Genomic DNA, 115,343 nt, shown 5'->3' with positions numbered 1-115,343 from the left:
ACATGGTTGGGAGAGCAACACCTTTCGATGGCGTAATCTCATTGATAAGCTTAAAGAAGCCAATTTTAACATCATAGCTTTTGATGCACCCTCACATGGGTATTCTACTGGCAAAATTTTATACGTGCCCTTGTATGAGGAAGCCCTACAACATATGATAAACAAATACGATCCAAAATACCTTGTGGGACATTCCGTTGGAGGCATGACCTTGATGTACAATGAGTACAAGAATCCAAATCCTAAGGTTGAAAAAATGGTGACCATTGGTGCTCCATCCGAATTTCATGAAATTATGGAACATTATCAGTACCTACTAAAATTCAACAATAGGGTAATGACAGCATTAGACAACTATATTCTTAAAAGATTTGGGTTTAGAATCCATGATTTTTCGGCATCAAAATTTGCACGGTCAAACACCAAAAAGGGATTGTTATTTCATGATAGATTAGATGCTGTAGCACCTTATCATGCTTCCCAAAAAGTAAACGAAAATTGGAAGGGCAGCACGCTGATAAGTACTGAGGGGTTAGGACATTCCATGCACCAAGAAGATGTTAACAACCAAATTATTTCATTTTTGGAAGCCTAAAGGAACTTTGGCAAAGTTGTGCTAAGTAATCATGAGGCTTTAAAAATCCCTATATGGTGATTCTAAATACTTATTGGCTTCTTCTTCTGAAAACCTAGCTGTTTTATTATCCCAATGCAACGTTTTACTAGGAAAACGACCCGCTATAACACCTAACAAGATGGTTTCCGTTAATCGTGCCGAATAAGAGAAGGGTGCAGTACAATCATCACTCCCCAAACACGCATCCACAAACTGATGATAATGTTTTGGACCTTCAGAATCGTAATTACGTATAGGTTTGCCCATGTTGTTCGCTTTCTCAACCTCAGCAATTTCATTGGATATATCCACATATTTCCCATCTACTATTTTCCTTGGCAATTGCATAAAATGAGGAAGCAGCAAACGTCCATTGTCGCCAATGAACATAGCCCCTTGGTCAGGTAAGGCTCCATCCATGGCTTCTTTGGTGTCTAGTGACATTTTATCTTCCATAGACTGATCATCTCCATTTGCGGTTTCTTTACTTTTCTTTGCATGAACCGCTGAATTGGGCAATTTAAGGTCCTCATGCATTTCTGGGGCACCTGGACCATCATACCATACCCATTTTAGTTTATCGGCGGTATATTTTGTGCCTGGAAATTCATATGTAACTATATTCTTCTCTGGATAGCCAAATCCTGTTGGTTGTCTGCATTCATTTTTAACGGTAAGTGGAACATCCAATTGAAGTGCGTTATAAGGAGTATCAAAAATATGCACTCCCATATCCCCTAGAGTACCACACCCATAATCCATTAATTTTCTCCAATTTCCAGGGTGATAATAGTCTTTTTTATAGGGTCTTTCAGCCGCTGTTCCCAACCAAAGGTTCCAATCCAAGGATTCTGGAATTGGGTCAATCCCTGTTGGTGCCGGACCATTGTACCCCCAATCCTTGGGAGACCATGCCCTTACCGTATGTACTTTGCCAATAATGCCGGATTGGATGAGCAACGTGGCCAATTTATAATCATAAAATGAATGTACTTGAATACCCATTTGGGTAATCAAGTTTTTATCGGCAGCCAGTTTGCGCATTGCTCTTGCTTCTGACACATGATGGGTTAGTGGCTTTTGACAATAAACCGGTTTACCCATGTTCATTGCCATCATTGAAGCTGGAGCATGCGTATGGTCCGGGGTTGATACGATAACAGCATCAATTTCATCACCCATGACCCGTAACATTTCTCTATAATCTGGAAAAGTTTTAGCATTAGAATGAATTTTATGAGCCGCTTCTAGATTATTGGCATCCACATCGCATAGTGCCACCACATCGACCAATTTATGAGATGAAATTGCCTTTAAATCTTCAAAACCCATATTGCCTACACCAATATGTGCTGTTCTCAAACGTTTATTTCCTGAAAAAGCCCAAGTTCCCGATGGCATTATTGCCAATGATGATGCTATAGCGGCGGTCTTTAAAAACTCTCTTTTTTTCATATCTAAAACCTGTTATAATTTTTTAATTTTTATGTTTCTAAACCAGATAGGACTGGAATGATCTTGTAATCCAATGAATCCGGTTTTGAATTTTCCGTAATCTGCGCTGTTCTTCCATTTATCGGAATTTTTCTTTTCGTACCAAGCTTCATCCCATGGGACAAAGGAAAGCACCATTTCCCCATTAAGCCAATGTTCCACTTTTTTAGGGGTAAAAACAATTTTAGAAGAATTCCATTCGCCAATAGGGTTCAATTTCTTTTTTATTGTATCTGCAGGGTGCATGGCATAATCCGAGGCTGTTCTTTGCAATGGTTTCAGTTCTTCAGGTTTTTCTGTGTATCCAAGACTGGTGTTGTAAGCTGTTAAATCATGGATTCTAGCATAATTTTCGTCATCAATTAATTGGTATTCAGGGGAAACTTCCGGAGGGCCGTCATAGCCTTCCTTAAGGTGATAGAAAATACCGCTGTTACCTCCTTCAGGCAATTTCCATTCAAGGTATAGTTCAAAATTATCAAACTCCTCGGCACCATATATGATATCCTTGCCTCCTTTGTAATCTTGCTCAAGACCTAGTTCGGTATCAAATGTCAGTGTACTGTCCTTTATAATCCAACCTGGCGGCAATACATCTCCGTTATATGCTCTCCATCCATCGGTGTTGGTACCATCAAAAAGATACACCCACTCATTAGGTATGGTTTCTTGTTCATTTAAATTACTTTCTGCTGTTTGGGTTTTGTTCTCTTTTTTGCAAGAGCTTATTAGAATCAAAACTAATAGGAACGCTATTTTTTTCATAGTACTGTTAATCAAATTGATATACGGTGGTTTCTAAAGATAAATACATTTATTTTTTTATAAATATTATATAGACTATCAACATCCCATAAACCATGAATACCATTTTATCTGGAACCATTGAAAATTTCAATAAAAATAGCCTCATATCTATTTGGAAGATTGATCCCCACAATTTACTTTTATCACACTATGCAAAATATCACTCCTTTTCATATAGCCATTCCCGTCCATAACCTTGATGAATGTAGAAACTTTTATAGAAACGTTTTAGAATGCAAGGAAGGGAGAAGCAGCGATCATTGGGTAGATTTTAACTTGTTTGGTCACCAACTGGTGATTCATTACAAACCAAAATCCAATATTGAACTTCATACCAATCCCGTAGATGGCAAAAACGTTCCTGTACCTCATTATGGAGTTGTTCTGCCGTGGGAAACCTTCCAGTCTTTTTCAACGAACCTGAAGACCAAAGGTGTTGAGTTCATTATTGAACCCTATGTTAGGTTTGAAGGTGAAATAGGCGAGCAGGCCACTATGTTTTTTTTAGATCCAGCCGGTAATGCTTTGGAATTTAAGGCTTTTAAGGATATGGGTCAGCTGTTTGCCAAATAACACTAAACCAAGGTCAAACCTTTTCGCTTAACCCAGAAAAAGGCAAATATCATATTTGGAACCCAACAAAGCCAAGCCACTATTTTGTAGGCAATCAAAAATTCCCCAAAAGCCATAGTTAACAATGGCAACCAAAGTCGAAGTGTTACTGCTGCAAAACAAGCGGCATAGCTGTAAATCATCATTCCTTGGTGAAGTGCTAAATCTTTTGCTCTTATGGCAAAATATGCTTTTAAAGTAGTAAACAACCAGATAATCCCCAAACCAAGAAAACCCAGCGAAGTAATAAGCCCACCTGTGGCAAAAAAAGCAATGTATACGCCACATATTCCACTGATCAACACCGAAAAAACATATACTTTTCCCAGATTTCGATGTAGTTTTAGGTTTCTGGACCTGATTTTTTTACTGAATTGAGACCACCCGCTCATAAGCGCAAAAGCGCCAAAAGTAATATGTCCGTAAAACCCAACAGTCCAGATTTCATTTGCTAATAACTCCGTCGTTTTACTAGAAAGTAACCCAAATTTTTCTGAAGTCATCCAATATGCAAAGGGATAGAGCCCCACACCCATAGCTAAAAAGGCAAATACTACCCAAGCTATTTTGTTTCTTATGATACCGGCCATGATTGATGATTTATATGCAAATTATTAAATAAACTGGTTAAGGTGCAATAGTCAGAAATCTGAATCGTAATAAAACCTATTAAACTGACATTTTTGCCATTAAACTGATTATTGCCAAAAGTTCAATCATTTATAACGCCAGCTACTAAGATCAGCACCTTTTGGTGCGCTTTCAGCAATTCGTTGCATTATTTTTGGCACATACATAGTATTGTAGCGCATTCTAGTAATATGATTGGGTAATTCTGGGTCACCGTTCCAACAATGTTCCGCTCTATCCCCATACAATACCTCACCTTCATAATATGGATCTGTGGTACTTTCCAGAAAATCCTCCATTAAATAAACGGCATTGTTTAAATAGTAATTGTCCATATCACCGCAATAAATATGAATTTTCCCCTTAAGATTTTCGCCTAGTTTATCCCAATCCCGTTCTAGAATATGTTTAAGGTCAAAGTTTTCTTTCCAATATTCCGCTACCTCTGGGTTGATTACTCCTGTAGTTTTATCCCACAGTCGTTGCGGATACCCATCTTTCCCTTGGGGGGAATATGTGGCCTCCCAAATATCCCATTGCTGACCTGATCGTGATTTTGTTCCCAATACCAATTCTAAATGATTGTTTTCACGAACAGTACTTTGAACATGGCCAAGGTAATCACGATGGGCGGGAACTTCTGCTACTTTATGGTCGCTTTCATAATAATATGCATTCTTGTCCTCATAAATATTGGTCAAACAATAGGCTCTAAAATCAATAGGGTCTGGGCAAGCGGCAAAACAACCATTGTATTCCTCAGGATACTTCACTTGAACGGCAAGGGCTTCCCAACCTCCTGTTGAGCCTCCATACAAAAACCGTGACCAGCCTTCTCCAATGCCCCTAAATTCTTTTTCTATGTATGGAATCAACTCATGAGTGATGGCATCACCATAAGGGCCTTGACTAGCTGAATTTACAGCATACGAATCATCGTAATATGGGGTGGGGTGTTGAATTTCAATAATCAAAAACCTTGGAAAATCGGGTTCGTTCCATCTTTTGTAAAAATCGTATGCTTCTTGTTTTTGGATGATATTGTAGCCTTCAACATCAAAACGTGCGGAGTACTCGGGTTTTGTGTTGGGGTCTGGGGGCGTAGTCCTAAAACCGCCAAAATCGTTCGGAAAATGCCCATGAAAAATCATTAACGGGTATTTTGCCTCTGGATGTTCTTCAAAACCTTTTGGCAGCAGAATATGAGCTCCCAAATACATATCCCTTCCCCAAAATTCAGATAGTTTTTCAGATTTAATTTTCAGGTGCTTTATCCATTTGGTGTCTTCTGCTTCTTCAATTGGTGGAATTACCTTATCCATTGTAACACTTACGTTTTGGACACCATTTTCATTAATTGTAATCTTAAAGGGAGTACTGTACAAATTTCCCGGAGACCTGTTCCATTGTTGTCCTTCCCCATTATCCATGGGCAATTTAACTGTATGCCCTGTGGATAGGTTGAATGTTTCGTACGTGTGCAAAAGTGCCTGCACATTGTACTCGCCAGGAGATACTTCTGCTAAACTTGCATACGGAAATCCAAATACCAAATCATCAAAGACAATTTCATCTCCTGGTTTAAAATCTTCCACATCCATTCCAAATATCAATTGAGCATTCAGTCCGCTGCTGATTTGAAATCGTGGTTCTTTTTCATCATTGGTGGAAAGCATTAAAAGCAAACGCCCATCAACAGCACCCTCTTTTGCCTCTTTGGAAAAAGAGACCACAATTTGATTTGTGATTTTATTTTTGGTACAAGAATTCAAGAAAAGTATAAGGCAAACTAATGCGAAAAGATGATTTTTCATGATGGATGGGAATTTGATCAAAAAGGTACTGAATTTAAATCGCTGTTCAAATCATTTCACATCCTAACTAAATAATGGATACTAATTATTACTTGTAAAACGTTATATATGAAGAAATCATAAGGTACTATACCTACTAAATTACCAAATGATGAAAGTTGTTCTACTATTGATTACAGTGTTATTCTCGTCTATGGCCTTATCTAGCTGCACCAATGATGAAGGTGAAGGCGACCTTGATATTCTAACCCCAAATGATGAACAGGAAGTAACGTCATCCCATCCAGAAAAAGAAGTCAAAAACTAGTTGCTCTTTAATTTATGTCTTTCTCTTGCCAACAATGTATTTTTTAAAAGCATTGCAATGGTCATAGGGCCCACCCCTCCAGGAACAGGAGTAATATAGGATGCTTTTTTGCTTACATTTTCAAAATCTACATCGCCAGTAATGTAGTAGCCTTTTTCTCTGGTCTTGTCTGGTACACGGGTGATGCCTACATCAATTATGACAGCATCATTTTTAACCATTTCAGCTTTTAAGAAGTTGGGGACTCCCAAAGCGGAAACAATGATATCCGCTTTTTGGGTGAAGGACTCAATGTTCTTAGTTCTGCTATGGGTTAAGGTAACTGTAGAATTGGCAGCTTTCCCTTTTTGACTCATTAGAATACTGATAGGTCGACCTACAATGTGGCTACGGCCAATAACAACTGTGTGCTTGCCTTCTGTATCCACATTATAACGTCTTAATAATTCCATTATCCCAAATGGTGTGGCGGATATAAAAGATTCCATATCCAAGGCCATTTTACCAAAATTGGTAGGGTGAAAACCATCCACATCTTTGTCTGGATCAACGGCCATAAGCACTTTTTCCTCATCTATGTGCTTGGGTAAGGGCAATTGCACGATATAACCATCAATATCTGGATTGGCATTTAAATCTTCAACTTGTTTTAACAATGCTTCCTCGGTGGTTTCTTCTGGAAGGTGTACTAGGGTTGACTCAAAGCCTATTTTTTTACAGGAGCGCACTTTGCTGCCCACATAGGTCAAGCTTGCTCCATCCGTCCCAACCAAAACAGCGGCCAAATGGGGCACTTTTTCTCCTCTCTCCTTCATTTCTGCTACCTCAATAGCTATCTCATCTTTTATTTGGTTTGATATTCTCTTTCCGTCGAGGATTTCCATTGGGTCGGCTTATTTAGGCAATAATTTATTGTATAGAACTATCTCATGTTTTGCATCATCTGCATCATCTTCTTTCCGCCGCCGCCTTGCATCATTTTCATCATCTTGCTCATTTGCTCAAATTGTTTCAACAACTGATTTACTTCTTGCACGGTACGTCCGCTTCCCATTGCGATGCGTTTTTTACGGCTTGCATTCAACTTTGACGGTGTGGAACGTTCTTCTGGTGTCATAGAATGGATAATGGCTTCAATATGTTTAAAGGCATCATCATCTATGTCCAATCCTTTTAGTGCTTTTCCAGCCCCCGGAATCATCCCCATAAGGTCCTTCATGTTCCCCATTTTCTTAATCTGCTGTATCTGACTAAGAAAGTCATCAAAACCAAAGCGGTTCTTGGCAATTTTTTTCTGAATTTTTCGAGCTTGCTCTTCATCAAACTGTTCCTGGGCGCGTTCTACTAAGGAAACCACATCTCCCATTCCTAAAATTCTGTCTGCCATCCTTGATGGATAGAAAACATCAATGGCTTCCATTTTTTCGCCCGTACCGATAAACTTAATAGGCTTGTCAACAACGGATTTGATGGAAATGGCGGCACCACCTCTGGTATCGCCATCTAATTTGGTCAATATGACCCCATCAAAATTCAAGACATCATTAAAGGCTTTTGCTGTGTTTACAGCATCTTGACCTGTCATGGAATCAACCACAAAAAGAGTTTCCTGAGGAGTAATTGCCTTGTGGATATTGGCAATTTCTGTCATCATCTGCTCATCTACAGCTAAACGACCTGCGGTATCTATGATTACTACATTACAGCCAGTGCTCTTTGCTTGTTTTACACCTGCTTTTGCAATAGCTACGGGATCATTGTTTCCCCTATCTGAATAGACCTCTACCCCTATCTGCTCCCCAACCACATGTAATTGGTCTATTGCCGCCGGTCGATAAACATCACATGCGACCAAAAGTGGTTTCTTACTTTTTTTGCTTTTTAAATAACTGGCCAATTTACCAGAGAAAGTGGTCTTACCAGAACCCTGTAGACCGGACATAAGAATTACAGAAGGATTACCTGAAAGGTCCACCTCTTCTGCATCTCCTCCCATCAATTCCGTAAGCTCATCTTTTACAATCTTGACCATGAGTTGGCCCGGTTGTAAATTGGTCAGAACGTTCTGCCCTAAGGCTTTTTCCTTTACTCTATTTGTAAATTCCTTAGCTATCTTAAAGTTAACATCGGCATCTAAAAGAGCCCTTCTTACTTCCTTAAGGGTTTCGGCTACATTGATTTCGGTTATCTGTCCATGACCCTTTAGGACATGGAACGCTTTATCCAGCTTTTCACTTAAATTATCAAACATGTGCTCTCGTCATTTTTGAAGAAGGAACAAATTTAAGAATAAAAAGAAAAGGACGGCTTTGGGGGAAGCCGTCCTTTTCAAAAAAAATGGGGAAATAGTTTTATGGTCTTTCAAAAACCAATGTTTCAGTAGAATTTTCATCTTCATGTATTAATTCAATACGATTTGAGTCTACTGTATTTATGTACCAATCATCCGTAAGTTCACCTAGAACAGCCTCGTCGCCAAAGTTCAAGAAGAATTTCAACTCATTATCATGATTTCTTATTACTCTCCAGATACCGGCAGAGATAGGGTCGTCATTGACTGAAACTTCAACTTGGTGCATAGTAGAGAAATTGAAGTCCATTCCTGCAAATTCTGAGGTCATGTCCATATCATTTTCTTTATACATGGCTACATTCCATGCTCCACCCATCATAATGTTTCTGATTTCAGGTACATCTCCATCGCTGGCATTATCATCACATACACGCAATAGAACCAATTCATAGTCAACTTCTTCTACTTCAAACCTTAATCTGGTATTGTTAAGGTCTCTTAATGGCCATTCAAAGCTTACTCCAGGCTCATCTCCCATAGTAATCAACAAGGACAACACCTGATCATTGTTATACCCAATTTCCCAGGTACCTTCTGAAGTTGTAATTCCATTGCTTAGGGTTACTACACCCTCAGGCAAGAACTTGAATTCAAATCCTAATAGTCTGTCAATTTCTTCACCCTGGTTTTTAACCTTTTTGATAATCCACTCACATTCTTTCAGGATTTCTCTTAGTGTATCTGGACCTGGTACTTCTCCCGGATCATCTTCACAAAGCTGCTTAAGGATTATCTTATTCCCATTCTCAGCATATAATTTAATTGTATGATCACCAATTTCATATACCAACCATTCAAGGTTAAAGTCTACCAAGACATCAAATTCAAGAGTTAAAAGTGGACCACGATCGGTAAAACTTGAGGTCCAAGTACCGTTAAGAATATTACCTTCTCTATCTTTTACTACTACTGTTCCATCCTCTGCAAAAGTCATTATGTACTCTAGGTACTGTTCTGTTTGACTTTGATTGTCTCTTACTACCTCACGAACTTCCCATGGGCACTGCGTCAAACAGAAGTCAAATCGTTCTTCATCAAAATCATCATCATTAAAATCATCGTCGTCATCCTCGTCACACTCATCTTTGGCCATTTCCAAAGCGTTGGCCAGCTCACCATTGCTATCTACAACAATCTCAGTTCCATCAAATTTCTTTAAGGTCAAAGGAAATTGAATGCTCACTAGATCGTCATCTTCCAACCCGTTAAAGAACTTTCTTAAATCTTCATCGCTTTCCACAACAACCTCTCCAGTTTGTTGGTTGTTGATATCAAACGTAAATAGTGTGATTGGGTAAACAAAGTCAATACATTCAATATCATCATCGTCCCCACCTTCTAAACATTGTGCGGCCAATTCTCTTAATTGTTCCTTATTCTCAATAACAATCTCAGTAAAATCTGCTAGTGTAATGGTAATAGGAAAAATGATATCTAAAATATCTTCGTCCACATCAACTTCATCAAAAATATCTTCAATAGTGTGAAGATCTTCTCTAGAGTCGATTGTAATTTGGATTCCATTTACTTCAACAGTATATGGAAATTTTAGAGCAATACAGCTAGCGCCGTCCACAATATTGTCAAAAGAACCATCATTGGAAGACGTTTTCTCTATTAATTGAGCAGTAGAAGAGTTTGCTGTAATGGTTTCTTGGTCATTACCTCCTGCTACTTCTTCAAATTCCTCTTGACAAGAGGTAAAACTAAAGGCCATAACTACAAGGCCTGCATACAATAAGTTATTTATCAACTTTTTCATAACGATTTGGATTTTCAGTTAGAATACAACCTTAAAACAACTCTCAAATAAAAAACCCTACTTTATCTTAATTTTTTTTAAAATATCTTTGGGCAATCGACAAACCTTCCTCAATGAACAACGTTTGCGAAGAGCAAGTCTTTAGCACAATATTCAAGGCTAATTCCAAAACGGTATTCAATTATATATATTATAAATTTGGCAATGAAGAGAAATCTCATGATGCTGTCCAAGAGGCATTTGTAAAACTTTGGGAAAATTGCGCCAAGGTAACTCCTGAAAAAGCCAAATCATATTTGTATACGGTAGCCAACAATTTATACCTGAATGTAATCAAGGCTGAAAAAGTTAGGCTTAAGTATGCGGAACCAACTTATAAACACTCAAATGAATCTCCCGAGTTTTTGTTAGAGGAGAAAGAATACAAGGAAAAATTGGACAAAGCATTAAATGATTTGCCCGAAAACCAAAGAATTACTTTTTTACTTAATAGGATTGATGGAAAAAAATATGCTGAAATTGCAGAAATGGAGGGGGTAAGCATTAAAGCCATTGAAAAACGTATGCATTTGGCATTAAAAACATTACGGGAACAGATTGATGGTATTTAAAGGTCGGTTAAAAAGTAGGGTTTTTAAAAAGATAGTTGTTATAAAGATGTAAAGCATAGAAATCATGCAAGAAAATTACTTGGCAAAATGGCTAAACGGTGAACTCTCTGGGGAGGAGCTTACGGAATTTAAAAAGTCCGATGCTTATGCTTCTTACCAGAAATTAAAGGATGTTTCAGCAAAATTGAAAGCTCCTGAATTTGATGTTGACCAAGCTTTTGAACAATTGAAAGAAGAACGAATTGGTAATGCCCCTAAGGTTATTGCATTAAATCCGTTTAAAAAATTCTTGCGTATTGCTGCCGTTATTGCAGTTTTGCTTACAGGTTCCTATTTTTATGTAAGCACATTGGACAAATCCGTTACTGCACAGTTGGCAGAACATTCTGAGGTTATTTTACCGGACAATTCTGAAATTATATTGAATGCAGGTTCTAAAATCTCCTTCAGTGAGAAAAATTGGAATGAAAAGCGAAATGTTACCTTAAATGGTGAAGCGTTCTTCAAAGTTGCCAAAGGAAAACGATTTACTGTTTCTACAGATCAAGGAACGGTAGCCGTACTCGGCACCCAATTTAACGTAGAAAACAGAGACGGTTTTTTTGAAGTTACCTGCTACGAAGGTTTGGTAAGTGTAACCTATAACAATGCTGAAACCAAGTTGCCTGCTGGCACATCCTTTTTGGTCATTAATGGCAAAATTATGAATACCGCAAGGCCTGATGCATTGCAACCATCTTGGGTAAATAACGAAAGTAGTTTTGACCGAATTCCACTAGAATATGTTTTTGCTGAGCTTGAAAGACAATACAATATTGAAGTAAATTCACAAAATGTGGATAAAAGTCTGTTATTTACTGGAACTTTTAGCAACACAGACTTAAATATGGCGTTAAAAAGTATTAGTACCCCATCTCATATTAATTACAAACTTGAGGGTGATAATGTACTTTTCTATGCTGAAAAAGCTCCGCAGTAGCCATTTTGGCCTCCTCTTTGGGTTTTTCTTTTTCCTGTGTTTGAATATAAATGCACAGGGTGGACAAGACACACCCCTAACACTCGTTCAGTACATAAAGAATTTAGAAGATAAATTCAACGTAAAGTTTTCTTACATCAATGAAGATTTAGAAGATATAACTATCATTGTACCAGAAAATCTAGTTTCACTCAATGATATCTTTAAATACATTGAAGACCAATTTCAGATAAAAACTGAAAAGCTCAATGATAGGTATTACACCATTACAAAAAGTACCCTTGTCACAGTCCAAGGAAAGATACTGGACAACTTTGCTGAAAACACCATTCCAGGTGCTTCTGTAGAGGTTTTTGACACAGAGATAGCCATTATCACAGATACAGATGGCACCTTTATACTCAAAGATATTCCCAGAAACGCAACATTAAAAGTTAGATATCTGGGGTACATCACCAAATACATTACTGTAGAAGAATTGTTAAAAGAAGGTGGTCCCGTAAAAATACTATTGGCCCAGTATTACGAACAACTAAAGGAGGTCATCGTTTATCAGTTTCTAACAACCGGACTTGTTAGGGATAAAGATGCCAGTATCACCCTAAACACTGCAGATTTTGGAATTTTACCTGGATTAATCGAGCCTGACATCTTACAGACCTTACAGGCACTCCCAGGAATTAAAAGTATTGATGAAACCGTCTCCGACATTAATGTGCGTGGTGGAACCAATGATCAAAATCTAATTTTATGGAATGGTATTAAAATGTATCAATCTGGACATTTCTTTGGGTTGATTTCTGCTTTTAACCCCTATTTAACGGACAAAATAACCGTAATAAAGAATGGCACACCGTCGGCATATGGAGATGGTGTAAGCAGCGTGATACAAATGGAAACCAGTAACGAACTATCAGATAATCTAACTGGCGGGGCAGGTTTTAACTTTATTAGTGGAGATGTTTATGGGCAAATTCCTATCACGGAAAAAATTGGATTGCAGTTCTCTGCTAGACGATCAACCACTGATTTTTTGAACACCCCCACCTACAATAAGTTTTTTGATCGTGCTTTTCAGGATAGTGAAGTAACCAATGAAAATAATATAGCAGTAGATGAGGATATTATAAGGGATGAAAATTTCTTTTTTTACGATTTTACCGGAAAGCTTTTATATGATGTAAATGACCAGCATCAACTAAGGTTGAATTTTATCAGCATCAATAACAATCTTGATTATGTAGAAACCAATCTAGTAGATTTGGAAACTACCAATAGTGTTCTAGAGCAGACCAATCTATCTTTTGGTGGTCAACTACAGAGTAAATGGACCGATAGGCTTTCTTCCAATTTAAATATTTACTATTCTCGCTATAATTTGGATGCCCAAAACCTTTTTGGGAATCAAATACAGCTTCTTCTGCAAAACAATCAAGTTTTGGAAAATGCCATAAAACTAAATACTGACTACTCCTTGTTAAAGAACCTCAACTGGAGCAATGGTTATCAATACATTGAAACAGGCATTACAAATACCACATTTCTAACCCAACCTAGTTTTGATAGTGAAATAAAGGGAGTTATTAGAATTCATGCCCCGCACAGTGAAATTGGTTATAGCTCTCCTGAAAATAAATTTATTGGTAAAGCAGGTGTTCGTTTCAACTATATAGAAAACCTTGGTACATTTTCAAGGTTCCTGATTGAGCCTCGTCTTAATCTCAATTTTAGATTGGCAAATCATCTAAGGGGAGAAGTTTTGGGAGAGTTTAAAAGTCAGACCACCAATCAGATCATAGATTTAGAACAAAATTTCCTCGGTATTGAAAAACGTAGGTGGATTTTATCTGATGATAATACTTTGCCCATTACAAAGAGTAAACAGGGGTCTTTAGGAATAAACTATGATAGGAACGACATCTATCTTGGTGTAGAAGGGTTTTATAAAAAAGTTGATGGTATAAGCACCAGTACTCAAGGATTTCAGAATCAAAATCAATTTAATGGTGAAATTGGCAGCTATGATGTTAAGGGAGTTGAATTTTTAATCAACAAAAAGGGTAATAACTACAGCACATGGTTAACCTACACCTATAACAAAAATGATTATGACTTTAGTGCTATAGTTCCCAACAGTTTCCCCAACAACTTGGATATTAGACATACAATTACTTTTGCAGGCACTTATTCCTACGAAAACCTAAAATTAAGTTTAGGGGTTAACTACCGCTCTGGAAAGCCCTTTACTGAACCCCAAGAAGGTGATTTAGCTCTGGACACATCTGTTTTTCCGGCAAGAATAAATTATGAATCACCTAACAGCAGTAGACTTCCTGAATATCTTAGGGTAGATGCTTCTGCCATTTACACTTTTAATATTAACCAAAGAATAAAGGCCACTACTGGTGTTTCTCTTCTTAACATGACCAACCGGAAAAACAGTTTAAACAAGTATTATAGGGTTACAGAGGACAACCAAATTGAAACTGTGGAAAGTATTTCTTTGGGTATTACACCAAATGTTAGTTTTAGGGTCAATTTTTGACTACATCCTCTCTGGAACGTCAATCCCTAAAAGTTTAAAGGCAGATTCGATTACTTCTCCAACTTTTTTAGATAACCGTACCCTAAACATTTTTTTATGTTCATCTGCCTCTCCCAAAATTGATACTTGTTGATAAAAAGAATTGAATTCCTTCACCAAATCATAGGTGTAATTTGCAATCAAAGCAGGACTATAGTTTTCCGCAGCCAGTTGAATGGTTTCGGGAAAAAGCTGAAGCTGCTTTAATAATTCCTTCTCTTTTTCGTGCAATTTTAATGAAGTATCCACAGGGTCAGACCCATTACCTTCTGCTTTGCGAAGAATAGACTGGATTCTTGCATACGTATATTGAATAAAAGGTCCTGTATTTCCTTGAAAATCCACTGATTCTTCAGGATTGAAAAGAATACGTTTTTTAGGATCTACCTTGAGAATATAGTACTTCAAAGCTCCCAAGCCAATGATTCTATATAATTGGCACTTCTCCTCTTCAGAATAACCATCCAATTTCCCCAATTCCTGTGAGATATTAGCGGCCGTGGTTTCCATATTTTCAATTAAATCATCTGCATCTACAACCGTACCCTCCCTACTCTTCATTTTTCCACTGGGAAGATCCACCATTCCATAACTTAGATGATGTAATTGCTTTGCCCAATCATATCCCAGTTTCTTAAGAATTAAAAACAGCACTTTAAAATGATAATCTTGCTCGTTGCCAACAGTGTAAACCATGCCATTAATGTCAGGAAAATCAGTTACTCGCTGAATTGCGGTTCCTATATCTTGGGTCATGTATACCGCTGTTCCGTCAGATCGCAGGACAATCTTTTCATCTAAACCCTCATCTGTTAAGTCAATCCAAACACTGCCATCTTCTTTTTTAAAGAAAACTCCTCTTTCCAAACCATCTTTGACCACATCTCTACCCAAAAGGTAGGTGTTGCTCTCATAATACAGAGTATCAAAATCAACTCCTAAATTCTTATAGGTAACATCAAAACCAGCGTATACCCAGCCGTTCATTTTTTTCCAAAGTGCTACGACCTCATCATCGCCGGCTTCCCATTTCCTTAGCATTTCTTGAGCTTCAAGTAGGATAGGCGCTTCTTTCTCAGCTCTTCCTTTTTCAACCCCATTTGCTATTAGTTCCGAAATTTGTTTTTTATACGCTTTATCAAAAGCCACATAGTATTTCCCCACTAAATGATCGCCCTTTACACCAGAAGTTTCAGGTGTTTCACCATCTCCAAATTGCTGCCAAGCCAACATGCTCTTACAAATATGGATTCCGCGATCATTTATGATTTGGGTTTTATAGACCTTTTTACCGGAAGCTTTTAGAATTTCAGCTACGGAATACCCTAACAGGTTGTTTCTAATATGCCCTAAATGCAGCGGTTTATTGGTATTTGGAGAGGAATACTCGACCATTGTGGCTCCAACGGAAGAAGCTTTTACATATCCATAATTATCTTCACCTTGAATAGTATTAAAAAAGTTAAGGTAAAAATCATTATCAATAACAACGTTCAAAAAACCCTTTACCACATTGAACTTGGCAACTTCATCCACATTTTCCTCTAAGTACTCGCCAATCTTTGTGCCTATTTCAACAGGGTTTCCTTTTACAAAGCGGAGCATCGGGAAAATGACCACGGTAATATCACCTTCAAAATCTTTGCGTGTGGGTTGAAACTCCACTGAAGGTAAATCCACATTAAAAATGGAAAAAACCGCTTTTTTAACTGTAGTAGTAAGGACGTTTTGAATGTTCATCTATACGCTGCGTTTAAGGGTGCAAAACTAATCAATTCTTTGTCTTTAATTCATAAGACCATCAGTAATCCACCTAGTTTTGGTTAACTTTATGTATTCAGTTTTTGATAGAAATATGAACATAGAAGTATATAGACAATATTGCCTGTCAAAAAATGGAGTCACCGAGTCCATTCCTTTTTCAAAGCTGCCAGATGTTTTGGTGTTTAAAGTAAAGGGCAAAATGTTCACGGCAACAGACATAAATACGTTCGCCAGCTTTAGTATTAAATGCAATCCAGACACCATTGAAGAGTTAAGGGCGGAATATCCTGCTATGGAAGAACCTTCTTACTTTAGTAAAAAACATTGGAGCCGAGTTGTTATGGATGGCAGTATTCCTGATGAATTGCTTTTTAGTTGGTTGGACACGTCTTATAATTTGGTTGTTGCCAATCTTCCCAAATCAATGCGCCTGCAACTTGAAAATGAAAACACTTCCATATAAAACTATGTCCCATGCTTCTTAATGTCTCATACACCGATAAAAAAATCACTAAAAAAGTAGATGAAGCCGTGGGCAAGCCTTTTACGCTAAAAGAACGTTTTGCATTGGGGGGCATAGGCTCTCCTAAACTTTTTATGACAGACGCCAGTATCGAAATCCAAAATTTACTGATACTTGACAACAATTTAAACACCTGCAACATAGAAATGCGCCCTAAAGGGATTATAGTACGTTTTAGGTCACTTTTGGAAACCTATGGCTTGATCATTCCCTATTACAAACTCACAATATACAAAGGTGATTTCGCTGTGTATTCCATTTATAAGGACAATTATTTTATAAAAGTAAAATCTGATACCAAAGCCATCCAAAAATACTTTAGAAAACTTTTGGATTACAAAGCAGATAATGCCCCAACCTCAATTGAAGACCTATGAATATTTTAAGAAAAAAACCGAAAATTGAAGTAAAACCAACCACAACGGACAAAAAATTGGTTTTGATAGGATGGGTTATTGTAATCCTCAACTTTGTTGTGGTACTGCTATTCTATTTTGATTTGCCCGAGACCATACCTGTTCACTTTAATTTAAAAGGAGAAATCAATGGGTTTGGAAGTAAATCTATCCTTTGGATAATTCCCTCCATTAGCGCATCCATATATATGGCCATGAGTATTTTGGTTTTAAAAATGAAGCCTTATTACATGAACTACCCTGTAAAAGTAACTGAAAAAAATGCCAAAGAACTATATGCTTTGGGCATACGCATGCTTACTGTAATGAACCTTACCACTGTCATTATTTTTTTAATAACTACCCTAATTTTCGTTTTTAAAATAAAAGGGATTTTTGATACTATTGATACAGAGACCCTTATTGGATTATGGATTGCCATAGCCTTACTTCCCTTTATCTATGTCTTTAAAATGTTCAATGTCTCCAAACAATGAAAATTCTTATCACCGGCGCCAACGGTTATATTGGAATGCGGTTGTTGCCACAACTATTAGAATTAGGGCATGAAGTAATCTGTGCCGTAAGAGATGAAAAAAGACTTTCTGTAGACAAAAGGACCAAAGAACAAATCCAGATTGTGGAAATAGATTTTCTAGAAAATATTGACACAAGTAAACTACCAAAAGATATTGATGCCGCTTACTATCTTATTCATTCAATGACCTCGTCCATTGACGATTTTGATGAAAAAGAGGCCGCGACTGCCAAAAGCTTCAATGAATATGTTTCCCACACAAACGTAAAGCAGGTTATTTATTTAAGCGGTATTGTAAATGATAAAAAGCTATCTAAACATCTAAGCTCAAGAAAGAATGTAGAGGATATTCTATATCAAGGAGATTTTCATCTTACCGTTTTACGAGCAGGTATCATTGTCGGCTCAGGAAGCTCTTCTTTTGAAATAATTAGAGACTTATGTGAAAAATTGCCCTTTATGATCACGCCTAAGTGGGTCTTGACCAAATCACAACCTATTGCTATTAGAGATGTCATCAAATTTCTTACAGGAGTGCTCCAAAATCAAAAAACCTATGATCAGTCATTTGATATAGGAGGGCCAGATGTACTTACATATAAGGAAATGCTCCATAAATATGCAGAGGTAAGGGGATTTAAAAATTGGATACTTACTGTACCTATAATGACTCCCAAATTATCATCCTATTGGCTCTATTTTGTAACCTCAACGTCTTATAAGTTGGCTATCAATCTGGTAGATAGCATGAAAATGGAGGTAGTGGCCAAAGATGATCAATTACAACAATTATTGGGAATAAAAACTCATTCTTATGAGCAAGCAATTGAAATGGCCTTTAAAAAAATCGAACAAAACTTGGTGTTAAGCAGTTGGAAAGACAGTATTGTTAGCGGACAAGTAAGTGATCATTTAGAAAAATACATTCAAGTACCCAAATATGGGGTACTAATAGATGAGAAAAGGCTTTCTATAAAAAATGGAGATGCCGTTTTGGAAAACATCTGGCGTATTGGTGGTGAGAATGGCTGGTACTACGGGAATAGGTTATGGAAAATTCGTGGGTTTTTAGATAAATTGAACGGTGGTCCCGGATTACGGCGAGGACGCACCCATCCTGACAAAATATTTCCTGGGGATGCACTTGATTTCTGGCGAGTATTACTTGCTGATAAAAAAGCAAAGCGACTCCTTCTTTTTGCAGAAATGCGCATGCCAGGAGAAGCATGGCTTGAGTTCAAAATAGATGACGACAATGTCCTGCACCAAACTGCGACCTTTAGACCAAAAGGTCTTAGAGGTAGATTGTACTGGTACAGCATTTTACCCTTTCACTACTTTATTTTTGGTGGAATGATCAAAAATCTTTCAAAAACATAACATTCTGGCCCGAACTTTGAAACAAGTTTTACCTTAAATCGTCAAATCTTATAACCTAAGGCAACCCTTTGACGTAAAAACTTGTCTTTCTTTAAAACACCATGAAAACTGACTCTATGCAATCTATTAAGCTTATTGTTTTATTTCTATTATTCAACTTCTTACAGTTTCAATTATCTGCACAGACCATATCGTCAAAAATCATAGATAGTAAGACCAAGGAACCCATCCCCTATGCCACCGTACAATATGGCGAAAACCAAGGGGTAATTACAAATGAAGAAGGACGCTTTAGCTTTGAACTAAGTAGGTCTGAACATCAATTGGATTCAATCTACGTATCCAGCATGGGGTATTCCAAAACCGGAATCCCATTTCAACAAGTTATGGATAGTGTGATAGCAATAACACCTAGGGCCATTGAACTCAGTGGAGTGTATCTCTTTGACAAAGAATTAAGTGTCGACGACATTATGGACAAAGTGGAAGAACGTCTTCCCATTAATTATAACAACGCTCCAATAAAGCAACGGTTTTTTTTAAGACAGTCCAGCTATAATACAATGCAAAAACTGGATATCGAGTTTAAAAAATCCACTATTGCAGAATTGAACAAAAAGCTCATAGATAGCATAATTAGCATTCTTCCAAGAAGTGCTGCCTACTACACAGAAACTCTTGGAGATTTTTATCGTGCCGATGAAGAAAACAAATTGGAAGTAATCAAGGCTGCTGAATTGTATGACAAAAGCAATGAAGGTTCCATGGAAGCACTTTCAGAAAAGATGGAAGCAATTTTCAAGGCAAATGTAAAGCCAGACTCTTATTTAAAAATAAAATCAGGCATTTTTGGCCAAAAAGTGCAAGTAGACTCTATTTTGGAGGCCGAAAATGATACTGAAGAAATAGAAGAAGAGTTAAAAAAACCTGAGAAAAATGATTTTTTGGGCAACAGAAAATATGTGCTTAATGAAATTCACTCTCAGTTTTTTGGAAAAAAATCCAAATTAGATGTAGCCAAGAAACTTAACCGCTATGATTTTGAACTTTTAGGTTACTCAGAACTAGAAAACCAAGGCGTGTATGTAATTGGTTATGAACCTTCTGGCAGGGCCGATTTTAAAGGCAAGCTCTTTGTGAACATAGAAGATTTTGCCATAATGCGCATAGATTACGAAAACATAAAACCTCTAAAAAGTATTAAGCTATTGGGTTTTAGTTATAAAGAACAAACCTATTCTGGCAGTACGGTGTTCTCCAAGTACGGAACCGATAAGTATAACCTCAAGTTTATGGCTTTAACCTTTGGACGTAAAATGGGTGTGGACCGTCCTTTAAAAGTGATTGAAAAGAACAAGCATGTAAAAGGGAGAAGAAAACAAAACGAACTGTCACTTGCCTTGGATATTGTCAATTACAATACAGAAAAGTTTGAAATGGTGGTTTTTGATTCCAGCACAATCCCCAAATCAAGTTTTGAAGGATTGAGCGAAGATGAAACAGTAAAGGCCACTTACTTATCTTCCTATAAACCAGAGTTTTGGAAAGGACATAACATTATGGAACCTAATCGCGCAATAAGAGAGTTCACCGCTGGAGAAGAGTGACACTTTTTGGTTTAAATACGTTTCTATCGTACCTTTTATCCTTAATCTATCTTAAATGAAAAACAAGCGATTCATAATCTTATTTATGGTCGCCCTAATTTCATGTTCAAAGGACGATCAAAAACCAACTGCACCAGCAAGTGACCCCAATGATGATGAAATTGTTGTAGAAACCCAAAGCATATTGTTTGACCCTGAGTTCACAGATCTAATGGACCTACCAAAAGACACAGGTGGACAGCACACGGCAAATCCCATTTCAAGTCTATTGTCGCCCCTTGGACATTATATTTATACACCTAGTGGTTACGACAATAATGATCATAGCTATCCCTTGCTCGTTTTCTTACATGGTGGGGGGCAAAGAGGAAACAGTTTTGAAAATGCAAACGACTTAGAAAAAGTGTTGGCACATGGTCCTCCTTTCATGATTAATTCCAGTCAATGGGACCCCAAATTTCCCTGTATCGTTGCATCTCCTCAAATAGGCTCTGGTAATTGGTCCCCATCCTTGGTAGATGGATTTATACGTCATCTTTTGGGCAACTATAGAATAAACAAAACGAGAATATACCTAACCGGTTTAAGCTTGGGCGGAAGAGGCACTTGGTCATATATTGGGCAAAAAGGCAATGAAGGATTTGTCTCGGCAATAGTTCCAATTTGTGGGTCTGGAGACCCATCACAAATAGACAAGCTCTCTACTGTGCCTATTTGGGCCTTTCATGGCGCTGAAGATAATATCATAAGTGCTTTTAATCAAAACGGCTCGGTCCCTATGGTAGAAGAAATTAATCAAAACAATCCCGTTTTTACTGCAAAGGTCACTATATACCCAAATGTAGGTCATGACTCATGGACACAGACATATAGCGGCTCTGGCATGGGAGCAGAAAGTACAGATTATAGTGTTTTTAATATGTCAATTTATAACTGGATGTTTCAATATAGAAAGGAAAAATAGTTTTGCCCAATCACGTTTTAGTCTACATTCAAAATCATGAAATATCCAAAAACATCAATATAATTGACATTGCTCCAGAACATTGCATAAGATGACATTATGGTTTTATTTAATTTTTAAAACAGTCCAAAAAAAGTGCTCATTTTACCTCAATAATCTACTTATCTAATTGGTTTTATCGACGTTATCATGCAGAACTACCTCCTTACATTGTCGTTAGTATAAATAATTGCTACAGGGTTCAAAAGATAATTATCTTTAATTATAAGGTAAGCTTTTTACAAATGATCCCTCTCATAAAAGAATAAACTACATGAATATGTATTCATGAAATAACCTTTAACACGGTAGCCATGTTTTTTTTAAACGCTTACAAACTTTTGCAAAAAAAAAGACGGCCAACGTTTATCCCGTTGTTTTACATTTCATGCTTTTCTTTTGTTTTTGGCCAAACTAAATCTAACGACCAGTACCACGAATGGTTTGATGGATTGGTAGGTATTGAAAACACCGCGTTATATAATGGCATAGGCTATATTGAAAAATATAAGGTAATCAACGATTACCATAAGTTTTATAAAACTACCGACTTTCTTCCCGGCTCCATAGTTTATGATAAAAACTACTATTCTGGATTGGAAATGAAGTATGATTTGGATGAAGATCTTATTGTATTAAACCTTAAACATGGTTTAAGAATTGTCCTTTTGCAGCCAATAAAGAAAAAAGTCATGAGATTCACCATTGACAACCATTCATTCATCAATATAAATGACAGTTTAGCCAGTGCCTTCAATATCTTAGGTTTTCATGAAGTGCTTTTGGAAAACTCAAGTTTTCAATTGTTGGAAAAACACCAGAAGAAAAGGTTTCAACGTAAGGGAAAGAATACTGTTTATCATGAGTTTAAAAGTAGGAATTTTAATATTCTTCACTACAATAACGAATATTTCACGGTAAAGAACAGAAAAGACTTTACCAAGATATTTCCTGAATTTAAAAAGCAAATTGAGACATATTCTAAAAAAAAGTCATTCCCAAAATCAACCTACCGCCAACATTTGGTTTCTCTAGCCAGAAGAATCCATGAATTGTTATTGGAACAAAAAATCAACAGTAAATGAAGGGGATTCTAACAATACTGATCCTGTTAGGTTTTAAATTGGCCATTGCCCAAAATGACTCAATTAAGATTACAGTGGATTTTGAAGATGCCCCAATCATTGATGCTTTAAAAGAAATAGAAGAACTAACAGAATATCGCTTTTATTATGTACCGGACTGGCTTGGAAATGAAACCATCTCGGGTGACTATGAAAATGCGACGATACAGTTCATACTTGAAGATATTTTTAATGGTAGCGTTATTAATTTCTATATCCTTAAGGATAAGAAAATAGCGCTGAGTAGAAATAACATTGTATATGATGAATTACCATCAGGCTTTTTTGGAAACCTGGAAAGATCCTCTAAAATCGAGGAACAGGAAAGCACCGTGGTCAATAATGCAGTATTCATCACCAAAGATGATGCAATAGAAAGATTAGAAGTTGAAACTGTGCGAATTGGCAAGGCACACGTTACAGAAAGAAAAAGATTTGTTCTTACCGGGTATGTTCAAAACAAAAAATCCAAAGAACCTATCCCCAATCTTTCTATTGTAGTAATAAACCAAAAGATAGGAACTGTCACGGATGCTTCGGGATTCTATAGAATTGAATTGCCGGCAGGATTAAATATTGTTGAAACCAGTTCACTTGGAATTCAACCCATTCGGAAGAATGTTATCATTTACAATGACGGCCAGCTTGATTTTCAGCTCAATGAAAGTGTGGAGCGATTGGAAGAAGTTGTGGTTAGAGCAGATTTGGCCAAAAACGTGGAAGAAGCGGTCATGGGAACCACAGAAATATCTGCTGAAGAGACCAAAAATGTCCCAGTTGTGCTTGGAGAACGAAATATTCTAAAAGTCGCCACCACTTTACCAGGAATAAGTTCAGTTGGAGAAGGAGCCACCGGATTTAATGTAAGAGGAGGAAACACAGATCAGAACTTGGTCCTCATGGACAATGCGGTAATCTACAATCCCACCCATTTTTTTGGAATTTTTCAGGCAGTAAATCCTTTTACCGCGGAGGACCTTAAAATATATAAAGGAAGTATCCCTTCGGAATATGGCGGACGTTTGTCTTCGGTCTTTGAAATTACCAATAAGGATGCCAATACAGAAGAGTTTGCAGGTGAAGCCTCTGTTGGACCCGTAACGAATAACATAGCACTCCAAATACCGATTGCCAAAGAAAAATCTGGACTTTTGGTAGGTGGTAGAAGTTCGTATTCAGATTGGATTCTTAGATCTCTGGATGAGGAGTCCTTGAAAAACAGCCAAGCTTCGTTTTATGATGTTATTCTAAAATACAACCATAAAATCAACGACAGAAATGATATAAAAGCAACAGCTTATTACAGCAGAGACGCTTTTAGTATAACATCGGATTCCTTGTACAACTACAGTAATAGGCTGTTTTCCGTAAAATGGAATCACAGGTTTAATGAAAAGAATTCTGGAGACTTGATTTTGGCCAATAGTGAGTACCGATTCAATATAGATTTTGACGGTGAAGCGGATGCTGATTTTCGCCTAGGATATAGAATCAATGAAACGGAGGTGAAATTCAAAATGAGGTATTTGCACAGCAATACCCATAGGTTTAACTACGGGATTTCATCAAAACTCTACTTGGTAAACCCTGGCGATATTAATCCCGAAGGCAGTGAATCCATTGTGGAGCCATTAAGCATTCCCAAGGAAAAAGCTTTAGAATCGGCACTGTTCTTATCGGACACTTATGAAGTAAGTGACAAATTGTTGCTCGACTTAGGGTTCAGGTACTCTATTTATTTTGCGTTGGGAAAATCTACTCAAAGGATTTACCAGGAAGGATTGCCCCGAAGTGAAGGAACTGTTGAGCAAAGTGTTGAATTTGGAAATAATGAAGTGATAGAAACCTATTCCGGACCAGAATTCCGTCTGTCTGGAAGATATTTTTTGGCAAAAGACTTTTCGGTTAAGGCAGCCTACAATAGTACATATCAATACATTCATACTTTATCAAACAATACCACCGTATCTCCTATAGATACTTGGAAACTTTCCGATTTAAATATTGAACCTCAAAGGGCAAACCAGTATTCTTTGGGATTCTTTAAAAATTTTGACAACAGCAATTATGAATTAAGCTTGGAGGGGTATTATAAAAAATCTAAAAACAATCTTGATTTTAAAGTAGGTGCTGATCTTTTATTGAACGAAACTTTAGAGACAGAAGTTTTACAGGGTGAAGGAAAAGCCTATGGTCTTGAGTTTTTGGTTAGAAAAAACAGAGGAAAACTTAATGGTTGGCTTGGATATACATATGCAAGGTCTTTTATAAAACTGGATAGTGAATTTGCAGAAGAAGTGGTGAATAACGGAGAATATTTCCCCACTAATTTTGACCGACCACATGATATAAGCCTTGTTGCCAACTATAAGTTCACAAAACGCTTTAGCCTCTCCTCTAATTTTGTTTACCAAACGGGAAGACCTGTAACTTATCCTATTGGCAGCTATACTTTTAGAGGCGCAAATTATGCTTTCTATAGCGACAGAAATAAGTTCAGAATTCCAGACTATTACAGGTTAGATCTAAGTTTTAATGTTGAGGGAAATCACAAGTTAAAAAAACTGGCACATAGCTTTTGGAACATTTCAATATATAATGTACTGGGAAGAAATAATCCCTACTCTGTTTTTTTTGTAACAGAAAGTGGTGAAATTAAAGCTTTTAAGAGTTCAATTTTTTCAATTCCAATACCAACAATAACCTATAATTTCAAATTTTAAGTACAATCAGGATTCAAACAAATGTTTAAACATAAATACCATTTTATCTTTTTAGTGCTACTCAATGGCTTGTTTTTTGGTTGCGTGGAACCCTTTGATGCCGCAACCGAGGATTTTGAGAGTGCTTTGGTAATTGATGCTTTGATTACCAATGAGTTTAAACATCAGGTAGTCTATCTAAGTAGAACCTTTCGTTTGGAAGACGGAATTTCAAGTGGAGAAAGCAATGCCGCAATAAAAATAGAAGATAGTCAAGGGAACGAATATGTTTTCCAAGAAAGTGTTCCTGGCACATATGTCTCTACCAATATGTTTAGCGCCCAACCCAATGTTGAATATCAATTGTCCATTACCACAAGCGGAGGGAGTTCCTATATTTCCAATTCTGTGGTTCTACCAACAAATACCTCAATAGACAATCTATATGCCGCAGTTGAAACTAATGACCAAAATGTAGAGGGCGTTGCTATCTTAGTGGATACATTTGATCCAGAAGGGGAATCCCAATACTACAGATATGACTATGAAGAAACATATAAGATTGTAGCACCACGATGGAATCCACAAGATTTGATAGTAGTTTCTGAGTCTCCTGTTATTTATGGATTTGCCCCAAGGCCCAGAGAAGAGCAAGTATGCTACAATACCGTAAACTCACTGAATATTATATTGGGAAATACCACTGGGTTTTCGGAAGATCGATTAACGCGTTTTCCCATTCGTTTTCTTGATAGGTTTGACTATATAATTGGCCATAGGTACAGTATTTTGGTAAGGCAGTATGTAATATCCAGAGAAGCCCACTCTTTTTATACTACCCTCAATGAATTTTCGGGATTGGAAAGCATTTTCTCTGAAAATCAACCTGGTTTTTTTAGTGGGAACATAATTCCGCAGAACGACCCCAAGGAAAAAGTAGTTGGTTTTTTTGATGTATCGTCTGTAGATTCAGAAAGAATTTTTTTCAACCATGAAGATTTTTTTCCAGAAGACCTTGTCCCCACTTATCCTGATGATTGCAGAATTACCACTCCAATTCTAGGTGAACTGTTTGGTGCCATAAATTTTAATACATCAAAATATGCAGGGCCACATGAACCTGAAGACGCATCAGAAGGCATTTATAAATTGGTGCCCAGAGTTTGTGGTGATTGCACCGTACTTGGAAGTAGCACAATTCCCGACTTTTGGATAGAATAATTATGGAACAACTAAAAAAACATATCCTCGCGTTCTTCTTGATTCTTTTTATGGGAATCTTCAACTTATTTGGGCAATCCTTAGAGCTGGATTATTCAAACATTCCACAAGAAAAGATTTTTATACACTATAACAATACCTTATTGTATACAGGGGAATATCTGTACTATAAAGTTTATAACCTTAATTCAGAAACGAATGGTTTAAGTAACCTAAGCAAGATAGCATATGTTGAACTGGTGAGCGAGGATAAAAAATCTGTGTTCAAGCAAAAGGTTCGTTTAGAAAACAGTTCTGGTCAAGGGGATTTTTTTATTCCAACAACGGTAAGGTCCGGAAACTATAAACTCATCGGTTATACCCAATGGATGAAAAATGGAGGCAAGAATAATTTTTTTCAAGGCGATATAGCCATAATCAATCCCTATCAAGGCAATCAAGAGCAAATACTAAAGGATACAAGCATTGTCCATAACAATTCAATAAACTTGTCAAGCACTATAAAGGAACTGGGAAGGAAAAAAATAAATATCAGTATCGGTCAGGATACATTTAAGAGAAGATCAAAGGTTTCACTAAAAATTAAAGAAGTAGCCAAACCATATGCCAAGGGCACATATTCCCTTTCTGTACGAAGCAAAGACACCATAGAAAAACCTTTAATGCATACTTCCAAGAGTTTCTATTCCCCACAGAACAAACAAGTGAAAATGCTAAATGATTATGCTGAAAATTACCATTTTCTTCCAGAGTTTAGAGGAGAGCTAATTTTTGGAAGGGTTTTTCCAAAAGATTCCACGAGCCAGGTTGAGAACGTGAACATTGCTTTATCCATTCCTGAAAAAAATGGGTATGACCTAAAAGTAGTTACCACAGATAAGAACGGTAACTTTTTAGTTAGTTTGGAAAACCCTTATAATGGCACCAAGGCATTTGTGCAGGTTTTAGGTAAGGACAGACAAAACTACACATTGAAACTAGGCTCCAACCCTCCTATGGATTATTCAGATTTGACTTTCAATAGATTCGAGATAACTCCACAAATGAAGAATATGATTGTTGAAAGAAGTGTTCATAATCAGATTGAAAACACGTATTTTTCCATAAAACCAGATTCCTTAAAGCCCACACCAACAGTTGTACCTGTCTACAAAGATATTTTGAACACCTATGTTCTGGATGACTATACCCGCTTTTCAACCATTAAGGAAACCCTTATAGAAGTAATTGAGCTTGTTTGGTCCAAAAAAATAGGGAGAGATGAATATACTTTTCAAATTAAGGAGAATGATTATGATTTTTACATGAAACCTGATTTTTCGCCTTTGGTAGTAGTAGACGGTGTTCCTGTTCAAAACCATAACCACCTTTTGGAATACAATGCAAGAAATGTTAAACGCATTGGTTTTCTAAGAAGCAAGTATATTCTTGGTTCCAAGATTTTCCAGGGTATTTTAGATATTGAAACTTTTGATGGCAATTATGTTTCTCCGTATAATGGAGATCATAGGATAGAAGTTGATTTATTTAAGCCGCTGCCCATTAAAAATTATTTCCGTCAAAAATATACTATAGAGAACAAGCCTTATACAGACAGGATATTGGACTTTAGACATCAACTAGTATGGGAACCGAATTTTAAACTGAACAGCAACACAACAACAATAGACTTTTTCACCTCCGACATCACGGGCGAATATGAAATATGCCTTGAAGGGTTCACAGCTTCTGGTGAATCAATCTCAATAAGAGAAGTAATTTGGGTAAATTAAATTCTTCTATGCACATCACAGGGCGCTCAAAAATAATGATGTGTGATCACCAAAAACAATCTTACTCCTTTGGCAAAAAGACTTCTGCCATCATGCAACGGGCGCTTCCTCCTCCGCAGGTCTCAATAGTATCTAACGAGCTATGGATAATCTTACAATGCTTTTCAATAGCGTTCAGCCTTGCCTTATCCAAACTATTATACGCCGCTGAACTCATTACCATAAAACGCTCGTCATTTGCCCCTATTACTTGAAGCATATTCCCGGCAAACTGGTACATCTGATCCTCAGTAATAGAAATAATCTCTCTACCATCCTTTTTAAGATGGTCCACTACATTCTTTCGTTCCTTTTTATCGTCTATGGTATCCAAACAGATTACGACAAACGTCTCGGCCATTGCCATCATTACATTGGTGTGATAGATGGGCAATCGTTTACCATCTACAGTTTGGTTAGCTGTGAATATTACGGGAAAACAATCAAAATCTTCGCAGAACTCAATAAAAAGTTCTTCGTGAGCTCTTTCAGACAAGGCACAATATGCCTTTTGGTTGATTCTGTCTTTTAAAATACTGCCTGTTCCTTCCAAAAAAACACCTTCTTCCTCAGCTGCTGTGTAATCAACAATATTATCTATCCGAAAACCGTGTCCCTCCAAAATATCAAAAATATCCTCTCGACGTTCTTTTCTGCGATTTTCGGCAAACATGGGATAAACGCATACCGTCCCACTCTCATGAAATGAAATCCAATTATTTGGGAATATTGAATCTGGAGTGTCGGTTTCTATTTTATCATCGACCACAATAACGTTAACCCCATGACTTCTGAGTTTGGTCACAAAATCATCAAACTCCTTTTGAGCTTTCTTGTTGATCTCGTCATTTTTTAGGCTTAAATCTTCTTGAAAGTAATTGTTAACGGCAGTTTGCTCATTCTTCCTGAAATTAACAGGCCTGATCATTAAAATGGTATTTGTTACTTGCATTGAAAAAGTTGATTATGCTCTGATTAATGGTAATGTACTACAACGGAGAAGGCCTTCTTGTTTTGCAATTTCGGAATATGGAATTTCTTCAACGGTAAAACCTTGTTCTCTGAGCCAATTGTTCAATCTTGTAAAGCTTTTTTCTGAAACAATCACTTCCGGAGAAATAGAAAATACATTACTGAACATGTTGTACATCTCATCTTTGGTAATTTCAAATATGTTTTCCTTTCCAAAATAATCCACCAACCATTGGTATTCTTCCTCAACCAAAAACCCATTTTTGTGCAAAATGGCCTTGTCTTTTCCTACTGGTTGAAAACAACAATCCAAATGCAACGCATTTTCTTTGGCGTTAGTGTTGGACTTTCTCAATTCAAAGGATTTTACCTTTTTGTTTGGAAATTGACTTTTAATGTATTCCACTGCAGCTTTATTGGTCCTCGCAGTAATAAAATCTGGGTAATCTTCCCCTGTGTATGTTCCAATAAAAATATATTCTTTCCAAGGCATTACGTCCCCACCTTCTATATGTACTTCCTCTGGAGGTCTTATGACCTTGCTTGGGTCCATTTTGTTCAAAACATGATCTATTGCTTCAAACTCCCGTTCTCTATCTGGTAATATATTGGCATGAAACAATTTGTCCCCAATTACAAAAGCGATATCCCTTGAAAAAATCTGATTGCAATCTTTTAAAACAGATGGCCTAAAAACTTTCACCCCATATTTTTTAAAAACATTGTAAAAAGCTTCCATCTCCTTTGTCATATCGGTCTCGTTAGGATATGTCCCTGCAAGAATGTGTTCCAAAGATTTTGGGTCATATGCCTCTTCTGGTGTTGGTGTTGGACCACAGCTTTCTGCTGTTCCTAAAATCACCGCTTTTAGCGGACTTGTCTCATCTACAATGTGCAACTGCATCATACAATAATTTTCTAAACTAAAGGGTACTCAATTGTTTTAGAAGGAAGAAATCCTTAAAAATTCTATGGCAAAACTAGTGCTTTACTGGCAATTTTCCCTTTACAAAAACAGAAAAAACCCAATTTAATTAGGGTTTTTTACAAACTTTGGACGGTTTTTCCTTAAATTATTTAATAATCTGATTATCAGATATTTACAAAGTTAAAAGTTGATAATTTATTGTGCAAAAGTGCAAAAAAATACATTGTTATCACTACATTTAATCTGAGAAAAAACTTCAGGATGAAAAAAGTTGTTTTCCCTTTATGTTTTATAATCATGGTGTGCGTAGGTCTACTGTCCATGAATTCTTTCTCTGGAAAAATATCCTTATCCAAAGTATTTAATACTGAAGAAAATAAAGAAAGTGATTATTCTAAAAAGTACTCGGATTGTGTTGCTAAAAGTGATTACCTCCAATTTTTCGATGCTACACGAACAGATGTGCCCAAAGAGGAAGAAATTTTTATTGAAGAAATAGATTTATGCCTTGAAAATTACCAACGTTCTCTAAACTCCACCATTAAGAATTTAAATGCGATTGATGCCCATGAGTTTTTGCATAGCGAATATCTAAGATGCAAAATTAAAATCAGCACAGGTTCCTTGTCAGAAATTCAGAAATATTATCACAGAGGCATAATGCAAATATGTTATGACAAGGACAGGTTTTTAAACCTTGGATCTAATGGCAATGTTACCAAATTATAAATAAGAAAAGGCGATTTGAGAAAATCGCCTTTCTATAAATTATCATCTTAAAGACTTGTTTATCTTTTTTCTACTTTAACAAAAGGTCTATGGTTTTCACCAATGTACACCTGTCTTGGTCTTCCTATTGGCTCACCTCTCAATCTCATCTCCCTCCATTGAGCAATCCACCCAGGTAATCTTCCCAAAGCGAACATAACAGTAAACATTTCAGTAGGAATACCTAATGCTCGGTAAATAATTCCGGAATAAAAATCAACATTGGGATAAAGCTTCCTTTTTACAAAATACTCATCTTCCAAAGCTTCTTTTTCTAGGGCTTTTGCGATATCCAAGATGGGATCTTCAATTCCAAGATTACCCAATACTTCATCGGCAGATTTTTTAATAATCTTTGCTCTTGGGTCAAAGTTCTTATATACCCTGTGTCCAAAGCCCATCAACCTAAATGGATCATTCTTGTCTTTAGCTTTGGCCATATATTTTTTTGTATCCCCTCCATCCTCTTGAATAGCTTCAAGCATTTCTAAAACTGCTTGGTTGGCACCACCATGTAATGGGCCCCATAAGGCTGAAATTCCTGCTGACAATGAAGCAAAAAGGCCTGCATGGGACGAACCTACGATACGAACTGTGGATGTAGAGCAATTTTGTTCATGGTCTGCATGCAAAATCAATAGTTTATCTAGTGCATCTATTGCAATTGAATCTTTTTTATACTCTTGATTTGGCTTTTTAAACATCATTTTATGAATGTTTTCTACGTAGCCCAAGGTATCATCTCCGTAGTCCAGCGGCAGTCCTTTCTTTTTACGTTGCGCCCAGGCAACCAAAACCGGAAACTTGGCAAGAATACGAACTATAGAACTGTACATAGCTGTTTCTGAAGAAACGTCCACTGAGGTTGGGTTAAAAGCAACTAAGGCACTTGTTAAAGAAGATAATACACCCATTGGATGTGCTGACTTTGGAAAACCATCCAAAATCTTTTTCATTTCTTCATCTACATGAGATTCCTCTTTAATATCATTATGAAAAGTATCTAGCTGTTCTTTATTTGGTAATTCTCCAAAAATTAAAAGATAAGCTACTTCTAGAAAGTCAGCTTTCTCAGCTAAATCTTCAATAGAATAACCTCTATACCTTAAAATTCCTTTTTCTCCATCCAAAAATGTGATAGCACTCTCACATGAACCTGTATTTTTGTAGCCTGGATCAATTGTTACTATACCACTTACTCCTCTAAGTGTTTTTATATCTATAGCCAGTTCATTCTCAGTGCCTTTAATAACTGGGAATTCATATTTTTTACCATCATATTCAAGTATAGCTTTGTCCGACATTGTATGTTTTAATAGATTAATAAAATAGAACCTGAAATTTACGAAAAAGCACGACCATTAACAATATTCCAAGCTTCAATTATAGTACAGATGACTACATATTGCGTATGTCGTAAACAAGTGTGGGAGCTAACTAAAATTATACAACTCTTTGTAATAGTTATCTACGGATTTCTTCCAGGTAAACCTCTTCTTTTTAGCGGCAGCTTGAATTTTTTTCCAGGTTGGTTTATCGTTCTTATAAACATCCAAAGCAAGGTCAAAGCCTTCTAGCATACTTTTAATTTTCTCATCATATGTATCACCATCAAAACTGAATCCGGTCTTCATATGAGAGACGGTATCTTTTAGTCCACCTGTATGATGAACCAAGCACGGGTTTCCATTGCGCATAGCTAGCATCTGACTTATTCCACATGGCTCAAAAAGACTTGGCATAAAATACAGGTCCGATTCTAAATAAATGGAGTCAATAAGGCTTTCGGATTGGCCATTTGTAAAAACAAAATTCTTGTGTTCATAGCTCAACTTTCTAAAAAGCTCTTCATACTCGGGTGCTCCTGTGCCTAAAAGCATAAAAATACCATCCACTTTTTTTAATTTGTTCAAAATCTCAACAAAGGCCTCTGGGGAACGCCTAAAAAAGTAAAATTTTTGCTCTGTTAATCTGGCTACGCTAGACACAATAAATTTAGGCCTAACATCTACGTACTCCATTATTTTTTCACCCGTATGGGCCAAAAAGTCTGCTTTGTACTTTTTTGACTCTTCTTGAAGCCATCTAAAAAGTGCTTTTACGGTATTTCTGTAAATAAAACCTTTTTCTTCCGCATTGATATTTTTGTAGTTGCACCCATTTAAAATGCCAAAAAGCCTTCCTTCTTCATCTGCTTGTACCAAATCCTTTTCTAATCCTTCCCCACCAATGAATTCTGGAGGTGAACTAGGAATTAACACATCTTCCTTATAGGAAGGGGAAACCGTGTGCACGGCATCTGCAAAACGAATACCAACTGCCATTAGATTAATACAATCCTGATAACGGTAATCCATAAGAGACATATAATCTATTGGTATTTCTGGAAACCAATTCTTAAGCGATGAGTAATTATCATCAAATGGTCTTATACCTTGAATGGCTAAATTGTGGATACTGTATACGGTACGAATATCTTTTAGGCTTTTATAATCCTTATGATACTCTCTTAAAAACAAAAGCAAACTTGAGTGCCAATCATGTAAGTGAATAATATCCAGCTTTCCAAAAGCGCCTTTTTTAATAGCCTCTGCCACAGCGGTACAAAAAATGATATATTTTACGGCATCAGTATAGAAAGGTTCTTCCGGGTCATTATGGTATATATGGGCGATATCCCCAGCCTCAATTTCCGGATGATGTATTACATAATGAACAATATTTGGATACTCTTTCTTTGGTTTTACTTCGTAAAGCTCTGCAGTATAGGGAAGTCCTCTTAAACTAAAATTTAGGTTTGTTTTAAATAGGCCATCTTGATGAAGCCTACAATATGATGGCACAACTACATGAACCTTATCCCCTCGTTCCGAAATCTGCCTAGGAACGTCTCTAACCACGTCCCCCATTCCACCGGCCTTACAATTGGCCAAAGCATCATTTTCTGCCGCAGCAAAAAGAAAATTGTTCATAGGTAAGTTTTGTTTAGCCAATTAAGTTAACCAAAGTTTATTTTGGAAACAAAAAAAAGCCTTTCTCAATTGAGAAAGGCTTTTTTAGTGCTAAAAAATCATTATCCTTACTTTATTTTGAAGGCTTTCTCTTGTGGATAGTACGCTATACTTCCCAACTCTTCTTCAATACGTAACAACTGGTTATATTTTGCCATTCTATCACTTCGCGAGGCAGAACCTGTTTTAATTTGCCCAGTATTTAACGCCACAGCTAAATCGGCAATTGTGTTGTCTTCTGTTTCTCCCGAGCGGTGGGACATAACTGAAGTGTACCCAGCATTCTTTGCCATGTTTACAGCAGCTATGGTTTCAGAAAGTGTTCCTATCTGGTTTACTTTTATAAGTATCGAATTGGCAATGCCGTTTTCAATTCCCCTTGATAATCTTTCCACGTTGGTCACAAATAAATCATCCCCAACCAATTGCACCTTATCTCCTACCTTATCTGTCAACATTTTCCAACCATCCCAATCATTTTCGTCCATTCCATCTTCAATAGATATGATAGGGTATTTTTCACAAAGGTCTGCAAGATATTGCGCTTGTTCCTCTGAAGTTCTTACAACTCCTTTATCACCTTCAAACTTGGTATAGTCATATTTACCATCAACATAAAATTCGGCTGATGCACAATCCAAAGCGATCATTACGTCATCACCTAACTTGTACCCGGCCTTTTCAACAGCCTTGGCAATGGTGTCCAGGGCATCTTCCGTTCCACCTTCCAAGTTGGGTGCAAATCCACCTTCGTCCCCTACGGCAGTGCTCAAACCTCTATCATGAAGCACTTTTTTAAGGTTATGAAAAATTTCTGTGCCCATTTGCATGGAATGGCTAAAATCATTTGCCTTTACTGGCATTACCATAAATTCTTGAAAAGCGATTGGAGCATCTGAGTGAGAACCTCCATTAATAATGTTCATCATGGGCACCGGCAATGTATTTGCGCTAACTCCACCTACGTATCTGTACAATGGCATTCCCAATTCATTTGCCGCTGCTTTGGCCGCTGCAAGGGACACCCCCAAGATTGCATTTGCCCCCAACTTGGATTTGTTAGGTGTACCGTCCAGGGCAATCATGGTTTCATCAATGTAATTTTGCTCAAAAACCGATGTTCCCACCAATTCTTCTGCTATCGTTGTATTGACGTTGTTAACCGCTTGGCCCACACCTTTTCCCATAAATGAGTTGCCCCCGTCTCTTAGCTCAACAGCTTCATGCTCTCCTGTAGATGCCCCAGAAGGTACCGCCGCCCTGCCCAAAATTCCGTTTTCGGTCACCACATCTACCTCTACGGTTGGGTTACCTCTTGAGTCTAAAATTTGTCTTGCATGAATGTTTATGATAATGCTCATCTGAACTTAATATTTATGGTTGAAATTAATTTGGCTAAGATACGAAAGGTGAACTTTTTAGCTTCATGATAATGCTCATAAAACACTGATAATAACCTAAAAATGAACTACAACGTTTTAGTTGCGACTTGTTTTTATTGCCTCAAAAAATTGATCAAACAAATATTCCGCATCATGGGGCCCCGGACTGGCTTCTGGGTGATATTGTACGGAAAATACATCTTTTCCTTTCACTTTTATACCAGCTACTGTATCATCATTAAGGTGTAAATGGGTAATCTCCAAATTTTGATTAGCCTCAGTTTCTTCCCTATCCACAGCAAAACCATGATTCTGCGACGTTATTTCACCTTTTCCGGTAACCAAATTGAGTATTGGATGGTTGATACCCCTATGACCGTTGTGCATTTTATATGTTGAAACGCCATTTGCCAAAGCCAGCACTTGGTGTCCCAAGCAAATTCCGAACAATGGCTTATTGGATTCCATCATCTCCTTTGTCGTAGAAATAGCATCTGTCAATGGTTCTGGATCACCGGGTCCATTGGAAATGAAATACCCATCTGGGTTCCATGCTTGTAAATCTTTAAATGGCGTGTTGTACGGAAATACTTTTATGTAAGCTCCCCTTTTGGCCAAGTTTCTAAGGATGTTTTTCTTGATGCCAATATCTAAAGCTGAAATTTTATATGTGGCATTCTCTTCACCATAGTAATAGGGTTCTGTGGTTGAAACTTTAGAAGCGAGTTCCAGCCCCTCCATACTAGGAACATTGGCCAACTCTATTTTAAGCGCTTCTATCTCATCAACCCTGGTGGAAATTAAAGCATTCATAGCTCCATTATCTCGTATATAGCTTACCAATGCCCTGGTATCTACATCAGAAATGGCAAAAAGATTGTTCTTGTCTAAAAATTCCAACAGACTCATATCCGCACTGGGGCGAGAATACTCATAGCTAAAGTTTTTTACAATAAGTCCGGCAATTTTGATCGAGTCTGATTCTACCTCGTCCACATTGGTTCCGTAGTTACCAATATGGGCATTTGTAGCTACCATCAACTGCCCAAAGTAGGATGGGTCCGTAAAAATTTCCTGATATCCTGTCATCCCAGTATTGAAACATACTTCGCCTACTGCGGTACCTTCTTTGTTCCCAATGGACTTGCCATAGAAAATTGTACCATCAGCCAACAATAACAGTGCTTTTTTCTTTGTGTGATATTTCATTGCGATTTTTAATTTCGAGTTTGACAAAAAAACATAAAAAAAGGATAAGTTTTCACTTATCCTTTTTTCAATAATACAATAGTTAATAACATATTGTTATTCTTCTGAATCATCCGCTGTTTTTGTTTCTGCAACTGGAGCGGCCGCTTCAACTTTTTTACCTCCACCTCTTCTACTTCTTCGTGTGGTTTTCTTGGCCGGTTTGCCAGCATTGTATACTTCGTTAAAATCAACCAACTCTATCATCGCCATATCGGCGTTATCGCCAAGACGGTTACCCAACTTGATGATTCTTGTATATCCTCCAGGCCTATCTCCAACCTTTTCAGCTACATTCCCAAACAATTCGGTAATGGCATACTTGTTTCTAAGATTGCTAAAAACAATCCTTCTGTTATGTGTACCTTTTTCTGTAGTCTGATTATTCTCGGCTTTAGCCTTGGTAATCAACGGCTCCACAAATTGCTTCAATGCTTTTGCTTTTGCAACCGTAGTGTTGATTCTTTTATGTTCTATTAGGGAACATGCCATATTGGCCAACATTGCCTTTCTATGGGCAGCTGTTCTTCCTAAGTGGTTAAATTTTTTTCCGTGTCTCATCTTTTTGTTTTATCATCTTGCTTCCTAACTCGCATCATTACGAGGAGCAAAATATGATTACTTAATCTTTGTCCAGTTTATATTTGGATAAATCCATACCAAACTGAAGACCTTTATTGATCACCAACTCTTCTAGTTCGGTCAATGATTTTTTACCAAAGTTTCTAAACTTCATTAAATCATTTTTGTTGAAGGAAACCAAATCTCCCAAGGTATCAACCTCAGCAGCTTTAAGACAGTTCAATGCCCTTACGGACAAGTCCATGTCTACTAGTTTGGTTTTCAACAATTGACGCATGTGCAATGATTCCTCATCGTACGTCTCTGTCTGCGCGATTTCATCAGCTTCCAATGTAATGCGCTCATCAGAGAACAGCATAAAGTGGTGAATCAAAACTTTAGCAGCTTCGGTCAACGCATCTTTTGGGTGAATTGAACCGTCAGTAACGATTTCGAAAACCAATTTTTCGTAATCGGTCTTTTGCTCTACCCTAAAATTTTCGATGCTATATTTTACATTCTTAACTGGGGTGTAAACAGAATCAACCGCAATGCTTCCTAATGGGGCATTGGATTTTTTGTTTTCCTCAGCTGGAACATATCCACGTCCTTTTTCAATAATAACCTCTAGGTTAATACTTACTTTAGGATCCATGTTACAGATAACCAAATCTGGATTTAGTACTTGATACCCAGAGATGAATTTTTGAAAATCTCCGGCTGTCAATTGTTCTTTTCCACTTACGGAAACAGAAACTGTTTCGCTTTCAACATCATCAATCTGTCTTTTGAAACGAACCTGCTTAAGATTCAATATCATTTCTGTAACGTCTTCAACAACGCCAGGAATAACAGAAAATTCATGTTCAACTCCATCTATACGAACAGAAGTAATTGCAAAACCTTCCAAAGAGGAAAGTAAGACTCTTCTTAGCGCATTTCCAACTGTTAATCCGTAACCGGGTTCCAAAGGGCGAAATTCAAATTTCCCTTCGAAATCGGTTGAATCTATCATTATAACTTTATCGGGCTTCTGAAAATTTAGTAATGCCATATTGGATTAATGTTGATTTTATTTAGAGTATAACTCGACGATTAATTGTTCCTTGATATTTTCAGGAATCTGCATTCTTTCTGGAACGGTTACAAAAGAACCTTCTTGTTTTTCAGTATTCCAGGTAATCCATTCGTAAACGCTACTGTTGTTAGCTAACGAATCTAATATTGCTTGAACAGATTTAGATTTCTCTCTAACTCCAACCACATCTCCTGGTTTTAAAGAATAAGAAGGAATATTTACAATCTCTCCGTTTACAATGATATGCCTATGAGAAACCAATTGTCTTGCTCCACTTCTTGTAGGAGAAAGTCCCATTCTATAGACTACGTTGTCCAAACGGGATTCACACAACTGAAGCAAAACCTCACCGGTCACTCCTTTGCTTCTGTTTGCTTTTTCAAATAGGTTTCTAAATTGTTTTTCCAAAATACCATAGGTATACTTGGCTTTTTGCTTCTCCATCAACTGGACAGCATATTCAGACTTTTTTCCACGACGTCTGTTATTACCGTGTTGTCCTGGAGGGTAACTTTTCTTTTCGAAGGCTTTATCGTCTCCGAATATCGCTTCTCCAAATTTTCTAGCGATTTTTGATTTTGGTCCTGTGTATCTTGCCATCTTCTTTAAATTGGAAAGTGCGATTATGAATTAAGGCTTATCCTTCGATAATCTATAAAGCACTTTCGTGAAGACCCTAATGGGCCGATTTATTAATAATTAAACTCTTCTTCTTTTTGGTGGTCTACATCCATTGTGTGGAAGTGGGGTAACATCAACTATTTCCGTTACCTCTATACCAGCATTGTGAATAGAACGGATAGCAGATTCTCTACCATTTCCCGGTCCTTTTACATATACTTTCACTTTTCTTAGACCTGCTTCATGTGCAACTTTAGCACAATCCTCAGCTGCAACTTGAGCTGCATAAGGTGTGTTCTTTTTAGAACCTCTAAAACCAAGTTTACCAGCAGATGACCAAGAAATTACATCTCCCTTTTTATTGGTCAAAGAAATAATGATATTGTTGAATGAAGCAGTAACATGGGCCTCCCCTGTAGATTCTACTATTACTTTGCGCTTCTTAGCTGTTTTAGTATTTGCCTTTGCCATAATACCTACCTATTATTTAGTTGCTTTCTTCTTGTTGGCAACCGTTTTTCTTTTTCCTTTTCTTGTCCTAGAGTTGTTCTTGGTACGTTGTCCTCTTAGTGGCAATCCAGATCTGTGACGAATTCCACGGTAACAACCTATATCCATCAAACGTTTGATGTTCAATTGTGTTTCTGAACGAAGTTCACCTTCAATTGTGTAAGAGGAAACAGCATCCCTGATTCTTCCTATTTCTTCATCATTCCAATCCGAAACTTTAGTATCCTCGCTTACTTGGGCCTTCTCTAAAATCTCTTGTGCTCTACTTTTACCAATTCCGTAAATGTAGGTGAGTGAAATAACTCCACGCTTTTGTTTAGGTATATCTACACCTGCGATTCTTGCCATAATTACCCTTGTCTTTGTTTAAATCTAGGATTCTTTTTGTTGATTACGTATAATCTGCCTTTTCTGCGAACTATTTTGCATTCGGCGCTTCTCTTCTTTATTGATGCTCTTACTTTCATCGTATTAGTATCTGTAAGTAATTCTTGCTTTTGTTAAATCGTATGGGCTCATTTCAAGCTTCACCTTGTCGCCGGGAAGCAATTTGATATAATGCATACGCATTTTCCCAGAGATATGTGCCGTAACAACATGCCCGTTTTCTAATTCTACTCGGAACATTGCATTTGATAATGCTTCTATTATTGTTCCGTCTTGTTCTATTGCTGGCTGCTTTGCCATAAATTAAGCTACTTTTCTATTTTTTCCGGTTTTCATCAAACCATCATAATGTCTGTTCAACAAATATGAATTTACTTGTTGTACCGTGTCTATTGCAACACCTACCATAATCAATAGCGATGTACCTCCATAGAACAGCGCCCAACCTGCCTGCACATCCATCAACTTTACAACTACTGCAGGCAATACTGCCAATAGTGCCAAGAAAACAGAACCAGGTAATGTGATTAAGGACATAATTTTATCCAAATAATCCCCGGTTTCCTTACCAGGTCGTATTCCAGGAATAAATCCACCGCTTCTTTTCAAATCATCGGCCATTTTGTTCGTAGGAACTGTAATAGCCGTATAGAAATAGGTAAAGATGATTATCAGTACTGCAAATAGTATATTGTAAGCCAAACCAAAGATATCTGCAAACTGAACTTCCATCCATTGACCAACAGCTGTATTATTGAATGTTCTACCCAATAAACTTGGGGCAAACATAATTGCTTGTGCAAAAATAATAGGCATTACGCCTGATGCATTCAACTTTAATGGGATATATTGTCTAGACCCCATAACGTTCTTTTCATAACCTCCCGATGCAGTCCTTCTAGCATACTGTACCGGAATTTGTCTTATTGCCATTACCAAAAGGACACTGGCCAATATCACCAAGAACCAAATGATCACTTCTATAAGGATAAACATGATGCCTCCCGTATTGTTGGCTGTTCTAGAAATAAATTCCTGAACAAATGATTGTGGTAATGTGGCTATAATACCAATCATAATCAATAAAGAAATACCGTTTCCAATACCTTTATCTGTAATTTTTTCTCCCAACCACATAGCAAACACACATCCTGTAACCAATATGATTACTGCCGGAATTATGAAGTCCGGGCCTTTTCCCAAAACAAAGGCACTATCTGGAACACCAAGTGCACCCAGACCGAACAAGTATGCAGGGGCTTGAACAATACAGATAGCAATGGTCAGCCATCGCGTAATCTGATTTATTGTCTTTCTACCACTTTCTCCTTCTTTCTGTAATTTTTGCAAATAGGGAATAGCGATTCCCATTAGCTGAACTACAATAGAAGCAGAGATATATGGCATAATACCCAATGCAAAAACAGAAGCATTTGCAAAAGCCCCACCGGTAAAAGCATTAAGAATACCCAAAATACCTTGTTCAGTATTAGAGGTTAATTGCGCCAATTGGGAAGTATCAATACCTGGAAGTACCACTTGGGCACCGAAACGATAAACCAATAACAGCCCTAACGTAATAAGTATACGCTGTCTTAGTTCTTCAATTTTCCAAATATTTGATATGGTCTCAATAAATTTCTTCATGCTATTTTCCTTATAAACTTATTGCTTCACCTCCTGCGGCTTCAATTGCTGCTTTAGCAGAAGCAGTAAATTTATGTACTGAAATCTTAAGAGGTGCCTTTAATTCACCATTTCCTAAAATTTTCACCAAATCATTCTTATGTGCCAATCTGTTCTCAACAAGAATATCCAAGGTCACTTCCTTTTTAAGGGTACCATTGTCCACCAATTCTTGCAATTTGCTTAAATTGATACCCTGATATTCTTTTCTGTTGATGTTCTTAAAACCAAATTTAGGAACACGACGTTGCAAAGGCATTTGTCCACCTTCAAAACCAATCTTTTTGGAATATCCAGATCTAGACTTTGCACCTTTATGCCCTCTTGCGGCAGTTCCGCCTTTACCAGAGGCTTGACCTCTTCCTAAGCGTTTTCCATCTCTGTTAACAGCGCCTTCTGCTGGTTTAAGATTATGTAAATCCATGTACCGTTATATTTTAAGCTTCCTCAGTGGAAACCAAGTGTTTTACCTTATTTATCATTCCAAGGATATTAGGCGTTGCATCATGCTCCACAACATGCCCAATCTTGCGCAAACCTAGAGCTTCCAAAGTCCTTTTTTGGTTTTGGGTTCTCTTAATAGCGCTCTTTACTTGTTTAACCTTAATCTTTGACATAATATCCTCTTATTTATCCCTTAAAGACTTTTTCTAAAGAAATACCTCTTTGGTTAGCTACTGTTTGTGCTCCTCTTAATTGTAAAAGCGCATCAAAAGTGGCCTTAACAACATTATGGGGATTGGAAGAACCTTGTGATTTTGACAGTACATCATGTACTCCCACTGCTTCCAATACTGCTCTAACCGCACCACCTGCAATAACTCCCGTACCATGAGATGCTGGCTGAATGTATACTCGTGCACCACCGTACTTTCCTTTCTGCTCATGAGGAAGCGTTCCTTTGTTCAAAGGAATTCTTATTAAATTCTTTTTAGCATCTTCAATAGCTTTGGCAATAGCTGTAGCAACTTCCTTAGATTTTCCTAAACCATGACCTACCACACCATTCTCATCACCAACAACAACAATTGCCGAAAAACCGAATGCTCTACCACCTTTGGTAACTTTTGTAACCCTTTGGACACCAACCAAACGATCTTTCAACTCCAGTCCACCTGGCTTTACTGTTTCTACGTTTTTGTATTTCTGGTACATAGTTTATTTAGAATTTAAGTCCTGCTTCTCTAGCTCCTTCAGCCAATGATTTAACCCTGCCGTGGTAAAGGTTTCCCCCTCTATCAAAAGCCACTGTTTCAAAACCTAGTTTTGCAGCTTTCTCTGCAATTGCTTTACCTACTTGGCTTGCAATTTCAATTTTTGTTCCTTTTGCATCTACGTCTTTATCCCTTGATGATGCAGCAGCCAATGTGACACCATTTTCATCATCAATCAATTGAGCGTATATCTCTTTATTACTTCTGAAAACAGACAATCTTGGTCTTGTTTCAGTACCAGCAGAAACTTTTCGTATTCTTCTTCTGATTCGTAATTTTCTTTCGGTCTTAGATAATCCCATCTTGTTACTTATTATGCTGATTTACCGGCTTTTCTTCTTAACTGTTCACCTACAAACTTGATTCCTTTTCCTTTGTAAGGCTCTGGCTTACGGAAAGCTCTAATCTTGGCGGCCACCTGACCCACCAATTGCTTGTCATGAGACGTTAATTTTATTATTGGGTTTTTCCCTTTTTCAGAAATAGCTTCAATCTTAACTTCTGAAGCAATATTCATTACAATGTTATGAGAGAAACCTAAAGCCAAATCCAATTTTTGCCCCTGATTGCTTGCTCTGTAACCTACACCGACCAATTCAAGTTCTTTGGTCCAGCCTTTAGAGACTCCTTCAACCATATTCAAAATCAAGGACCTGTACAGCCCATGCTTGGCTTTATGTTCTTTGGAATCTGAAGGTCTCGCCACATGTACACTTCCATCTTCAACCTTAACCGTAACCCCTGAAAACTCCTGGGACAACTCTCCCAACTTACCTTTAACGGTAACTACATTCTCGTTCACTTCTACAGTGACTCCATCAGAAATTGTAATTGGATTGTTACCTATTCTAGACATTTTTTTTCTCTTTACTCAATTAATAAACGTAGCACAAAACTTCGCCACCTACGTTATCTTGCTTAGCTTGCTTGCTTGTCATAACACCATGGGACGTTGATATAATAGCAACACCCAAGCCGTTAAGAACTCTTGGCAATTCGTCTGAACCAGAATATTTACGTAGTCCAGGTTTACTTACCCTTTGCAATTTTTTGATAACCGGCTCTTTGGTAAACTTATCATACTTCAAGGCAATTTTAATGTTCCCTTGAACTTTGTTATCCTCGAACTTGTAGCTCAAAATATATCCTTGATCGAACAATATTTTGGTAATCTGTCTTTTTAGATTGGAAGCGGGAATATCCACTACCCTATGACCTGCACTACTGGCATTTCTAATTCTGGTCAAATAATCTGAAATTGGATCTGTAAGCATTTCTTTTCTTTATCTGTTTACCAACTTGCTTTTTTAACTCCTGGAATCAAGCCTTGATTGGCCATTTCCCTAAAAGTAACCCTAGATATACCAAATGTTCTCATATATCCTCTTGGTCTTCCAGTCAATTTGCAACGGTTTCGCATACGTACTGGAGATGCGTTTTTTGGAAGCTTTTGTAAAGCTTCATAATCACCTGCTTCTTTAAGAGCTTTTCTCTTTTCAGCATATTTTGCTACCGTCTTAGCCCTTTTTACCTCACGGGCTTTCATTGATTCCTTAGCCATAATTAGTTCTTTTTAAAGGGTAATCCCAGTTCGGTTAACAATGATTTTGCTTCTTTATCTGTTTCCGCAGAAGTAACGAATGTAATATCCATACCATTAATTCTGTTGATTTTATCAATATTGATTTCTGGGAATATGATTTGCTCGGTAACACCAAGGTTATAATTTCCTCTTCCGTCAAAACCTGTAGCTTTTATTCCTTGAAAGTCACGTACCCTAGGAAGTGCAGATGTAATCAATCTGTCTAAAAATTCATACATTTTTTCTCCCCTAAGAGTCACCTTGGCACCAATTGGCATACCCTTTCTTAATTTAAAGGAAGCAACATCCTTTTTAGAAAGAGTGGCAATAGCCTTTTGGCCCGTAATATTTGTCAACTCATCAACCGCGTGATCAATAAGCTTTTTGTCAGATACAGCAGCACCAACCCCACGGCTAACAACTATCTTTTCCAACTTTGGAACTTGCATTACGTTTTTGTAACCAAATTCTTCAGACAATGCTTTTACAACACGTTCTTTATATTCTGTCTTTAATCTTGGAATGTAACTCATAACTAAATTACTTCATTGGATTTTTTCGCAAATCTAACTTTCTTTCCATCTCTCACTTCATAACCTACTCTTGTGGTCTCTCCAGATTTTGGATCGATCAACGAAAGGTTAGAGATATGGATAGGAGCTTCCTTTTTAACAATTCCACCCTGAGGGTTTTTTGCACTTGGCTTTTCGTGTTTAGAAACCATATTGGCTCCTTCTACAATAGCTTTGTTGTTTTCACGGTCAAGCTGAAGTATTTTACCTTCAGTGCCTTTGTGGTCTCCCGCAACGACTCTTACCGTATCCCCTGTTTTTATTTTCAACTTCATCTTTCTGATATTTCTTTTAAAGCACCTCTGGGGCTAATGAAACAATCTTCATGAACTGTTTGTCCCTAAGCTCTCTGGCAACTGGTCCAAAAACCCTAGTTCCTCGCATTTCACCTGTAGGATTCAATAACACACATGCGTTGTCATCAAAACGGATGTAAGAACCATCTGGTCTTCTTACCTCTTTTTTTGTACGAACCACAACAGCTGTTGAAACAGAACCTTTTTTTATGGTACCATTGGGAGCAGCTTCTTTAACAGTAACTACAATCTTATCTCCCAACGAAGCATATCTTCTTTTTGTTCCTCCAAGCACACGAATGGTCAAAACTTCTTTAGCCCCCGTGTTGTCCGCAACCTTTAATCTAGATTCTTGCTGTAACATAATTATTTAGCTCTTTCAAGGATTTCAACCAGTCTCCAACATTTAGTCTTACTCAATGGTCTTGTTTCCATTATTTTAACGGTGTCGCCTTCTTTGCAATCATTCTTTTCGTCATGGGCAACATACTTTTTGGTCTTCAAAACGAACTTACCGTACATAGGGTGCTTTACACGCTTTACCTCAGAAACCACTATTGATTTCTCCATTTTGTTGCTGGTAACAACCCCTATTCTTTCTTTTCTTAAATTTCTTTTTTCCATAAGGCAGAACCAATTATTGTAATTCCCTTTTTGTTAATTCTGTTGCAAGTCTTGCCACCGTCCTTCTCGTTTTTCTTATTTGTAAAGGATTTTCCAAAGGAGTAACTGAATGCGCCACTTTCAGGTCAGCGTGTTGTTTTTTCTGTTCAGCTAACCTTTCTTTTAGCTCTTCAATTGAAAGTTCTTTTATCTCTGATTGTTTCATCTTCTTCTCAATTAAAAATTAAGCGGAATAATCCCTTGCTACGATAAACTTGGTTTTCACAGGTAATTTTTGTGCGGCAAGTCTTAACGCTTCCTTTGCAATATCCATTGGAACTCCAGCTACCTCAAACATGATTCTTCCAGGCTTAACAACGGCTACAAAATATTCCGGAGCACCTTTTCCTTTACCCATACGTACTTCTAGAGGCTTCTTAGTGATAGGCTTGTCTGGAAATATTTTAATCCACAGTTGGCCTTGTCTTTTCATATACCTTGTCGCAGCAATACGCGCAGCTTCTATCTGACGGGAGGTAATGAAGTGTGAATCCAAGGATTTGATACCAAACATTCCATTGGAAAGCTGGTGTCCTCTTTGAGAGTCTCCTTTCATACGTCCCTTCTGGGCCTTACGAAATTTTGTTCTTTTTGGCTGTAACATTTTACCTTTACTTTATCTTATTACTTTCTACGACGTTGTGGTTTTTTACCATCTTGTTTGCCGCCTTTTCCTTGACTTTTGGACAATCCTACTAACGGGGAAAGTTCTCTCTTACCATAAACCTCACCTTTCATTATCCAAACTTTGATACCCAATCTTCCGTAAGTAGTATGCGCTTCATGCAAAGCATAATCTACATCTGCACGGAAAGTTGATAATGGAATCCTTCCTTCTTTGTAAGACTCTGAACGTGCCATTTCAGCTCCATTCAAACGTCCAGAAATCTGAATCTTAATACCCTCTGCATTCATGCGTATTGCAGCTGCAATAGCCATTTTGATGGCTCTTCTATATGAAATTCTACTTTCAATTTGCCTTGCAACACTTGCAGCTACCAAATTGGCATCAAGCTCAGGTCTCTTGATTTCGTGAATATTGATTTGAACTTCTTTACCAGTAATTTTTTTGAGCTCTTCTTTAAGCTTATCAACTTCCTGACCTCCTTTACCGATAATAATACCTGGTCTTGCTGTGGTAATAGTAATGGTAATAAGTTTTAAAGTCCTTTCAATAATAACCCTAGACACACTTGCTTTTGCCAAACGTGCATGGATATATTTTCTTATTTTATCATCCTCAGCCAGCTTATCGCCGTAATCTTTACCACCGTACCAGTTGGATTCCCATCCTCTGATAATTCCTAAGCGATTTCCTATCGGATTGGTTTTCTGTCCCATATTATACTCTAGCTTTGAACGTTGTTGTTAGATTCCAAAACCATGGTAACATGATTGGAACGTTTTCTAATTCTGTGTGCTCTACCTTGGGGTGCTGGGCGCAATCTTTTCAACATAGTACCACCATCCACACGGATTTCCTTTATATAAAGGTCTGCATCTTCAATACTTGCATCCTCATTCTTAGCTTCCCAGTTAGCAATTGCAGAAAGTAAAAGTTTCTCCAACTTTCTAGAAGCTTCTTTAGAATTGAACTTTAAAATTGCAAGTGCCATTTCTATCTGCTTCCCTCTGATCAAGTCAGCTACTAAACGCATCTTTCTTGGTGAAGTAGGGCAGTTGTTAAGCTTTGCAAAAGCAAGCTGCTTTTTTTCTTCTTTCAACCTTTCGGCCATTTGTTTTTTTCGAACTCCCATAGCTTACTTACTTTTTTCCTTTGTTTTTAGCTCCTGCATGACCTCTAAAGGATCTTGTAGGTGAAAATTCTCCAAGCTTGTGACCTACCATGTTTTCAGTTACGTAAACAGGAACAAATTGTCTCCCATTATGTACCGCTATGGTTTGCCCTACGAAATCCGGTGTTATCATTGAGGCCCTAGACCATGTTTTGATTACCGTTTTCTTACCTGAATCTATATTATTCTGGACTTTCTTTTCCAGACTATGATGAACGTAAGGTCCTTTTTTTAATGAACGTGCCATTTGCTTTTACTTTTATTTCTTTCTACGTTCTATGATATATCTATTTGTGTCTTTTGTCTTAGAACGAGTTCTAAATCCTTTAGCAGGAATACCGTTCTTAGATCGAGGATGACCTCCAGAAGCCCTTCCTTCACCACCACCCATTGGGTGATCGACAGGGTTCATGGCTACCGGTCTAGTTCTTGGCCTTCTACCCAACCATCTGCTCCTACCTGCTTTACCAGACACTAACAATTGGTGGTCGGAGTTGGAAACCGCACCTATAGTAGCCAAACAGTTGGCCAATATCATACGTGTTTCACCAGATGGTAGTTTAATCGTAACGAACTTTCCATCCTTTGCCATTAACTGAGCAAAAGTACCTGCGCTTCTTGCCATAACAGCACCTTGACCAGGTCTTAATTCGATACAAGAAATAATAGTACCCAATGGAATCTCACTTAAAGGAAGTGCATTTCCTATTTCTGGAGCAGATTTAGTACCAGAAGAAATCTTCTGACCTACCTGCATTCCATTTTGGGCAACCACATATCTCTTCTCGCCATCTTTATATTCAACTAGCGCGATGAATGCAGTTCTATTAGGATCGTATTGTATTGAAACAATAGTAGCATCAATACCTTGCTTATCTCTTTTAAAGTCGATAACACGATACCTTCTTTTATGACCACCACCTCTGTGCCGTATGGTCATTTTTCCTTGACTGTTCCTACCGCCAGACTTTTTTAACGGAGCAAGTAAACTTTTCTCCGGCTTATCAGTAGTAATCGCGTCAAATCCGTTTACTACTCTAAAACGCTGTCCAGGGGTTATCGGTTTTAATTTTCTAACTGACATCTCTCGTCTTTATAGATTACTGTAAAAATCAATAATATCGCCTTCCGCCACATCTACAATTGCCTTTTTTAGGGCATTAGTCTTTCCGTGTTGGATTCCTGTTTTTGTATAACGACTTTTACGATTTGGACCATAGTTCATGGTACGTACTTTATCCACAGAAACACCATAGGTAGTCTCAACCGCTTCTTTGATCTGAAGTTTGTTGGCCTTAGGGTCAACATAGAAACCATAACGATTGAAAAGCTCGCTGTCCGCGGTCATTTTTTCCGTAATGATTGGTTTTATCAACACACTCATGATATTCTTATTTCTTTAGGTTCGATTCTATTCCTTCCAAAGCACTTTCAGTCAGCACTACCTTACCAGCATTAATAATCTTGTAAGTACTTAATTCTGAGCTTGTTACAACTTCGGAACGCTCCAAATTGCGCGACGACAAATATACATTATTATTTGAATCGCCCAACACTATAAGAGACTTTTTATTTTCTATTCCAAGAGAGGTCAAAAATGCTTTAAAATCTTTGGTTTTTGGCGCTTCAAAACTGAAGTCTTCAACAACAACCAAAGCCTTGTCTTTTGATTTTAATGTTAAGGCTGATTTTCTAGCCAAACGCTTAACATTTTTGTTCAATTTTTGTTGGTAATCTCTTGGTCTTGGACCAAAAATTCTACCACCACCTCTAAAAATAGGAGATTTAATACTACCAGCCCTTGCGGTACCAGTTCCTTTTTGTTTTTTAATCTTTCTGGTACTACCTACTATCTCAGCTCTTTCTTTAGCCTTATGGGTACCTTGTCTCTGGTGTGCCAAATATCGCTTAACATCTAAATAGATGGCATGCTCATTAGGCTCTATAGCGAAAACATCATCAGAAAGGTCAACCTTTCTTCCTGTTTCTTTTCCTTTAATATCTAAAACTGCAACCTTCATTACTTCTCAATTGTTACGTAAGCATTTTTGTGACCAGGAACACAACCTTTTACTACGATAAGGTTTTTGTCCGCAACCACTTTCAATACTTTCAAGTTTTGAACTGTCACTCTTCCTCCACCCATTCTACCTGCCATTTTCATTCCTTTGAAAACGCGAGCTGGGTATGATGCAGCACCAATGGAACCTGGAGCCCTAAGTCTGTTATGTTGACCGTGAGTCGCTTGACCCACACCGGCAAAACCATGTCTTTTAACAACACCTTGAAAACCTTTTCCTTTTGATGTACCAACTACATCCACAAATTCACCTTCTACAAAAAGGTCAACACTCAAAGTATCACCTAATTTGTATTCACCTTCAAAATCTCGGAATTCAACGACTTTCTTCTTTGGAGAAGCACCTGCCTTTTTAACATGACCTAGTTCAGCCTTGTTTGCACGTTTTTCTGCCTTGTCATCGAAACCAAGCTGAAGGGCACTGTACCCGTCAACCTCTTCGGTTCTGACTTGGGTAACCACGCATGGTCCAGCTTCAAGAACGGTGCATGGAATATTCTTTCCACTCTCGTCAAAGATGCTGGTCATACCGATTTTTCTACCTATTAACCCAGACATATATATAATTATTAATTGTTTACTTTTTGTTACGCCAATTTCTTGGCAAAAAAATTGGGTCAAGAAAATCCTCTGACCCAGATTTTTTTCTTTCTCCGTTTTTCCATTGCGAAACGCTCAGGACATGTCCACCACCTTATTAAGGCAGCAACTAATTATACTTTTATCTCAACCTCAACACCACTAGGAAGCTCAAGCTTCATAAGGGCATCAATGGTTTTTGATGAAGAGCTATAAATATCCAACAACCTCTTATAAGAACTCAATTGGAATTGCTCTCTTGATTTTTTGTTCACGTGAGGTGAACGCAAAACCGTAAATATCTTTTTGTGCGTTGGCAATGGAATTGGACCAGTAACCACAGCACCTGTTGTCTTAACTGTCTTCACAATCTTTTCAGCAGATTTATCCACCAAATTGTGATCGTAAGATTTAAGTTTTATTCTTATTTTTTGACTCATCTTGCTGAAAAATTAAGCGGTTACTCCTTTTACTGATTTTATAACTTCTTCTGCAATATTGGTAGGAGTTTCTGCATAGTGCGAAAATTCCATAGTAGAAGTAGCTCTACCAGAAGACAATGTTCTCAATGAAGTTACATAACCGAACATTTCTGATAATGGCACTTCACCTTTTACCACTTTAGAACCAGCTCTATCACTCATATCGCTAATGGTTCCTCTACGTCTGTTAAGATCCCCAACAATATCACCCATGTTTTCTTCAGGTGTTAACACCTCAATCTTCATGATAGGCTCCATCAATACGGACCTCGCAGATTTTGCAGCAGCTTTGTATCCCATTTTTGCAGCCAATTCAAAGGATAATGAATCCGAATCCACAGGGTGGAAAGAACCGTCCTTTAAAGTAACCTTCATACTATCCATTTCAAATCCGGCCAAAGGACCATTTTTCATGGCTTCTTTAAATCCTTTTTCTACTGATGGAATATATTCTTTAGGAATATTACCTCCTTTAATTGTGTTCACAAACTCTAATCCAACCACATCTTCACCAGCAGGCTCCATGGTAAATACAATATCTGCAAACTTACCTCGACCACCAGACTGCTTTTTGTAAACTTCTCTATGATCTGCAGATTGCGTAATCGCTTCCTTGTATTCAACCTGAGGCTGACCTTGGTTCACTTCAACCTTAAATTCGCGACGTAAACGGTCTACAATAATATCCAAGTGAAGCTCACCCATACCAGAAATAATAGTCTGACCAGATGCTTCATCAGTTTTTACCTGGAAGGTAGGATCTTCCTCGGCCAATTTAGCCAAAGACATTCCCAACTTATCCACATCAGCCTTAGTTTTAGGCTCAACCGCAATACCAATTACAGGATCAGGGAAATCCATACTTTCCAATACAATCGGATGTTTCTCAGCAGACATGGTATCCCCAGTCTTAATATCCTTAAATCCAACGGCAGCACCTATATCTCCAGCTTCTATGTAATCAATAGCATTTTGCTTATTTGAATGCATTTGATAAATACGGGAAATACGTTCTTTTTTACCTGAACGATTGTTCAAAATATATGAACCCGCGTCCAAACGACCAGAATATGCTCTAAAGAATGCCAAACGACCTACGAAAGGATCTGTAGCAATTTTAAATGCTAAGGCAGAAAATGGTTCTTTCGGATCAGGCTTTCTAGTAATTTCATTACCTGTATTTGGATCGGTACCAACTATATCATCCTTATCTATAGGTGATGGCAGGTAGCGACAAACAGCGTCCAACAAAAATTGAACTCCCTTATTTTTGAATGAAGAACCACATACCATAGGAATGATAGCTCTATCCATAACAGCAGCTCTAAGTGCAGCATGCACTTCCTCTTCAGTGATAGAATCTTCATCTTCGAAGAATTTCTCCATCAACTCCTCATCATATTCCGCAACTGCTTCAATCAAGGCAGCTCTATACTCCTTAACTTCAGCCTTCATTTCTTCAGGGATATCGATAACATCGAATGTAGAACCAAAGTTCTCATCGTGCCATACAATAGCTCTGTTTTTTGCCAGGTCAACAATTCCTTTAAAATCAGCTTCGTCTCCTATTGGCAATACAATTGGAACTGCATTGGAACCAAGCATAGTTTTCACCTGATTACAAACCATAAGAAAGTTAGATCCTTGACGGTCCATTTTGTTAACGAAACCAATACGTGGCACTTTATAGTTATCAGCCAATCTCCAGTTCGTTTCTGATTGTGGTTCCACACCATCAACAGCACTGAACAAAAAGACCAAACCATCCAATACACGTAGTGAACGATTCACCTCTACGGTAAAATCAACGTGACCTGGGGTATCTATTATATTAAAGTGGTATCCTTTAGCATCTGCCGTAGGCTTTCCGTTTTCTGTAGGGAATTCCCATGTACAAGTAGTTGCTGCAGAAGTAATGGTAATACCTCGCTCCTGCTCTTGCTCCATCCAGTCCATGGTTGCGGCGCCATCATGCACCTCACCTATTTTGTGACTTACACCTGTATAAAAAAGAATACGCTCCGTAGTAGTGGTTTTTCCAGCATCAATGTGTGCTGCAATACCAATATTCCTTGTATATTTTAAATCTCTTGACATTTTACCAACTAGAATCTAAAGTGAGAGAATGCTTTATTGGCTTCCGCCATCTTGTGAGTATCTACTCTTTTCTTAACCGCCGCGCCTTCTTCTTTGGCAGCAGCTAAAACTTCTGCAGCCAATTTTTGCGCCATGGATTTTTCATTACGTTTTCTAGCGTAACTGATCAACCATTTCATAGCTGTAGAAATCTTTCTATCTGGACGGATTTGCATTGGAATCTGAAATGTAGCTCCACCCACTCTTCTACTTCTTACTTCAACATGTGGCATTACATTGGAAAGAGCATCTTTCCATAACTCTAAAGCAGTTTTTTCTTCGTCAGTATTTTTCTCTTCAACGATGTCAATTGCATCATAAAAAACTTTGAAAGCTACTGATTTCTTACCATCCCACATCATCATGTTCACAAAACGTGTCACCAACTGATCGTTAAATCTTGGATCTGGCAACAATGGTCTTTTCTTCGCCTGTCTTTTTCTCATCTCTTCTTATTTTTTAGGACGTTTTGCACCGTATTTAGATCTACGTTGTGTTCTACCTGCAACACCTGCGGTATCCAATGCGCCACGGACGATGTGATATCTAACTCCTGGCAAATCCTTTACTCTTCCACCTCTAACCAATACTATCGAGTGCTCTTGGAGGTTGTGACCTTCACCAGGGATATATGCGTTAACTTCTTTACCATTTGTTAACCTCACCCTTGCAACTTTACGCATTGCAGAGTTAGGTTTTTTTGGTGTAGTCGTATAAACACGCGTACAAACCCCTCGTCTTTGAGGACACGAATCCAAAGCAGCCGATTTACTCTTCTTGGTAATTGTGACTCTTCCTTTTCGTACTAATTGTGAAATTGTTGGCATTAAAATTTCTATTAAAAATCAAAACAACCCTCGTTTTGAGGGCTGCAAATGTAGTGATATTTCGGAATAATTCAAATCTTGGCAGATTAAATTTACGATCTACCTTAAAAAACCAAAATGAATGCCAATAAATAAGATAAAAACACCTTGATAACGATAGGTTTACGAACTAAGCCCCACTTCTTTTTTTGTTTTACAATGTTCCACTGAAAGCTACTAAATTCACTAAACCGCTTTTACTTTTTAGGTCTACATTCTTTTTCTTTAAAAATTGTTTGATCTCCTTCTGGTGTTCCGTCCTAAACAAATCAACCAATTCCTTCTTACTCCTGCCCACATTAACAGGGGTGCCATTCTCAATTGAAATATAGTAGTCAATCTCATCCACAAAACGATGCGGAAAAGACACGGCATGTGATGTTTTTGCTTTTTTACCTTCCTTAAACAATTTTTTATTTCGTTCAAACAATTTGTAATCTCCCGTGGAGTACACCATTTTTAAATAACCGTACGACTTAACATCCCTATCATCAAGAAAGGCTGCATATGTAAATTTATCGTTCTTCATAGCACATGAGATTTCCGAATTCTTAAGCAGAGCTAGAGTTACTTCATTTTCAAGTTTGGATTTTTTAATCTCAAATTCGTCATTAAACGCATTGTACCTCATATACATTTTACTTTCTTCATCATTATTGAAGAAGATTGTCCCCAACACAAACTCATCCTCTAGGTATATGGACCCTTCAATATCGCTTAACTCTATTTTTTGTTCTATTCCCATATTGGCGAGTTTATCCCTCATTTGGCTATAAAAATTCTCAGACGCTGGATTGTTACCAAAATCAGGACCTATTCCCTGCAAACCTTTTTGGTATGAATTAATGACTCCTGGCTGAACGTTTGCACCCTGTTGTGCGAGTGAATTTGAAAAACACAATAAGACTGCAGATGCTAGTAAAATGACCCTCATAATAGCTATATATATATTAAGGTATAAATTACAAATTAAAATCGTCTTTTAACATGCATCCCAGATTTTTAACAAACAACAGGCGCAAATATCTCATTACCGCGAAATGTGTCTAAGCCCATCATTACAAACCACTTTTAACCCGATCATTAAACAGAAGAATTTGCGTTTAACGTAATTTTTAATGCCACAAATTGAAGAGTCGATAATTAACAAGAATCATTTTGACATTAACCCATTTACAAACACTGTCTTAAAAATTTAGTAAAATTAGTTTGGATTATTAACATGAAATTATGATTTTAGCGCCTAGCTAATTCAAATAATTTTAAAATGAGAACAAAACTTAATGGATTGTTAACGCTGTTATTGGCGTTTGTTGTGCAAATTTCGTTTGCACAAGACAAGACGATTTCAGGTAATGTTACGGATTCCGATGGACTTCCGTTGCCTGGGGTTAACATTGTCGTTGAAGGTACCACTAACGGTACTCAAACAGATTTTGATGGAAACTATGCTATTAGTGCAAGTCAAGGTCAAGCACTACTTTTTACTTACATAGGGCAAAAACCCGCGAGAAGGACTGTTGGCGCTGAGAACGTAATTAACGTTCAGATGCAGGAGGACGCTCAAGCTCTTGAAGAAGTAGTTGTTACGGCTCTTGGTATCAAAAGAGAGAAACAAGCATTGGGTTATGCAGTAACGGAAGTAGGTTCCGAAGATCTTGAACAACGCCCAGAAGGTGATGTTGCTCGTGTACTTCAGGGAAAAGCTTCAGGTGTACAGATTACTCAACAAAGTGGTCTTTCAGGTTCTGGTACAAATATTATTATTAGAGGTCAAACAACTTTTAGTGGTAGTAACCAAGCACTGTTTATTGTTGACGGTGTTCCTTTCAGTACCGATACTAACCCTTCAGGAAGAAACGGATCCCGCCAAGATTTTGTAAATGGTAACAACGGTTCCAGTAGATTCTTGGATTTAGATCCAAACAGTATAGAAAGCGTTAACGTTCTTAAAGGACTTGCCGCTGCTACGCTTTACGGTTCACAAGGACGTAACGGGGTTATCTTGATAACTACTAAAGGTGGTTCAACTCAACAAGGACCCAAGAAAACAGAAATCACTGTTAACTCTTCTATGTTCTTCAACGAGATTGCATCACTTCCAGATTACCAAGATGTTTATGGTAATGGATTTGACCAGTCTTTTGGATGGTTCTTCAGTAACTGGGGACCAGCGTTTGCAAGAGATGGAGCATCAGGATACGCAAATCAAGCGGCTATTGATGACAACGCAACCCTTGCACACCCTTATTCAACTTCCACTGCAGCTATTCAAGCGTCATTCCCTGAATTTCAAGGAGCTCGTTACGATTGGAGACCATATAACAGTGTTAGGGACTTCTTCAAAACAGGAACAGTTGCAAATACTTCTGTTAACGTAAGAGGAACTTCTGACGATGGAAAGGTTGGATACAACATGAACTATGGTTACTTAAAAGATAACGGTTTTACTCCTAACAACAGTGTAACAAGAAATACGCTTTCTGTTGGTGGTCGTGCAATTTTAAGTAATAAGTTTACCGTAAATGGTACTTTAAACTTTGCAAGAACCAAATTTGTTTCACCTCCTGTTGCATTAAGCCAGGGTAACGGTGCTACAGGTACAGGTTCTTCTGTATTTGGTGACCTTTGGTTTACTCCAAGAAGTATCGATATTCAAGGACTTCCATTCCAAGATCCTATTACGGGTGGTAGTGTTTACTACAGACAGAACAACTCTATTCAGCATCCTCTTTGGACTGTTAACAATGCAGAGACAAACCAAGAGACTAATAGGGTATTTGGACAGGCTACTGTTCAATATGAGATAAATGACAACCTTAACATTATATACCGTGCCGGTATAGATGTTTATAGTGAGAGTAACACTAACTTCCAAAATAAAGGAGGTATCAACAGTAACTCTGGTGATGTTAGATTGGCAAGTGGTATTTATGAAACTTGGAACAACACCAACACTATTTGGGACCACAACCTTGTTTTGAACGGGGATTATGATATCACCGAAAAAATTGGTTCTACTTTCAACGTAGGAGCAACTACAAGAAGAGAAGTATTCGATCAAAATGGTGTTGCCAGTGATGGTCAGCAAGTATTTGGAGTGTTGAGACACTTTAACTTCTTGAATCAAAATGAAATCCAAACATTTACAGAAAGAAATATTGCTGGGGTGTATGCACAAGCGGATTTTGATTATGACAGCTTCCTATATTTAACACTAGCTGGAAGAAATGACTGGGTATCTAACTTTTCAACAGAAAACCGTTCTCAGTTCTATCCTTCTGCAAGTGTCTCTTTTATACCAACTGCGGCAATTGATGGTCTTAAGTCAGAAAATGTACTTAACTACTTGAAGATTCGTGGTGGTATCGGAGTTTCTGCAAACTTTGATGGTACTTCTGCCTATCCAATCGCAAGTACTTTAATATTGGACACTCAGGATTCTCAAGATGCTACAGGTACAAACATTGTAACCAATACTACTGGTGTTAGACTTGGTAACCCGAATCTACAACCAGAAACATTGGAAGAAATAGAAGTTGGTATAGAATCTAGATGGTGGGACAGCAGAATTACATTGGATGCTTCTGTTTACCAAAGAAAGACCAATGATTTGATTTTGGACAGACCTCTAGATCCTGCTACTGGATTTACTGTTACTGCTACCAACATTGGAGAGATAGAGTCTGAAGGTGTTGAGGTTGACTTAGGTGTTAATTGGATACGTGCAAAAGAAGAAGGTGGTTTTGATTGGAGCACCAACTTAAACTTCACGGCATACGAAACTACCGTGGTTGACTTAGGTCTTGATACAGATCAAGTTGTTTATTCTGGTTTTTCAAACTTGGGTAATGCTGCAATTGAAGGTGAAGCGCTAGGTGTATTCTTTGGAAGTAAGATTCTAAGAGATGCCAATGGAGATTTTGTAGTAGGTGCTGACGGTAACTATGTTCAAGATCCAACAGATGGTATCATTGGTGATCCTAATCCAGATTGGGTAGCAAACGTTAGAAACACACTTTCTTACAAAAACTTTACTTTAGGCTTCCAGTGGAACTATACTCAAGGTGGTGATGTTTATTCTTCAACTATTTCAACTTTATTGGGTAGGGGATTGATTACTGAAACTATTGATAGAGAAAACACCTTTATACTTCCAGGTGTTGACGCCAACGGAAATACAAACAATTTACAGATTAACAACTCCACCTATTTCTTTAGTAACCTTTTATTTGGTCCTAGTGAATTGCAGGTGTACGATGCTACTTCCGTTAGATTGCAAGAAGCTTCCTTTAGCTATAGTTTGCCATCTAAATTCTTGGATAAAACTCCATTTGGGGCGCTTACGTTCACGGTATCTGGTAACAACCTTTGGTACAGAGCTGTAAATACTCCTAAGGGTGCGAATTTTGATCCTAACACTAGTGGTACTGGAGTTGGTAATGGATTCGGTTTTGACTTTATCAACGGGCCAAGCTCAAGAAGGTACGGATTAAGTGTAAAAGCATCATTCTAAGAATAATAACTATGAAAATAATGAAAAATATAAACAGATATTTGACTTTGACGGTCTTAGGAGGATTGCTTGCATTTACCTCTTGTGAGACTACGGAGCTTGACATTACGGCGAATCCAAATGCCCTTACTCCGGATCAGGCCAGTGTCGACTTCTTCTTAAACTCAATCCAAGAGGATTTTGTAAGACAATTTGAAGGAGATGCCGATTTTGACCTAAATGACAACTTTCAATCAGGTGGTAATACCACAGGTGATGGATTCAACGAGTTAGGTATGGAACTTACTCGTATTGTTAATATGAATGGTAGAAACTATACAAGTGTCTACCAGGACAGTGATATGAACGATGAATGGATCAATGCCTACAGAGGTATTCTTGCAGATATTCGTGCAATGCAACCTTTGGCTGAAGAAGCTGTGCAAACTAGACATTTAGGTATTGCCCAATTTATTGAGGCTTACCTTATGATTAGCATGGTGGATTTCTTCGGTGATGTTCCTTATTCTGAAATCATTCAAGGAGAAGAGCAGAATTTCAATCCAGCTGTAGATTCAGGTGCAAGCATTTACGATGCCATGTTGCTTCTTTTGGATGATGCAATTGCTAATTTCAATAGCACTCCATCTGCAGACCCGGCTGTTGATTTCTTTTACGGGAATGATTATGACAAATGGGAAAGAGCTGCCAATACGCTTAAACTTAAAATCTATGTTCAACGTAGATTGGTAGATTCAGGTGCAGCGGCTAGTTTTAACGCCATCATTGCAAGTGGAAACTATATCCAGGATTCTGCAGACGATTTTGTTTACAACTGGTCAGCAACAAGTGCTACACAACCAGATGCAAGACATCCAAGATATGGTATTAACTACCAAGCAGCAGGTGCTGGAGAATATATGTCTAACTGGCTAATGAGCCTAATGGATACAACTGGTGATCCACGAACTAGATATTATTTCTACAGACAAACACCGGCAGTTCCAGGTGCAGGAGAAATCCCACCTAACGAAGAATTGTTGAACTGTTCTTTAGAAACACCTCCACAGCATTATATAGATGCAGGTTTTGGCGGAGATTTCTGTTACCTTCCAAACGGTTTCTGGGGTAGAGCTCACGGTGAAGCTGATGGTATTCCACCAGATGGATTATTGCGTACAACTTACGGAACATACCCTGTTGGTGGTCAGTTTGATGATGATAGCTTAAGCGCACTTACCGTTGGCGGTGGTGGTGCCGGAACAGGGGTAACTAACCTATTGACTGCTTTTGGAGTAGACTTCATGCAAGCTGAGATGGCCATGGTAGCTGGCAATATGCCCGCTGCAAGAACCTTCTTGTTAGATGCGTTTGATAAGTCCGTAGCTAAAGTACAAGGCTTTCTTGTTGGTAGAGAAGGTGGTGCAGATACCTCTTTTGAGCCAGCGCCTGGTGACATTACAGCCTATAGAAATACTATTGGTGCCAATTTTGATGCAGCTGATGATAATGGAAAATGGAATGTAATGGCAGAGCAATACTGGATAGCACATTTTGGTAACGGTGTTGAGCCATACAACTTCTACAGAAGAACAGGTTTTCCAACAACACTTCAGCCAAATCTTGAGCCAGATCCAGGTGTCTTTATCAGATCCATGTACTACCCAGCAAATGCGGTAAACAACAACTCTAATATCACTCAAAAAGCAGACCAAACCGTACCTGTATTTTGGGATACTGGAAGTGTACCTGCGGCCAATTAAAAAAGAGCAATGAACATAAAACAAAAATTCATGAAAAATTATAAAATCTATATACTTTTTGCCTTAGCTGGTATATTTGTCACTTCATGTTCCGAAGATGATAAAGTTACTATCGATGTGCAAAATACGGTTACCAGTGGTGCTGTACTAAGAACTATTGCCCAGACAGGTACCGCATGGGATGTGCTTGATGACACAGAAGCTTATTCTGTTGAAGTAGAAGTTCAAGATGCTGAAGATGGTGCATTACTTTCAGAGGTTAGGGTTTATGTGGACTTGGTAGACAATACTGAGGCTGTAATAACCGATCCAGCTGAAACCTTAATCGCTACTTTACCAGCTTCCGCTTTTTCTACAGGAGCCAATGGCTTTCCAAGGAGTACGTACAACACCACCCTTAGTGAAATAGCTTCTACCCTAGGATTATCTTTGGGTGACTATAACTGTGGTGACCAGTTTAATGTGCGTATGGAATTGGCACTTACAGATGGTAGAATGTTTACTGATACTGATGCAACAGGAAATGTATCTGGAGGATCTTTCTTTTCTTCTCCTTATGCTTATAGAATTTCTTTGATTGCTCCACTTCCAAATGATGATTTGTATACTGGTCAATACCAGCTTACAACCGTAACCAATGGAATTTATGGTGTAGCGGACTACGCAGATGGTGTGTACACTTTAGAGTCCGTTAATAACACAACTAAGGTTATTAAAGATGTAACAACGTTTGTTGCTTTTGGAGGTTTCGGTCCTGTAGATGTAGAATTTGAATTGGTTTGTGGTGAAATAATCATGAAACCTGCACAAGGTGTAGGCGCTGGTTGTAATGCTACAATTCAAAGTGGTCCTGCAAACGTAAATGCAACTTATGACTTGATGAACCCAGATGATAGTGATTTCCTTTTGAATTTCACATCTGATGAGACAGCAGATTGTACAAATTCTGTTCAAGCGGCTGTTAGGCTTACAAAAGTTTAATACGTTTACAAGTTTATTTTTATATCAAGAGAGAGGTTTTTTTAACCTCTCTCTTTTTTCTTATATATATATGCATCCTTTTTCTATTTTTGTTTAATTGTGTGCGCTATGAAAAAAATAATACTTACGCATATGTTGCTTTTGCAACTTATGTTCATTCTTATATACCCTACTAATTCCCAATCCCAAAATACTATTGGGGTGATTCTTAACACAGAGGAGTCCTATAATGGCTATACCTTTTACACCGTACAAAAAAACACCTATTTAATAGATAATTGTGGGCAAGTAGTTAATCAATGGACCAGCGAATTTAATCCTGGTAATGCTGTATACCTCTTAGAAAATGGCTCCATTTTAAGAACCGGCAAAATTGACAACCCAGATATTACCATTGGTGGAATAGGCGGCCATATTGAAATCAAAGACTGGGATGACAACTTAGTTTGGGAATATGACTATTCAGATTCTCAGGTAAGTCAGCATCATGATGTATTCCCAATGCCTAATGGGAACATTTTAATACTAGCCGTTACAAGAAAGACACAAGCAGAGGCTATCGCAGCAGGACGTGATCCTGCAAATCTTCCATCAGCCGAACTCTATAACGAACAAATAATAGAAATTGAACCCACAGGAGCCAATGGAGCGAATGTTGTATGGGAATGGAATATTTGGGATCACCTAATCCAGGATTATGATAATACCCAGGATAACTTTGGAATAGTTTCAGAAAATCCTCAACTCCTAAATATAAACTTTCTTGGTACCTCAAGTGGAGGCGCTAATTGGATGCATGTGAATTCAATACAATACAACGAAACCCTTGACCAAATTGTACTTAGTTCAAGACAGTTAAATGAATTTTACATTATTGACCATTCTACTACTACCTCAGAAGCAGGCTCCCATTCAGGTGGGATTAGAGGAAAAGGAGGAGATCTTCTATATCGTTGGGGAAACCCACAATCATACAATCAAGGCACAGAATTGGACAAGCAACTCTTTGGACAACATTTCCCACACTGGATTCCAGAAACATCTCCAGATGGTGGAAAAATAATACTTTATAACAACGGCTCTGGTCGTACTCCTTTTTTTTCCAGCGTTCTTATTGTTGACCCCCCAGAAAGCAGTCCAGGAAACTACGTTGTCCCCATCAATTCGAATTTTGGTCCAGAAACCCCAGAGTACATTTATACGGACCCAAACAATCCAGAAGATTTTTTCTCCCTTATATTATCAAGTGCCCAACGCCTACCAAATGGCAATACTTTAATCTGTGAAGGCACAAGTGGACGTTTCTTTGAAATTGACCCAAGTGAAAATATAGTTTGGGAATTTATTAACCCAGACACCAATGGCGGAATACTTAGCCAAGGTGATTCCCCTCCAACTGCAAATAATATCTTCAGAGTGCTAAGGTACTCTCCCGATTACGCTGCATTTAGTGGAAGAGACTTAACACCAGGACTTCCAATTGAGCAAAATCCAAACTTAAACTCTTGCACAGTTTTTGATGGCTCTATTCGCCTATCAGCCAATGACAGTGCAACCTTAGAAGGAGGAACAATTACTTTTGAAGTCAACTTGAGCCAAACCGGTTCCGAAGACATAACAGTAAGTTACTCTTTTACCAACAACACTGCTGAAGACAATGACTACTCCGCTACATCAGGTCAAATAGTTATTGTTGCGGGTACTTTAAGTGGTTCAATTACCATTGATACTTTGGAGGACGAAATTGATGAGGCAGATGAAACCTTTACAATAAACCTCACTCCATCTGACACAGATATAGACCCTATTAGCGCTATCGGAACCATTATCGACAACGATATTTCGCCCATTTTGACCATTCAAGACTCCAGTGCCATTGAAGGAGAGAATTTAAGTTTTCCAATAACCATAAGCGGCCCCAGTTCGGAAGATATTGTGTTATCCATGGAAATAATCGATATTACTACGAACAATACAGACTATTCCAATTCAGTCCTTCAGGTTACCATTCCCGCCGGAGAAGTATCCGTAGAAGTGACGGTGACTACAATAAATGATGAGCTAAACGAAATCAATGAAACTTTTGAAATTGGTGTACTTAATATCATTTCAGGCAGGCTGTCAGAATTCGATAATAAAGCAACAGGCACTATTGTTGACACTATGCCAGATGATTCATCTGTAATATTTTACAATGTTCCTGTAGAAGAATTTCTGCGAACAAGCTCACTTGAAAGCGTAGATAAAATAGAAGTATTTAATATGCTAGGTGGTTTGGTTGCAAACAGCTCAAATGAGAATGACATTAATTTATCCAGTTTAAAAACGGGAATTTACATCGTACAATTAACAGATGCTACAGGCGAAGTTTTTAGAAAAAAAATAATTAAAAAATGAGTCCATCATAAAAAATTGATTTCTTTGTTAGGCAAATCATGTTAGGGCTTAGCCATTTCAAATGAAAAAAATAACAATCTCTTTTCTTTTTTTGCTTTTTGCGCTTTCCTGTAAAAAAGTTGAGCAAAAGAATTCAAGTGGAGTTCCCACAAATGTTGAAACACCTATTTCCGTTTTTAATAAAATTGATAAAAACGATAGTGGCATCAATTTTTCAAACACTTTAGAACATGATGTGGGCACAATGCATAACCTGTTCGATTACGACTATTTTTATAATGGCGCAGGAGTTGGGCTCGAAGATTTAAACAATGATGGCCTTTTGGATATTTTTTTCTGCGGAAATCAAGTGGCCAATAAGCTCTATATTAATAAGGGTGATTTCGTGTTTAAGGATGTCACGGAAACTTCTAACATCAATACGGGAAAACAATGGTCCAACGGGATAACCTTCGTTGATATCAACGGAGATAAATGGATGGACGTTTATATATCCCAAGGAGGGCCAAATACCAGACAGAATCGCAAAAACTTGCTCTTTATTAACCAAAAGGACGGTTCGTTTAAGGAAAGTGCCGAAGAGTACGGCTTAGCTGACATGGGCATTAGTACACAATCCGCTTTTTTTGATTTTGATAAGGATGGTGATTTGGACTGCGTAGTAATGAATGAAAATGAATTGTATGGAGTAGATCCTATTAGCCTTCAAAGACTTTTAAAAGCTAATCCTGACAACCACTATTTCAATTCATCCCATCTTTATCGTAACGATGGCGGCAAATTCGTAGACATTACTAAAAGTGCTGGGCTTGAAAGACCAATTTTTGGATTGGGACTTACAATTTCAGACATCAACGAAGATGGATGGATGGACATTTATATGGCCAGTGATTACTATCTTCCCGACGCCCTCTATATAAATAATCAAGATGGTACATTTTCAGATAAAATAAAGGAATCTACCAATCAGATATCCTTTTATGGTATGGGTATTGATATTGCTGATATAGACAACGATAACCTACAGGATATTTTTGTTCTGGATATGGCTGCAAATGATCATGTAAGATCAAAAACGCTCATGGCTTCCATGAGCACAGGGCGGTTTGACTATTTGGTGAACAAAGCAGACTTTCAGTACCAATACATGTACAACTCTTTGCAAAAGAATATTGGCGATTCAAAATTCAACAATATTGCCCAACTATCAGGTGTCGCAAATACGGATTGGAGCTGGTCTGTACTTATGAACGACTTTGACCTTGACGGCCACAAAGAAATACACATTACCAATGGTTATAGGCGCTATGCGCTTGATAACGACCTACAAAGACAAGTATTTGAAGCCAGACAAAAATATGGCTCAAACGTACCATTAGATGTAAAAAGTAGACTCTATGAATCTATGCCATCGGAAAAATTACCAAACATTCTCTACAAAAGAACATCAGGTTTAAGCTATGGTAACGTTTCATCAGCTTGGGGATTGGATGATTTCTCTTTTAGTAACGGTGCTGCCTCTGGAGATCTGGATAATGATGGGGATTTGGACCTAGTCATCAACAACATTGATGAAAACGCATTTCTTTATAAGAACATGTCCATAGAAGAAAAAAAAGGCAATTACCTAAAAGTAAACGCCCATGGGGATTTATCAGAAGAATTTGCCAAAGTAAAAATAGACATAGGGGAAACCTCGCAGGTAATTGAAATAAAAAGGGTTAGGGGCTACCGATCATCACAGGAAAACAGCGCATTGTTTGGTATAGGCGATCAAAAAACAATTGATACAGTCACTATTTTTTGGAAATCAGGTAAAATGCAGCAAAAGCTCCATGTGCCTTCAAATACCGTTATATCCTTTAGTGAAAGTGAAGCCACTATGAATATCAAAAAGCCAAAAGAAAGGACTAAACATTTCCAAGAGGTTAGCGCAAAAGGCCTGGGATTGGATTTTACACATAGAGAAAACGCTTATGACGATTTTGAGGAAGAAATCCTATTGCCCTATAAACAGTCCAATTTAGGTCCGTTTTTAACCAAAGGAGACATTAACAATGACGGCTTATTGGATTTACATGTAGGCGGTGCAGCTGGGCAAGCTGGGCAATTGTACTTGCAATCCGATAGGGGCTTTACAAAAGTCGACTCCCCTGCCCTTACAAATGATGCTCAATATGAAGACATGGAATCTGTCCTTTTTGATTTTGACGGAGACAAGGACCTAGATCTATACGTTGTCAGTGGAGGAAACGAATTTGCAGAGCATTCATCATACCATGCGGACAGAATCTATATAAACAATGGTAACGGTCAATTTGATAGACTGCACAGTGATGCGTTAAGCTCGTATCCCAAAAATGGTAAAACAGTATCCATAATTGATTATGATAAAGATGGAGACAATGATATTTTGGTAGGAAACAGGGTTGTTCCAAAAAATTACCCTAAACATCAATCATCCGTTTTGTATGAGAATATGGAAGGAGAACTGGTTGATGTCACCCAAAAAGTTGCTCCAGGGCTTGCAAATTTTGGAATAATCAATGACCTACAAGTTACTGATATCAACAATGACGGCTGGGAAGATTTTATTGCGGTTGGTGAATGGACCGGCATTGGGATTTTTATAAACCAGCAAGGTACCTTTGAAAAGACTGAAGAGAACACTACTGCGTTGAACGAAAAAGGTTGGTGGTTTTCCATTAGTGAGACCGATGTGAACAATGATGGCCTTAAAGATTATATTATTGGAAACGCCGGACTCAATATTAAGTTCAAAGCTTCTTCAGAAAAACCTTTTAAGGTATATGCCGCCGACTTTGATGAAAATGGCACCAACGATATTGTATTGAGCAAAAAATACAATGGCACATATGTGCCCGTACGCGGAAGGGAATGTTCATCTCAACAAATGCCATTTATAAAAGATAAGTTTGAAACTTACTCAGAATTTGCCAACGCTAGCCTAGTGGATATTTATGGAGAAAAATTAGATGCCTCTTATGAAAGTAGCGTTACAGAGTTTAGATCCATTGTCCTCATTAACAAAGGCGACTTAAACTTTGAAAAAGTACTTTTGCCGGCTGAAAGTCAATCTTTCCCCTTATTGGATTGTGTTCTTATTGATATAAATAAAGATGGGTATGAAGATATGATTCCTGTAGGGAACATTTACGGAACAGAAGTTGAAACACCCAGGCTTGATGCTATTTCCGGTCTTATTCTTTTATCGAATGGAAAAGATGGTTATACCAGTCTTTCCAATCAAGAATCAGGGTTGTTTTTGGATGGCAATGTAAAGGACATTGAAATCATTGGCAATCAAAAAAACGAGAAATACATAATAAATACCGTGAATAACGGTCCGTTGTCCGTACATAAAATATCTTTGTAGGGCGCACCAGATGGTTTTCATCTGAAAAACGTTATTCAATTGAACACTATGAACAACCAAATCTATGGAATACGGGCAGTATTGGAAGCTATTGATTCTGAACAGCCCATAAATAAAATATTTCTTCAAAAAGGACTTGGAGGGGAGTTGTTCAGAGAACTGGAAACCTCAATACGAAAAAAAGGCATTAGTAGTTCCTATGTCCCTATTGAAAAGCTAAATCGCCTCACCAAAAACAACCACCAAGGAGTTGTCGCCAATATATCTCCTGTACAATTCCATAATTTTGAGGATTTGGTGGAACAAGTGCTAAGTAAAGAAAAGAGCCCTTTGTTTTTGCTTTTGGATCAAGTTTCTGATGTTCGAAATTTTGGAGCTATAATCAGAACGGCTGAATGCTGCGGTGTAAACGGCATTATTATACCAAAAACTGGTGCAGCACCCATTACGGATGATACGGTCAAAACTTCTGCAGGCGCTGCCTTTAAGGTGCCCATTGCAAAAGTAGACCACTTAAAAGACGCTATATTTTACCTTCAATCTTCAGCTATTCAAGTTGTCGCTGCAACGGAAAAGTCTGAAAACGATATTTATGCGGTGGATTTCAACACCCCCTGCGCCATAGTCATGGGAGCAGAAGACAAGGGCATTTCAAATTCCATACTTAACCTAGTTGACCATAAGGCAAAACTTCCTTTATTGGGAGAAATTGGTTCTTTAAATGTCTCTGTAGCCTGTGGAGTTTTTTTATACGAAGTGGTGCGCCAACGAATGAGCTAAAACTTACTCTTTCTTTTCTTTCTTATAATGATATGTGACGTTGATTTGTTGATGTCCTTCCTCCTCCCCCTTGGTCTCAATAAAATTGCCATCCTCATCAAAGTGTCTTAAAAAAGGATCATCGTCTTCATTGTAACCTTCTTTTTCCCAATCATATTTTTTCTCTACTGGAAGCCTGATCTTTGTAGTAAGCGCCAAAAACAACCCTGTAGCAAATCCTGAAAGATGCCCTTCCCAAGAAATGTTCTCTTTTACGGGAAAAATGTACCATATCATGCTTCCGTAAACAAAAACAACTATCAATGAGAGTGCAACCAATCTAAAATGCTTAGCAAAGACTCCTTTAAAAAAGATAAAACTGGCCAGCACATAAATAAGTCCACTGGCACCAATGTGATAAGAAGGCCTGGCAATACACCACGTTAAAAGTCCCGAAACAAGAACTCCCAGCACCAATGTTCTTAATGCCGCATGTCTATAAAAATAAACCAGAAAACCGGTTAACACTGCCAAAGGAATGGTATTGTTATATAGGTGTTCCAAAGACCCATGAATAAATGGACTGAACAAAACACCTATTAAACCCGAGAGTTTTCTTGGATAAATGCCAAAATCGTTAAAATTGAGGCCAAAATTCACTTCAACCCAAAATACTGTCCAAATAGATAGGACCGCCAACAAAGGCGCCAACAGTACCCAGTTTGAAAATTTGAAATGATTATCTTCTGTCATAACTATACCCCACTCTCAAATACTTGACCATACAAGTGAATTTACACAAATTGTCAGGTTTGTTAAAAAAAATATATGATTTGAAAGATGGTCATTACGATACATCCTTCATGTAAAATTATCTTATTTTTATCTTCATGAATGAACCCCTCGCCGAGCGCATAAGACCTAAAACCCTTGATGACTATATAAGCCAGCATCATTTAGTTGGGGAACATGGCTCATTGACCCATCAAATTAAAAAAGGGATAATTCCGTCATTGATTTTATGGGGGCCACCAGGTACCGGCAAGACAACATTGGCCAATATCATTGCCAACGAGAGCCAAAGACCTTTCTATACGCTTAGCGCAATCAGCAGTGGGGTAAAAGATGTAAGAGAGGTTATTGAGAAGGCCAAACAGAGCGGAGGTCTTTTCACTTCTAAAAACCCCATTTTGTTCATTGATGAGATACATCGGTTTAGCAAATCGCAGCAAGACTCTCTTTTAGGCGCAGTTGAAAAAGGCTGGGTTACTCTTATCGGGGCTACAACAGAAAATCCAAGCTTTGAGGTGATTCCTGCGCTTTTATCCAGGTGTCAGGTTTACATACTAAATCCATTTAAAAAAGAAGATCTAGAAACTCTTTTGAGCCGGGCCATGGAAACCGACAGCACTTTAGGGTCAAAAAAAATAAAGTTAAAAGAAACTGAAGCGCTACTCCGACTTTCTGGGGGTGATGGAAGAAAGCTTCTAAATATTTTTGAGCTTATCATAAATTCTGAAACTGGTGATAACGTTACCATAACCAATGATTTGGTTATGAGCAAGGTGCAAAAAAATACAGTACTTTATGATAAAACTGGCGAACAGCATTACGACATTATTTCTGCCTTTATCAAATCCATTAGAGGAAGTGACCCCAATGCAGCGGTATATTGGTTGGCACGGATGATCGAAGGTGGCGAAGACGTAAAGTTTATTGCACGTAGACTGGTCATTTTAGCATCTGAAGATATTGGAAACGCCAATCCGACAGCATTGGTATTGGCAAATTCAGCTTTTCAGGCAGTAAATACCATTGGATACCCAGAAGCTAGAATAATACTGAGTCAATGTGCCACTTATTTAGCCAGTTCAGCAAAAAGCAATGCCAGTTATGTTGCCATTAAAGAAGCGCAACAAAAAGTAAGGGAAACAGGAGATTTATCGGTTCCTTTGGCAATTAGAAATGCCCCAACCAAATTGATGAAAGATATTGGTTATGGCAAGGGGTACAACTACGCCCACGACCACGAAAACAACTTTGTTGATTTTGAATTTCTACCTGAAGAAATATCTGGAACGTCGTTCTATAGACCAGGTGGCAATCCTAGGGAAAATGCAATGAAGGAATTCCTAAAAAATAGGTGGAAGGATAAATATCAATATTAAAATTTGACATTTAGCTCTTTAACTACCTTTTTACCGTTTTCTGCATATTCAAAAAACCATTTATCATCTTTTTTGAAAACCACTCCATTTTTGTCTCCATGGCTTACCAAAAAGACATTTTCCACAGAGGTTTCCATTAATTTCAACCTCACTTTTGGGGTACTGTCAACAAGTTGATATCCATTTTCTATAGGTTGCGCATACAACAAATCAGAATTTATGGGTTCCACGACCTCATCTGCCTTTTTTATGGGAGAAGTTACGGGCTCCATACTTTTAAAACTCTGATTTTCTGTAGTGGCTTCTTGCACTACTATGGGTTTTTTAGGCTCTTCGTCCAACGATTTTACATCGTTTTTAAAACTTACCGTGATAGGTTCTTCAACTTCCTTATTTTCCTCCTTGGGCACGTATTTATACTGCAAAGTATCAAAAGAAACAAATGACTTCTTCAGTGCGTCTGTATAGGCAGGCCTAAACTCCTTGAGTTTGCTTCTGCCTTCAACCGTTCTAAAAATTTCAATAGACCTACAGTCCCTTAGAACCAGAGTGGTTTTGGTGCTAAAAAGGGAAGAAGTATCCTCAAGGTTTACCACAAGGCCCAAACACCTATTTTTTCTTAAATCCTCAGGTAGTTCATCATCATAAACCGCCTGGTAACCTCTTTGATTAAAAAGGTACTTTATTGTTGTACTTGTTTGGTATTTGTTTTGAATATTATATGCGTCAAATTTCTTTGGCACTATTATATATTTATAATCATTTAATTGACCATAGGATAAGCTGCTCAATCCTATTGTAAATATCAAAAAAAATAGTAGTCTAGATTTCATATTGAGTAGATAATCAATTACCGTTCCAAGATATAATATTAAATCCAAACTGTAAAGAGGCATAATGGCTATCGGCAACATTTCTATAACCTAATAGATTATCTCCCAAAACATAGAAATTAACCGGTCCAGCCTGCAAGCTAAGGCCGAGTCCAATATTTGAAAATGAATATTTATCAACCGTATAGGTGGTTTTAAGAGAAAGTGTTCTCCCCAATCTTTTTTGGTAAAAACCTGTTAAAGCAGCCTGAATGCCTCTAGGTCTCTTTATCATAAATAATTGCCCCCCTACACTATTCCTATATAAATCGTCATTTTGCCCACTGTCTTGGTTTATTGCACATCCACAATCTTTGTTGGAAGCTTCCTTTAGACCAAAATCATAACGAAATGATCCATAAACTTTAATTGGCCTAAATGATATGTAGCTACTTGTATCATTATCATTGAAAGGAACGGATTCTTCAATTTCATCTATAAGTTCTTGCCACAGATCGTTGTTTATGTTGTTTATATCCTCTGGTAGGATGACATCTATGCCTTCATTGGTTGCGCTTCCTCTTAATGTATAATTTTTGATATCCTTGGAGTTATAAATAAAGCCTACGTCCAATACGCTTCCTGTAATGGTTGTTTGAGGATTTAGGTGATAAGTAAACCCAGCATCAAAACCCAATCCAAGGTTTCCGCCAAACAAGACCCTTCTGGTAAATAAACTGGCCAAATCCCTTTGTGTTGTAGAGGTGTCCTCATCCAAAATATCTGAAATTTCCTCAATCCCCGAAGTCTGCAATTCTAAATCAGCATTAATATTATTTGCATAGATATTATCTTGGCCCACTGTGGTTGTAAACGACCCCGAATTTTTTATGGATTGAAATTGAAAAATACTGGAATAGATTTTAGCTCTAGCCCCAACAGTAAGGGTGTTGCTTATTTTCCTATTGATCCCAAAATGAAATACATTGACCATCTCCCCTCTTAGGTTTAGATCACCCAAATCAAAACTTCTGCCTATATTATCTCCTCCGTTACCTTCAAACGCTAAAATTGCCAAGTCTTTGGGCCAATACACAATGACATCTGTTTCTCCATACATTCCAAAAGAATAGTAATCATCCGGTCTGTTTTTGCCCCTAAAGCCAATATTGAAGAGTTCTATTTGGCTGGTGGTGCTAAAATCATCCCTTTTGCTCATATCTTCTATTAGTCGTTCTCTAACTTTTGTGGTAAAGTCAACACCATCATTGGCAAACAAATCATTTACGGTAACCCCACTGGTTGCTGCTTGAAAGGACAATCCAGACAAAGCTGGTATTCCAGTGTGCCATTTTTCTGAAGCCTTTACCCCAGGATTGACCATTAATGATTGAGGAATCTCATAAAAATCATAAAGCAGTTGCTTGTTTTGGGACCACAATGAAGCTACCCCAAATAAAGTGGTTAAAAACATTAATTTGCCCAGCTTCATTTTAATCGAAATAAAAATTCAGCGGCAGATCGCATAATTATTTTGGGTTCCGGCTCGGATGAAACACTTGTAACATCTCCAAGGTTATTTCCTATTACCCTAAGATTTGATGTATTGGTGAGAATATCCAAACTTTTTCCTCCCGGTCCATAGGCAACTTCTATAATTTGTGGTTGAGCAGGTGCGGGATCAATACTAAAAGACTCTAGGTCCAATAGATTGCCTCCTTCATCTAAAAATTCTATTGTTATGCTTAACGTTTTACTTGTAGTGTTTTCCAGTTCATAAATCATTGTTCCCTGTAAAAGTCTTTCTGCTACAAATTGTTCATTAAAAGCATCAAAATTGAACGTTTGAGCATAAAACGTACTTGCGGCACTTGCAGAATTTATGAACTCTTCATCAGATTCTAAATAAAAAATACTGGAAGCGACTATTGGAGTAACACTTAAGTCATCAAACTGGTCAAAATCCTGTTCTTCAGCGCATGAGAGTATCAGAATAACAGTTGTAACCAACAACAGGAAGGGGGAAAGCAATTTTTTCATAGGTTTAAAAGCATTTTGTAATAAAACAATGTGGCCCTGTTATACCCTACTATAACTTTATAAAATGCTTTTTATTTCAATAAGATCGTTGATGATTTTACATAAATCATGCTCAGGTTCGTTGTGTGCATTAAAGTGCAGTGCATGCAAACCTACTGATTTGGCCCCCATAATATCTGCCTCTAGGCTATCTCCGATCATAAGGGAATTTTGAGGTGCAACGTTTGCTTTTGTCAATGCTAATTCAAAAATATGGGGGTGAGGCTTTTTCACTCCCGCGATTTCCGAATTGATTATTTGATCAAAGTATTGATAGATCTTCGAACCTTTTAGCTTTTTTTCTTGAATTTCTTGAAATCCATTGGTAATGATGTGAAGTTTATATCTTGGTGACAAGTATTCCAAAACCTCAACGGTATTTGGAAACAAATGCGAGTATGAGGATAGGTGTTCTATGTACTCATGTGCCAAAACATTTATGGTTTCGTCTGAAATTGTTTTACCTATGTTATCAAAAGTTCTTTTTAAACGTTGATATCTAAGTTGAGATTTACTAATTCTGTCCTCGCGGTATAATTTCCAATATTCCAGGTTTATGGGTATGTATTCTTTTAAAAAATCCTGTAAATCAACATTCAACTGATTTTTCACAAGAATTTTTTGAAACGTTAAGGCAGAATTTTTTTCAAAGTCCCACAGGGTATGGTCAAGATCAAAGAAAACATCGGTAACCACCTCTTTAAACATAGTAACGCCTTAAGAAGGATTGATATAGTTCTAACCAATTTAGTTTATGACTGCTTCCAAGCAATTCATTGGAGAAGATTATTACCAAATCGCCATTTACTTGTTTTACTTGCCTATACACCCGATCCATAACGGTAAAAGCCTCTTCTTTCTTTTTACAGTTTACCAAGGCATAATCATGTATGGCAAAGGGGTGTACTTTTAACGGTTGCCTAACCTCCATGTTAATATCATAAAAATAGAATGGCGTACAGGTTCCTGCCCTAAAACCAATCTCATGGGTATACCCCATAGAAAAATCGTCTGTGAACTCTGTTTCTATTAGGTTGCGGTATGTACTAGGTACGTTAACCCTGTTGTATCTTAATCTGGAATACTTAACGGGCCTGTTAATGAGGTTGCCCAAAAGCCTCTTTTCTTCTTTTAATACTATTTTATCTGTTGAGGACAGAAAGGAGGTACTTAAAGAAACGGCACTATAGTCCGCAACCGACTTTATAAGGTACCCAAATTTGTTGTTGTTTGGCGAAATGTTCTTGTCATGTGCGGAATACTTTGCAAACTGAAAGAAAAACATAGTCTTTATAGGAAACTTTTTGTGTATTCCTATCAACTCTTGAAAATTATTATAGGGATCCTTTTTTATGCCCAAAAGCACCGATATGCGTTTGGCAATGCTCCTAAACTTAAAACTGCCCAAATCCAACAGCAGCCCTCCTAGGCTTCTTACAAAACCCCTTAATGCATAATTATGGGATGTAGTTACATTTATTATTGATGTGAAGGTGTATGCTCTCTTCGGGCTTTGTATATCAGGAAAGCGTTCCTTTAGGGCTTGCAACAGTCTATGTGCCCACAGATCAACCACTGGAAGTTCCAAAAAATTGTTCTGGTAGGCAATGCTTTCTTTTGCAGGAAACCTTCCAACACCATCTTTTACATGTGGCAAATACTCTTCATACCTGCTCAAAAGATAAAAACTTGCTGAAAATATGTCATACGGTATTGTACTTTTTTCTCCACACGAAAAAAAGCACGGGATACCGTCCCAATCTGCAATTTTAATATCCAAATCGTTGATACCCTGCTCAAACAACAGGTCATTGCTCCTGATAAAAAACTCGTTCTGGAGTGGTTGCTTTGAGTAGGTTATCTTGGGGCCTGTATGTCTTATGAAGTCTTCAACCTTGGTTGTAAAGGTGATTTCTATGCCCAGAATCTTTTCAAACAGCTGTTTTGCCGTATAGGTAAGTCTGTTTGTGATTTTATGGGTAAATATCAATAACATATCTACTGGTCAACTATAGTATTCCTTGGTCCGCAAAACTTAAATAATCGTGCTGGGTTAAAATTAAATGGTCCAATATCTTAATATCCAATGCTTCTGATGCCTTTTTGAGCTTAGTTGTAATCTCCTTGTCCGCGGTACTTGGTTTTAAAGTACCGGACGGGTGGTTATGTGCCAGTACAATGCCCACGGCACCCAATTCCAATGCCTGTTTTAAAACCAGCCTAACATCTACAAGTGTTCCGGTAATACCGCCTTTGCTCAACTGGGACTTATGTATCACTTTGTTGGAATTGTTAAGGTAGACAATCCAAAACTCTTCATGTTGCAATTCTCCAATTAATGGGTAAAGCAGGTCAAAAGCATCTCTACTACCAGAAATCTTAACAATTTTATCGGCAGCAATTCCTCTCCTGCGCCTACCTACTTCCAAAGCTGCGGCAATAGAGACTGCCTTGGCCTCGCCAATACCCTTAAACTGCATTAATTGGCTTACAGAAAGTCTGCCAAGCTCGTTTAAATTATGGTTTGCCGAGGCTAAAATCCGTTTAGCAAGCTCCACGGCGCTTTCCTTTTTATTACCTGAGCCAATTAATATGGCTATAAGTTCTGCATCTGAAAGTACGGAGCGTCCTTTTTGTACCAGTTTTTCCCTTGGCCTATCATCATCTGCCCAATTTTTAATGGAAAAAGAAGCCACTTTTTCTTGCATGGTCTAAATATAGGAGATTAATATTTTATGTAATTTTCTAACACCAAATATTTCAATAATGAAATCTCTTTTTGATGCTGATACTTGTTCCCAAATACTGAACCGTATTGATACCTTGAACCAATCCATTGAACCTGCTTGGGGGAAAATGGAGGTTGGCCAAATGTTGCATCATTGCCATTTTCCCTTAAGCCTTGCCTTGGGAAGGTACCATATGAAAAAGCCCAATCCTTTAATGAGGCTAATTTTTAAAAGTTTTAAAAAAGGCATGTATAATGACACTCTATGGAAACCCAATCTACCAACGGCAAAAGGTTTTAAGGTGATCGATAAAAAGGATTTTGCTGCTGAGAAAACCTTGTTGGTTGGTTTGATCAATGATTTTCACTTGGAAAAAGACAGAAAAACCTGGGAGCCACATCCTGCATTTGGAGATTTTACACATGACCAGTGGGGGAAAATGCAGTATAAACACTTGGATCACCATTTAAGGCAGTTTGGTGCCTGATCAATACATATTATTGTATGACGTAAATCGTTACCATTTTTGCTGAGTGTAAATAACCCATTGTTGTAACACACATTTGAAAACGAAGTAGAGTACATGACAGAAACATAAAGGTTCTTGTAGCCCAAAATGGATGAATTTACAGGGTTTTTTATTCGAAAACTGAATGTTTCAAAGAATTGAAAAGAAGGCTGAAGAAAATGGGTCAGAAAATATTATATCGGGAACTGGAAATCTAAACGGATTAAAACTGTCTCCTCGCCTTTTTATTTCTGCTACTACGGAAATTTCTGCCACTTTTTGTCCAATAACCAACTACAGTCATGCCTACGCTGACTAAAATAACTAAAATCACAATTTGGTAAAACTCTTCAGGTAAATTCATGATTTCAATATACGAAAAATTCCTTAATTTATTGATTATCAATGCATTTAAAAACATCATGGAATCTGGGGCTTAGTATCAAATTGTGTGAAAGCCACTAATGCCAACAACCTCGCTATTAATTTATAGTGTAACAAACCTGTTATCCCATGGTCTCTAAAGTGTAAACTTTAGCAAAATGAAAATCACTACTATCCAGAGACCATTAAAAATGATTGTTCTTCTCACAATTTCAATATTTTTTGTTGAGAGGAGTGATGCGCAATCAAATCCAAACAAGTATATATTAAATCAATGGTTTTTATCTACGGGCAATTGGGAAAAGGATCCCCAGATTTATGTAAGGGAGATAGGTAATGGAAATGAACCCGTTATAATGCTTCATGGCGGTTGGGGAGCCGAGCACAGCGGACTGATAAATGCAATAAAAGGACTTGAAAATGAATACAGGTTCATCTTCTACGAACAACGAGGCTCGCTACGTTCACCATTTCCAGATTCCTTGATCACTTTTAGGCAACATGTTAATGACCTTGAGTTGTTGAGGCAAGAGCTAGATCTTGATAAAATGACCATCGTTGGCCATTCTATGGGGGCTGTTTTAGCCTCGGCCTATGCTTCACAGTACCCTCAACATATTAAAAAACTTGTATTAATAAGCCCTGCTCATCTTAAAGAACCTTTTCCTGAAGAAGATAAAGATATCCAACATCAACAATATTTGGCCAATAAGAAATTCCAAAACAGAATTGAAATAACTCAAGAATTTCAGAAATACAATCTCACTGCAGATCGTTCCTCTTTTAATTCAAAAGAAGAAACTATTAAATCCCGAATTAACTTTGGTAAGTTAATGCTCTATGATATTTCAAAATGGACAGAATTGGACAATGGAAAGGCATTATATAAAGGAAAAGTTTACGATTTAACTGCAAGAACTTATCCCAAAGGCGGTTGGAACTACTATGCCGAATTTAAAAAACAAAAGTATCCCATTAGCATTATAATTGGAGATCATGATTGGTTGGACTTTGGCAATAATTTATATAAAAAATGGAATAAAGAGGTGCCAAGAATTAAAATGGCAAGTATTAGAAATGCAGGACATATGCCATGGATTGACCAATCCGTGGAGTTGACCAAACAACTAAAAATACATTTAAAGTAAACTGTTGCAGACACCTTGTATAGTTCATTGCCCTAGTTCACTTAATGGGTAAATCTTGGTTGCTGAACAATAGGTTCTTCACATTTTGCTATCTTATTACGGTAAAATCATACACGAACGCCCTTGTAGGTTCAATTAAAACACAATAAATGATTATTCGAATTTTTAAAGCAAATATTCCAAAAAACCTTCATGATGAATTTGAAGTTAAATTCAAGGAAATTTCAGTTCCTATAGTCAATAACTATGAAGGATTTATTTCTCTTGAAATTGCAAGACCTACCAAATGGAATTCTAATGAATTTATTATGATATCAAGATGGGAAAAAGAGGGTGATTTAATAAATTTCGCAGGAGACAGATGGAATGAAGCCCATATACCCAAAGGAATGGAGAAATACATTGAAAAATGTTCGGTTAGCCATTATGAAAATATTGCTATACCATTATAAGATTGGTACTTAATCATTAAAAAAAAACCAAACCTAACATTCGGTTTCCCTTTGCTAAATGAGTTGTGGTAGACTCACAGCCACCATATAGCAAACATTGAAAAAATACCAGCGGCCGTTCAAGCCATGCAGTCGCCATCTCCACTCTTGAACAATTTTCCCTTAACAGCTTCTCAGCACGACCGCAATTTCGCTCAAAATAATCTTATATTTAAGATATTCAATAACTAAAGGAATTTGATATGAAACTAGAATCTAATGGGACTCTACAAATTCAAAAACCGATAAATGAAGTTTTTGAAGGGATTGTAAATCCAGAGAAAATGACCAAATATTTCATTTCTGAAAGTAGTGGAAAATTGGAAACTGGAAAGAACGTGATTTGGAAATTCCCTGAATTTCCTGATAAGTTTCCCATCAAGGATATTAAAATTGAAACCAATCGTTCAATTTCATTTGTTTGGGACCCTGATACGGTTGTAACTATAACATTAGAAGCTTTACCAGACAATAGCACCTTAGTAAAAGTGAATGAAAATGGAAAGGAGTTTAATGAGGATAACCTAAAATGGGTTTTAGAAAATACGGCGGGATGGGCAAATTTCCTTGCTTGTATGAAAGCCTTTTTAGAATATGGAATCCAACTTCGTAAAGGAGCATTTGAATTTATGAGAAAAAAATAAAGCCAAGAAGATAAAACTATGCCAAAATGAAAACCACTCCAGAACACAATGAACGCATTGCAAAAATGACCTTTGCTTCAGTATATCCTCATTATTTATCAAAAGTGGAAAATAAAGGAAGGACAAAAGATGAACTTCATCAGGTAATTGAGTGGTTGACCGGTTATGACGAAGTAAAAATGCAAGAATTTATTGATGACAAAGCAACGTTCAAAATATTCTTTCAAAAAGCAAAATTAAATCAAAATGCCTACCTAATTAAAGGGGTTATATGCGGTTATAGAATTGAGGAAATAGACAATCCATTAACTCAACAAGTTCGGTTTTTAGACAAATTAGTTGATGAATTGGCGAAAGGTAGAAAAATGGAGAAAATTTTACGTGAAGAAAAAAAATAAAACTGGTGCTAACAATAGCTATACGCAGCTCTTAGCCAGTAGCTAAGGTTATTAATATACCAAGACCTTAGGCATAATGATAAAAACAAAGTTCAATTCTAAACCAAAAAGTTAGCGAGTAGAAATCTGCTGCCACCCATATACCGGGTCGTTGGGAGAAATATGACCAAACTGTTATAATAAATGAAAAAAACAGAAGAATTAGCCAATCGATTTAGAGAAATAATCTTATACGGAACTTGGGTAGCGAACACAAACTATAAAGACCAGTTGGAAAACTTAAATTGGAAAATCGCGACATCAAACATTGATTCACTAAATACAATTTCAATATTGGCCCAACATGTTCATTACTATACCAACGGAATCAAAAATGTATTTAATGGAGGGAATCTTGAAATAAGAGATAAATACAGTTTTGCTTTTCCTGAAATTAAATCACAAAATGAATGGAAAATATTCCTGACTAAATTTTGGGAAGATGCAGAAAGTCTAGCAAAATTTATAGAGAAGTTACCTGATGAAAAATTAAATCAAAACTTTGTAGATGCCAAATACGGAACCTATCAGAGAAATATTGATGGATTGATTGAACACAGTTATTATCACCTTGGACAAATTGTATTAATAAAGAAGATCATATTAACGAACAAATAAATACTGTATACAATAATGGCTGCCTGTGGCTCTTTGCCAGCTTGCTGGCAACACTACTCGTCATTGCTGGGAGGGTTTTATGTGTAAGCTTAAAAATCAATCCAATTAGAGATTTGTTAGAAGGTGTTGAAATGACACATTATCTATCAATGATGCAATTAAATTTGGGAAAATGACTGCATACAAGGAACCTAAAGATATCTAGAAAGTATAGGCGAGTGCTATACTACGGAACAGAACCATCTGCAACAGGGTTTAAAAATAATCTTAAATTAGATACGTAATCCAAGAAGCTTGCAATTTCGTTTGCTCTGATTTTCCTTTGAAATACTTGCAAACAAATCTGCACTGTTCTTATCCGCAGTGGAAGCATATATTAGAATGAGATCTTTGATCCAAAATATTATTCAACAATATGAAGAAGTCCAAAATGGAAAATTATGGATAGGTAGCACATTTACCAGTAAACTAAATCAAGTAGATGAAAGCATGGTTTTTAAAAGACCTATTATAGGTTTGCACAGCATTGCAGAAATAATTTCTCATTTAACTTTGTGGAGAAAAGAGACGATCTTGAAAATTCAGACAGGTGAGGGGAGCAAAACGGATGATTGCGAGGAAAACTGGTTGACTAATGACAAATTGGAATTAATGGGTTGGCAACATATCAAATCTGAATATTACAAAACTCTGACCAAATTGATTGATTTATTACAATTAAAAGATGATGAGTTTCTGAATGAAGAATATTATGATACAGATTTTAAGGGCAATTATAAATACAGTTTTGTAATTTACGGAATGCTCCATCACGATATTTATCATTTAGGACAACTGGGGATAATCATAAAATATTTAAAAGAGGGATAATTCACGACTCAATTAAAACTGAAATTGAAGTAATACACACCTAATTTGTTTTTCCTAACCATGTAATTGTAAAATTTTTATTGAACCGTACCTAAATAGTTAAAGCAACTAAGCTCAAAAAAACAGAATCCATACTTTTATATCAATGCACACCTAGGATAGGGCCTTGGCAAAAAAAAGAATGACTTGATTAAAATAGGAATACTTATATATTTGGTTGTATGAACGGTTTTAAGTTTGTAAAAAATTATAGTCTTTCATTAACGGGATTAATAATATCAATTGTAATCCTACTACTATCCACTATTAATAATTTAGACATATTTGAAAGTGTTGTGGACTTTTTGAGTCTTATGGAAAGATATGAGATCGACGAGTTCATCATTCCACTTTTTGTTTTCTTGGTGTTTACGTGTCTTGACTTGCTTAAAAGACAAAAACAAAATAAAATCAATCAAGAAAAACTTTCAATATATAAAGCCATGCTTTCTTCGTCTCATCATGTAATAAATAACTTCTTGAATCAAATGCAGATTTTTAAAATCACGGCAGAAGACACTCCTGAATTTGATCCGGATATTTTAAAGCTTTATGAGGAAATTATAGAAAAAGCCTCTGAACAAATTGATAGTTTAGGGAGTATTACATCCATCAATGAAGAATCGATCTTCCAATCTGTCGCCCCTAAAGCTTCATCAAACACAATCAACAAATAAGCCCACTATGTGCTAATATATTTGAGAATAAGGTCCTGTGCACAACAACCCATTAGTTAACAATGTTTATCAGCGGTTCTGAACATCCTATTTAATTTCTACGTCTTCCTTCTTTTGTTAACTTAAATTCACAAATTGCTAAGCACACACAAACATTTCAGGAAAAATATCTGCGGTCATTCAATCCATAAGGCATGCCAGATCACTCCCATTTATCATAAATAATGTATTTTCAGTAATCAATAAGCGGTCATAAGAATCACTGCCCAGTACAGTTTTGTAATTGTTATGCCTTTGCCATTAAAAAACATCATCTTTTAACATTATTAAATTTCAACAAAATGAAAACCAAAATCACCCTCTTAGTGCTTGCTGTCGTTACAATTCTTGCCAGCTGCCAGCATAGTGCGTCAGCAGATTCTTCAAAAATTAAGAAGGGTATAATCAAAGTGACGATACTATATCCGAACAGTGAAGGGAAAACATTCGACATGGACTACTATTCCAATAAGCATATGCCAATGGTTGCAAATTTGTTGGGCGATTCATTAAAACTGCTCTCCATTGACAAGGGAATAGCCGGCCGGGCACCAGAAGAACCGATTCCATATTTGGCCATTGGATATTTGTACTTTGATAAACTTTCAGACTATCAAAATTCTTTTGGACCCAATGCGGAAAAAATTGTTGGCGACATCCCCAACTATACCAATATTCAGCCAGTTGTTCAAATAAGCGAGGTATTTCAATAATCGCGAAAGGGTTAACGCAGTAGAGGCCACGACCACAGTAATGAGCAATTACTTGTTCTCAGCTAAGCGCATTAAACTTTAACAAGGGTAAAAAATGAGACCTAAAATTGGCATATTAACATTCTTAGCCTTTCTAATTTCGATCTATGCAATGAGCCAAAACAGCATTGTGGTCAATATTCCTGCTGCAGATTCAGAGTCAGAGTATATTTGGAGAACAATACAGGACATTAAATTCTTTGAGGAGAAAAACTATCAAGTTAATCTTCCGGAGGGTTCGTTAATAGATGATTTAAAGGTTAAATCCAAATCAGGAGAACTTACAAATGAAGATTACGAAAGATTAAAAGTGTTTGTTCAAGATAGCGTCTATGATAAAACTGACTACCAAAAAGGGTATCAAAAAATAGAAAACCAACTTGAACTGATCAACAAAATGATTGATGAAATAAATCAATCAAACTTCAACTGGAATTTCAAAACATTCAAAACATATAAGGTGAACCTCACCATGTATGGGCCAGGAGGAAGTTATAATCCAGATGAGGGATCATTATTGATTTTGACTAACCCCTTAGGCGGGTTTAGAAATTATGATAATCCGGCCAACACCATTATTCATGAAATAACTCATATTGGCATTGAAGATTCGATTATTACTAAATATAAAATTCCCCATGCATTGAAAGAACGTATTGTGGACACTTTTGTATTTTTAAATTTCAATACGTACTTGCCAGATTATCGAATTCAAGATATGGGAGATAAAAGAACGGACCAATATCTTAAAACAAAAGAAGACTTGAAGAATCTGGACAACTTTGTAAAACTCATCGCACAAGAAAACTAATAACTCAGTTACCTATAATTATTAAAATGACGTTGCAAGATTTAGGATATACCATTGCCTTAGAAGAATATGCAAAAGAACATAACATCAATTCCTTTGATGTGGGTCGTGTTATATTGGAACACAAAGACAGATATGTCGTTAAAACGGAGGCCGGAGAACTAGATGCCGAACTAATTGGTAATCTTAGATTTACTGCAGAAAGCAGGTACGATTTGCCAGCTGTTGGCGATTGGGTGGCTATCTCTGAATACGACGAGAATAAAGCGCTCATACATGCGGTTTACCCAAGACACTCCATATTAGAGCGGCAGGCCGTTGGCAAATCTGCAGAGATTCAAATAATTGCAACAAATATTGATTATGGTTTAATTGTTCAATCTGTAAACAGAGATTTTAGCATTAATCGTTTACAACGGTATTTAACCATTTGCAATACTGCCAAAGTAACCCCCATTATTGTTTTAAGTAAAATTGACTTAATAAGCGAACAAACCTTAAGTTCGTTTCTTGATGAAATAAAAGCACGAATCAAAGAAGTTCCGGTTTTTGCAATTAGCAATCAGTCTCTTGTCGGATTAGATGAAGTAAAAGCGATTATCCAAAAAGGAAAGACTTACTGTTTGCTAGGTTCCTCCGGCGTAGGCAAATCAACACTCTTAAACCAACTTACAGGAAAAGAACTTATGGATACCCGGTCTATAAGCGAACGTATTGACAGAGGAAAACATGTTACTACACATAGAGAATTAATTGTTTTGGAGAAAGGTGGAATCCTAATAGACAATCCTGGAATGAGAGAAATTGGCATTACCAATACTTCCGCAGGACTTGAAATTACATTTGATGAAATCATTGAATTGGCGCAGCGCTGTAAATTTAACAACTGCACACACTCGAATGAGGATGGTTGTGCCATACTTGACGCCGTTGAAAGTGGAGAGATTGATGAAGATTCCTATGCTAATTTTCAAAAAATGGAAAAAGAAAGAGCCTTTTTTGAATCCAGTGTTGCTGAGAAGAAAAAAAAGGACAAGAACCTAGGAAAAATGATCAGAGAAGTCAAAAAACAACGAAAACAAAATAAATTCTGAGTACAGCTATTTATGAAAAGTGTCTTCTGGAAAATACATTTAAAATCTTCTCCCGAAGTAGTTTTTGGTTTTCTTTCCACAGCAAGTGGACGGGAAAAATTTTGGGCTGAAAAAGCCCCAGAGATAGATGGAATCATCCTCTTTTCTTTTCCAAATCGCGAATCTTATGAAGGTAAAATCCTGGAGTCCAATACAAACAGGGTGTTTTGCCTGGATTATTTCAATTCTAAAGTCATGTTTAGCCTAGAACCTTCCAAAAACAATGGAACAGATTTAACCCTAACCAATGAAGGTGTCCCTGAAGATGAGTTTTTAGAAGTATATTCCGGTTGGGTATCTGTTTTGATGAATCTTAAAGCGGCAGCTGACTTTCAAATTGATCTAAGAAATCATGACCCTGACAAAACCTGGAATGAAAAGTATATTGACAATTAAAAATCAAAACATTTTACAATCCAATTTACAGGGCAAGCCTCCCAAATATTTTTAACTAATCTTGAAACCTTATCTTTAAGCATTAGCAACCAACAGATAGTTTTTTAGCCTAAGCTGCATGCAACAAAAGAAAGCTCCATGGTATTACCTCCTTCTACTTATTTTAGCTGGTGAGACCGTTTTTATACTTCCATTTGTACTTTCCCGCGTATTTAGACCCACCGTACTTGATGTATTTGGGTTGGACAACGTACAGCTCGGCCTGTGTTTTTCTGTTTATGGTATTGTAGCTTTGGCATCATATCTTGTAGGTGGGCCTTTGGCCGATAAATATCCTCCAAGGAAATTAATTGCCGTAGCACTTTGGATGACAGCTTTAGGAGGATTGGTCTACTCCACTTTCCCCAGTTATACCGTTTTAAAAATTCTCTATGGCTATTGGGGTTTTACCACCATTTTTTTGTTCTGGGCCCCAATGATCAAGGCCACAAGGGTTTGGGGAGGATCAAACGCACAAGGCAAAGCTTTTGGGTTTTTAGATGGGGGGCGTGGTTTGGTAGGTGCATTGTTCGGTGCCATGGGCGTTCTAATTTTCTCCTTGTTCATTACTTCTATAATTGCTGAGGCTTCAGTCTCAGAGAGCAGGGATGCCTTTAGGTATGTAATTTTGGTCTCGGCAGCAATTGCAGTCCTGGTAGGGTTTCTTGTCTGGTTCTTCATGAAAATGGGCCATAACGCAGAACAAGCCATTATTTTGGAGAAAATATCTGCTTCCCAAATCAAAGAAGTACTCAAGCTTCCTTCAGTCTTACTGCTAATGGTTATTATTCTTTGCGCTTATGTAGGTTACAAAATTACAGATGTGTTTTCACTATACGCACAGGATGTTATGCTTTATGATCAGGTAAAATCCGCACAAGTTGGCACGTTCCTGCTGTTTATACGCCCTGTAATAGGAGTTGTCATTGGAATTCTGGCCGATCGCTCAAGAACCACATATTGGTTGGTGGTGAGTTTTATACTCTCATTTTTTGGCGCCCTATTATTTGCAACAGGAATTATTTCTGTGTCGACAACAGCTCTGTTTTTTATATCTATACTAATTGTGGCAGCAGGGGTTTATGCCGCACGTTCTCTTTATTTTGCCGTAATGGAAAGAGGTGAAATACCTTTAGTACTTACCGGAACTGCTGTTGGTCTTATTTCCATCATAGGGTATACTCCAGATATTTTTGCTGGCCCTGCTATGGGTTATTTGCTTGACAGTTCTCCGGGGGTGGAAGGACATCAACATGTCTTTTGGATGCTTGCCGCATTTTCATTGGTAGGCGGTATGGCTGCTTGGTTCTATTTTCGTTTGTACAGTAAAGAGAAAAAATTGAGATGATCATTTTCAAAATATATTTTGATGTTTTACATTGTTTTAAAATCTAAAAACCATGAATTATAATTCAAAGAATATCTTAAAGTTTAGATTTTCGAACCTATTGGTTCTACTCCTCCTTATTTCTGCATGCAAAGAAAAATCAACAGCGACAGAGAAAAAAGAAGTCCTTTTTGTTTCCGATGTAGCAAGCGAACCAAAACCTTGGACTTCCGAAAATTTTGAAGCCACTGAAGACGATTTCACTTTTGCCATAATTTCCGATTTAAATGGAGGTGAGCGTGAAGGCGTCTACAGTACAGCAGTTTCTCAATTAAATAGACTAGACCCAACTTTTGTGCTTAGTGTGGGAGACTTGATTGATGGTGGCACAGAAGATTCTTTGCAATTGGCAAAGGAATGGGATTCCTTTGATGAGAGAACTTCAAAATTAAACATGCCCTTCTTTTATTTGGGTGGAAATCATGATTTGACAAATCCTAAAATGAGGGAATTTTGGAAAAATAGATTTGGTCCCCGCTATTACCATTTTTTATATGATGATGTGTTGTTCTTAATGATGGATTCGGAAGACTATGAAGAAAAAAGGATGTTAGAAATTTATCATGCCAGAGCAGAAGCAATTAAGATTATAAACGGTGAAATTGAAGGTGTTTACGAAGAATCCGAATATTTTGACATGGCCGAGCGCAGAATCGGTGGAATGAGCAACAATCAGTTTGACTACTTTAAAACAGTTTTGGAAAAATACCCAAATGTAAAATGGACTTTTGTGCTCATGCACAAGCCACTTTGGATGAGAGAAGATGAAAAAGGACTGGGTAGTCTTGAAGCATTAATGACTAACCGACCGTACACTGTAATCAATGGGCATTTTCATTCCTTCTCCCATCGCAAAAGAAAGGGTAGGGATTATACTATTTTAGGCACCACCGGAGGCGGTCAACACAAGGGGGATTCCCTATCTTTTGACCATGTTACTTTAGTAAGAATGTCTAAAGAACCTATAATCACACATTTAAAAATGGAGGGTATTTTAGATGAGACCGGCAATCTGCCAAAACAATAATTCTTTTACCAGTTCCATTAAAACCAATTAAGAATGAACTTTACAGAAGCACAGGAAGATATGCGTGCCTCCTACTTTGGAGGCGGCCCGGGTGTTTTGGCATCAGGAGTTGTTTGGCTTACGTCTGGTATTGTCTCCATCTCTAACACAGAACATATAGGTGTTTTGGTATTCTTTATCGGAGGAATGTTTATACACCCTTTAGGGATTTTGTTGTCAAAGCTTTTAAAACGCTCCGGACAACATAAAAAAGGAAATCCATTATCAACTTTCGCGTTGGAAAGCACCTTTTTACTGTTCATTGGATTGTTTATTGCCTATTCCGTAATGTACATTCGTCCAAATTGGTTTTTTCCAATAATGATGCTCATTATAGGCGGACGGTATTTGCTATTTTCATCAATTTATGGAATGCGACTTTACTGGGTTTTGGGGTCAATACTAGCCCTATCGGGAGTTCTTGGTTTCTTTTTTAATTCATCCTTCTATTTATTTGGACTCGTAGGAGGAACAATTGAAATACTCTTTTCATTTGTAATTATTGCTCTAGAAAAAAAGAATACCAATACTAGCCTGAATTAAGAATCAATATGAAAGCATCTTTTTTGGTTGACTGTTTTCCAAACCTTGAAAAAGAACTCGTTTCAGAAATAGAGCGCTATTCCACTGTTAAAAATTTTGAACCTAAAGAATACGTGGTAAAAGAGGGAGAGTTTATACGATCATTGCCCATTGTGCTGAACGGAAGCATAAGGGTATACAGTACAGAAGATGCGGTACAGTTTCTATTGTACTACATTTCATCAGGGGCGTCCTGTATTTACAGTTTTGCACATACCTTCAACAGTGAACCTGTAGAATTTTCAGCTATAACAGAGGTGAAAAGTACTTTAATGCTCCTTCCTTTGGAAAGAGTTCGTTTATGGTTAAAAAAGTATCCATCTTTTGCTGGTATAGTGCTAAATGATTATCAAAAACATTACAAAGACCTATTGCATACCACAAAACAGGTTATTTGTTACAATCTTGAAGGTAGACTGATAGACTATTTAAAAACCAAAGCAGAAATAGAACAGTCCAATCTTCTAAATATTTCCCATCAAGAAATTGCTGATAATCTGGGTACCTCCAGAGAAGTCATAACCCGTGTCATGAAAAAACTAAGCAACAATCAAGAAGTGCAACAGATAGGGCGAAAAATAAAAGTGCTGTAAAGTAGCATATGTCACTGTTTTTATGTTGCATTACCAATAGTTTTATGCCCAAATTATAAAAACATGTCAGAACAATTTCAATTAATTCCCGGTAACTCATTAAAAACGAATTCACCCGAAGATGGAAGGGCACTAGCGGTTAAGATTGCTAGATTAACCATAAAAATTACCCAGCCAGATGCTAAAACCAGAGAAAAATTACGCCCAGTATATGCCAATGATGCTTCAATGCTAATTGCTATTGGTCAAACGGTTGCCATGGAATTTGCAACCATTGCAAAAGCCAATAATTATTGGAAATAGTTAGGAAATAAAATCAGCTGTATTAGAGGTTTTCATCTTCGTCTTGGATTTCTTGCAATTCAACTTTGTTATAGGAATCATTGATCATTCTGTCCTCCTCTAAGATAACATTGGAGATTCCCAGCATAAATGAAACCAACACTATGGAAGCAAAACGTTGAAGTTTGCTATATACCCTTTTAATAGAAAAATGTTGTTGTTGCTTCACCCAGATTTTATGACAATTATTGTTCCACACCTATATGTGCTGACAAAATTGCTTTATAAACAGCCCTATTGTTGGAAAATGGCTCTTACCCTATCAAAATCCAATCCTCCATAGTTGCCAGAACTCATCAGTAAAAGAGAGGTATCATCAAAATTTTGGGCAAAAAGATACTCTTGAAAAACATTGGAATCGGTAAAAATCTGCACATCGTCCCTGTTCAGGGCCTCAGCAATTTGATTTGCCGTTACTTCCTCCAATTGCTTGATCTTTACCGCATCTGGTGAATAGAAGACCACGGCTTCATCCGCTGCATCTAAAGCTCCATCATATTCTTTTAAGAATTCCGCATTGAGACTGCTATAGGTGTGCAGTTCAAGACAGGCAATCAATTTTCTTTGAGCATATTGTTCTTTTACCGCCAGAGTAGTAGCTTTTACTTTACTGGGAGAGTGTGCAAAATCCTTGAAGGCTACTTTCCCGGGACCCTCTGCAATTTTTTCCATCCGCTTGGAAGCTCCTTTGAAAGAAGCTATTGCCTCATAAAAATCATCCTCATCTACCCCCATGTTCTGGCATATCCATTTTGCTCCAGCCAGATTGTTCAAATTGTGCTTTCCAAAAACAGCAATTGGCATATCACCCTCAGGTGTATCTAGCAATGTTTCCCCATCCTCTACCCTATAATTTGGTGTTTTATATGGAAACTTACGAATTGAATTTTCCGTTGCCTCCACTACTTTTTTCACTTCCAAATCCTCTTTATTATAGGTAATACTACCCCCACGAACAATGCTATCAACAAAAATCTTGAACTGCTCCACATAGTTTTCAAAAGTGGGAAATACATTGATATGGTCCCAAGCAATGCCGCTCAACAGGGCTATATTTGGTTTGTAAAGGTGAAATTTTGGCCTTCTATCTATTGGGGATGACAAATATTCATCACCTTCCAATACTATAAAATCATTTTCTTCAGTAAGATGAACCATTCGGTTAAATCCTTCTAACTGTGCACCTACCATATAGTCAACTGCAATGTCATGATAATGCAGAACATGCAAAATCATTGAAGTAATAGTTGTCTTACCGTGGCTTCCCCCAATAACAACCCTTGTTTTGTATTTGGATTGCTCATATAAAAACTCGGGATATGAATAAATTTTAACTCCAAGATCTTGGGCTTTTAGCAGCTCAGGATTATCTGGTTTGGCATGCATTCCTAAAATTACAGCATCCAATTGATCGTGAATTTTCTCTGGATACCAGCCAAACTCTTCTGGTAACAAACCTTTTTCCTTTAAACGGCCTTTAGAAGGTTCAAAGATAACATCATCGCTTCCGGTAATCTCATACCCTTTATGTTCCAATGCCAAGGCAAGATTATGCATAGCACTACCACCAATTGCTATAAAATGGATTTTCATTTAAACAGTTTAAAAGTCAAAAATAGACATTGACATAGCCAATACAAACAAACCTTTGATCTTATTAATCTTTATCTTAGACCAAAATTAGATGTAATGAACTTATCAGAAATTCAATCCAAAGAAATCATGCCGGGCTATCATGGAAAAATGGTTCACGGAGAAACCATGACCTGGGTTTTTTGGGATGTTGAAAAAGACGCCAAAGTACCTCAACACAATCATGTGCATGAGCAAATTATGCATGTTTTAGCAGGTGATTTTGAATTTACTGTTGGTGGAAAAACGGACGTCTATCATTCGGGGGATGTAGTAGTAATCCCTTCTAATGTACCGCATGGCGGAAAAGCTTTGACCCCTTGCAAATTGATGGATGTTTTTAGCCCCGCGAGAGAAGAATACAAATAGTTATGAATATATCCTTATTAGGTAAAAATGCATTGGTTGGCGGCAGCAGTAAAGGTATTGGTGAAGCTATTGCAAGGCAATTGGCCAGCAGCGGGGCCAATGTAACTCTCATGGCAAGAAACGAAACCAATATGAAAGCCATTGTTTCGGAACTTTCATTAGATCAAGGGCAAAAGCATCAATATTTGGTTGTTGACTTTTCAAACTTTGAGGCTTTTAAAAAAGCCATTACCACGTTTTTTGAACAAAATACCATTGATATTTTAGTGAACAATACCCAAGGTCCCCAAGCAGGAGGTGCATTGGAAAAAAAAGTGGAGGACTATCAAAAGGCGTTCGATTTTCTTTTTAAGTCCGTTGTTTTAACAACCGAGCTTGCACTCAAAGGCATGCAGAAAAAGAAATGGGGCAGAATCATAAATGTAGCTTCCATTTCCGTTAAAGAGCCTCTTAATTATTTGGCACTATCCAATTCTATAAGAGCGGCAGTGGTAACCTGGGCAAAAAGTCTCGCTTTTGATGTTGCCAAAGATGGAATTACCGTAAACAATGTTCTTACTGGTTACTTTGATACGGACAGAATTGCGCAACTTAATGTCACCAAAGCAGAAAAAATGGGAATAACACCTGGAGAGGTTCGTTTGAGCATGGAAGCGCAAGTGCCCATGAAACGTATTGGAAGACCAGAGGAATATGGTTTTTTAGTGGCTTTCCTAGCGTCTCAACAGTCAGCCTATATTACGGGTACCAATATTCCTATTGACGGTGGGCTACTAAAATCTTTTTGAACCAAAACATTTTAAAAAACTAAGCAGTTTACCTAATAAATTATTGAATTCGTAATTTTTGGTTAATTTTATTGCTTAACCAATAAATTAACTCACATGAATTCAAAAGTTTTTCTAGTCGCACGTATTCTTCTTGGGCTATTTGTCCTAGTATTTGGCTTAAACAAATTCTTTGGTTTTATCCCATTTGGAGAAATGCCCGAAGCGGCAATGAACTATTTTGGTGCACTGTCTTCAACCCACACCTTAAAAATTGTTGGTGTTATAGAGATATTGGCGGGACTAGCATTTATACTAAACAAATATGGCGCTCTAATGGCACTTATTCTAATGAGTGTATCTGTAAACGCCGTTTTGTTTCATGCCACTTTAGCACCTGCTGATATTGGCGGGGCATTGGCATTGATTATTTTAAATATAGTTGTCCTTCTAGGCTACAAGGATAGGTATAAAGATATCCTACGAGCTTAAACTCAAACAAAAAAGCCCTCTTATAAATAGGAGGGCTTTTTAAATAATGCTCGTTTTTTGATTATAAGCTCATCTTGTCTTTAAAAATATACGACTGTCTTCTAGACACCTCAATTTCCTCACCATTTTTCATTTTAAGCTTTAGTTTGCCATTAAACCATGGCACTACGTTTTCTATAAAATTGGTGTTAACAATTTGTTGTCTATTTGCCCTAAAAAAAGATTGTAAGGGCAGTTTTTCCTCCACTTGATTAAGGGACTTGTATAATAGTGGCTTTTTCTCTTCAAAAAATACACGCGTATAGTTCCCCACAATTTCAAAATGAGAAATACTTCCAACTTTTACCAACCAACAAGATTCCCCATCTTTAATAAATATTTGACTGTTTTCTGTTAGCCTCTGTGTAGCTTCGGTCTCTTCAGTATTACTGCTCAATTGCGCCTTTACTTTTTCCAGGGCCATTGTAAAACGCTTTTCGTTTATTGGCTTTAGTAAATAATCCAATGCATTATACTCAAAAGACTTAATGGCATATTCATCAAAAGCGGTGGTAAAAACGGTCATTGGCACCTCATCTAACATTTCAAGGAGTTCAAAACCATCTTTTTCTGGCATATTTATATCTAAAAAAAGTAAGTCGGGGTTTTCTTTTTGTATGAGCTCAAATCCTTTATCTACATTTTCCGCTTCCCCAATGAGCTCGATTTCTTCATGTTTTTTGATAAGCTCCTTTAATTCGTTTCGAGCTAATCTAGAATCCTCAACAATTACAGCTTTAATCTTCATGCTAGAGGAATTTTTATATGCGCCACAACTTCGCTCGATACTTCTTTCAAACTAAATGAAGCTTTGTCCGCATATAGTAATTTTAGTCTTTGTCGAATGTTTTTTAGCCCCAGCTGGGTCGTATTTTTGCCTATTTGAAGTTTTCCAGTGTTTCTTACTTGAATTACCAATAGTTCTCCCTCTCGTTTTATGCTCAAAACAATTCTTCCCCCCTGTTTTAAGTTTGAAATTCCGTGTTTTGTAGCATTTTCCACTAATAGTTGTACAACCATGGGCGGAATATTTAATGTTAGCGTATCATCATCTATTTCTTCAACAAATTCCAATCGATCTTCCAATTGGATTTTTGAAAGATCTATGTAATTGCGCACCATCTCCAATTCTTCCTGCACTGTTATGGCATTTATGTTATTCTTAGTAAGGGAATATCTCAGAATCTCAGATAATTTTGTAAGCATTTCTCTGGACTTATCTACATCTTCCAACATTAAGCCTCTTATATTATTGAGGCTATTGAACATAAAGTGCGGATTAATTTGACCTTTCAAGGTGTTAAGCTGTGCTTGTTTAAGATTGGTGTTGAGTTCCAGACGTTCAATTCTATCTTTGTTCAGCTTTAAGAGAAGTTTTACCACCAGATACGTAGTGGTCCACGCTCCAACTATAAAAAGTGAATTCAACACTTGAATCCAAATTTTATCGTAATTATTGAACATCTGTATTTCAACATCAGTTAATTCAGGGCCATATTTTGCGTAGATATACCCAAAACCGTAATTCATTGCTCCAAACAGTATTGCAGTTACAAGAAAGGACACCATGATTTTTAGGAATTCCTTAAAGCCAAAGGCATCAAACTGAATATTTCTTTTGAGATACCAGCGGAGTATTGAGGTAGTTGAAATACCAATAAACATTCCAACTATAATTGAATAAATTATCAGTTCCGCACTTATCTTCTTAAGAACAAAAAGGGAAAGCATATTGATAAACCCCCATCCTAGAATTTGAAGTATCCAAAAAGTGTATTTACTTTTTTTATTGGTCAATTTCATTTTTAGCAATCAATAATGTTTCAAATATAGTTCTTTGCAATTTTGCTGTCTATCTAAAAAAGTGATGGGCCGCACTGCCCATACCAAAACCAAGGGTCAATAAAATTGTAACAAAAAGTACGGTGAGCATTGTGGTTTTAAAAGAGTTATACTTGGAAGTTCTCTTTGCATATGGGCCTAAAACCATTTTCTTAGCTGTTTTACTAATCATATTTACACCATAAACCTGAGAACTATCAAATAAGGCATAAACCAGTCCAAGAGCAATCATGAAATGAGGTATTGCATCAAAAAAACCATTAGGACGATATAGTTGCACGTAACCAAGGATCATGAAACACATTGCAGCAATTAACTCTGAAATTTTTTTATTTCCTTTCATTATCAAAAGTTTGCCATTAGACGTACTTTAACAACTTATGCCTGGCTTTGCTTTTTGAAGATTTTGAGGCACCTTCTGTCCGTTTTCAGAAAAGCAACCCATGTAAGTGATACCCCTGTGTAAAAGAATATGAAATAATCGTCATATTCCCAACCTGCGAACTTTCCATAAATCCCAATAACCGATCCTATTATTCCTGAAATCAGTACTATCTTTTGTGAAGTGTCTAATTTTTTCATTGTTGTATATTAAAGATTAAACCTATTGGTTGATTAGATAAAAATGTTGACTAATAAAGTGATAATTAATTTTGCTAACGCTATCATGTTCTTGGATTGTAATTGTTTACACAGCTAAAATACCCAACAAGTCTGTTGGAAAGAAGTGGATTATGACCAGTGGTAAAATTGAAAGCGTGAACGGTATTTTAAGTTTTAGACCATAAAAAAAGGAGCTTTTTAAGCTCCTTTTTACCTCAAATACAAATATTATATCTAGTCTTTTAAAGGTGTTGGTATTTCTTGCTTTCCTAAATGCTTGGAATAAAACCCCATCATGGCCTTATAAAGTTGAATTCTGTTTTCTTCTTTACCAAATCCATGTCCTTCGTCATATTTGACCATGTAGGGCACATCGTAACCTTTCCCCCTTAGCGCGCTTACAATCTGATCAGACTCATCTATATTTACTCTTGGGTCATTGGCACCTTGCACTACAAACAATGGTTTTTTGATTTTATCTATTTGATAGACGGGTGAGACTTCTTCCATAATTGCTTTCTCTTCTGCCACATCCTCATCATACCAGATTTCCTTGATAATCTTTAAATAAGGTTTCCAATAAGGGGGTATGGTCTTCATAAAAGTGAAAAGATTGGAAACTCCTACATAATCCACTCCGCAAGCATATAAATCGGGTGTTTTGGTCAAACCTCTCAAAACAGCATATCCGCCATGACTTCCTCCATATATTGCAGCCTTATCTGCATCTACCCAACCTTGGTCAATAACATACTGTAGACCATCCTCTACATCATCCATGGCCTTTCTACCAATCTGTTTAAATCCAGATTCCAAAAATTCTCTTCCATAGCCCCCAGAGATTCTAAAGTTTACCTGGAGTGTTGCATACCCTCGACTGGCAAACAATTGCGCCTCTGAATTAAAGCCCCATGAATCACGTATTCCTTGCGGGCCTCCATGAGGATTTACGATCACCGGGACTTTTTCTCCTGCCAACGCTGCTTTTGGCAAGGTAATATACCCATGCAATGTTATGCCGTCTCTACTTTTAAAGGTAATAGGTCGCATTTCTGACATATCTTCCTCCTTAAGCTGAGGCATGGTATTGTAAAGCTCCATAAGTTCATTTTTCTGAACATTGTACGCATAGTACACTCCGTACAAACGATCACTATCTACATAAACCATATAGAGGTTCTCATCGTCCGTGCTATCCAAAACACTGTATTGTTTCCCTGGAAGTTCTTCCTTAATTTTATTGTCCAATTTTTTATAAGCATCGCTAATAGGCACAACAATGCTCTTCTCCCCTTCATAAGAGAAATAATCTATTTCATAATTTCTTTTTCTTGAAAGCCCCATATTCTGAACATCATACTGATCATTGATGAAGACCTGTTCAATCACCTTATCTGCCATTAAATCGTACAGCACGATCTCTGCCTTATCACTGTTTAAATTGGAGATGACATAGGCATCATGAGGGTTGTCCGAGGTGTAGTTAAAATCAAGAATATTGAAGGAATCTTTCCAGTTTAGTTTTTTTATGACCCTATAACCTCCATTTCCATCTTCATAATAGATGTCTTGCTCAACACCATCACGTATTTTGGCAAACGCTTTAAGGTTACCATCTTTATCAAAATTATAACCAGCAATTGGGTTCGCCGCATCTTCGTTAGAGTACAGTTGTGTTAATTGCCCTGTATTAAGGTTTACTTTGTAAGGCTCAAAAACTTGTGGATTGTTTTTGTTCAAGGTCACAATAATATGGTCCTTATCTTCTTTGAGCAGTTCTGTGAACTGAGCCCTTACTCCATCAAAAGGAGTAAGATCTTTTTGATTTCCACCGTCTAAGTCCACTGCGTAAATATGGTAATTTTCATCACCACCTTTATCCATGGAATAGAACAATCTTTCATTATTTACCCATCCATAAATTCTAACAAGTTCATCTTTTTCCTCAATCGCTCTTTTTATTTCATTGGTCTCAAGGTTTTTTACGTAGATATGCCTTTTACCTTCTTCATTACTTTCTCTGTATGACAAGTATTTCCCATCGGGTGAAAACCTAAAAGTAAAAGCCTTTGGGTTTGCAAAGTAGTCTTCCACTGTGTATCTATAATCTCCTTCATCTAAAGATGCCAGGGAAATCAATTCGTCATCTGAGCTCACCAAACTTGGATTTCCAGGAACAGTTTTTTCTTGGGCATGTGAGGTAGTCCCCAATAGTAAAAACAAGGCAATACCACAGGCCGTTTTAAAATTGAATGTTGTTTTCATAAGTGTGAATTAATAGTTTTTGATTGAAAATTGAAGCTAATCTTCTAAATAAGACTCTTTTAGAAAGTATTTGTTACATTTTTTTCAATCAAAAATAGGTTGGAACATATACCTAGGAAAACGAAATATGATAAACGGTGGATAAGCTTTGGGCAACGGATGTTACCTCTGTTCTGGCGGAAATTTGGCAAACACTTTTTTTATGACAGCTCTTAATCTTTCCTCTCTTACACTGGGAGAAGCATTTTCTCTAAAACCACTTTCGCTTGAAGCCTGCCAAAATAACTGATCTTTCTCTGCATCTACAAAATCGAACTGAATTCGCCGCTGAATACCCGAGTTACCTAAAGGCAATCCCACAGAAACTCCCCCACCTACATTTCTGCCTGTTCCTCCAATACCAACTCCTACAGCGTTGTTTGGACTGCTTCTGTATTCATTACTAAGTATGTTGATAAAAAAATCAGGTTCCTCAGCTAAAAGATAGCCTTTCGATTGTAGGGTTGAATCAAGAGCATTCATCAATCTTTTTTCATCCAGTTGACTTAAGCCAGATTCAATATCTGAAAAATAGTTGTAGCTGGTGTAATTAGAGAAATTTGTGCCCTTATCGTAGTCATAATTAACCCGAACTCCACTACAGGATAACAGCGAGAACAACAACAGTATGAAGAAAAGGTATCGCATTAGTTATTGGGAATACCTTTAAAATTAATCAATATTTGGTTTCAGAAGGAGAATAACCAGTGTTATTCGTTCAACAACTTCCAAAGGTCATCCTTTAACTCTTGAATACCTTGCTGAGCAACTGATGAAATAAACCGATACTGTACATTTTTTAAATCTTTGTCCAATTCAACTCTCATTTCTTCCATGAGTTCTTCATCCAACATATCGCATTTAGAAATCGCCACCAATCTCTCCTTATCCAGAAGTTCAGGGTTGTACCGTCTTAATTCGTCCAGTAAAATTTCATATTCTTTTGATATGTCATTACTATCCGCAGGTATTAAAAAAAGTAATGTTGCATTGCGTTCAATATGCCTTAAAAAGTAATGCCCTAAACCTTTTCCCTCTGCTGCGCCCTCAATGATACCTGGAATATCCGCCATTACAAAACTCCTAAAATCCCTATACTCAACAATACCAAGATTAGGCTTGAGGGTTGTGAATTCATAGTCTGCAATTTTTGGTTTTGCGGAGGTCATTACGGACAGCAGCGTAGATTTACCAGCATTGGGAAAACCAACAAGACCTACATCTGCCAAAACTTTCAATTCCAATGTAACTTGGGCTTCCTGACCAGGAATTCCAGGTTGGGCGTATCTTGGGGTCTGATTGGTAGAGCTCTTAAAATGCCAGTTGCCACGTCCGCCCATTCCACCTTCTGCAACAATTTTTTCCTCTCCGTTTTCAGTAATCTCAAAGAGAATTTCATTGGTTTCGCTATCTTTTACCACGGTACCTAACGGAACATCCATATAAACATCCTTTCCATCTGCACCGGTACTTCGGTTTTTACTGCCATGTTCTCCATGGCCCGCTTTGAAATGCTTTTTAAACTTAAAGGTCACCAAGGTCCAAAGGTTACTGTTACCCCTAATTATTACATGACCACCACGACCACCATCCCCACCATCTGGACCGCCTTTGGTAATGTATTTTTCACGATGAAGGTGCACAGAGCCCTTACCACCATTACCAGAGGCTACATTTACCTTTACATAATCAACAAAATTACCTTCTGTCATGGTACAAATTTTCGCAATTAAAGTTATGCCTTTGCAATCCTATAAACCAAGTCATTTCCTTGATTTTCAATACTTTCTTCTATGGTCAATCTATTTCTGTCCACTCGGGTCAATTTCTCTACGGCTTTTTGAGAACGAATATTGTTCTTGTCAACAAAAAAAATAATCTCATCCACAAACTTAAATGCATAATCCATCATTAATTTTTTGCACAATGAATTGTATGTTCCTCCCCAATAAGCTCTTGACAAAAATGTCCAACCTATTTCCACGGCCTCTTTATACTTGGGAACCAAATTAAACCGCGAACCACCAATCACATTACCTGATTGCCTGTCGATTATCACAAGTGCTCCTTTAGAAGCCATGGATTCATCAAAAAACTTTTTGAACCCAGATACAGTATATCGCTCCTTATCTGGGTGTTGCTCCCAAATCAATTTATCCGAGGCAACCTTATAAAGCGAATCAAAATCTTTTAACGACAACGGTCTTAGCTTTACCAAGTCGTTTTCTAGAGTTGGCTGTAAGTCAAAACTCATCTAGGTTTTCTATGATTTGTGAAATGTTATGAAAGGCTGTTTACCACAACGCTTAGTCGCTCCGTAATTTGGCTTATTTCCCCTATTCCGTTTATAGAATGGAACTTTCCTTGTTTCTCGTAGTAAGCTCTTAAAGGGGCTGTTTTCTGGTTATATTCATCAAATCGGTTTCGGATTTTGTCTTCATCTTGATCATCAGTCCGTCCACTTTCCTTGCCTCGTTCCAGCAAGCGGGCCACTAAAATATCATCGTCTGCCTCTAACGCAATGGTTGCGTTTATCTGCATGTCTTTGGATTCTAAAAAATTGTCCAATGCTTCTGCTTGTGCGGTGGTCCTGGGAAATCCATCAAAAATGAACCCTGCAGCATCTGGATTTTTCTCTACTTCGTCCTTCAACATGTTTATGGTTACTTCATCAGGAACCAAATCACCCCGATCTATATAGGACTTGGCCAATTTGCCCAGTTCTGTTCCGTTTTTAATGTTATATCTAAAAACATCTCCAGTAGAAATGTGCTTTAAATTGTAGTTTTCCTTTAAAAACCCGGCTTGGGTTCCTTTTCCCGCTCCCGGCTTTCCAAAAAGCACAAGGTTGATCATATTATTCTGCTTTAGTTGATATACTTCTCTTAAATTTCGGCCCAATTCATTATAGTCCAAACCGTATCCTACAATAAAATTATCTGGAATTTCCATTCCCACATAATCAATTGAATATTCACCCGAATAAACATCGGGCTTATAAAACAACGATGCTATTTTAAACTCTTTTACATTGGTTTTGGAGAACAAATGCACCAATTTTTTCAATGTCCTTCCCGTATCAATGACATCCTCCAAAATAATTACGCTTCTTCCATTTATATCCTCGGGAACATCCAATAAAGCTTCTACAATGCCTGTAGATGTTAATCCATGATAGGAACTCAACCGCACAAATGAAACTTGACATGGGTGCTGATATGCCTTTAGAAAATCTGATACAAACATGAACGCACCATTAAGCACACCTACAAAAATAGGGGTCTCATGCTGGTAGTCTTTGGCTATTTCAACAGCCATTTTTTCAACGGCAGCTAAAATTTGTTCCTCCCTTAAATAGGGCGTAAAAACTTTGTCATGGAGTTTGATCAAGTCGTCATCAATTTTAATAGGTTGGCAAAGATAACATTTTTAGGTGCGCTTTACTCGCTGAGCTTTTATCCCTTCGAGGAATTCATGTATTTTTGCTTTCATTTCAATTAACAGATTAATGCAATTTTTCTCTTCCAATTTTAAACTCGGTATTCTAGGTGGTGGTCAATTGGGCAAAATGTTACTTTATGAAACTCGAAAATGGGACATTTATACCAAGGTAATGGATGCTTCGGCAGAGGCTCCCTGCAAAATTGCCTGTAATCATTTTGTTCAGGGCAGTCTTCTAGATTTTGATGATGTATACACTTTTGGAAAAGATGTGGATGTGTTGACCATTGAAATTGAAAATGTAAATGTGGATGCTTTGGAAAAATTGGAAAGCGAAGGTGTAAAAGTATACCCCCCTACCAATGCATTAAGGGTCATTCAGAATAAAGCAACACAGAAACTCTTTTATACAGATAACAATATTCCAACTGCCCCGTTTACACGATTTGCCTACACTTCCGAAATTGAGGATAGCATTTCCAATGGTGGATTGCAATTTCCCTTTGTTTGGAAAAGTGCCCAGTTCGGGTATGATGGACAGGGAGTTAAGGTGGTACGCTCTTTAGAAGATCTAAATGACTTACCCAATGTAGAATGTATTGCCGAAAAAATGGTTGATTTTAAAAGTGAATTGGCCGTGGTTGTTGCAAGAAACGCTAAAGGTGAAATAAAAACATATCCTGTTGTGGAAATGGAATTTCATCCTGAAGCCAATCAAGTTGAATATGTTATTTGTCCTGCTCGTATTAAGGCTTCTGTTGCCAAAAAAGCTGTGGAGGTCGCTTTAAAAGTTTCATCACAAATAGAACATGTTGGATTGCTTGCTGTGGAATTGTTCCAGACCAAAGACGATAAAATTTTGGTAAATGAAGTGGCTCCACGACCGCATAATAGTGGGCATTATAGTATTGAAGCCAGCTATACCAATCAATTTGAACAGCATATAAGGGCAATACTTGGTTTACCATTGGGGAAAACAGATAGCAAAGTGGCCGGGGTCATGGTTAATTTAGTAGGCGCGGAAGGGCATACGGGAGATGTTGTTTATGAAAACATAGATTCCATTTTGGAAATGGATGGCGTAACACCACATATTTATGGAAAAAAGCAGACACGCCCGTTTCGTAAAATGGGCCATGTGACCATTGTAGATGAAGATATGGCCAAAGCAAGAAAGGTGGCACAACAAGTAAAAGAAACGATTAAAGTTATAAGCAAATAGCATTATGAGCAAAGTAGCCGTAATTATGGGAAGCACAAGCGACCTTCCCGTTATGCAAGAAGCAGTTGAAATTTTAAAAGGATTTGATATTGAAGTTGATGTAGATATTGTTTCTGCACACAGAACTCCTGAAAAACTGTTCGATTTTAGCAAAACTGCCCATAAAAATGGGTATGCCGTAATTATTGCCGGTGCCGGAGGTGCTGCACACCTCCCCGGAATGGTAGCCTCATTATCTCCATTACCCGTAATAGGCGTTCCGGTAAAAAGCAGCAATTCTATTGATGGTTGGGATTCTATACTATCAATTCTTCAAATGCCAGGCGGGGTCCCCGTGGCAACCGTAGCACTAAATGGCGCAAAAAATGCTGGTATTTTGGCAGCTCAGATTATTGGGTCTTCTGATAAATGTGTTTTGGATAAAATTGAAATCTATAAACAAGGACTAAAAGAAAAAGTCGTTAAAGGCGCTGAAGAGGTAAGAAAGAAAAATAACTAGTTTCAACTTCATATAAGTACATTTTTCAATTAACCTTGAACTCACAAACCATTAAAGGATACAATGAACAACCCCCTTCTCAAATCATTTGATAGAGCACCATTTGAACAACTAAAAAACGAGCATTTTAAACCTGCATTTATAGATGCGATTGAAAAAGCCAGAGAGGAGATAAATCTCATTACTGAAAATATGGAAGCACCAACTTTTGAAAATACGCTGGAAGCTTTGGATTTTTCAGGAAAGCAATTGGATAGGGTTTCAAGTGTGTTTTTTAATCTGAATTCCGCAGAAACCAATGAAGAAATTCAAAAAATAGCGCAAGAAGTTTCTCCGCTTCTATCAGAGTTCAGCAATGATATTACATTGAACGAAGTACTCTTTAAAAGAATAAAATCGGTCTACGAAAAACGAGAAGGCCTAAACTTAACTCCAGAGCAGAAAACACTGTTGGAGAAAAAATACAAAAGCTTTAGTCGGAATGGGGCTAATCTTGGTGACTCAGAGAAAAAAAGGCTCAGAGAAATAGACGCTGAACTATCTAAACTAAAATTGAAATTTGGTGAAAATGTTTTGGCAGAAACCAACAAGTATGAACTATTGCTCACTAATGAAGAAAGTCTAAGGGGATTGCCGGAAGGGGCAAAAGAAGCTGCGGCGCAGTTGGCAAAATCAAAAGATAAAGAAGGGTGGTTAATCACTTTGGACTATCCAAGCTACATTCCATTCATGAAGTACGCAGAAAATAGGGCGTTACGAAAAGAACTTTCTCTGGCATTTGGCAGCAAAGGATTTCATAACGACGATCTGGATAATCAAGAAAATGTTTTAAAGATCGTATCACTAAGGCATGAAAGAGCCAACTTGCTGGGGTACAAAACCCATGCACACTTTGTCTTAGAAGAACGAATGGCTGAAACTCCAGAAAAAGTGCAGAGTTTTTTGACCGAACTTCTGGAAAAAGCAAAACCAGCTGCCGAAAGAGAATTTAAAGAATTGGAGACGTTTGCAAAAGAACTGGATGGCATAGACCAACTGGAAAAATGGGATAGCGCATACTATTCGGAGAAATTGAAGCAAAAACTGTTCAATTTGGATGATGAACAACTAAAACCATATTTTAAGCTTGAAAATGTTATTGATGGCGTTTTCAAGGTTGCAGAAAAATTATTTGACCTCAATTTTAAAGAGGTTTTTGATATTGAAAAATACCATGATGATGTAAAAACCTATGAGGTCTATGACAGCTCGCAAAATCTGGTTTCACTTTTCTATGCCGATTTTCATCCCAGACCTGGTAAACGCGGTGGTGCTTGGATGACTTCTTACAAACCACAATACACTTTGCATGGTAAAAACAGTAGACCACATATTTCAAATGTCTGCAACTTTACAAAACCTACAAGCACCAAACCTTCGCTTCTTACTTTCAATGAGGTAACAACACTATTCCATGAATTTGGACATGCTTTGCACGGCATGTTGGCAAATACTACATATCCAAGTATATCCGGCACCTCCGTGTATTGGGACTTTGTGGAATTACCAAGCCAAGTGATGGAAAACTGGTGTTATGAAAAAGAAGCTTTAGAGCTTTTTGCATTTCATTATGATACTGGAGAATTGATTCCCATGGAATTGGTTGAAAAAATTAAAGAATCTGCAACCTTCCAAGAAGGCATTGCTACACTCAGGCAATTAAGTTTTGGTTTCTTGGATATGGCATGGCATGCAACAGACCCTTCAAAAATTAAAGATGTAAAAACTTATGAGTCCAAAGCATTTGAAGGCACAAATCTATTTCCAGAAACTCCTGAAACCTGTATGAGCGTGGCTTTCTCCCATATTTTTCAAGGAGGGTATTCATCTGGGTATTACAGTTATAAATGGGCAGAGGTTTTGGATGCTGATGCATTTGCCTATTTTAAGGAAAATGGAATTTTCAACAAGGAAATTGCAACTAAGTTTAAGGAACATGTACTTTCCAAAGGAGGTTCGGAAAACCCAATGACACTTTATAAACGTTTTAGGGGAGCAGAACCTAAAATTGAGGCGTTATTGGAAAGATCGGGATTAGCCAAAACAAAGGTTTAGTATCAGAATGTTACAAAACCACCTGAATTACTTCCTCCGCCAAAAGAGATAATACCTATTATAGAAATGGTGGCAAGCACACCAATAACAGAACCTATAATGGTTTTGCCTGGAGAAAGCTTTCTGTGCCTGCTTTCTGTAAGCATCGATTTTTGTATTACCGTCCTATTTTTGTTCTGGAGTACAACAATTGTGGAATCTGTAACTTCCACCACTTTTACTTTTTCCATTTTTCTTTCCCCCAATCTGACCTCATATGTTTGATCAACCTCAAAATCATCAATTCCCAAGTTTAAGTTTTTGTAACTATAACAACTATTGAACAACATTAAAAAAGTCATTAAGAGTGCAGTTATTCTCATTGAGGTATGGTGTTAGGGTGGCATTGAGCACTGATAATCACAAATTTACATAATAATTACAATCAAATTGACCAACAAAAGTTCGGCTTTATCGTTTTATAACTTTCAATAATTTTTGAAACTATAAAAATTATATTATCTTTGTCTTATGGAATTCCAAGAAGCAAAAGATAAGTTTATTAGTACATGGGGAAGTTTGGGCACACTATGGGGCATAAACAAGGCCATGGCCCAAATACAGGCCCTACTTTTTATTTCTACAAAACCATTGACCACCGAAGAAATCATGGAAGAACTTCAAATTTCCAGAGGGAATACCAGCATGAACGTTCGTCAATTGATTGACTGGGGAATTGTAAAGAAAGAATTGAAAGCAGGCGAACGCAAAGAGTACTTTTCTACTGAGAAAGATGTGCAAGAATTGGCTCGTATCATAGCGGAGGAACGCAGCAGAAGAGAAATACAACCCGTTATCAAAACGCTTCAAGAAATCAGTTCCATAAAGGATGATGGAACCAAAAACACCAAAGAACTCATTAAACAAACCAAAGCACTGCATGACTTGGCAACAACGGCAAATGCTCTTTTGGACAAAGCAATAAATCACAAACAAAACTGGGTAAGCAGTGCCTTAATCAAAATAATAAAATAATTTTTTTGATTATAACTTTCAATATTTTCTGAAATTTTAAAAACATACAACAATGAAATATTATGTTCCAAACTGGTTGATTATTTTAGGAGGTGCCGGTCAAATATTTACAGCTCTTATTTATCCATACATCAGGCATGAAGTCTTTGATTGGTACAATGACGTAAAAAAGTTAAAACCTTTAAACCAAGAAATAGCCAAGACATATGGAAGGTACATTCAAGGGCTCAACTTTTCTTTTGGTTGCATTGCAATCCTATTGACCAAGGATTTACAAAATGGAACCAGTTTAGCTATTGCCATTACCGGATTGATAGGTGCTTATTGGATAGGTAAAGTAGCTACTCAAATAGCATATTACCCCAAGTACACCATTCCTCAAAAACCATTGTTTAAAATTGGCACCTACTTCATGAATGCACTATTTATATTATTCGCAGTAGTCTTTACCTGGTTGTGCATTAACAATTACATCCTGTACTCTAATCATTAAAACGTAAACTATGAAAGATTTAATTTTTGAAAAACGGTATTGTCTCTCGGAAGAAAAAGAAAAAATAGAAGTAAATATTATTGATTTTTACAACGAAGCAACAGAAGACTATGAGTTTTGGAGCAAGGACTTTAATATGCATTTTGGTTATTACCATCCCCTTAGAACAAATCCTTTCAAAAGGGATCATATGCTGAATGAAATGAACAAGCAAGTCTTAAATAGATTGGGCCTAAACCAAGGAAAAGGTCTATTGGCAGATTTAGGTTGCGGCATGGGCGGTAGTATTAGATATGCCTTAAGAAAAAATCAAAATCTTTCTGCCATAGGAGTTACATTGTCAGAATTTCAGGTCCAAGAAGGAAACAAACTTTTGAAAGACTTAAATGCTGTTATTTTAAAAGAAAACTACAACCATACACCTTTAACTTCAAATTCATGTGATGGAGCAATAGCTATAGAAAGCTTTTGCCATTCTGGACATGACAAGTCTTCATTTGCAGAAGCACACCGTATTCTAAAACCAGGAGGAAAATTGGTCATTGCAGATGCTTTTCTAAAAAAAGAAGCTCAAAAGCTTTGTCACGGAAGTTCATTTGCATACAAAAACCTCTGTAGTCACTGGAGCTTGGAAAAGTTAGGCCATATAAAAAAGGTGGTAGATGAGCTAAAAAAAGTTGGGTTTAAAAATGTACAGGTCGAGGACATCTCTTTCCGAGTTGCTCCCTCTGTATTTCACGTACCATTTGCAATAGTCGGCTTTATGTTTAAAAAACTATGGGAAAACGGTTCTTTAAAAAAGGAAAGTCTACACAACTTAAAAGGTTCTTTTTATGCATTGTTGTCGGGTCTGCACATGCAAAGCTTTGGATATTACCTCATAACCTGTACAAAATGAGTTGACTTCATGTCCAAACATCATTAAAAAGGATAATTTAATAGTTTTATCAGCGTTGTTATGGCGCCAAAATCATAACAATAAGCTAAAGTTCGCTTTCATGACCTTTTCGTGATACTTTTTGAAGTCGTTTGTAATGAACAAAACATATAATCATTAACTAAAATCCATTACATTTGACACTTCTTGAAAATAATATGGCAGCTCACGAACTCAAACCCGATACTTGGGTAGATCAATATGCAGATTACTTGTTCAATTATGCAGTGGCTCGCGTAAGTGATGCAGAAATTGCAAAGGATTTGGTACAAGAAACTTTTTTTGCTGGGCTTAACTCCGCTAAAAATTACAAAGGAGATGCGGCTGAACGCACTTGGTTGATCGCTATCTTAAAAAGAAAGGTTATTGATCACTATAGAAAAATAAACTCCAAAAAAGGAAAAGCAGAGGTTCGAATGAATTACAACGCCAATGCAGATTCTGAAGGAGATTGGTTAGAGGAACAGGTGGCAGACCCTTTTAGTAAAAATGGTGACAACACACTGGAAAATGAAGAATTAGGACTGGCCATACAAGAATGCATTTCAAAACTGCCCAAAAAACAGTCCTTGGTTTTTAACATGAAGACCATTCAAGGAATGAGCACTGAAGATATTTGTAATGAATTGGGAATTAATCCGTCCAACCTTTGGGTGATGATCCATAGAGCGCGAACCGCGCTAATGGGTTGCCTAAATCAAAATTGGTATTAGATATGAAGATTTCATGTGAGCAAGCATCGAACATATGCAACAAATCACAATATAAAGAAGCTGGGTTTTGGGAAATCCTAAGACTCCGTTTACATATTCTTACATGCAAAGCTTGCGCAAAATTCACCAAGCAAAATACTATGCTTACTTCACTTTGTGACCGAGCAGGACTCAATGTACTTTCTGAAAGCGATAAAGAGGAAATGCGCAAAGACTTAAAAAAGCACCTTTAATAGAATTCATTTACAAGCAGAAAAAAACCGACCCAAATAATTGGTATTCCTTCAACCCAGAATGAAGCGAAATACCTGCCTTTCATTTTATTTATTGATAGAAAGACTATTGCTAAAGGGATAGCAACAAAAAAGCGGGCTATAAGCTCTATTTGTGTTAATTCATCCTTTAAAAAAGTTAGACCTAAAAATAAACCGATCAATAAATACCCCAAAGCGCTGGTTTTTTTAGTTCCTATCAATTGTGGCAATGTTTTTAAATTTATGTCATCCCATTGCAGGTCCCTTATTTCAAATGGAAGAATAAGTATCAGTACAAGAATAAATCTTTGACCGAACAATACCCACAGATCCCAAGTAATTGGAGTTTTAGATTGTAAAACCGGCAATAATGCGGTGAAACCTACCCAAACAACGGCCACAATATAAATTTTAAATCCGCCTAGACTTCTTAAATTCTTCGCCTTGGGCAGAAATGGAATAGCATATAAGGTTGAAACCAAGCCTAATACCATTACAGCCACCCAAATATCCTTGCTAAGATGAGTTAAAAAATAAACGGCAAAGGCAAAACTGAAAAAACTGAAAATCTGAATGTTTTTGTGGTAACCATTGGACACAATTAAATACTTCTTTGCCTCTACTCCATATTTTACAAAATTGTAGCACACAATGGTACTACAAAAAATAAAACCAATTAAGGCAAAATCAATGGAAATGTTTAACAAAAACGCTGTAACAACAACCAGAGAAACTACGGCCAAAGCCACATGTATACTGGCATCTAGGTAAAAATTAAAAATTGTACGTAAGGTTCGCATTAAACAGAATATGGCTGCCAAATAAAAAGGTTAATTCATGGTTAACAACTTTGATTTGGCAATTATCAAAATTGCTTATTTTCATTGAATTAATCCCTAATTTTGTGGACTTTATTGAATTGGATATGAATACAGAAGTATTTGCCTCAAGGCATATTGGCATTACAGAAAAAGACTTCCAACCTATGCTGGAAACGGTTGGCGTAGAAAATTTGGAGCAGCTTATTTATGAAACCATTCCAGATGATATTAGGCTTAAGGAACCATTAAAGCTCCCTAATGGTATAAGTGAACATGAATTCTTGATGCATATTCAGGACTTATCTGAAAAAAACAAAGTTTTCAAATCTTATATTGGTTTAGGGTATCATGAATGCCTAACACCCTCTGTAATCAAGAGAAATATCCTTGAAAACCCGGGTTGGTATACTGCTTATACCCCTTATCAAGCAGAGATTGCGCAAGGGCGTTTGGAAGCTTTGTTAAATTTCCAGACCATGGTGTGTGATTTAACAGGAATGGAACTGGCAAATGCATCCTTATTGGATGAGAGCACCGCGGCAGCCGAAGCAATGACAATGCTTTTTGATATTCGTTCAAGACAACAGAAGAAAGATGGCACACTAAAGTTTTTTGTTTCAGAAGAAGTGCTTCCACAAACACTGAGTCTACTCCAGACTAGATCTGCTCCATTAGGAATAGAATTGGTCATCGGAAACCATGAAGAATTTGATTTTTCCAATAGTTTCTACGGAGCCTTGTTGCAATATCCTGGCAAACATGGACAAGTACACGATTATGCTGAGTTTGTACAAAAAGCCAAAGCAAACGACATCAAAGTTGCTGTTGCAGCAGACATTTTAAGCCTAGTATTGCTTACTCCTCCTGGAGAATGGGGTGTAGATGTAGTAGTGGGTACCACACAGCGCTTTGGAATCCCATTAGGGTATGGTGGCCCACATGCCGCCTTTTTTGCCACAAAAGAAGAATATAAAAGAACTATTCCTGGTAGAATTATTGGTGTTACAAAAGACACCGATGGCAATCATGCATTGCGTATGGCGCTCCAGACCAGAGAACAGCACATAAAACGAGACAAAGCTACTTCCAATATATGCACCGCACAGGTTTTATTGGCCGTAATGGCAGGGATGTATGCTGTCTACCATGGGCCAAATGGTCTTAAATATATTGCGAACAAAGTTCATACTCTAACCAAGGCGCTTGCTCAAACTCTTGAGACATTTGGTTTTAAGCAAACCAACACCGCTTTCTTTGATACTATCAAAATTAACATCTCAAATGTAAAAGAGCTTAGAGAAGTTGCAGAAAGTAAAGGCATAAATTTAAATTACATTGATTCAGAAACAGTCTCAATTTCTTTGAATGAAGCTTTTTCGGACAATGACCTTAAACTTTTGCTTTCTTGTTTCGTGGAATCTCAGGATATTTCAAAAGATTCTTCTAAAGCGATAGACTTAAAAGAAGCTATCCCAAACAGTCTACAACGTCAAGCACCTTTTTTGGAACACATGGTCTTTAATTCGTATCATTCTGAAACTGAGCTGATGCGCTACATCAAGAAGTTGGAACGAAAGGATTTGGCATTGAACCACTCCATGATTTCTTTGGGAAGTTGCACCATGAAGCTAAACGCAGCTTCTGAAATGCTACCGCTGAGTTGGGCGAATTGGGGAAACATTCATCCTTTCGTGCCTTTAAATCAGGCAGAAGGTTATCAAGAGGTTCTAAAAGAACTAGAGAAACAATTAAATGTAATTACTGGTTTTGCAGCTACTTCATTACAACCCAATTCCGGAGCTCAAGGAGAATATGCTGGGTTAATGACCATAAGGGCTTATCATGCATCAAGAGGTGAAGAACATAGAAACATCTGTATTATTCCAGCTTCGGCGCATGGTACCAATCCTGCATCTGCAGTCATGGCAGGCATGAAAGTAGTGGTTACCAAAACAGATGAAAAGGGAAATATCGATGTTGCTGATCTTGGAGAAAAAGTGAAATTGCATTCAGAAAACCTTGCAGCCCTAATGGTTACATATCCTTCTACTCATGGTGTGTTTGAATCCTCCATAGTTCATATAACTAGGTTGATTCATGAACATGGCGGACAAGTATATATGGATGGTGCTAATATGAATGCTCAAGTAGGTTTAACTAATCCGGCGGTTATTGGCGCGGATGTTTGTCACCTTAATCTTCATAAAACCTTTGCCATTCCTCATGGCGGGGGTGGTCCTGGAGTTGGTCCTATTTGTGTTGCCGAACAACTAGTGCCTTTTCTTCCTACCAATCCAGTAGTGGAAACAGGAGGAGAAAAAGCAATTACAGCCATATCAGCAGCACCATGGGGAAGTGCACTGGCCTGTTTAATTTCCTATGGTTATATTAAAATGCTGGGAACCGAGGGATTAACCGATGCAACTAGAATTGCCATATTAAATGCCAACTATATCAAGGACAAGCTTAAAGGGAAATTTGAAGTACTATACTCCGGTGAAAAAGGAAGGGCAGCTCATGAAATGATTATCGATTGCAGGCCTTTTAAAGCACATGGTGTAGAAGTAACCGATATAGCCAAAAGACTCATGGATTACGGATTCCATGCTCCTACAGTATCTTTTCCAGTAGCAGGAACAATTATGATCGAACCTACCGAGAGTGAAAGTCTTGTAGAATTGGATAGGTTTTGTGATGCAATGTTGTCCATACGAGAAGAAATTGATGAAGCAAGTTCAGAAGATCAACACAACGTGTTAAAAAATGCACCTCACACATTGGAAATGGTAACCAGTGACACTTGGGATTACCCGTATAGTAGGAAAAAAGCTGCATTCCCATTGCCCTTCGTTTCAGAAAATAAATTTTGGCCTAGTATTCGAAGAACAGATGAAGCCTTTGGGGATCGTAATTTGATTTGTACTTGTACGCCAATAGAAGCGTACGCCGAAGTCTAGCAAAACATCATATTTAGTAATAAAAAGCCTTGGTTTGGTCCATAACCCAAGGCTTTTTTTTGTTTGTAGAAATAGAAAACCAAACTTGGACATCGTAGGAATTATTATGCACGCATAATACCCATTACTTTAAACAACTATATTTAAATTCTTAAAACCTCAAAATGAAAATTGGCATAACAGGTACCGGAAGTTATATTCCATCGATCATCACAAAAAACGATGACTTTTTAGAACATGAATTTCTTGGAACTGATGGGACCACTTTCGGAAATGACAATGCTGTAATCATTGAAAAATTCAAAGCAATTACTGGAATTTCGGAAAGAAGGTATGCAAATCCAGAATTGAAAACATCTGACTTGGGATACCTTGCATCAGAAAAAGCTATTGAAGATGCTGGAATTAATAAGGAAGACTTGGATTATATCATCTTTGCGCACAATTTTGGGGATTTAACCTATGGAAAAAATCAAGGGGATACGCTACCTAGCCTTGCAACACGGGTAAAGCATCTGCTTAAAATTAAAAACCCAAAATGTGTAGCTTACGACATGCTTTTTGGCTGTCCAGGCTGGATAGAGGGTGTTATTCAGGCCTATGCATTTATTAAGAGTGGAATGGCCAAAAAGTGCTTGGTAATCGGCGGAGAAACACTTTCGCGCGTATTGGACGAACATGATCGGGACAGTATGATCTATTCAGATGGTGCAGGAGCAGCCATTATTGAGGCAGATCCGGTCTCAGGAGCCATTTTGGGCCACTCTTCTGCTACATACGCCAATGAAGAAGCTTATTATTTGTTTTTTGACAAAACCTACAACAATGAAGGATGTCCAGATACAAGATATATTAAAATGCATGGCCGAAAAATCTATGAATTTGCCTGCACACATGTGCCACAGGCAATGGCAGCTTGCTTAAACGAAAGTGGTGTTCATATTGATGAAGTGAAAAAAATATTCATTCACCAAGCCAATGAAAAGATGGATGAAGCCATTATAAAAAGGTTTTATCGGTTATATAATAAGCAGGCACCAGAGGGTATTATGCCTATGAGCATACATAAACTGGGCAATAGTTCTGTTGCGACGGTCCCTACGCTATACGATTTGGTGAGCAAGGGAGAAATCGACGATCATGAAGTTAAAAAGGGAGATGTTGTTATCTTTGCCAGCGTTGGCGCTGGTATGAACATCAATGCCATCGTTTACAGATATTAAATGTACGAAAACAACTTTCCAAACAAACGTTACAGGCATACCATAGCTTTTTTACAAAAACACATCAATACTTCAGAATCCATTTTGGACCTAGGGGCGGAAAATCCGTTTTCCGAAATCATGAAGTCCTCTGGTTATCAGGTCAATAATACTTCAGGAGAGGATTTAGATGTTAATTTTGAAAAAGTTATAAGCTCAGATGCAGAGGTAATCACCGCCTTTGAGATTTTTGAACATTTAGTGGCTCCTTTTAATGTGTTGAAGGAAATAAAAGCAAAGAAACTGGTTGCCAGTATCCCAATGCGTTTGTGGTTTTCATCCGCATATAGAAGTAAAACCGATCCTTGGGACAGGCATTATCATGAATTTGAAGATTGGCAGTTTGATTGGCTTTTGGAAAAAGCAGGATGGAAAATCAAGGATACTGCCAAATGGACCAACCCTACAAAAAAATTCGGAATACGACCAATTCTGCGACTTTTCACTCCCAGATACTATATTGTTTACGCAGAGCGTGACTGATGGTTTAGATTATTTGAAAATGACAAATGATTAGCATATCTCCGTTGTTTTTTGGAATTTTAGCACATGCGAATAAGCATTATTATCCCTGCCCATAACGAAGCTTCTTATCTTTCAGCCTGTTTGAATTCGTTTGTTGCCCAAACCCACACTCCGGATGAGGTAATCGTGGTAGATGATAATTCTAGCGATGCCACCTTCAAAATTGCTTCGGATTATAGTGAAAAATTCAATTGGATCAAGGTTTTACAACGAAAGTCGGTGGATGAGCATGTACCAGGAAAAAAAGTAGTGGATACTTTTAACTTTGGACTAAAACATACATCAGACCATGACTTGATAGGGAAGTTTGATGCAGATATCATTCTTCCTCCCAATTATTTTGAAACCATGTTAAACCATTTTCAAAGCAATTGGAAACTGGGAATGTGTTCTGGTTTGCTTTATATAAAAAAAGGAGAAGATTGGGTGTATGAAAATATTGCCGACAAAAACCATATTCGTGGCCCCATAAAACTTTACCATAAAGCTTGTTTTAATAAAATTGAAGGTTTGCGCCAAGGAGTTGGATGGGATACTGTTGATGTCCTTTTATCTAAATACCACGATTTTGAAACCTTGACGGATTCTTCATTACCCGTAAGGCACCTTCGCCCTACGGGCCATGGATACAGTACTAAAAACTATCAAGTAAAAGGCGAAGCCCTTTACAAAATGCGTTATGGGCTTGTTTTAACCAAAATGGCGGCATTAAAAATGGCGTGGCAGACTAATAACATGCTATTATACTTTCAAATACTCAAAGGCTACTTTAAAGCCGTGTTTAGCCAAGTGCCAAGATTCGTCACTAAAGAAGAGGGGGCTTTTATTAGAAAACAACGGTTGACTGGAATTTGGAAAAAGCTGAGAAAATACCTTTATTTCTTGCCAAACAATAGTTCACGTTAAAAAAGGCACAGTAAGAGTCACCTTTTACATAAATCTACATTTTTCCAATAAATGGGGCAAATAAAGAGGAAATTTTATGCATATTTTTCTGATAATTTAGTCCGATTAAACTTTTTGATCATATGAAAATAATATTACAAAAAGTTCATTTTATATGATTGATTATCAATAGGTTAATTCAAATCGGCCGTTCATCAATTGAACCCCGAAAAAAGTATCTCAAAATCTTACCTTAAAATATGGTTGCCAATTCGGTCTAAAATTGATTGGAATGAAAAAAATTACCACTTTATCCACTTTGCATCATTCTCCTGCACTTTTCCTTTGTATACTGTTCACGATTTTTTCTCAAAATACGAGTAAAGCACAGATTCCGGGGCAAAGTTATTTTGACAACACAGGGTACATAGAATATGTAGCCGGAAACTATCCACTGATTATTTCTGTGCCTCATGGTGGATACTTAACACCCAATGAGATTGCAGATAGAAACTGTAATGGTTGTGTATATTCCAGAGACTCCTTTACCCAAGAAATAGGAAAAAGCATTACCAAGTATTTTCACGACCAAACGGGTTACTACCCCCATGTGATCATCAACCTTTTGGATCGCAGCAAACTTGACACCAACCGTCCCATTGGCGAAGGTGCCGATGGTGATCCACTAGGAGAGGAAGCTTGGACTAACTACCAAGATTACATTGAAACAGCCAAAACTAAAATTACACAAGATTTTGGAAGAGGTCTTTTAATAGCCCTTCATGGACATGGGCACCCGATTCAACGAATAGAGCTAGGGTACATTCTAACACATAGTGATCTTAACCAAACAGATGAAACACTGAACACTCCCTTTCACGTTAATAGAAACAGCACCAAAAATTTGGTCAATGACAATGTTTTAAATCTTAAGCACTCCGAATTAGTTAGAGGACCCTTAAGCTTTGGTACAATCATTCATAATAAGGGATACCCCGCAGTACCAAGCTTTGACGACCCTTTTCCAGACTTTGATGATCCGTACTTTAACGGAGGATACAATGTGTATTATCACGGAGCACATTTCAATGATGTAATTGATGCGTTCCAAATCGAGTGTGATCAAAATATTCGAATAAATGGAGGAGAGGATGCCAGAGAACAATTTGCAGAGTTATGTGCAATCGCAATTAACGAATACCTAAGTCTCCATTATGGATTTGGAGCAATAGATTTTGATAATGATGGAGTATTAAGCAATTTAGATTGTAATGATTTCGATGCTGGCGTGAACCCTAATCAGGAAGAGATCCCATACAATGGCATCGACGACGACTGCGATCCCGCAACATTGGACGACGACATGGACGGGGACGGCTACGACAAAGCCGATGACTGTGACGATGGCGACCAGACCGTCAATCCAGGTCAGGAGGAGATCCCATACAACGGAATCGACGACGACTGCGACCCCGCAACATTGGACGACGACATGGACGGGGACGGCTACGACAAAGCCGATGACTGTGACGATGGCGACCAGGCCGTCAACCCAGGACAGGAGGAGATCCCATACAACGGAATCGA

Annotated in this window: 125 protein-coding genes (1 of these 125 running past the window's edge); 58 read left to right on the top strand and 67 right to left on the bottom strand. The window is 37.5% G+C overall.

Annotated elements, in window-relative coordinates; translation table 11 throughout:
* Positions 1–595 carry the 3' portion of an alpha/beta hydrolase gene (locus tag DKG77_RS07255; RefSeq protein WP_109661727.1) on the top strand. 245 nt of this gene lie to the left of the window's left edge, so the window shows 595 of its 840 coding nt (coding positions 246–840); its start codon lies beyond the left edge, outside the window; it ends in the stop codon at positions 593–595.
* 39 nt (positions 596–634) lie between these two features.
* On the opposite strand, the gene DKG77_RS07250 is transcribed toward DKG77_RS07255, so the two are convergent.
* The gene (locus DKG77_RS07250) at positions 635–2,071 is read right to left on the bottom strand and encodes a Gfo/Idh/MocA family protein (protein ID WP_109661725.1); all 1,437 of its coding nucleotides are present in this window, start codon (positions 2,069–2,071) and stop codon (positions 635–637) included.
* 12 nt (positions 2,072–2,083) lie between these two features.
* A complete protein-coding gene (locus tag DKG77_RS07245) occupies positions 2,084–2,875 on the bottom strand; it encodes a 3-keto-disaccharide hydrolase (RefSeq protein WP_109661724.1) in 792 nt (263 codons plus the stop codon).
* Positions 2,876–3,067: 192 nt separating this feature from the next.
* On the opposite strand from DKG77_RS07245, the gene DKG77_RS07240 reads away from it, so the two are divergent.
* Positions 3,068–3,490 carry a VOC family protein gene (locus DKG77_RS07240; RefSeq protein ID WP_109661722.1) on the top strand — a complete coding sequence of 141 codons (423 nt, stop codon included), beginning with the start codon at positions 3,068–3,070 and terminating at the stop codon, positions 3,488–3,490.
* A 2-nt stretch (positions 3,491–3,492) separates the two neighbouring features.
* Here the strand turns inward: DKG77_RS07240 and DKG77_RS07235 are convergent, their stop codons facing one another.
* Positions 3,493–4,119 (bottom strand): DUF2306 domain-containing protein, encoded by a 627-nt coding sequence (locus DKG77_RS07235; RefSeq protein WP_109661720.1) that lies wholly within the window; start codon positions 4,117–4,119, stop codon positions 3,493–3,495.
* A gap of 126 nt (positions 4,120–4,245) precedes the next feature.
* Complete coding sequence (locus DKG77_RS07230) at positions 4,246–5,973, bottom strand: alpha/beta hydrolase-fold protein (RefSeq protein ID WP_109661718.1); 1,728 nt, start codon at positions 5,971–5,973, stop codon at positions 4,246–4,248.
* 148 nt (positions 5,974–6,121) lie between these two features.
* Here DKG77_RS07230 and DKG77_RS16970 point away from each other — a divergent pair, with 148 nt between their 5' ends.
* On the top strand, positions 6,122–6,280 hold the full coding sequence (locus tag DKG77_RS16970; protein ID WP_165819358.1) for a hypothetical protein: 159 nt from the start codon (positions 6,122–6,124) through the stop codon (positions 6,278–6,280).
* Here DKG77_RS16970 and folD read toward each other — a convergent pair.
* The 3 genes from folD to DKG77_RS07215 all read right to left on the bottom strand — a co-directional run bounded on the left by folD (position 6,277) and on the right by DKG77_RS07215 (position 10,395).
* A complete protein-coding gene (gene folD, locus DKG77_RS07225; RefSeq protein WP_109661716.1) occupies positions 6,277–7,164 on the bottom strand; it encodes a bifunctional methylenetetrahydrofolate dehydrogenase/methenyltetrahydrofolate cyclohydrolase FolD in 888 nt (295 codons plus the stop codon). The two genes, DKG77_RS16970 and folD, sit on opposite strands and share 4 nt — an antisense overlap.
* Positions 7,165–7,202: 38 nt before the next feature.
* The gene (gene ffh / locus DKG77_RS07220) at positions 7,203–8,531 is read right to left on the bottom strand and encodes a signal recognition particle protein (protein WP_109661714.1); all 1,329 of its coding nucleotides are present in this window, start codon (positions 8,529–8,531) and stop codon (positions 7,203–7,205) included.
* 100 nt (positions 8,532–8,631) lie between these two features.
* Positions 8,632–10,395 (bottom strand): hypothetical protein, encoded by a 1,764-nt coding sequence (locus DKG77_RS07215; RefSeq protein ID WP_109661712.1) that lies wholly within the window; start codon positions 10,393–10,395, stop codon positions 8,632–8,634.
* Between the two features lie 113 nt (positions 10,396–10,508).
* On the opposite strand from DKG77_RS07215, the gene DKG77_RS07210 reads away from it, so the two are divergent.
* The 3 genes from DKG77_RS07210 to DKG77_RS07200 all read left to right on the top strand — a co-directional run bounded on the left by DKG77_RS07210 (position 10,509) and on the right by DKG77_RS07200 (position 14,530).
* Positions 10,509–11,006, top strand: a complete 498-nt coding sequence (locus DKG77_RS07210; RefSeq protein ID WP_109661710.1) for an RNA polymerase sigma factor — start codon at positions 10,509–10,511, stop codon at positions 11,004–11,006.
* Positions 11,007–11,070: 64 nt separating this feature from the next.
* On the top strand, positions 11,071–11,985 hold the full coding sequence (locus tag DKG77_RS07205; protein ID WP_109661708.1) for a FecR family protein: 915 nt from the start codon (positions 11,071–11,073) through the stop codon (positions 11,983–11,985).
* Positions 11,963–14,530 (top strand): TonB-dependent receptor, encoded by a 2,568-nt coding sequence (locus DKG77_RS07200; protein ID WP_109661706.1) that lies wholly within the window; start codon positions 11,963–11,965, stop codon positions 14,528–14,530. Before DKG77_RS07205 ends, DKG77_RS07200 begins: the two co-directional genes overlap by 23 nt.
* Here the strand turns inward: DKG77_RS07200 and argS are convergent, their stop codons facing one another.
* Complete coding sequence (argS, locus tag DKG77_RS07195; protein ID WP_109661704.1) at positions 14,531–16,309, bottom strand: arginine--tRNA ligase; 1,779 nt, start codon at positions 16,307–16,309, stop codon at positions 14,531–14,533.
* A gap of 115 nt (positions 16,310–16,424) precedes the next feature.
* Here argS and DKG77_RS07190 point away from each other — a divergent pair, with 115 nt between their 5' ends.
* The 10 genes from DKG77_RS07190 to DKG77_RS07145 all read left to right on the top strand — a co-directional run bounded on the left by DKG77_RS07190 (position 16,425) and on the right by DKG77_RS07145 (position 28,598).
* Positions 16,425–16,796 carry an MmcQ/YjbR family DNA-binding protein gene (locus tag DKG77_RS07190; protein ID WP_109663651.1) on the top strand — a complete coding sequence of 124 codons (372 nt, stop codon included), beginning with the start codon at positions 16,425–16,427 and terminating at the stop codon, positions 16,794–16,796.
* Positions 16,797–16,807: 11 nt separating this feature from the next.
* Positions 16,808–17,233, top strand: a complete 426-nt coding sequence (locus tag DKG77_RS07185) for a hypothetical protein (RefSeq protein WP_109661702.1) — start codon at positions 16,808–16,810, stop codon at positions 17,231–17,233.
* Positions 17,230–17,748: a DUF1648 domain-containing protein gene (locus tag DKG77_RS07180; RefSeq protein WP_109661701.1), complete on the top strand. Its 519-nt coding sequence runs from the start codon at positions 17,230–17,232 to the stop codon at positions 17,746–17,748. Before DKG77_RS07185 ends, DKG77_RS07180 begins: the two co-directional genes overlap by 4 nt.
* On the top strand, positions 17,745–19,169 hold the full coding sequence (locus DKG77_RS07175) for an SDR family oxidoreductase (protein WP_109661699.1): 1,425 nt from the start codon (positions 17,745–17,747) through the stop codon (positions 19,167–19,169). The genes DKG77_RS07180 and DKG77_RS07175 overlap by 4 nt, the downstream gene beginning before the upstream one ends.
* A gap of 116 nt (positions 19,170–19,285) precedes the next feature.
* Positions 19,286–20,776 carry a carboxypeptidase-like regulatory domain-containing protein gene (locus DKG77_RS07170; protein WP_109663650.1) on the top strand — a complete coding sequence of 497 codons (1,491 nt, stop codon included), beginning with the start codon at positions 19,286–19,288 and terminating at the stop codon, positions 20,774–20,776.
* 55 nt (positions 20,777–20,831) lie between these two features.
* Positions 20,832–21,740 carry a carboxylesterase family protein gene (locus DKG77_RS07165; RefSeq protein WP_109661697.1) on the top strand — a complete coding sequence of 303 codons (909 nt, stop codon included), beginning with the start codon at positions 20,832–20,834 and terminating at the stop codon, positions 21,738–21,740.
* Between the two features lie 380 nt (positions 21,741–22,120).
* Positions 22,121–22,864: a hypothetical protein gene (locus DKG77_RS07160; protein WP_133248430.1), complete on the top strand. Its 744-nt coding sequence runs from the start codon at positions 22,121–22,123 to the stop codon at positions 22,862–22,864.
* Entirely contained in the window at positions 22,861–25,626 is a 2,766-nt protein-coding gene (locus tag DKG77_RS07155) for a TonB-dependent receptor (RefSeq protein WP_109661694.1), read from the top strand. Before DKG77_RS07160 ends, DKG77_RS07155 begins: the two co-directional genes overlap by 4 nt.
* Positions 25,627–25,647: 21 nt before the next feature.
* Positions 25,648–26,826 carry a DUF4249 domain-containing protein gene (locus DKG77_RS07150; protein ID WP_109661692.1) on the top strand — a complete coding sequence of 393 codons (1,179 nt, stop codon included), beginning with the start codon at positions 25,648–25,650 and terminating at the stop codon, positions 26,824–26,826.
* Between the two features lie 2 nt (positions 26,827–26,828).
* Entirely contained in the window at positions 26,829–28,598 is a 1,770-nt protein-coding gene (locus tag DKG77_RS07145; RefSeq protein ID WP_109661690.1) for a hypothetical protein, read from the top strand.
* Positions 28,599–28,659: 61 nt separating this feature from the next.
* On the opposite strand, the gene ctlX is transcribed toward DKG77_RS07145, so the two are convergent.
* Positions 28,660–29,589 carry a citrulline utilization hydrolase CtlX gene (gene ctlX / locus DKG77_RS07140; RefSeq protein ID WP_109661688.1) on the bottom strand — a complete coding sequence of 310 codons (930 nt, stop codon included), beginning with the start codon at positions 29,587–29,589 and terminating at the stop codon, positions 28,660–28,662.
* Between the two features lie 12 nt (positions 29,590–29,601).
* Positions 29,602–30,516 (bottom strand): dimethylarginine dimethylaminohydrolase family protein, encoded by a 915-nt coding sequence (locus tag DKG77_RS07135; RefSeq protein WP_109661686.1) that lies wholly within the window; start codon positions 30,514–30,516, stop codon positions 29,602–29,604.
* A 282-nt stretch (positions 30,517–30,798) separates the two neighbouring features.
* Here DKG77_RS07135 and DKG77_RS07130 point away from each other — a divergent pair, with 282 nt between their 5' ends.
* Positions 30,799–31,266: a hypothetical protein gene (locus DKG77_RS07130; protein WP_133248429.1), complete on the top strand. Its 468-nt coding sequence runs from the start codon at positions 30,799–30,801 to the stop codon at positions 31,264–31,266.
* Between the two features lie 59 nt (positions 31,267–31,325).
* Here DKG77_RS07130 and DKG77_RS07125 read toward each other — a convergent pair whose 3' ends face one another.
* From DKG77_RS07125 to DKG77_RS06945, 37 genes are all read right to left on the bottom strand, one after another.
* On the bottom strand, positions 31,326–32,609 hold the full coding sequence (locus DKG77_RS07125) for a citrate synthase (RefSeq protein ID WP_109661683.1): 1,284 nt from the start codon (positions 32,607–32,609) through the stop codon (positions 31,326–31,328).
* 129 nt (positions 32,610–32,738) lie between these two features.
* A complete protein-coding gene (locus DKG77_RS07120; RefSeq protein ID WP_109661681.1) occupies positions 32,739–34,277 on the bottom strand; it encodes a glycogen synthase in 1,539 nt (512 codons plus the stop codon).
* A gap of 107 nt (positions 34,278–34,384) precedes the next feature.
* Positions 34,385–35,677, bottom strand: a complete 1,293-nt coding sequence (eno, locus tag DKG77_RS07115; RefSeq protein ID WP_109661679.1) for a phosphopyruvate hydratase — start codon at positions 35,675–35,677, stop codon at positions 34,385–34,387.
* Positions 35,678–35,794: 117 nt separating this feature from the next.
* Entirely contained in the window at positions 35,795–36,907 is a 1,113-nt protein-coding gene (carA, locus tag DKG77_RS07110) for a glutamine-hydrolyzing carbamoyl-phosphate synthase small subunit (RefSeq protein WP_109661677.1), read from the bottom strand.
* A 96-nt stretch (positions 36,908–37,003) separates the two neighbouring features.
* A complete protein-coding gene (rplQ, locus tag DKG77_RS07105; RefSeq protein WP_109661675.1) occupies positions 37,004–37,507 on the bottom strand; it encodes a 50S ribosomal protein L17 in 504 nt (167 codons plus the stop codon).
* Between the two features lie 61 nt (positions 37,508–37,568).
* Positions 37,569–38,561, bottom strand: coding sequence for a DNA-directed RNA polymerase subunit alpha (locus DKG77_RS07100; RefSeq protein WP_055397087.1), 993 nt, complete (start codon positions 38,559–38,561; stop codon positions 37,569–37,571).
* A gap of 18 nt (positions 38,562–38,579) precedes the next feature.
* On the bottom strand, positions 38,580–39,185 hold the full coding sequence (gene rpsD / locus DKG77_RS07095; protein WP_109661673.1) for a 30S ribosomal protein S4: 606 nt from the start codon (positions 39,183–39,185) through the stop codon (positions 38,580–38,582).
* A gap of 99 nt (positions 39,186–39,284) precedes the next feature.
* Positions 39,285–39,677, bottom strand: coding sequence for a 30S ribosomal protein S11 (gene rpsK / locus DKG77_RS07090; RefSeq protein ID WP_109661671.1), 393 nt, complete (start codon positions 39,675–39,677; stop codon positions 39,285–39,287).
* A 12-nt stretch (positions 39,678–39,689) separates the two neighbouring features.
* Positions 39,690–40,064: a 30S ribosomal protein S13 gene (gene rpsM, locus DKG77_RS07085; RefSeq protein WP_109661669.1), complete on the bottom strand. Its 375-nt coding sequence runs from the start codon at positions 40,062–40,064 to the stop codon at positions 39,690–39,692.
* Between the two features lie 2 nt (positions 40,065–40,066).
* Positions 40,067–40,183 (bottom strand): type B 50S ribosomal protein L36, encoded by a 117-nt coding sequence (gene ykgO / locus DKG77_RS07080; RefSeq protein WP_013621733.1) that lies wholly within the window; start codon positions 40,181–40,183, stop codon positions 40,067–40,069.
* A gap of 4 nt (positions 40,184–40,187) precedes the next feature.
* Positions 40,188–40,403, bottom strand: a complete 216-nt coding sequence (gene infA / locus DKG77_RS07075; RefSeq protein WP_014031991.1) for a translation initiation factor IF-1 — start codon at positions 40,401–40,403, stop codon at positions 40,188–40,190.
* A gap of 3 nt (positions 40,404–40,406) precedes the next feature.
* Positions 40,407–41,750, bottom strand: a complete 1,344-nt coding sequence (gene secY, locus DKG77_RS07070; RefSeq protein ID WP_109661667.1) for a preprotein translocase subunit SecY — start codon at positions 41,748–41,750, stop codon at positions 40,407–40,409.
* Positions 41,751–41,760: 10 nt separating this feature from the next.
* Positions 41,761–42,213: a 50S ribosomal protein L15 gene (gene rplO / locus DKG77_RS07065; protein WP_109661665.1), complete on the bottom strand. Its 453-nt coding sequence runs from the start codon at positions 42,211–42,213 to the stop codon at positions 41,761–41,763.
* Between the two features lie 13 nt (positions 42,214–42,226).
* A complete protein-coding gene (gene rpmD, locus DKG77_RS07060; protein WP_055397075.1) occupies positions 42,227–42,406 on the bottom strand; it encodes a 50S ribosomal protein L30 in 180 nt (59 codons plus the stop codon).
* 13 nt (positions 42,407–42,419) lie between these two features.
* Entirely contained in the window at positions 42,420–42,944 is a 525-nt protein-coding gene (gene rpsE / locus DKG77_RS07055) for a 30S ribosomal protein S5 (protein WP_109661663.1), read from the bottom strand.
* Between the two features lie 7 nt (positions 42,945–42,951).
* Positions 42,952–43,305: a 50S ribosomal protein L18 gene (rplR, locus tag DKG77_RS07050; RefSeq protein WP_109661662.1), complete on the bottom strand. Its 354-nt coding sequence runs from the start codon at positions 43,303–43,305 to the stop codon at positions 42,952–42,954.
* Positions 43,306–43,316: 11 nt separating this feature from the next.
* Positions 43,317–43,859, bottom strand: coding sequence for a 50S ribosomal protein L6 (gene rplF / locus DKG77_RS07045; protein WP_109661660.1), 543 nt, complete (start codon positions 43,857–43,859; stop codon positions 43,317–43,319).
* 19 nt (positions 43,860–43,878) lie between these two features.
* Positions 43,879–44,277 carry a 30S ribosomal protein S8 gene (gene rpsH, locus DKG77_RS07040; protein WP_109661658.1) on the bottom strand — a complete coding sequence of 133 codons (399 nt, stop codon included), beginning with the start codon at positions 44,275–44,277 and terminating at the stop codon, positions 43,879–43,881.
* Between the two features lie 17 nt (positions 44,278–44,294).
* On the bottom strand, positions 44,295–44,564 hold the full coding sequence (gene rpsN, locus DKG77_RS07035) for a 30S ribosomal protein S14 (protein ID WP_055397065.1): 270 nt from the start codon (positions 44,562–44,564) through the stop codon (positions 44,295–44,297).
* Positions 44,565–44,566: 2 nt separating this feature from the next.
* A complete protein-coding gene (gene rplE, locus DKG77_RS07030; protein WP_109661656.1) occupies positions 44,567–45,118 on the bottom strand; it encodes a 50S ribosomal protein L5 in 552 nt (183 codons plus the stop codon).
* Between the two features lie 2 nt (positions 45,119–45,120).
* On the bottom strand, positions 45,121–45,432 hold the full coding sequence (gene rplX, locus DKG77_RS07025; protein WP_109661654.1) for a 50S ribosomal protein L24: 312 nt from the start codon (positions 45,430–45,432) through the stop codon (positions 45,121–45,123).
* A 16-nt stretch (positions 45,433–45,448) separates the two neighbouring features.
* The gene (gene rplN, locus DKG77_RS07020; protein ID WP_109661652.1) at positions 45,449–45,817 is read right to left on the bottom strand and encodes a 50S ribosomal protein L14; all 369 of its coding nucleotides are present in this window, start codon (positions 45,815–45,817) and stop codon (positions 45,449–45,451) included.
* 2 nt (positions 45,818–45,819) lie between these two features.
* Positions 45,820–46,077: a 30S ribosomal protein S17 gene (gene rpsQ / locus DKG77_RS07015; protein ID WP_109661651.1), complete on the bottom strand. Its 258-nt coding sequence runs from the start codon at positions 46,075–46,077 to the stop codon at positions 45,820–45,822.
* Between the two features lie 13 nt (positions 46,078–46,090).
* On the bottom strand, positions 46,091–46,282 hold the full coding sequence (rpmC, locus tag DKG77_RS07010) for a 50S ribosomal protein L29 (protein ID WP_109661649.1): 192 nt from the start codon (positions 46,280–46,282) through the stop codon (positions 46,091–46,093).
* Between the two features lie 18 nt (positions 46,283–46,300).
* Entirely contained in the window at positions 46,301–46,720 is a 420-nt protein-coding gene (gene rplP, locus DKG77_RS07005) for a 50S ribosomal protein L16 (protein ID WP_109661647.1), read from the bottom strand.
* Between the two features lie 20 nt (positions 46,721–46,740).
* Positions 46,741–47,457, bottom strand: a complete 717-nt coding sequence (gene rpsC / locus DKG77_RS07000; RefSeq protein WP_109661645.1) for a 30S ribosomal protein S3 — start codon at positions 47,455–47,457, stop codon at positions 46,741–46,743.
* Between the two features lie 8 nt (positions 47,458–47,465).
* Positions 47,466–47,873 carry a 50S ribosomal protein L22 gene (rplV, locus tag DKG77_RS06995; protein WP_109661643.1) on the bottom strand — a complete coding sequence of 136 codons (408 nt, stop codon included), beginning with the start codon at positions 47,871–47,873 and terminating at the stop codon, positions 47,466–47,468.
* A 7-nt stretch (positions 47,874–47,880) separates the two neighbouring features.
* Positions 47,881–48,159, bottom strand: a complete 279-nt coding sequence (rpsS, locus tag DKG77_RS06990; protein ID WP_097047030.1) for a 30S ribosomal protein S19 — start codon at positions 48,157–48,159, stop codon at positions 47,881–47,883.
* A gap of 12 nt (positions 48,160–48,171) precedes the next feature.
* Positions 48,172–48,996, bottom strand: coding sequence for a 50S ribosomal protein L2 (gene rplB, locus DKG77_RS06985; protein WP_109661641.1), 825 nt, complete (start codon positions 48,994–48,996; stop codon positions 48,172–48,174).
* Positions 48,997–49,005: 9 nt separating this feature from the next.
* Positions 49,006–49,296, bottom strand: coding sequence for a 50S ribosomal protein L23 (gene rplW / locus DKG77_RS06980; RefSeq protein ID WP_109661640.1), 291 nt, complete (start codon positions 49,294–49,296; stop codon positions 49,006–49,008).
* A gap of 7 nt (positions 49,297–49,303) precedes the next feature.
* A complete protein-coding gene (gene rplD / locus DKG77_RS06975; protein ID WP_109661638.1) occupies positions 49,304–49,933 on the bottom strand; it encodes a 50S ribosomal protein L4 in 630 nt (209 codons plus the stop codon).
* Positions 49,933–50,550 carry a 50S ribosomal protein L3 gene (gene rplC, locus DKG77_RS06970; RefSeq protein ID WP_109661636.1) on the bottom strand — a complete coding sequence of 206 codons (618 nt, stop codon included), beginning with the start codon at positions 50,548–50,550 and terminating at the stop codon, positions 49,933–49,935. The genes rplD and rplC overlap by 1 nt, the downstream gene beginning before the upstream one ends.
* 155 nt (positions 50,551–50,705) lie before the next feature.
* Positions 50,706–51,011 (bottom strand): 30S ribosomal protein S10, encoded by a 306-nt coding sequence (gene rpsJ, locus DKG77_RS06965; protein ID WP_007094989.1) that lies wholly within the window; start codon positions 51,009–51,011, stop codon positions 50,706–50,708.
* A 12-nt stretch (positions 51,012–51,023) separates the two neighbouring features.
* Positions 51,024–53,150, bottom strand: coding sequence for an elongation factor G (gene fusA / locus DKG77_RS06960; protein ID WP_109661634.1), 2,127 nt, complete (start codon positions 53,148–53,150; stop codon positions 51,024–51,026).
* An 8-nt stretch (positions 53,151–53,158) separates the two neighbouring features.
* Positions 53,159–53,635, bottom strand: a complete 477-nt coding sequence (rpsG, locus tag DKG77_RS06955; protein ID WP_097047024.1) for a 30S ribosomal protein S7 — start codon at positions 53,633–53,635, stop codon at positions 53,159–53,161.
* 6 nt (positions 53,636–53,641) lie between these two features.
* On the bottom strand, positions 53,642–54,016 hold the full coding sequence (rpsL, locus tag DKG77_RS06950; protein ID WP_031445118.1) for a 30S ribosomal protein S12: 375 nt from the start codon (positions 54,014–54,016) through the stop codon (positions 53,642–53,644).
* Between the two features lie 193 nt (positions 54,017–54,209).
* Positions 54,210–54,989 carry a hypothetical protein gene (locus DKG77_RS06945; protein ID WP_109661632.1) on the bottom strand — a complete coding sequence of 260 codons (780 nt, stop codon included), beginning with the start codon at positions 54,987–54,989 and terminating at the stop codon, positions 54,210–54,212.
* A 333-nt stretch (positions 54,990–55,322) separates the two neighbouring features.
* Here DKG77_RS06945 and DKG77_RS06940 point away from each other — a divergent pair, with 333 nt between their 5' ends.
* From DKG77_RS06940 to rlmB, 6 genes are all read left to right on the top strand, one after another.
* Positions 55,323–58,571: a SusC/RagA family TonB-linked outer membrane protein gene (locus DKG77_RS06940; RefSeq protein WP_109661630.1), complete on the top strand. Its 3,249-nt coding sequence runs from the start codon at positions 55,323–55,325 to the stop codon at positions 58,569–58,571.
* 20 nt (positions 58,572–58,591) lie between these two features.
* Positions 58,592–60,313, top strand: coding sequence for a SusD/RagB family nutrient-binding outer membrane lipoprotein (locus DKG77_RS06935; RefSeq protein ID WP_109663648.1), 1,722 nt, complete (start codon positions 58,592–58,594; stop codon positions 60,311–60,313).
* 30 nt (positions 60,314–60,343) lie between these two features.
* On the top strand, positions 60,344–61,294 hold the full coding sequence (locus tag DKG77_RS06930) for a hypothetical protein (protein ID WP_133248428.1): 951 nt from the start codon (positions 60,344–60,346) through the stop codon (positions 61,292–61,294).
* A 108-nt stretch (positions 61,295–61,402) separates the two neighbouring features.
* A complete protein-coding gene (locus tag DKG77_RS06925) occupies positions 61,403–63,691 on the top strand; it encodes an aryl-sulfate sulfotransferase (protein WP_109661627.1) in 2,289 nt (762 codons plus the stop codon).
* A 61-nt stretch (positions 63,692–63,752) separates the two neighbouring features.
* Entirely contained in the window at positions 63,753–67,088 is a 3,336-nt protein-coding gene (locus DKG77_RS06920) for a VCBS repeat-containing protein (protein WP_109661625.1), read from the top strand.
* A 48-nt stretch (positions 67,089–67,136) separates the two neighbouring features.
* The gene (gene rlmB, locus DKG77_RS06915; RefSeq protein WP_109661623.1) at positions 67,137–67,868 is read left to right on the top strand and encodes a 23S rRNA (guanosine(2251)-2'-O)-methyltransferase RlmB; all 732 of its coding nucleotides are present in this window, start codon (positions 67,137–67,139) and stop codon (positions 67,866–67,868) included.
* A 3-nt stretch (positions 67,869–67,871) separates the two neighbouring features.
* Here rlmB and DKG77_RS06910 read toward each other — a convergent pair whose 3' ends face one another.
* On the bottom strand, positions 67,872–68,600 hold the full coding sequence (locus DKG77_RS06910) for a rhomboid family intramembrane serine protease (protein WP_109661621.1): 729 nt from the start codon (positions 68,598–68,600) through the stop codon (positions 67,872–67,874).
* 137 nt (positions 68,601–68,737) lie between these two features.
* Here DKG77_RS06910 and DKG77_RS06905 point away from each other — a divergent pair, with 137 nt between their 5' ends.
* Complete coding sequence (locus DKG77_RS06905) at positions 68,738–70,015, top strand: replication-associated recombination protein A (RefSeq protein ID WP_109661619.1); 1,278 nt, start codon at positions 68,738–68,740, stop codon at positions 70,013–70,015.
* On the opposite strand, the gene DKG77_RS06900 is transcribed toward DKG77_RS06905, so the two are convergent.
* From DKG77_RS06900 to radC, 6 genes are read right to left on the bottom strand one after another with little or no spacing between them, the layout of a single operon-like run.
* Positions 70,012–70,848, bottom strand: coding sequence for a hypothetical protein (locus DKG77_RS06900; RefSeq protein ID WP_133248427.1), 837 nt, complete (start codon positions 70,846–70,848; stop codon positions 70,012–70,014). The genes DKG77_RS06905 and DKG77_RS06900 overlap by 4 nt on opposite strands.
* A gap of 13 nt (positions 70,849–70,861) precedes the next feature.
* A complete protein-coding gene (locus tag DKG77_RS06895) occupies positions 70,862–72,301 on the bottom strand; it encodes a DUF5723 family protein (RefSeq protein WP_243414884.1) in 1,440 nt (479 codons plus the stop codon).
* A 14-nt stretch (positions 72,302–72,315) separates the two neighbouring features.
* Positions 72,316–72,867, bottom strand: a complete 552-nt coding sequence (locus tag DKG77_RS06890) for a hypothetical protein (protein WP_109661585.1) — start codon at positions 72,865–72,867, stop codon at positions 72,316–72,318.
* A 57-nt stretch (positions 72,868–72,924) separates the two neighbouring features.
* Positions 72,925–73,614, bottom strand: a complete 690-nt coding sequence (locus tag DKG77_RS06885; RefSeq protein ID WP_109661583.1) for a YjjG family noncanonical pyrimidine nucleotidase — start codon at positions 73,612–73,614, stop codon at positions 72,925–72,927.
* A complete protein-coding gene (locus tag DKG77_RS06880; RefSeq protein WP_109661581.1) occupies positions 73,607–74,902 on the bottom strand; it encodes a polysaccharide deacetylase family protein in 1,296 nt (431 codons plus the stop codon). Before DKG77_RS06880 ends, DKG77_RS06885 begins: the two co-directional genes overlap by 8 nt.
* 13 nt (positions 74,903–74,915) lie before the next feature.
* Positions 74,916–75,614: a RadC family protein gene (gene radC / locus DKG77_RS06875; RefSeq protein ID WP_109661579.1), complete on the bottom strand. Its 699-nt coding sequence runs from the start codon at positions 75,612–75,614 to the stop codon at positions 74,916–74,918.
* A gap of 58 nt (positions 75,615–75,672) precedes the next feature.
* Here radC and DKG77_RS06870 point away from each other — a divergent pair, with 58 nt between their 5' ends.
* From DKG77_RS06870 to DKG77_RS06790, 18 genes are all read left to right on the top strand, one after another.
* Entirely contained in the window at positions 75,673–76,122 is a 450-nt protein-coding gene (locus DKG77_RS06870; protein ID WP_109661577.1) for a DUF1569 domain-containing protein, read from the top strand.
* A 166-nt stretch (positions 76,123–76,288) separates the two neighbouring features.
* Positions 76,289–76,462, top strand: coding sequence for a hypothetical protein (locus tag DKG77_RS16965; protein ID WP_165819357.1), 174 nt, complete (start codon positions 76,289–76,291; stop codon positions 76,460–76,462).
* 223 nt (positions 76,463–76,685) lie between these two features.
* Positions 76,686–77,675, top strand: a complete 990-nt coding sequence (locus DKG77_RS06865) for an alpha/beta hydrolase (RefSeq protein ID WP_109661576.1) — start codon at positions 76,686–76,688, stop codon at positions 77,673–77,675.
* A 149-nt stretch (positions 77,676–77,824) separates the two neighbouring features.
* Positions 77,825–78,127 (top strand): antibiotic biosynthesis monooxygenase family protein, encoded by a 303-nt coding sequence (locus DKG77_RS06860; RefSeq protein ID WP_109661574.1) that lies wholly within the window; start codon positions 77,825–77,827, stop codon positions 78,125–78,127.
* 242 nt (positions 78,128–78,369) lie between these two features.
* Complete coding sequence (locus DKG77_RS06855) at positions 78,370–78,810, top strand: SRPBCC domain-containing protein (protein WP_109661572.1); 441 nt, start codon at positions 78,370–78,372, stop codon at positions 78,808–78,810.
* A 26-nt stretch (positions 78,811–78,836) separates the two neighbouring features.
* Positions 78,837–79,208, top strand: coding sequence for a DUF2200 domain-containing protein (locus DKG77_RS06850; protein ID WP_109661571.1), 372 nt, complete (start codon positions 78,837–78,839; stop codon positions 79,206–79,208).
* A 183-nt stretch (positions 79,209–79,391) separates the two neighbouring features.
* Positions 79,392–79,865, top strand: coding sequence for a DUF1572 family protein (locus tag DKG77_RS06845; RefSeq protein ID WP_109661569.1), 474 nt, complete (start codon positions 79,392–79,394; stop codon positions 79,863–79,865).
* Between the two features lie 381 nt (positions 79,866–80,246).
* A complete protein-coding gene (locus DKG77_RS06840) occupies positions 80,247–80,735 on the top strand; it encodes a DinB family protein (RefSeq protein WP_109661567.1) in 489 nt (162 codons plus the stop codon).
* A gap of 221 nt (positions 80,736–80,956) precedes the next feature.
* Positions 80,957–81,451, top strand: a complete 495-nt coding sequence (locus tag DKG77_RS06835; RefSeq protein WP_109661565.1) for a hypothetical protein — start codon at positions 80,957–80,959, stop codon at positions 81,449–81,451.
* 341 nt (positions 81,452–81,792) lie between these two features.
* Positions 81,793–82,203, top strand: a complete 411-nt coding sequence (locus DKG77_RS06830; protein WP_109661564.1) for an EthD family reductase — start codon at positions 81,793–81,795, stop codon at positions 82,201–82,203.
* A 94-nt stretch (positions 82,204–82,297) separates the two neighbouring features.
* Positions 82,298–83,053: a hypothetical protein gene (locus DKG77_RS06825; protein ID WP_207785444.1), complete on the top strand. Its 756-nt coding sequence runs from the start codon at positions 82,298–82,300 to the stop codon at positions 83,051–83,053.
* Positions 83,054–83,079: 26 nt separating this feature from the next.
* The gene (gene rsgA / locus DKG77_RS06820; protein WP_109661562.1) at positions 83,080–84,147 is read left to right on the top strand and encodes a ribosome small subunit-dependent GTPase A; all 1,068 of its coding nucleotides are present in this window, start codon (positions 83,080–83,082) and stop codon (positions 84,145–84,147) included.
* 12 nt (positions 84,148–84,159) lie between these two features.
* The gene (locus DKG77_RS06815; RefSeq protein WP_109661560.1) at positions 84,160–84,582 is read left to right on the top strand and encodes an SRPBCC domain-containing protein; all 423 of its coding nucleotides are present in this window, start codon (positions 84,160–84,162) and stop codon (positions 84,580–84,582) included.
* A gap of 118 nt (positions 84,583–84,700) precedes the next feature.
* Positions 84,701–85,969, top strand: a complete 1,269-nt coding sequence (locus tag DKG77_RS06810) for an MFS transporter (RefSeq protein ID WP_109661558.1) — start codon at positions 84,701–84,703, stop codon at positions 85,967–85,969.
* Between the two features lie 52 nt (positions 85,970–86,021).
* Entirely contained in the window at positions 86,022–87,035 is a 1,014-nt protein-coding gene (locus tag DKG77_RS06805; RefSeq protein ID WP_109661556.1) for a metallophosphoesterase family protein, read from the top strand.
* 33 nt (positions 87,036–87,068) lie between these two features.
* Positions 87,069–87,617 (top strand): DUF7010 family protein, encoded by a 549-nt coding sequence (locus tag DKG77_RS06800; RefSeq protein ID WP_109661554.1) that lies wholly within the window; start codon positions 87,069–87,071, stop codon positions 87,615–87,617.
* Positions 87,618–87,625: 8 nt separating this feature from the next.
* Positions 87,626–88,249: a Crp/Fnr family transcriptional regulator gene (locus DKG77_RS06795; RefSeq protein WP_109661552.1), complete on the top strand. Its 624-nt coding sequence runs from the start codon at positions 87,626–87,628 to the stop codon at positions 88,247–88,249.
* Positions 88,250–88,312: 63 nt separating this feature from the next.
* Positions 88,313–88,552 (top strand): hexameric tyrosine-coordinated heme protein, encoded by a 240-nt coding sequence (locus DKG77_RS06790; RefSeq protein ID WP_109661550.1) that lies wholly within the window; start codon positions 88,313–88,315, stop codon positions 88,550–88,552.
* 22 nt (positions 88,553–88,574) lie between these two features.
* Here the strand turns inward: DKG77_RS06790 and DKG77_RS06785 are convergent, their stop codons facing one another.
* Both DKG77_RS06785 and DKG77_RS06780 read right to left on the bottom strand, forming a co-directional pair.
* On the bottom strand, positions 88,575–88,760 hold the full coding sequence (locus DKG77_RS06785; RefSeq protein ID WP_133248426.1) for a hypothetical protein: 186 nt from the start codon (positions 88,758–88,760) through the stop codon (positions 88,575–88,577).
* 65 nt (positions 88,761–88,825) lie between these two features.
* Positions 88,826–90,184, bottom strand: coding sequence for a UDP-N-acetylmuramate--L-alanine ligase (locus tag DKG77_RS06780; RefSeq protein WP_109661547.1), 1,359 nt, complete (start codon positions 90,182–90,184; stop codon positions 88,826–88,828).
* 96 nt (positions 90,185–90,280) lie between these two features.
* Between DKG77_RS06780 and DKG77_RS06775 the strand changes: the two genes are divergently transcribed.
* The 3 genes from DKG77_RS06775 (at position 90,281) to DKG77_RS06765 (ending at position 91,851) form a co-directional block, all read left to right on the top strand.
* A complete protein-coding gene (locus DKG77_RS06775; RefSeq protein WP_109661545.1) occupies positions 90,281–90,592 on the top strand; it encodes a cupin domain-containing protein in 312 nt (103 codons plus the stop codon).
* 2 nt (positions 90,593–90,594) lie between these two features.
* Positions 90,595–91,380, top strand: coding sequence for an SDR family oxidoreductase (locus DKG77_RS06770; RefSeq protein WP_109661543.1), 786 nt, complete (start codon positions 90,595–90,597; stop codon positions 91,378–91,380).
* Between the two features lie 96 nt (positions 91,381–91,476).
* A complete protein-coding gene (locus DKG77_RS06765; protein ID WP_109661542.1) occupies positions 91,477–91,851 on the top strand; it encodes a DoxX family membrane protein in 375 nt (124 codons plus the stop codon).
* Between the two features lie 61 nt (positions 91,852–91,912).
* On the opposite strand, the gene DKG77_RS06760 is transcribed toward DKG77_RS06765, so the two are convergent.
* The 9 genes from DKG77_RS06760 to DKG77_RS06720 all read right to left on the bottom strand — a co-directional run bounded on the left by DKG77_RS06760 (position 91,913) and on the right by DKG77_RS06720 (position 100,029).
* Entirely contained in the window at positions 91,913–92,638 is a 726-nt protein-coding gene (locus DKG77_RS06760; protein WP_109661540.1) for a LytR/AlgR family response regulator transcription factor, read from the bottom strand.
* The gene (locus DKG77_RS06755; RefSeq protein WP_109661538.1) at positions 92,635–93,693 is read right to left on the bottom strand and encodes a sensor histidine kinase; all 1,059 of its coding nucleotides are present in this window, start codon (positions 93,691–93,693) and stop codon (positions 92,635–92,637) included. The genes DKG77_RS06760 and DKG77_RS06755 overlap by 4 nt, the downstream gene beginning before the upstream one ends.
* A 49-nt stretch (positions 93,694–93,742) precedes the next feature.
* On the bottom strand, positions 93,743–94,075 hold the full coding sequence (locus DKG77_RS06750) for a hypothetical protein (RefSeq protein ID WP_109661536.1): 333 nt from the start codon (positions 94,073–94,075) through the stop codon (positions 93,743–93,745).
* Positions 94,076–94,110: 35 nt separating this feature from the next.
* Entirely contained in the window at positions 94,111–94,314 is a 204-nt protein-coding gene (locus DKG77_RS06745) for a hypothetical protein (RefSeq protein WP_109661534.1), read from the bottom strand.
* A 255-nt stretch (positions 94,315–94,569) separates the two neighbouring features.
* A complete protein-coding gene (locus tag DKG77_RS06740; RefSeq protein WP_109661532.1) occupies positions 94,570–96,600 on the bottom strand; it encodes a S9 family peptidase in 2,031 nt (676 codons plus the stop codon).
* 162 nt (positions 96,601–96,762) lie between these two features.
* Entirely contained in the window at positions 96,763–97,287 is a 525-nt protein-coding gene (locus DKG77_RS06735; protein WP_109661530.1) for a DUF4136 domain-containing protein, read from the bottom strand.
* 62 nt (positions 97,288–97,349) lie between these two features.
* Complete coding sequence (obgE, locus tag DKG77_RS06730; protein WP_109661529.1) at positions 97,350–98,351, bottom strand: GTPase ObgE; 1,002 nt, start codon at positions 98,349–98,351, stop codon at positions 97,350–97,352.
* 23 nt (positions 98,352–98,374) lie between these two features.
* Complete coding sequence (locus tag DKG77_RS06725; protein WP_109661527.1) at positions 98,375–98,893, bottom strand: GNAT family N-acetyltransferase; 519 nt, start codon at positions 98,891–98,893, stop codon at positions 98,375–98,377.
* Positions 98,894–98,919: 26 nt separating this feature from the next.
* Positions 98,920–100,029, bottom strand: a complete 1,110-nt coding sequence (locus DKG77_RS06720; protein ID WP_109661525.1) for an adenylate kinase — start codon at positions 100,027–100,029, stop codon at positions 98,920–98,922.
* A gap of 118 nt (positions 100,030–100,147) precedes the next feature.
* Between DKG77_RS06720 and DKG77_RS06715 the strand changes: the two genes are divergently transcribed.
* From DKG77_RS06715 to DKG77_RS06705, 3 genes are all read left to right on the top strand, one after another.
* Positions 100,148–101,302 carry a 5-(carboxyamino)imidazole ribonucleotide synthase gene (locus tag DKG77_RS06715; protein ID WP_109661523.1) on the top strand — a complete coding sequence of 385 codons (1,155 nt, stop codon included), beginning with the start codon at positions 100,148–100,150 and terminating at the stop codon, positions 101,300–101,302.
* A gap of 4 nt (positions 101,303–101,306) precedes the next feature.
* A complete protein-coding gene (gene purE, locus DKG77_RS06710; protein WP_109661521.1) occupies positions 101,307–101,801 on the top strand; it encodes a 5-(carboxyamino)imidazole ribonucleotide mutase in 495 nt (164 codons plus the stop codon).
* Positions 101,802–101,864: 63 nt separating this feature from the next.
* A complete protein-coding gene (locus tag DKG77_RS06705; RefSeq protein WP_109661519.1) occupies positions 101,865–103,895 on the top strand; it encodes a M3 family metallopeptidase in 2,031 nt (676 codons plus the stop codon).
* 2 nt (positions 103,896–103,897) lie between these two features.
* Here the strand turns inward: DKG77_RS06705 and DKG77_RS06700 are convergent, their stop codons facing one another.
* Positions 103,898–104,257, bottom strand: coding sequence for a hypothetical protein (locus tag DKG77_RS06700; RefSeq protein WP_133248425.1), 360 nt, complete (start codon positions 104,255–104,257; stop codon positions 103,898–103,900).
* A gap of 148 nt (positions 104,258–104,405) precedes the next feature.
* On the opposite strand from DKG77_RS06700, the gene DKG77_RS06695 reads away from it, so the two are divergent.
* The 5 genes from DKG77_RS06695 (at position 104,406) to DKG77_RS06675 (ending at position 107,285) form a co-directional block, all read left to right on the top strand.
* A complete protein-coding gene (locus DKG77_RS06695; RefSeq protein WP_109661515.1) occupies positions 104,406–104,909 on the top strand; it encodes a GbsR/MarR family transcriptional regulator in 504 nt (167 codons plus the stop codon).
* A 52-nt stretch (positions 104,910–104,961) separates the two neighbouring features.
* Positions 104,962–105,402: a hypothetical protein gene (locus tag DKG77_RS06690; RefSeq protein WP_109661513.1), complete on the top strand. Its 441-nt coding sequence runs from the start codon at positions 104,962–104,964 to the stop codon at positions 105,400–105,402.
* Between the two features lie 10 nt (positions 105,403–105,412).
* Positions 105,413–106,300, top strand: a complete 888-nt coding sequence (locus DKG77_RS06685) for an SAM-dependent methyltransferase (RefSeq protein WP_109661511.1) — start codon at positions 105,413–105,415, stop codon at positions 106,298–106,300.
* A gap of 197 nt (positions 106,301–106,497) precedes the next feature.
* Positions 106,498–107,052 carry a sigma-70 family RNA polymerase sigma factor gene (locus DKG77_RS06680; RefSeq protein ID WP_109661510.1) on the top strand — a complete coding sequence of 185 codons (555 nt, stop codon included), beginning with the start codon at positions 106,498–106,500 and terminating at the stop codon, positions 107,050–107,052.
* Between the two features lie 2 nt (positions 107,053–107,054).
* Entirely contained in the window at positions 107,055–107,285 is a 231-nt protein-coding gene (locus DKG77_RS06675; RefSeq protein ID WP_109661508.1) for a hypothetical protein, read from the top strand.
* Here the strand turns inward: DKG77_RS06675 and DKG77_RS06670 are convergent.
* Positions 107,282–108,106, bottom strand: coding sequence for a UbiA prenyltransferase family protein (locus tag DKG77_RS06670; protein WP_109661506.1), 825 nt, complete (start codon positions 108,104–108,106; stop codon positions 107,282–107,284). The two genes, DKG77_RS06675 and DKG77_RS06670, sit on opposite strands and share 4 nt — an antisense overlap.
* 125 nt (positions 108,107–108,231) lie before the next feature.
* Between DKG77_RS06670 and gcvP the strand changes: the two genes are divergently transcribed.
* From gcvP to DKG77_RS06645, 5 genes are all read left to right on the top strand, one after another.
* A complete protein-coding gene (gene gcvP / locus DKG77_RS06665) occupies positions 108,232–111,084 on the top strand; it encodes an aminomethyl-transferring glycine dehydrogenase (protein WP_109663644.1) in 2,853 nt (950 codons plus the stop codon).
* A gap of 164 nt (positions 111,085–111,248) precedes the next feature.
* Entirely contained in the window at positions 111,249–112,307 is a 1,059-nt protein-coding gene (locus DKG77_RS06660; protein ID WP_109661504.1) for a 3-oxoacyl-ACP synthase III family protein, read from the top strand.
* A complete protein-coding gene (locus DKG77_RS06655; protein ID WP_109661502.1) occupies positions 112,308–112,829 on the top strand; it encodes a class I SAM-dependent methyltransferase in 522 nt (173 codons plus the stop codon).
* Between the two features lie 66 nt (positions 112,830–112,895).
* Complete coding sequence (locus tag DKG77_RS06650; protein WP_109661500.1) at positions 112,896–113,777, top strand: glycosyltransferase family 2 protein; 882 nt, start codon at positions 112,896–112,898, stop codon at positions 113,775–113,777.
* A gap of 271 nt (positions 113,778–114,048) precedes the next feature.
* Positions 114,049–115,343: putative metal-binding motif-containing protein (locus DKG77_RS06645; RefSeq protein WP_207785443.1), on the top strand; the 1,295-nt coding region annotated here is incomplete at its 3' end.

The sequence above is a fragment of the Flagellimonas aquimarina genome, assembly GCF_003149745.1.
GTDB lineage: Bacteria > Bacteroidota > Bacteroidia > Flavobacteriales > Flavobacteriaceae > Flagellimonas > Flagellimonas aquimarina.
This window is presented reverse-complemented; position numbering and strand designations above follow the sequence as displayed.

What these genes read in the sequence shown, in the direction of transcription:
- rpsC (WP_109661645.1), bottom strand. Translation starts at nt 47,457, where the DNA reads ATGGGACAGAAAACCAATCCGATAGGAAATCGCTTAGGAATTATCAGA.
- DKG77_RS06745 (WP_109661534.1), bottom strand. Translation starts at nt 94,314, where the DNA reads ATGAAAAAATTAGACACTTCACAAAAGATAGTACTGATTTCAGGAATA.
- rplF (WP_109661660.1), bottom strand. Translation starts at nt 43,859, where the DNA reads ATGTCTAGAATAGGTAACAATCCAATTACAATTTCTGATGGAGTCACT.
- DKG77_RS06835 (WP_109661565.1), top strand. Translation starts at nt 80,957, where the DNA reads ATGAACGGTTTTAAGTTTGTAAAAAATTATAGTCTTTCATTAACGGGA.
- rplV (WP_109661643.1), bottom strand. Translation starts at nt 47,873, where the DNA reads ATGGGAGTTCGAAAAAAACAAATGGCCGAAAGGTTGAAAGAAGAAAAA.
- fusA (WP_109661634.1), bottom strand. Translation starts at nt 53,150, where the DNA reads ATGTCAAGAGATTTAAAATATACAAGGAATATTGGTATTGCAGCACAC.
- rpsN (WP_055397065.1), bottom strand. Translation starts at nt 44,564, where the DNA reads ATGGCTAAGGAATCAATGAAAGCCCGTGAGGTAAAAAGGGCTAAGACG.
- DKG77_RS06910 (WP_109661621.1), bottom strand. Translation starts at nt 68,600, where the DNA reads ATGACAGAAGATAATCATTTCAAATTTTCAAACTGGGTACTGTTGGCG.
- DKG77_RS06825 (WP_207785444.1), top strand. Translation starts at nt 82,298, where the DNA reads ATGAGACCTAAAATTGGCATATTAACATTCTTAGCCTTTCTAATTTCG.
- DKG77_RS06840 (WP_109661567.1), top strand. Translation starts at nt 80,247, where the DNA reads ATGAGATCTTTGATCCAAAATATTATTCAACAATATGAAGAAGTCCAA.
- DKG77_RS06905 (WP_109661619.1), top strand. Translation starts at nt 68,738, where the DNA reads ATGAATGAACCCCTCGCCGAGCGCATAAGACCTAAAACCCTTGATGAC.
- DKG77_RS07230 (WP_109661718.1), bottom strand. Translation starts at nt 5,973, where the DNA reads ATGAAAAATCATCTTTTCGCATTAGTTTGCCTTATACTTTTCTTGAAT.
- DKG77_RS07170 (WP_109663650.1), top strand. Translation starts at nt 19,286, where the DNA reads ATGCAATCTATTAAGCTTATTGTTTTATTTCTATTATTCAACTTCTTA.
- ctlX (WP_109661688.1), bottom strand. Translation starts at nt 29,589, where the DNA reads ATGCAAGTAACAAATACCATTTTAATGATCAGGCCTGTTAATTTCAGG.
- DKG77_RS07245 (WP_109661724.1), bottom strand. Translation starts at nt 2,875, where the DNA reads ATGAAAAAAATAGCGTTCCTATTAGTTTTGATTCTAATAAGCTCTTGC.
- rplX (WP_109661654.1), bottom strand. Translation starts at nt 45,432, where the DNA reads ATGAAGTTGAAAATAAAAACAGGGGATACGGTAAGAGTCGTTGCGGGA.
- DKG77_RS06860 (WP_109661574.1), top strand. Translation starts at nt 77,825, where the DNA reads ATGATTATTCGAATTTTTAAAGCAAATATTCCAAAAAACCTTCATGAT.
- rsgA (WP_109661562.1), top strand. Translation starts at nt 83,080, where the DNA reads ATGACGTTGCAAGATTTAGGATATACCATTGCCTTAGAAGAATATGCA.
- DKG77_RS07150 (WP_109661692.1), top strand. Translation starts at nt 25,648, where the DNA reads ATGTTTAAACATAAATACCATTTTATCTTTTTAGTGCTACTCAATGGC.
- DKG77_RS07210 (WP_109661710.1), top strand. Translation starts at nt 10,509, where the DNA reads ATGAACAACGTTTGCGAAGAGCAAGTCTTTAGCACAATATTCAAGGCT.
- DKG77_RS06770 (WP_109661543.1), top strand. Translation starts at nt 90,595, where the DNA reads ATGAATATATCCTTATTAGGTAAAAATGCATTGGTTGGCGGCAGCAGT.
- rpmC (WP_109661649.1), bottom strand. Translation starts at nt 46,282, where the DNA reads ATGAAACAATCAGAGATAAAAGAACTTTCAATTGAAGAGCTAAAAGAA.
- DKG77_RS06740 (WP_109661532.1), bottom strand. Translation starts at nt 96,600, where the DNA reads ATGAAAACAACATTCAATTTTAAAACGGCCTGTGGTATTGCCTTGTTT.
- DKG77_RS06815 (WP_109661560.1), top strand. Translation starts at nt 84,160, where the DNA reads ATGAAAAGTGTCTTCTGGAAAATACATTTAAAATCTTCTCCCGAAGTA.
- DKG77_RS06900 (WP_133248427.1), bottom strand. Translation starts at nt 70,848, where the DNA reads ATGAAATCTAGACTACTATTTTTTTTGATATTTACAATAGGATTGAGC.
- DKG77_RS07235 (WP_109661720.1), bottom strand. Translation starts at nt 4,119, where the DNA reads ATGGCCGGTATCATAAGAAACAAAATAGCTTGGGTAGTATTTGCCTTT.
- DKG77_RS06880 (WP_109661581.1), bottom strand. Translation starts at nt 74,902, where the DNA reads ATGTTATTGATATTTACCCATAAAATCACAAACAGACTTACCTATACG.
- DKG77_RS06705 (WP_109661519.1), top strand. Translation starts at nt 101,865, where the DNA reads ATGAACAACCCCCTTCTCAAATCATTTGATAGAGCACCATTTGAACAA.
- carA (WP_109661677.1), bottom strand. Translation starts at nt 36,907, where the DNA reads ATGAAATATCACACAAAGAAAAAAGCACTGTTATTGTTGGCTGATGGT.
- DKG77_RS06945 (WP_109661632.1), bottom strand. Translation starts at nt 54,989, where the DNA reads ATGAGGGTCATTTTACTAGCATCTGCAGTCTTATTGTGTTTTTCAAAT.
- rpmD (WP_055397075.1), bottom strand. Translation starts at nt 42,406, where the DNA reads ATGTCAAAGATTAAGGTTAAACAAGTAAAGAGCGCTATTAAGAGAACC.
- DKG77_RS07120 (WP_109661681.1), bottom strand. Translation starts at nt 34,277, where the DNA reads ATGAACAATTTTCTTTTTGCTGCGGCAGAAAATGATGCTTTGGCCAAT.
- gcvP (WP_109663644.1), top strand. Translation starts at nt 108,232, where the DNA reads ATGAATACAGAAGTATTTGCCTCAAGGCATATTGGCATTACAGAAAAA.
- DKG77_RS06750 (WP_109661536.1), bottom strand. Translation starts at nt 94,075, where the DNA reads ATGAAAGGAAATAAAAAAATTTCAGAGTTAATTGCTGCAATGTGTTTC.
- DKG77_RS06895 (WP_243414884.1), bottom strand. Translation starts at nt 72,301, where the DNA reads ATGTTTTTAACCACTTTATTTGGGGTAGCTTCATTGTGGTCCCAAAAC.
- DKG77_RS07200 (WP_109661706.1), top strand. Translation starts at nt 11,963, where the DNA reads ATGCTGAAAAAGCTCCGCAGTAGCCATTTTGGCCTCCTCTTTGGGTTT.
- DKG77_RS16965 (WP_165819357.1), top strand. Translation starts at nt 76,289, where the DNA reads ATGTTTCAAAGAATTGAAAAGAAGGCTGAAGAAAATGGGTCAGAAAAT.
- DKG77_RS06780 (WP_109661547.1), bottom strand. Translation starts at nt 90,184, where the DNA reads ATGAAAATCCATTTTATAGCAATTGGTGGTAGTGCTATGCATAATCTT.
- DKG77_RS07135 (WP_109661686.1), bottom strand. Translation starts at nt 30,516, where the DNA reads ATGATGCAGTTGCACATTGTAGATGAGACAAGTCCGCTAAAAGCGGTG.
- rlmB (WP_109661623.1), top strand. Translation starts at nt 67,137, where the DNA reads ATGAACAACCAAATCTATGGAATACGGGCAGTATTGGAAGCTATTGAT.
- DKG77_RS06935 (WP_109663648.1), top strand. Translation starts at nt 58,592, where the DNA reads ATGAAAAATATAAACAGATATTTGACTTTGACGGTCTTAGGAGGATTG.
- DKG77_RS06810 (WP_109661558.1), top strand. Translation starts at nt 84,701, where the DNA reads ATGCAACAAAAGAAAGCTCCATGGTATTACCTCCTTCTACTTATTTTA.
- DKG77_RS06790 (WP_109661550.1), top strand. Translation starts at nt 88,313, where the DNA reads ATGTCAGAACAATTTCAATTAATTCCCGGTAACTCATTAAAAACGAAT.
- argS (WP_109661704.1), bottom strand. Translation starts at nt 16,309, where the DNA reads ATGAACATTCAAAACGTCCTTACTACTACAGTTAAAAAAGCGGTTTTT.
- DKG77_RS06655 (WP_109661502.1), top strand. Translation starts at nt 112,308, where the DNA reads ATGTACGAAAACAACTTTCCAAACAAACGTTACAGGCATACCATAGCT.
- rplR (WP_109661662.1), bottom strand. Translation starts at nt 43,305, where the DNA reads ATGGGATTATCTAAGACCGAAAGAAAATTACGAATCAGAAGAAGAATA.
- DKG77_RS07215 (WP_109661712.1), bottom strand. Translation starts at nt 10,395, where the DNA reads ATGAAAAAGTTGATAAATAACTTATTGTATGCAGGCCTTGTAGTTATG.
- DKG77_RS06690 (WP_109661513.1), top strand. Translation starts at nt 104,962, where the DNA reads ATGAAATATTATGTTCCAAACTGGTTGATTATTTTAGGAGGTGCCGGT.
- rplW (WP_109661640.1), bottom strand. Translation starts at nt 49,296, where the DNA reads ATGAGTGTGTTGATAAAACCAATCATTACGGAAAAAATGACCGCGGAC.
- DKG77_RS06830 (WP_109661564.1), top strand. Translation starts at nt 81,793, where the DNA reads ATGAAAACCAAAATCACCCTCTTAGTGCTTGCTGTCGTTACAATTCTT.
- rplC (WP_109661636.1), bottom strand. Translation starts at nt 50,550, where the DNA reads ATGTCTGGGTTAATAGGTAGAAAAATCGGTATGACCAGCATCTTTGAC.
- DKG77_RS06685 (WP_109661511.1), top strand. Translation starts at nt 105,413, where the DNA reads ATGAAAGATTTAATTTTTGAAAAACGGTATTGTCTCTCGGAAGAAAAA.
- DKG77_RS07125 (WP_109661683.1), bottom strand. Translation starts at nt 32,609, where the DNA reads ATGTCGGACAAAGCTATACTTGAATATGATGGTAAAAAATATGAATTC.
- purE (WP_109661521.1), top strand. Translation starts at nt 101,307, where the DNA reads ATGAGCAAAGTAGCCGTAATTATGGGAAGCACAAGCGACCTTCCCGTT.
- DKG77_RS16970 (WP_165819358.1), top strand. Translation starts at nt 6,122, where the DNA reads ATGATGAAAGTTGTTCTACTATTGATTACAGTGTTATTCTCGTCTATG.
- DKG77_RS06920 (WP_109661625.1), top strand. Translation starts at nt 63,753, where the DNA reads ATGAAAAAAATAACAATCTCTTTTCTTTTTTTGCTTTTTGCGCTTTCC.
- DKG77_RS06695 (WP_109661515.1), top strand. Translation starts at nt 104,406, where the DNA reads ATGGAATTCCAAGAAGCAAAAGATAAGTTTATTAGTACATGGGGAAGT.
- rplE (WP_109661656.1), bottom strand. Translation starts at nt 45,118, where the DNA reads ATGAGTTACATTCCAAGATTAAAGACAGAATATAAAGAACGTGTTGTA.
- rpsL (WP_031445118.1), bottom strand. Translation starts at nt 54,016, where the DNA reads ATGCCAACAATTTCACAATTAGTACGAAAAGGAAGAGTCACAATTACC.
- DKG77_RS07205 (WP_109661708.1), top strand. Translation starts at nt 11,071, where the DNA reads ATGCAAGAAAATTACTTGGCAAAATGGCTAAACGGTGAACTCTCTGGG.
- DKG77_RS07240 (WP_109661722.1), top strand. Translation starts at nt 3,068, where the DNA reads ATGCAAAATATCACTCCTTTTCATATAGCCATTCCCGTCCATAACCTT.
- folD (WP_109661716.1), bottom strand. Translation starts at nt 7,164, where the DNA reads ATGGAAATCCTCGACGGAAAGAGAATATCAAACCAAATAAAAGATGAG.
- DKG77_RS07190 (WP_109663651.1), top strand. Translation starts at nt 16,425, where the DNA reads ATGAACATAGAAGTATATAGACAATATTGCCTGTCAAAAAATGGAGTC.
- DKG77_RS06890 (WP_109661585.1), bottom strand. Translation starts at nt 72,867, where the DNA reads ATGAAAAAATTGCTTTCCCCCTTCCTGTTGTTGGTTACAACTGTTATT.
- rpsH (WP_109661658.1), bottom strand. Translation starts at nt 44,277, where the DNA reads ATGCTTACAGATCCAATTTCAGATTATTTGACCAGAATTAGAAATGCC.
- DKG77_RS06940 (WP_109661630.1), top strand. Translation starts at nt 55,323, where the DNA reads ATGAGAACAAAACTTAATGGATTGTTAACGCTGTTATTGGCGTTTGTT.
- DKG77_RS06805 (WP_109661556.1), top strand. Translation starts at nt 86,022, where the DNA reads ATGAATTATAATTCAAAGAATATCTTAAAGTTTAGATTTTCGAACCTA.
- DKG77_RS06760 (WP_109661540.1), bottom strand. Translation starts at nt 92,638, where the DNA reads ATGAAGATTAAAGCTGTAATTGTTGAGGATTCTAGATTAGCTCGAAAC.
- ykgO (WP_013621733.1), bottom strand. Translation starts at nt 40,183, where the DNA reads ATGAAAGTAAGAGCATCAATAAAGAAGAGAAGCGCCGAATGCAAAATA.
- DKG77_RS06775 (WP_109661545.1), top strand. Translation starts at nt 90,281, where the DNA reads ATGAACTTATCAGAAATTCAATCCAAAGAAATCATGCCGGGCTATCAT.
- DKG77_RS06855 (WP_109661572.1), top strand. Translation starts at nt 78,370, where the DNA reads ATGAAACTAGAATCTAATGGGACTCTACAAATTCAAAAACCGATAAAT.
- DKG77_RS07155 (WP_109661694.1), top strand. Translation starts at nt 22,861, where the DNA reads ATGAAGGGGATTCTAACAATACTGATCCTGTTAGGTTTTAAATTGGCC.
- DKG77_RS07130 (WP_133248429.1), top strand. Translation starts at nt 30,799, where the DNA reads ATGAAAAAAGTTGTTTTCCCTTTATGTTTTATAATCATGGTGTGCGTA.
- infA (WP_014031991.1), bottom strand. Translation starts at nt 40,403, where the DNA reads ATGGCAAAGCAGCCAGCAATAGAACAAGACGGAACAATAATAGAAGCA.
- DKG77_RS06930 (WP_133248428.1), top strand. Translation starts at nt 60,344, where the DNA reads ATGAAAAATTATAAAATCTATATACTTTTTGCCTTAGCTGGTATATTT.
- rpsQ (WP_109661651.1), bottom strand. Translation starts at nt 46,077, where the DNA reads ATGGAAAAAAGAAATTTAAGAAAAGAAAGAATAGGGGTTGTTACCAGC.
- DKG77_RS07185 (WP_109661702.1), top strand. Translation starts at nt 16,808, where the DNA reads ATGCTTCTTAATGTCTCATACACCGATAAAAAAATCACTAAAAAAGTA.
- DKG77_RS07250 (WP_109661725.1), bottom strand. Translation starts at nt 2,071, where the DNA reads ATGAAAAAAAGAGAGTTTTTAAAGACCGCCGCTATAGCATCATCATTG.
- rplP (WP_109661647.1), bottom strand. Translation starts at nt 46,720, where the DNA reads ATGTTACAGCCAAAAAGAACAAAATTTCGTAAGGCCCAGAAGGGACGT.
- DKG77_RS06675 (WP_109661508.1), top strand. Translation starts at nt 107,055, where the DNA reads ATGAAGATTTCATGTGAGCAAGCATCGAACATATGCAACAAATCACAA.
- DKG77_RS07165 (WP_109661697.1), top strand. Translation starts at nt 20,832, where the DNA reads ATGAAAAACAAGCGATTCATAATCTTATTTATGGTCGCCCTAATTTCA.
- rplN (WP_109661652.1), bottom strand. Translation starts at nt 45,817, where the DNA reads ATGTTACAGCAAGAATCTAGATTAAAGGTTGCGGACAACACGGGGGCT.
- DKG77_RS07145 (WP_109661690.1), top strand. Translation starts at nt 26,829, where the DNA reads ATGGAACAACTAAAAAAACATATCCTCGCGTTCTTCTTGATTCTTTTT.
- rpsK (WP_109661671.1), bottom strand. Translation starts at nt 39,677, where the DNA reads ATGGCAAAGGCAAATACTAAAACAGCTAAGAAGCGCAAAGTAATAGTA.
- rpsS (WP_097047030.1), bottom strand. Translation starts at nt 48,159, where the DNA reads ATGGCACGTTCATTAAAAAAAGGACCTTACGTTCATCATAGTCTGGAA.
- DKG77_RS06795 (WP_109661552.1), top strand. Translation starts at nt 87,626, where the DNA reads ATGAAAGCATCTTTTTTGGTTGACTGTTTTCCAAACCTTGAAAAAGAA.
- secY (WP_109661667.1), bottom strand. Translation starts at nt 41,750, where the DNA reads ATGAAGAAATTTATTGAGACCATATCAAATATTTGGAAAATTGAAGAA.
- DKG77_RS06800 (WP_109661554.1), top strand. Translation starts at nt 87,069, where the DNA reads ATGAACTTTACAGAAGCACAGGAAGATATGCGTGCCTCCTACTTTGGA.
- ffh (WP_109661714.1), bottom strand. Translation starts at nt 8,531, where the DNA reads ATGTTTGATAATTTAAGTGAAAAGCTGGATAAAGCGTTCCATGTCCTA.
- DKG77_RS06725 (WP_109661527.1), bottom strand. Translation starts at nt 98,893, where the DNA reads ATGAGTTTTGACTTACAGCCAACTCTAGAAAACGACTTGGTAAAGCTA.
- DKG77_RS06765 (WP_109661542.1), top strand. Translation starts at nt 91,477, where the DNA reads ATGAATTCAAAAGTTTTTCTAGTCGCACGTATTCTTCTTGGGCTATTT.
- DKG77_RS06850 (WP_109661571.1), top strand. Translation starts at nt 78,837, where the DNA reads ATGAAAACCACTCCAGAACACAATGAACGCATTGCAAAAATGACCTTT.
- radC (WP_109661579.1), bottom strand. Translation starts at nt 75,614, where the DNA reads ATGCAAGAAAAAGTGGCTTCTTTTTCCATTAAAAATTGGGCAGATGAT.
- DKG77_RS06925 (WP_109661627.1), top strand. Translation starts at nt 61,403, where the DNA reads ATGAAAAAAATAATACTTACGCATATGTTGCTTTTGCAACTTATGTTC.
- DKG77_RS07180 (WP_109661701.1), top strand. Translation starts at nt 17,230, where the DNA reads ATGAATATTTTAAGAAAAAAACCGAAAATTGAAGTAAAACCAACCACA.
- DKG77_RS06885 (WP_109661583.1), bottom strand. Translation starts at nt 73,614, where the DNA reads ATGTTTAAAGAGGTGGTTACCGATGTTTTCTTTGATCTTGACCATACC.
- rpsG (WP_097047024.1), bottom strand. Translation starts at nt 53,635, where the DNA reads ATGAGAAAAAGACAGGCGAAGAAAAGACCATTGTTGCCAGATCCAAGA.
- rplD (WP_109661638.1), bottom strand. Translation starts at nt 49,933, where the DNA reads ATGAAGGTTGCAGTTTTAGATATTAAAGGAAAAGAAACAGGAAGAAAG.
- rpsD (WP_109661673.1), bottom strand. Translation starts at nt 39,185, where the DNA reads ATGGCAAGATACACAGGACCAAAATCAAAAATCGCTAGAAAATTTGGA.
- DKG77_RS06680 (WP_109661510.1), top strand. Translation starts at nt 106,498, where the DNA reads ATGGCAGCTCACGAACTCAAACCCGATACTTGGGTAGATCAATATGCA.
- rpsJ (WP_007094989.1), bottom strand. Translation starts at nt 51,011, where the DNA reads ATGAGTCAAAAAATAAGAATAAAACTTAAATCTTACGATCACAATTTG.
- rplO (WP_109661665.1), bottom strand. Translation starts at nt 42,213, where the DNA reads ATGGATTTACATAATCTTAAACCAGCAGAAGGCGCTGTTAACAGAGAT.
- rpsM (WP_109661669.1), bottom strand. Translation starts at nt 40,064, where the DNA reads ATGGCAAGAATCGCAGGTGTAGATATACCTAAACAAAAGCGTGGAGTT.
- DKG77_RS06660 (WP_109661504.1), top strand. Translation starts at nt 111,249, where the DNA reads ATGAAAATTGGCATAACAGGTACCGGAAGTTATATTCCATCGATCATC.
- DKG77_RS06670 (WP_109661506.1), bottom strand. Translation starts at nt 108,106, where the DNA reads ATGCGAACCTTACGTACAATTTTTAATTTTTACCTAGATGCCAGTATA.
- DKG77_RS06700 (WP_133248425.1), bottom strand. Translation starts at nt 104,257, where the DNA reads ATGAGAATAACTGCACTCTTAATGACTTTTTTAATGTTGTTCAATAGT.
- eno (WP_109661679.1), bottom strand. Translation starts at nt 35,677, where the DNA reads ATGAGCATTATCATAAACATTCATGCAAGACAAATTTTAGACTCAAGA.
- DKG77_RS06845 (WP_109661569.1), top strand. Translation starts at nt 79,392, where the DNA reads ATGAAAAAAACAGAAGAATTAGCCAATCGATTTAGAGAAATAATCTTA.
- DKG77_RS06865 (WP_109661576.1), top strand. Translation starts at nt 76,686, where the DNA reads ATGAAAATCACTACTATCCAGAGACCATTAAAAATGATTGTTCTTCTC.
- DKG77_RS06755 (WP_109661538.1), bottom strand. Translation starts at nt 93,693, where the DNA reads ATGAAATTGACCAATAAAAAAAGTAAATACACTTTTTGGATACTTCAA.
- rpsE (WP_109661663.1), bottom strand. Translation starts at nt 42,944, where the DNA reads ATGTACCAGAAATACAAAAACGTAGAAACAGTAAAGCCAGGTGGACTG.
- DKG77_RS07100 (WP_055397087.1), bottom strand. Translation starts at nt 38,561, where the DNA reads ATGGCATTACTAAATTTTCAGAAGCCCGATAAAGTTATAATGATAGAT.
- rplB (WP_109661641.1), bottom strand. Translation starts at nt 48,996, where the DNA reads ATGTCAGTTAGAAAATTAAAACCGATAACCCCTGGACAGCGTTTTAGA.
- rplQ (WP_109661675.1), bottom strand. Translation starts at nt 37,507, where the DNA reads ATGAGACACGGAAAAAAATTTAACCACTTAGGAAGAACAGCTGCCCAT.
- DKG77_RS06870 (WP_109661577.1), top strand. Translation starts at nt 75,673, where the DNA reads ATGAAATCTCTTTTTGATGCTGATACTTGTTCCCAAATACTGAACCGT.
- DKG77_RS06715 (WP_109661523.1), top strand. Translation starts at nt 100,148, where the DNA reads ATGCAATTTTTCTCTTCCAATTTTAAACTCGGTATTCTAGGTGGTGGT.
- DKG77_RS07175 (WP_109661699.1), top strand. Translation starts at nt 17,745, where the DNA reads ATGAAAATTCTTATCACCGGCGCCAACGGTTATATTGGAATGCGGTTG.
- DKG77_RS06735 (WP_109661530.1), bottom strand. Translation starts at nt 97,287, where the DNA reads ATGCGATACCTTTTCTTCATACTGTTGTTGTTCTCGCTGTTATCCTGT.
- DKG77_RS06650 (WP_109661500.1), top strand. Translation starts at nt 112,896, where the DNA reads ATGCGAATAAGCATTATTATCCCTGCCCATAACGAAGCTTCTTATCTT.
- obgE (WP_109661529.1), bottom strand. Translation starts at nt 98,351, where the DNA reads ATGACAGAAGGTAATTTTGTTGATTATGTAAAGGTAAATGTAGCCTCT.